A 115343-nucleotide genomic window follows, 5' to 3' on the forward strand; every position below is an offset into this window, starting at 1 on the left:
GCGGTATCGTACCGAGCACCATCGCAGGCAGGATCATGTGCGCGACAGCATCAATAAAGTTGCCCTCTTCGCCCCAGATAGCCGTGTCAATCAGCATAAAGCCGGTTAATGGATTGGAGTCATCAAGGAACACCATATCGCTGACGCGCCCGGAAACCGGCGTCAGGTTCCATTGCACCGATACCAGCATGATCAGCATCATGCCCCACCAGAAGATAGGCATAGAGTAACCGGTCAGCGCCAGGCCAACAGCGGTATGATCGAAAATGGAACCGCGCTTCACGGCGGCCAGCACGCCGACCGGAATCCCTACTGCGGTGGCGAAAATCATGGCGCAGACGCCAAGTTCCAGCGTCGCTTTAAAGCGAGGCACGAACTCGTCCCACACCGGCAAACGGCTTTTCAGCGAGATGCCCAAATCGCCATGCATCACCCCCCAGATGTAATGGAGGTACTGCTGCCACATCGGTTTATCCAGACCGAGTTCAGCCAGCAGTTGAGCATGACGCTCAGGAGAGATACCACGCTCACCTGCCATGATCATGACCGGATCGCCCGGGATCATATGGACGAAGGCAAAGGTGAGAAGGGTGATACCGATAAACGTGGGGATGACGAGTCCCAAACGTCGGAGGATGAACTGCAACATAACCCGGATTCTCTCTAATGACGCGCCGCCTGGTGACAGTGCGTCTGTATTGCTCACAAATCTTATCCCACGGCATACACCGCCGTGGGGTAAAGCATTACGCCGGGTGGCGATGCGCTTACCCGGCCTACGATCGTAGGTTCGTGCAAACGCAGCGCCGCCGGGCATGGGGTGCTCAGGCACCCCTGGCTTTTAATTATTCGACAGAGACGTTTTCAAAGTGGTGTTTGCCCAGAGGATCAACCACATAGCCTTTGACTTCTTTACGCACAGGTTCGTACACGGTGGAGTGAGCGATGATCAGCGCAGGCGCCTGGTCATGCATCACCACCTGAGCCTGTTTGTAGAGTTCAACACGCTTGTTGTGGTCGTCAGTGGCGCGCGCCGGTTGAATCAAGTCTTCAAACGGCTTGTAGCACCAGCGAGAGTAGTTGGAACCGTCTTTCGCCGCAGCGCAGCTAAACAGGGTCGCGAAGAAGTTATCCGGGTCCCCGTTATCACCGGTCCAGCCCATCATCACCGCCTGATGTTCGCCTGACTTCGCACGCTTGAGGTATTCACCCCACTCGTAGGTGACAATCTTGGCCTGTACGCCAATCTTCGCCCAGTCAGCCTGAATCATCTCAGCCATACGGCGAGCGTTCGGGTTGTACGGACGCTGTACCGGCATCGCCCACAGTTCAACGGTGAAGCCTTTATCCTGGCCCGCTTCTTTCAGCAGCGCTTTGGCTTTTTCTGGATCGTAGTTGTAGTCTTTAACGTCGTCGTTATAGCCCCACATGGTCGGCGGAATCAGGTTCTTGGCTTCAACGCCCGCGCCCTGATAAACCGCTTTAATGATCGCCTCTTTGTTCACCGCGTAGGTCAGCGCCTGACGGACTTTCACGTCATCAAACGGTTTCTTCTCGGTGTTGAAAGAGAGGTAGCCGACGTTCAGACCCGCCTGCTCCATCAGGTTGATGTTTTTGTCCTGCTTCATGCGCGCGATGTCCGCCGGGTTCGGGTACGGCATCACCTGGCACTCATTTTTCTGTAGCTTGGCGTAACGCACGGACGCGTCAGGCGTAATGGAGAACACCAGACGGTCGATCTGCGGCTTGGTGCCCCAGAAACCATCAAACGCTTTATACAGAATGCGGGAGTCTTTCTGGTACTGCAACAGCTGGAACGGCCCCGTACCGATTGGGTTCAGATCCACTTTCTCCGGCGTACCGGCTTTCAGCATGTTGTCAGCATATTCTTTAGAGAGGATGGAGGCGAAGTCCATCGCCAGGTCAGCAAGGAACGGCGCTTCTGGACGGGTCAGCACGAACTGAACGGTGCTATCGTCCACTTTCTTCACTTCACTTATCAGGTCTGGCAGACCCATCCCTTCGAAGTATTCATAGCTGCCGCCAGACACTTTGTGGTACGGGTTTTCGGCATTTTTCTGACGATCGAACGAGAACACCACGTCATCGGCGTTGAAATCGCGCGTCGGTTTAAAGTCTTTGCTGTCCTGCCACTTCACGCCCTGACGCAGGTGGAAGGTGTAGGTTTTGCCGTCTTCGCTGACATCCCACTTTTCAGCGAGGCCTGGAATAACTTCGGTTGTACCGATTTTAAATTCCACCAGACGGTTATAGATAGGTACTGAGCTGGCGTCATAGGTGGTGCCGGAGGTAAACAGCTGCGGGTTGAAGCCTTCTGGAGAACCTTCTGAACAATAAACCAGAGTTTTAGCCTGTACACTTGCTGCGACGGTCATGGCCACCAGGCTCAGACCAAGCTTCAGCATCCCTGACTTCTTCAAGGAAATACTCATTCTTCTGCTCCAAATGTGATGTTGTTGTTTTACCCTTTGCAGTGGGTTTGCACCGCCTGGCCTTTTTTGTTTTTTACCCGGCCGGGTCGGCGTTAAGAGGATGGGGATTCCGTTCACATAAGCGCCTGAGTTGCAGTGCGGATTCTCCATGAAATGCCCCTCATGCCCTACAATCTGTCAACAGAATGTGAAAACGTCAATACAGGCAACCATGATTTACAACAACGGTGAGAATTCACAAACAAAGATTAAAAAAACTTCAAACGACTATTTTCAGCAGGGAAATTTGTGCTACTCCGTTAACACCAGAATTAATCGCTTCATATTTCGCAACATTTGGTGATTAACGTTTGTGCAGATTGTGAAAAATTTCTGACGAAATGCTGCATATCTGAGCGATTAATATCACGAACGCTAAAACGCACAGCGGAAAATGCTGGGCTCAGCCATAAGTAACGCAAAAAAAAATTTAAGCAAAGATAAAAAAAGACAATGGAATATGTCACAAAAACGTGAACAAACAGTGAGAAGTGATGCACATTTTTTGCCAATGGCGAAATCGCCGTAGGCCGGATAAGGCGCCTGCGCCGCCATCCGGCGTTGCCGAAAGTGAGCGACCGATCCCGCCTGATGGCGCTGCGCTTATCAGGCCTACAATGCTGAATTCCAGACAGCAAAAAGCCAGCCCGTGGGCTGGCTTTTCTGAATTGGTCGGTGATAGAGGATTCGAACCTCCGACCCCTTCGTCCCGAACGAAGTGCGCTACCAGGCTGCGCCAATCACCGAATGCGGGGCGCATCTTACTGCTCAGGTGCGCGCCCGTCAATCCCTTAGTTTGAAAATGCCATTCAATCGGCGAGAAAGTCAGCAGACCGCTTACTGCACCGCTGCATTCTGTTCAGCCGGAATATGGCACCAGTCGTTGTTTTCGTTAATTCCGCCATCTGGCGAGGTGTAGCCGAGACATCCCATCACCGTGTCATACAGCTCCACATGACGGCGCGGCGTTTTCATCGCCGCCGCCTGTTGCAGGCGCGCAAGCATCTGCGCATGCTGCGGGTTCTCCAGATACTTATCCGACATCCACACCAGCATTGGCACCCGGAACTGTTCTGGCGGCGCCATCTTGCGCGGCGTGCCGTGCAAATGCTCGCGCTCATTGATCGACTCGCCGTGATCGGCGGCGTAAAACACAATGGCTTTCTTATCGCGCAGCTGATCGAACACGCGGGTAATAAAGTGATCAACATAGCTCACCGAGTTATCGTAAGAGTTGATCATCTCCGCTTTTGTGCAACCATCGTCAACGCCGACACACTCCGGCGTCCACTGCGCAAAGCTGCGGGGATACCGCTGCGTATAGTTATAATGCGACCCTTTGGTATGCATCACGATCAGGTGTTTCCCGTCAGGGGTTTGCGCTAACGAACGCTGCATTTCATCCACCAGCAACATATCATCAACCGTCTTACCCCGGTTGCGCGGCTCTGCGCCGATTTGCTCGCGGTAGGCAATGTTATCCGCCATCGTATTGCTGTAGAACCACATCTCGCTCTGCATCGCATACAGATCGGCGCTAAACCCTAGCTGCTTCAGCACCGCAAAAATGTTTTGCTCTTTCAGCGTACGCTGCGGATTCTCCGACGCGCCACCCTCGCGCACAAACATACAGCGCAGCGAAAGTTTGGTCGCGGTATCACACGACTCACCCCGGAACGCCGCGAGATTTTTTTCCTGCGCCAGCTTCGGCGTCGTGTTCCGCTCGTAGCCGAAGATGCCCATATGATCCCAACGCGTGGTTTCGCCGATGATAAACACAACATACGTGTCATCAATGCCTTCTGGCGCAACATAGGTAAACTTCTTCGCCGGGTTCATCAGCGAGTTATTATCCGACGACTCATCCACCTGCGCCCAGGCGTACAGCCCTAAAGCCGATAGCCAGTTCGACGGTAAATAAGAGTTCGCCACCACGCCGCCATAGCTCGGCAAATCGATACCCGTTGTTCGTTCAACATTCTTTTGCTGAACGTCAAGCAGACGAATCGGCGCCCACACCATCACCCCAGCCAGAACCACCGCCGCCACGCTGCGAACGCGCTGGCCCGGCGTGCGTAACTGCCGCAGCAGAGTGTAACGACAGCGGTTACTCCAGATAAAGACCAGCGGCAGAATGCTCACCGCCACCAGCCACAAAATGAAGTGCCAGCCGACGACCTCTTTCGATAAATCGATATCCGTGGTCATCACGGAGGCAATAATGCCGTAGCCGATCACCACGTTCAGGAGGGTCATGTAATAGCTGGCGCTCGCGGAGAACAGCACCACCAGCGTAGCCAGAACCCGCCAGGCGCGGCGACCAAACAGGGAAAGCAGACGGAGTAAGAAGAACGTGGCGAGAACCGTGGCCCCAAGTTCAACCACTGCCGAGAGGCCTTTCCAGACGGTAAATTCCTGCGCATAGCTGCCGAACCGGCGGTAAAACACTGCGCAATTCATAAACAGGCCGATATAGAGCGCAAGCAAGAAGCTCAGCTTCTGCTGCGTCATCGATTTAATGTATTTCATGCAAGCAAACCCTGGAAATCGGGATAAAAACCACCCGCAAAAGGCCATTCCAGACCGGGCAGGTGGATAAATGCGGTAACAGCAGATGTCAGACAGTCTACACGCGCGGGTATGTAGACCACAGGGAAGCGTAAAAGTGTCGGAAGAATAAACAAGCGGCCCGGATATTTACAAAAATATCCGGGCCGGGAAGTGGTTAAATGATGAATAAAATCAGGCGTGAGCCTCTTTAAAGACGCGGCGCTGAGGCTGGCGAATCGTGGTCGAGAGCGCCAGAGAGAGGATCAGCAGAGCGAAAATAACGCAGAAGGTGACGTAGAACCCACCGAACAGCGAGGCGATAATCGACCCGCAAATACTGCCAATCCCAAAGCCCAGGTAAATCACGCCGTAGTTTTTCGCCAGGTTATTCAGGCCGAAGAACTCGCTCACCAGCGACGGGAACACCGTGATCGTACCGCCAAAGTTAAAGGCGACGCAGGCAATCGCGGCAAAGAACGTCACATCATTCAGCGGCGCGAACAGTAACGCTGCCATCCCGACCAGCGAGACAACCTGACCGAGGGTAATCACGCGGATACGGGCGATTTTGTCAGACAGAATGCCCAGCACCAGGCGGCCTGACAGGTTAGCGATGGAAATCACCGTGACCGCGTTGGCCGCCGAAGCAACATCCATATGCGCCAGCCCCTGAGCAATGTCTTTCGCCACGCCGATGACATACAGACCGCTCATGCAGGCCGTCAGGAACATCACCGCCAGCATCCAGTACTGCGGTTTACGCATGGACTGCGCCAGGGTGAAGTCGTTTTCCACCACCCCGTTTACCGCTTTAACATCCTGATTCGGCGCGTCTTTCATCAGCGTTGAACCAAAGACAATCATCACCAGCACAATCGCGCCCCAGATCATAAATGTCTTTTCCAGACCGACCGTCGCCAGCAGCTGGCTGTCGATGAATTTGAAGCCGAGGCTACCGAGGCCATAAGAACCAATCGCGAAGGCGGAAATCAGCCCTTTACGTTCCGGGAACCATTTTACGCAGTTAGACAGCGTTAACAGATATCCCGCCCCGTCCGCCAGGCCAACCAGCACCCCGGCGCTCAGCCACAGCATCATAAGGTTGTTGGAATGCGCCGTTAAAAAGAAGCCGATGCCCAGTAAAACACCTGACGCCATCGTGACGCGTTTTACGCCGAAACGTTCCTGTAATTTACCCGCCACGGAAGAGGAGATCGCCAGTCCCAGGCTCAACAAACCAAATGAAAAGGCCACCTGGCTGACGGGTTCATCCAGTTTCGCAGAGAGCGCGCCATTAAACAGGCTCCAGGTGTAAACAGAACCTAACGCAAATTGTGTGATGATGGTGCCGATAAGCGTCAGCCAACGGGTACGCTGATAATCAGAAGTTTTCATGGCAGTCTTCCTGCATAAACAAAGGAGAAATTCACTGCCGACAACAATAACGAAGTGCTTTTTATGCAGGGGAAAAACGGCATGAAATGCCATCAGAACGGAATGAAATGCCTGGATTGCGGAATGAATGACGAGACAAAGACTGCGCAGCGTGATTTTTTTAATGTCAGTTAGTACCCACTATCGCTGTATGTCTTGTTATTAAAGAGACTCAATTGTAAAAAACTTGTTTTTATTACGTGCATATTCTCGTTAAAATCTGGCGCTAACGCCCAGGGTGTACAGGTAGTCGCTATTGCTTGCGCTGTTATCTGCCTGAGAGAGCGCCGCATACGCCGCGATATGCGGGTTCAGTAGCATATCCGCCCCCACCGTCACATCCAGCCAGTTGCCATTCTGATCCGCCGCCGTCATTCGACTCAGCCCCGACTGCGCTTTCCAGATGTTCTCGCCGTATTGCTGGTTATAGCTGATTTGCGCCCAGGGACGGATCTCGCCAAACTGCGAATTCACCCGCCAGCCCAACGTACTGACGCTGGCATGCCACAGAGGGTCGGTCAGCGCCTGCGCCGTCACACTGTCGCCAAATTCATTAAACATCGAGGTGGTTGAGCCGTCGTAATGCAGGCTGGCGACCGGCCCGGTCGTCACGCGCCCGGCAAGCGGAAAATTCCAGCCCATGCTCATGCCGCTGGTCGCATCCAGTGGCGTTTGATCGGCCAGGCTCAGCACAGGGCCAGGCGCATTCTGGCTGGACCGAATCCGCTCCGCCAGAATATCGTTGTAACTTGGTTGGTGATCGCTGTCCCATGTATAGCGTTCTGTCGTATAACCCGATACGGCATCAGCGATATATTCTTGTTGCCAGGCATATGCTGTGTTAGTGAAAATTGCACAGACGATAACGCTCGCCAGGCAGCACCACACCTGGCGACCACTGCATTTTTTTATAATCATCAACGCGACTCCAGAGAAGAGCCGAATTCGGCGATATTATTGTCATTGTTTGGCGGTTCCAGGGCTTATTAGCCCTGTATTAAATATTGTCTTTTTAGCTGGCGCGTCAAGGCGGGCCGAATGAAATTTTTGCGGTAGTCAAAACAGCGAGGAAGAGTATGCAGCGTTGCGGATGGGTCAGTCAGGACCCACTATACATCGCCTATCACGACAAGGAGTGGGGCATTCCCGAAACCGACGGCAAAAAGCTGTTCGAGATGATCTGCCTTGAAGGCCAGCAGGCGGGGCTTTCCTGGATCACCGTGCTGAAGAAACGGGAAAACTATCGCGCAAACTTCCACCACTTTGATCCCGTTCGCGTCGCGGCGATGCAGGAAGACGACGTTGAGCGTCTGTTGCAGGATGCAGGCATTATTCGCCATCGGGGAAAAATTCAGGCCATCATCGGCAATGCCAGGGCGTATCTCGCAATGGAGCAAAATGGCGAACCGTTTGCTGAATTCGTCTGGTCTTTTGTCGAAAACCAGCCGCAGGTAACGCGCGCCGCCAGCCTGAGCGAGATCCCCACCTCAACCCCCGCGTCGGATGCGCTGGCAAAAGCGCTGAAAAAACGCGGCTTCAAGTTCGTCGGCACCACCATTTGCTACTCCTTTATGCAGGCGTGCGGGCTGGTCAACGACCATATCACGGGCTGTTTCTGCCATCCTGGAGGTCAGCATGATTCGCGAATCCCGGACTGACGATATGGCGTCAATTTTGACGCTCTGGATGGAAAGCACGATCTATGCCCACCCGTTTATCGAAGCGCGCTACTGGCGCGAAAGCGAACCGATAGTGCGTGACGTGTACCTGCCCGCCGCGCAGACCTGGGTGTGGGAAGAAGCAGGTTTACTGAAAGGCTTTGCCAGCGTGATGGAAGCGCGCTTTTTGGGCGCGCTGTTTGTCACGCCGGACGCGATCCGCCGCGGGATTGGCAAGGCGCTGGTGCAGCATGTTCAGCAGCGCTTTACCGCACTCAGCCTGGAGGTTTACCAGAAAAATCAGTCGGCGGTGAATTTCTACCATGCGCTGGGTTTTCGTATCGAAGACAGCGCATGGCAGGAAGATACACAGCATCCGACATGGATTATGGGCTGGCAGGCGGATTAAACGCCGTAAGCCTCAGCGAAGGGCCGGTATACTTTTCAATCCACGCCAGCGCGGTGTTGCCCGCACAGCCGTTCCCCAGTCGCGAGCTGGGGAGATCTTTGGTCAACACGTTTACCGCGCCATTTTTACAGATGCCGCCAGCCGACACCTCTAAATCCGGCCATGCCCCTTCATGAATGCAGATAACGCCGGGTCTAATGCCCTCCGTCACCACCGCGCCCGCCAGAATTTGTCCTCGGTGATTCCAGACCCGCACCGTGTCGCCGTCGGCAATGCCCCGCGTCTGCGCATCCTGCGGATGCAGAGTAACCGGTTCGCGCCCCGCCACCGCATACTGTTCACGAAGCTGGCTGTAGTTAAGCTGGCTGTGCAGACGATGCGCCGGATGGGCGGACAGCACCTGTAGCTGACCGGGTTCGGCATTGCCGTGCCATTCGTCTGGCTCCAGCCACATTGGGTGTCCTGGGCAGTCCGCATAGCCGTAGTCCGCAATTCGCCGGGAGTAGATCTCTATCTTGCCGCTGTCCGTTTTCAGTGGATGCGCGTCGGGGTCGCGGCGGAAATCCGCAAAGCGGATAAACTGCGCGTTGGCCGCATTCTCCGGCATTTCAATCAGATCGTTGGCTTCCCAGAACTGTGCAAACGGCGGCAGCGTCACCTGCTGGCTGGCGCCGCGTTGCCCGGCGATGTTGTAGAAGGTTTCCAGCCACTCAAGTTCGCTTTTCCCTTCGGTGAAGCGCGCATGGCCGCCCGTTTCCCAGCACTCGCTCAGTTCGGCAAACACGTCAAAGTCATTACGGGCCTCATCACGCGGCGGCACAACCTGCTTCATCGGCACCAGATGCTGGTTGCTGTAGTCGCCGGTCATGGTTAAATCGTTACGTTCATAAGAGGTCGTGGCAGGTAACACGATATCGGCATGTTTCGCCGCAGCGGTCCAGAAACATTCGGAGATCACCACCAGTTCCGGCTTTTGCCAGGCGCGAATCAGACGGTTGGTATCCTGATGATGCGTAAAGTTCGCGCCACCGGCCCACCAGACGAAGCGGATATCCGGGAAATGGCGGTTCATACCGTTGTGCTGATAGGGCGCGCCGGGATTCTCCAGCGCCTCGACAATACGCGCCACCGGAATTTTATCTACCGCATCGGTGCCGCCTGGCAGACTGCCCTGCATTGAAGCCAGTACAGCGGCGCGGCGCGTCGGGTTTCCCCCGTTGGCGAAATGGTACGAGAGGCCAAAACCGCCGCCGGGCGTGCCAATTTGCCCTAACATGGCGGCAAGCGTTACCAGCATCCAGTGTTTTTGCTCGCCGAACTGCTGACGCTGCATCCCCCAGCCAGACATCAACATAGTGGTGTTTTTATGGAAGAGTTCCGCCAGTTCGTGAATTTTAGCGGCGGATACGCCGCAAATATCTGCGGCCCATTCCGCCGTTTTCGCCACGCCGTCGCTCACGCCCAGCAGATAGTCGGCGAATGTCTCGTAACCGGTCGTGCAGCGCGCCAGAAACGCGTCATCATGCCAGCCGTTTTTCACCAGCGTATGCGCAATCCCCAGCATCAGCGCCACGTCAGTCCCCATATGCGGGGCGATCCACTCCATCTTATCGCCAAAGAACGCCGCGCTTTCCGATCGCATTGGATCGATGCAGATCAGTCGTTTCCCGCTGTTGCGCAGCGCGGCAAAGTAAGCAATGCCCTGCTCATCCGACGCATTCCAGGCAATTTTTAGCGTATTCAAAGGGTTGGCGCTCCATAGCACCACCACGTCACTGTGTTCCAGCACAACCGGCCAGCTGGTCTGCTGCTGGTAAACTTCGTTTCCGCCCACCACATACGGCATGATGGCCTGCGCCGCCCCCGTAGAGTAATCCCCCAGATGCCCGGTATACCCGCCCGCCAGCGCCATATAACGCTGCAACAGGGTGGAAGCTTTATGCAGTACGCCATTCGAGCGCCAGCCATAAGAACCGGCAAAAATCGAGGACGGCCCATATGTTTCACGAATACGTTTGTGCTGGGTATGGATCAGATCCAACGCCTCATCCCAACTCACCCGCACAAATTCATCCTGACCGCGCACGCCCTGTGGCTTCTCTGGCGAGGCGAGAAATCCTTTACGCACCATCGGGAAACGCACCCGGGTAGGGCTGTGAACCTGGTCGCGTACGACGGTTTGCAGGGAATTGAGATGCGAAGTGGGCAGCGCCCCGCGAGACGCGAGAATCGTCTCGCCGTCAGTGTCGACCCGGACAGGTCCCCAGTGGGCGGCGGTTAATACCGAATAGTGCGATGGTGCGTTGATCAAAATGCGCTCCTGAATGCGATGCAGGTGTGACGGCTTATTTATTATGCCGCTCAATGTTACTTACAAATTTAAGAGTCTTCCCTGGAATTTTCTTCATGTTCGCACGTCATAATCAACCGCCACCGTCGCTGTGGCGAAAAAATAAAAAAGTCATTAAGGAACTAAGATGAAAAAACGTGTTTTGGTCATTGCTGCTATCGTGAGCGGCGCCCTGGCAGTATCTGGCTGCACAACAAACCCTTACACCGGCGAGCGCGAAGCGGGTAAATCCGGCATTGGCGCGGGCATTGGTTCTCTGGTCGGCGCAGGCGTCGGCGCACTCTCCTCTTCCAAGAAAGATCGCGGCAAAGGCGCGCTGATTGGCGCAGCGGCAGGCGCGGCGCTGGGCGGCGGCGTTGGCTATTACATGGACGTACAGGAAGCGAAACTGCGTGACAAAATGCAGGGAACGGGCGTGAGCGTGACGCGAAGTGGCGATAACATCATCCTGAATATGCCGAATAACGTCACCTTCGACAGCAGCAGCGCAACCCTGAAACCGGCAGGCGCCAACACGCTGACCGGCGTGGCGATGGTGCTGAAAGAGTACAACAAAACCGCCGTTAACGTAGTGGGCTACACCGACAGTACCGGCGGGCAGGATCTGAACATGCGTCTGTCGCAGCAGCGCGCGGACTCCGTGGCCAGCGCGCTGATCACCCAGGGCGTTGCCGCCAACCGCATCCGCACCAGCGGCATGGGCCCGGCGAACCCGATCGCCAGCAACAGCACCGCCGAAGGTAAAGCGCAAAACCGCCGCGTGGAAATCACCTTAAGTCCGTTGCAGTAATCGTTGTGCCGGGTGGCGGCTTCGCCTTATCCGGCCTACATTCTTATCCGGCATGAAGCGCTTGCCATCGTTGATTTTCGCGTTAAGGTGTTGTCACCAAATTCAGGGAAATCAGCGATGAGCAAATCAACACGGGCAACCATCAGCGATGTGGCGAAAGCCGCTAAAACCGGAAAAACCAGCATTTCACGCTATCTCAACGGTGAGAAGCATTTGCTGTCCGATGCCCTGCTGGCGCGCATTGAAAAAGCCATTGCCGAACTCGACTATCGCCCAAGCCTGATGGCCAGAGGTCTGAAACGCGGCCGTACCCGCCTGATTGGCCTGATCATCGCCGATATTACCAACCCCTATTCCGTTAACGTGTTGAGCGGCATTGAAGCCGCCTGCCGCGAGAAAGGGTTCACTCCCCTGGTCTGTAACACCAACAATGAGGTGGATCAGGAACTGCACTATCTGGATCTGCTGCGCAGCTACCAGGTGGAAGGCATCGTGGTGAACGCCGTCGGGATGCGCGAGGAGGGGCTGAACCGCCTGCAACAGTCGGCGCTGCCGATGGTTCTGATTGACCGTAAAATCCCTGATTTCGCCTGCGATGTCGTCGGTCTGGATAACACCCAGGCGGCAACAACCGCCACCGAACATCTCATTGAGCAAGGGTTCGAGGCGATCCTGTTTCTCAGCGAACCGCTCGGTATGGTCAATACCCGCCGCGAGCGCCTGAACGCATTTCGTGCGACGCTGGCGCGTTACCCTGGCGTGGTGGCGGAAAACGCCGAGGTGCCGCTGGCGGAAAATACGCAACTGGATAACACCCTGCGCCAGTTTCACCAGCAGCACCGGGGGATGCGCAAAGCCGTGATCTCCGCTAACGGCGCGCTCACATTGCAGGTCGCCCGTTCGCTCAAACGCATTGGTCTTAACTGGGGCAGCGACATCGGCCTGCTCGGTTTTGACGAACTGGAATGGGCAGAGCTGGCAGGCGTCGGCATCACCACGCTGAAACAGCCGACCTGGCAAATTGGTTTTGCCGCTGTCGAGCAGGTTGTACGCCGCATTGAAGGGGGCAGCGACGCGATTCACGAGCAGGTTTTCTCCGGCGAGCTGATCGTTCGCGGCTCCACCGCCCGCTAATTTTCCTTCGTGATGGTGATCATAATTTCGACACACTGCACTTTTCTTTGGAACCGGTTCCATCTAGCGTAATAGCAAGAGCGATAGATTTGGAGTTCCCATGCAAAGAAAAATTATGGTGGTCACCGCCGCCTATGGCTACGACCAGGTGCGTGCCGCAGGCGGGCAAACCGCGATGCTGCCCATCATTGCCGGAGCGGGGGCGGATGGCGTCGAGATTCGCCGTGAAATGTTCACTGACGCCGAACTTAACGCACTCCCGCTGCTGGCGGCCGCCATTGACATTTTCGGCCTGCTGGCCTGCTACTCCGCGCCGGAACCGCTGTTCCTGGAGGATGGCAGCCTCAACCCCCACCTTCCCGACCTGTTACAGGAAGCCCGCACGCTGCAAGCGCTGTGGCTGAAAGTGTCGCTGGGTCATTTTGAACGCCAGGATCAGCTCGACACCCTGCGTGACTGGCTGGAGAGCAGCGGCATGGCGCTGGTGGTGGAAAATGATCAAACCGCCTGCGGGAAATTGCGCCCGATGCAACGCTTCAATGCCGCCTGTCAGGTACAGAACCTGCCCATCAGACTGACGTTTGATATGGGGAACTGGCTGTGGGTAGGCGACTCGCCGGAAGACGCCGCACGCTACCTGGCGCCCGCCGTCGGCTATATCCACGTTAAAGCCGCCACGCCCCATCACGACAGTTTCCGCGCCGTTGCGCCGGATGACGCCGACCCCCGCTGGCTGGCGCTGCTGAACGCGCTGCCTGTTGATGTACCGCGCGGTATTGAGTTCCCACTGGAAGGGCAAGATTTGACGGCGGTGACTCGTCGCTACGTCGATTTGTTACGTGAGGAGTAACGCATGAAAAATTCTCTGGATGTCATCACGATTGGTGAAGCGATGGCGATGTTCGTCGCCACGCAAACGGGCGATCTCGCGGACGTAGACGCGTTTATCAAACGCGTCGCCGGGGCCGAACTTAACGTAGCGACCGGCCTGGCGCGCCTGGGGTTAAACGTCGGCTGGGTAAGCCGCGTCGGTGATGACAGCTTTGGCCGTTTTGTCCTTAAGTCGCTTGAAAAAGAAGGGATTGATGCGCAGGGCGTCACGCTGGACGGACGTTACGCCACCGGCTTTCAGCTTAAATCTAAAGTCGAAAATGGAACCGATCCCATTGTGGAATATTTCCGTAAAGGTTCCGCTGCAAGCCACCTTTCCGTGGACGATTACCACGATGCGTACTTCTCCGGCGCGCGTCATCTGCACTTAAGCGGCGTTGCGGCGGCGCTTTCCGCCAGCTCTTATGAACTGCTGGCGCATACCGCCCGCACCATGAAAGCGCAGGGCAAAACGATTTCATTCGATCCGAATCTGCGCCCGGTGCTGTGGAAAAGCGAAGCCGAAATGGTGGAAAAACTTAACCGCCTCGCCTTCCAGGCTGACTGGGTGCTGCCCGGTCTGAAAGAGGGAATGATATTAACCGGACAGCAAACGCCTGAGGGCATTGCCGATTTTTATCTGCGCCACGGCGTGAAAGCGGTGGTGCTGAAAACCGGCGCGGATGGCGCCTGGTACAAAACCGCTGAGGGCGAGCAAGGCTGCGTCGCACCGGTGAAAGTGGACAACGTGGTCGATACGGTTGGTGCGGGCGATGGCTTTGCCGTGGGTGTGATCAGCGCCCTGCTGGAAGGCCGCACGCTGCATCAGGCAGTGACGCGAGGCAATAAAATTGGCGCGCTGGCGATTCAGGTTCAGGGCGACAGCGAAGGATTACCCACTCGTGAAGCGTTAGGCGAATAAACTTCACGCAATGATAACAGCCCCCTGTACCCTACATACAGCGGCGGCATAGTGACAGAGGCAGGCCTATGACAAGCTCAACAAATGCAGCAAAACGCTGGTGGTACATCATGCCTATCGTGTTCATCACGTACAGCCTGGCGTACCTGGATCGCGCAAACTTCAGCTTCGCTTCCGCAGCGGGGATTAACGAAGACCTCGGCATCACGAAAGGGATCTCCTCCCTGCTGGGCGCCCTGTTCTTCCTCGGTTATTTCTTCTTCCAGATCCCAGGCGCGGTGTACGCCGAGCGTCGCAGCGTACGTAAACTAATTTTTATCTGCCTGATTTTATGGGGGGCATGCGCATCGCTGACCGGGATGGTGAGTAATATCCCAATGCTTGCCGCCATCCGCTTTATTCTCGGCGTCGTGGAAGCGGCCGTTATGCCCGCCATGCTGATTTACATCAGCAACTGGTTCACAAAGTCAGAGCGTTCGCGCGCCAATACGTTCCTGATTCTCGGCAACCCGGTGACGGTGCTGTGGATGTCTGTGGTTTCAGGCTACCTGATTCAGGCGCTCGGCTGGCGTGAAATGTTCATTATTGAAGGCTTCCCCGCCATCATCTGGGCGTTCTTCTGGTGGGTGCTGGTGAAAGACAAACCGTCACAGGCCAGTTGGCTGACGGAATCAGAAAAAGCCGCGCTTCAGGCGCAACTGGAAAAAGAGCAGCAGGGCATCAAAGCGGTACGCAATTACAGCGAGGCATTCCGCTCACGCAACGTCATCCTGCTGTGCATGCAGTATTTCACCTGGAGTATCGGGGTGTACGGGTTTGTTCTGTGGCTGCCGTCCATCATCCGCAGCGGCAGCGCGAATATGGGCATGGTGGAAGTCGGCTGGCTCTCTTCAGTGCCGTACCTGGCAGCGACGATCGCAATGATCGTTGTCTCCTGGGCATCCGATAAACTGCAAAACCGTAAACTGTTCGTCTGGCCACTGCTGTTGATTGCCGCCTTTGCCTTTATCGGCTCATGGGCCGTTGGCGCGAACAACTTCTGGCTCTCTTATACCCTGCTGGTTATCGCCGGTGCGGCGATGTATGCCCCTTATGGCCCGTTCTTCGCCATTATTCCTGAAATGCTGCCGCGTAACGTCGCGGGCGGCGCAATGGCGCTGATCAACAGTATGGGCGCGCTGGGCTCTTTCTTTGGTTCATGGTTCGTCGGCTATCTCAACGGCGCAACCGGCAGCCCGGCCGCCTCGTACATTTTTATGGGGGTGGCGCTTTTCGCCTCAGTATGGCTAACTTTAATTGTTAAGCCTGCTAACAATCAGCAATTACCGATTGGCGCACGCCACGCTTAAACCTTAATCACGGAGATCCGCATGAAGCCGTCCATTATTCTCTACAAAGCGTTACCTGACGATTTACTGCATCGCCTGGAAGAGCATTTCACCGTCACGCAGGTGCCAAATCTTCGCCCGGAAACGGTAGAACAACACGCCCAGGCTTTCGCCAGCGCGGAAGGTTTGTTGGGCTCCAGCGAAACCGTCAATAGCGCACTGCTGGAGAAGATGCCGAAACTACGCACGGCATCGACCGTCTCCGTGGGTTATGACAATTTTGATGTGGCTGCCCTCAATGCGCGCAGCGTATTGCTGATGCACACGCCGACCGTGCTGACGGAAACCGTTGCGGATACGGTAATGGCGCTGGTGCTAAGCACCGCCCGCCGCGTGGTGGAAGTGGCCGAACGCGTCAAAGTGGGGGAATGGACAAAAAGCATCGGGCCAGACTGGTTTGGCACTGATGTACACCACAAAACGCTGGGGATTGTCGGGATGGGGCGCATTGGTCTTGCGCTGGCGCAACGCGCTCACTTCGGCTTTAACATGCCGATTCTCTACAACGCCCGCCGCCATCATCCTGAGGCGGAAGAACGCTTCAACGCCCGGTACTGCGATCTGGACACCCTGTTACAGGCGGCGGATTTTGTCTGCCTGATCCTGCCGCTGACGGAAGAGACGCATCACCTGTTTGGCGCGGCGCAGTTTGCCAAAATGAAGTCCTCCGCCATTTTCATTAACGCAGGGCGCGGCCCGGTCGTGGATGAAAACGCGCTGATTGCCGCCCTGCAAAGCGGTGAAATTCATGCGGCGGGTCTGGATGTGTTTGAACAAGAACCGCTGCCGGTCGATTCGCCGCTGCTGTCGCTGCCGAACGTTGTGGCGCTGCCGCACATCGGCTCCGCCACCCATGAGACGCGCTACAACATGGCCGCCTGCGCGGTGGATAACTTAATTGATGCGTTACAAGGCAAGGTGGAGAAGAACTGCGTGAACCCGCAGGTCGCAGGATAATAAATGGCCGGGCGGCGGCGTTGCCCTGCCCGGCCTACAACGTTGCTTAACCGTATGCCCGATCGACGCCAGCGCCATCGGGCATAAACAGCGTTACTGGATCGCGTTTACCGCAGTGGTCCAGGCCTGATTAAATGCCTGGTGCTGAGACGCCAGCGGCCCAATCAGCGTGTTGTACTGACTGGCCTGCTGTGACGTCGGGAACTGAATGCCGTTCGCGACAAAGCTCACCTGCGTATCCTGCTGCGCCACAAAGTCGCCGACCTGCACCAGTTGCTGCGTGAAAATTTGCGCAGCCGGAATCAGCGGCTGTAACGCCTCCGAAGGCGCCGTCACCACTTTACTGTAAACCTGATCAAAGACCGGTTTCAGGTCGTCGGACTGTTTCAGCGCGCTGTGCGCGGCATCTGCCTGCAATTTCGCATTCTGCAACTGCTGGCCCAGCACGCCCAGAGAACCATTTGCCTGACGCAGCGGCTCGCGCTGAGTGACATAGTCCTGAGGAACGCGGATCGCATTGACGCTATCCACAACCGGACGCAGACCGGAATCCATCGCCTGATTCACCTGCTGCGAATAGCCATACAGAATCGCATAATCAGACACGAACGGACCAAATTGTTTTTTCTGATCGGCGGTCAACGTCGGCAGACGCTCCCCGCTACGCATCGCAGTATTCTGCAGGAAATCAATAAACGCTTTACGCTGATCACCTTCTTTATCAAAACACCCGCTCAGGCTAACTACCATTAATAACGCCATAACAGGCGCAAACCAGCGAGAGCAGGACTTACCTGTCGCCATTTTAATACTCCTTTCACCCAAAAATGCGCACAACGATGCCGCGTGCCTGACGCTGACAAGGATAGTCCAGGACAGCCTTGCAAGATACCCTTTCTGCGTAATCTTGCCGTGGAATATTATACGAAGAAACGGCCAGCTTTTTTACGTGATAAAATTTTTGTTATCTTTACAATTGCGCGCCGTCGATCCGATATGTCGGCCTTTTTCAGATCCTTAGCCAACGCGCGATCCTGACCGGAATGCGCTGAAACGAATCCACTTCTTTGCCGCTTCCAACCGGCTTCACGTTTCCCGACTATTCTTAATGAGCTTCGATGAAATTCACGATCCCGCTGTGTGATTTATAGGAGTTCTCAATGGAATACAAAGATCCTATGTTTGAACTGCTGAGCAGTCTGGAACAAATTGTTTTTAAAGATGTATCGCAGACGATTATCCTGACAAACAAGCCCAACCCTTTTACAGAGTTTGAACAGTTACGAAGAGGAACCGGGCTAAAAACAGATGATTTTGCCCGGGCGATGGGCGTAACCGTTGCCATGGTGCAGGAATGGGAATCCAGACGGGTAAAACCGTCGAGTACCGAGTTAAATCTGATGCGCCTGATCCAGGCCAACCCAGGTTTAAGTAAGCAGTTGATGAAATAGATTATTGCCTGATTTTTTCGTTTAACGGTCCTGTTAAGGGGCCGTTTCCCGACAGACTTACCCGAAAGAAGTAAAATAAAAGTTGCATCCACAAGCGTTACATGAGTTAATGCGTCCAACGGTTTGACGTACAGACCATTAAAGCAGTTTAGTAAGGCAGTCCCCTTCAAGAGTTATCCGTTGATACCCCTCGTAGTGCGCATTTCCTTAACGCTTAAAAAATCTGTAAAGCACGCCATATCGCCGAAAGGCACACTTATTTTTTAAAAGGTAATACACTATGTCCGGTAAAATGACTGGTATCGTAAAATGGTTCAACGCTGATAAAGGCTTCGGCTTCATCACTCCTGACGATGGCTCCAAAGACGTGTTCGTACACTTCTCTGCTATCCAGAACGACGGTTACAAATCCCTGGATGAAGGTCAGAAAGTTTCCTTCACCATCGAAAGCGGCGCTAAAGGCCCGGCAGCTGGTAACGTAACCAGCCTGTAATCTTAGCCTTATAAGCTCAGAATTGAAGATCCCTGCCTATCGGCGGGGATTTTTTTTTACCTTTTTCCCCATAAAAAAACCTGCCAGATGGCAGGTTTTATTTTATTGCGACAAACTTACTGCAACAGGGAAATATCCGCTACCTGCAGGAACAGCTCACGCAGTTTCGCCAGCATAGAGAGGCGGTTGATGCGCAGATCTTTGTCATCAACCATCACCATCACTTTTTCGAAGAACGTATCGACCGGTTCACGCAGCTCAGCCAGTTCGACTAGCGCTTCCTGGTAACGACCTTCAGCAAACACGGGTTCAAGTTTGTCACGCAGAACCACAACTTGCAGAGCCAAAGCAATTTCCTCTGGTTCCTTCAACGTTGCCGCATTGACACGATCGTTCAGCACTTCGTCGGACTTCGCCAGAATGTTGGACACACGTTTGTTCGCCGCCGCCAGCGCGGAGGCTTCTTCCAGCGTGCGGAAGTGCGACACGGCCTTCATACGGGCATCGAAATCCGCCGGACGGGTCGGACGACGCGCCAGAACCGCCTGAATGGTGTCCACGGTGTAACCTTCGTCCTGATACCAGGCGCGGAAACGACCGAGCATAAAGTCGATAACGTCATCAACCACATTCGCGTTGGTCAGCTTGTCGCCGTACAGACGCGCCGCTTCTTCGGTCAGCGTTTGCAGATCCAGATTCAGGTTCTTCTCAACGATGATACGCAGCACGCCCAGCGCGGCACGACGCAGCGCGAACGGGTCTTTATCGCCTTTCGGATGCTGACCGATACCGAAGATCCCCGCCAGCGTGTCCATCTTGTCGGCAATCGCCAGCGCGCAGGCAACCGGGTTAGACGGCAGGTCGTCACCGGCAAAGCGTGGCTGATACTGCTCGTTCAGCGCGACAGCCACATCTTCCGCTTCGCCGTCATGGCGCGCGTAGTGCATCCCCATGACGCCCTGCGTGTCGGTGAACTCAAAGACCATGTTGGTCATCAGGTCACATTTCGACAGCAGGCCCGCACGGGTCGCGTGGTTAACATCCGCGCCAATTTGTTCAGCAATCCAGCCCGCCAGCGCCTGAATACGGTCGGTCTTGTCGCGCAGCGTACCCAACTGTTGCTGGAACAGCACGGTTTGCAGACGCGGCAGGTTATCTTCCAGACGTTTTTTACGGTCGGTATTGAAGAAGAACTCGGCATCTGCCAGACGCGGACGCACCACCTTCTCGTTACCGGAGATGATTTGCTGCGGATCTTTAGATTCGATGTTCGCCACGAAGATAAAGTTCGGCAGCAGTTTGCCGTCTGCGGCGTAAACCGGGAAGTATTTCTGGTCGCCCTTCATGGTGTAAACCAGCGCTTCAGACGGCACCGCGAGGAATTTCTCTTCGAATTTCGCCGTCAGCACCACCGGCCATTCCACCAGCGAAGTGACCTCTTCCAGCAGGCTCTCGCTCAGGTCAGCGTTACCGCCAATCTGACGCGCCGCTTCTTCTGCATCGGCTTTGATTTTCGCTTTACGCGCTTCGTAATCAGCAACAACTTTACCGCGCTCCAGCAGGATTTGCGGATACTGGTCAGCAGTGTCGATGGTGATTTCCGGCTCGCCCATAAAACGATGGCCGCGAATGACGCGATCGGACTGGATACCCAGAATCGTTGCCGGAATGAGCTTGTCGCCCAGCAGCAGCGTTACGGTGTGTACCGGACGCACGAAGTGAACGTCAGACGCGCCCCAGCGCATCAGTTTCGGAATCGGCAGTTTCGCCAGAGAGGTGGCAATCATGTTCGGCAGCAGCACTTCTGCGCTTTCGCCTTTCACATGCGCGCGATACAGCAGCCATTCGCCTTTGTCAGTGGTCAGACGTTCAGCCTGGTCCACGGTGATACCGCAACCACGCGCCCAACCTTCTGCCGCTTTGCTCGGTTTGCCTTCCGCGTCAAACGCCTGGGCAATCGCCGGGCCGCGTTTTTCAACTTCGCGATCGGGTTGAGAAGCAGCAAGATTCGCCACTTTCAGCGCCAGACGGCGCGGTGCGGCGAACCACTCTACGTTGCCGTGTGCGAGGCCAGCGTTATCCAGCTCCGCAGTAACGTTCGCAGCAAAGGACTCCGCCAGGCTGCGCAGGGCTTTTGGTGGCAGCTCTTCAGTGCCGATTTCCACCAGAAAAGTTTTCTCAGACATGGCCGCCTCTTATTTGTCTTTGTTGCACATCGGGAAGCCAAGGGCTTCACGGGAAGCGTAGTAAGCTTCTGCCACTGCTTTGGTCAGGGTGCGAATGCGCAGGATGTAGCGCTGACGCTCGGTAACGGAGATGGCTTTACGCGCATCCAGCAGGTTAAAGCTATGGGCGGCTTTCAGAATACGCTCGTAAGCAGGCAGCGGCAGCGGGTTTTCCAGCGCCAGCAGTTGCTGTGCTTCTTTCTCATACTGTTCGAAACAGGTGAACAGGAAATCCACATCGGCGTATTCGAAGTTGTAGGTGGATTGCTCCACTTCATTCTGATGGAACACGTCGCCATAGGTGGTTTTACCCAGCGGGCCGTCGCTCCAGACCAGGTCGTAAACGCTGTCTACGCCCTGAATGTACATAGCCAGACGTTCCAGGCCGTAGGTGATCTCACCGGTAACCGGCTTACACTCCAGACCGCCAACCTGCTGGAAGTAGGTGAACTGAGTCACTTCCATGCCGTTCAGCCACACTTCCCAACCCAGCCCCCAGGCGCCCAGCGTCGGGTTTTCCCAGTTATCTTCCACGAAACGGATATCGTGGATAGTCGGGTCCATCCCCAGCTCTTTCAGAGAACCGAGATACAGCTCCTGGATGTTATCCGGCGATGGCTTAATCACCACCTGGAACTGATAGTAGTGCTGTAAACGGTTCGGGTTTTCGCCATAGCGACCATCGGTCGGACGACGAGAAGGCTGCACATAGGCAGCCGCCATCGGCTCTGGCCCCAGCGCGCGCAGACAGGTCATTGGGTGAGAAGTCCCCGCGCCGACTTCCATGTCCAATGGTTGAACAATGGTGCAGCCCTGGCGAGCCCAGTAATCCTGTAAGGTCAGGATCAAGCCCTGGAAGGTCCTGGTATCAAACTTTTGCATATTATTTCGTGCTGGATACGTGTGGATTTAAAGGAAGGGATCAGTATACCCGCTGACCGCAAGATATACAGTACGAAACGGGAAAAAGGGGGAACTTAGCGCATGGAAAGATGTAAAAACTGCCCTTCTGCGTCAAAAGAGCAAACAAAACTCTCTTTGCGGAAAGTATTGCCGCGCATCTCATAGCTACCCTGGTATTGCTCAAAACCGGTCACATCAATTTTCTGCGTGCCGGTGTTATAACGCCGCGCCGCCTGCGCTTTGCACAATGTTTCCATATCCAGTGAGCGTTCCGGGTTCACGTTGACCTTCTGCGCCTTCTGAACCGGCTGCGCTGTCGTCGCGCATCCCACCAGCAGGAGGGTTAACAGCGCCGGAAAAACAGACTTCATCATCATTTTTATTACCGCCTTATTTGCCGGTCGCTCTTATTATTATTAAGGTTAGGGTTTAGCCCAAAAGACAGGCGCATTTTGCGAATCTCGCTGGGCCATCACAAGCTTTAGCGTAAAAACTCAGAATATTCCAGTGAGATACCGCGCCAATAAACAAGTCAGACCCTATTTAAAACGGAAGCAGAGGAACTGATGCAACCCAAAATATACTGGATTGATAATTTGCGAGGGATCGCCTGTTTAATGGTCGTGATGATCCACGCCACCACCTGGTACGTCACCAATGCGCAAAGCATCAATCCGTTTAGCTGGGATTTTGCCAATGTCCTGAACTCCGCCTCACGCGTCAGCGTACCGCTGTTTTTTATGATCTCGGGCTATCTCTTTTTTGGCGAACGTAGCGCCCAGCCGCGACATTTCCTGCGCATTGCGCTTTGCCTGCTGTTCTATAGCGCCGTCGCGCTGGTATATATCACCCTTTTTACGTCGATTAACGCAGAGCTATCGCTGAAAAACCTGCTGCAAAAACCGGTGTTCTACCACCTGTGGTTTTTCTTTGCGATCGCGGTGATCTACCTGGTATCGCCGTTAATACAGGTTAAAAACATCAGCGGCAAAATGCTGCTGGTGCTGATGATCGTCATTGGCGTTGTCGCCAACCCCAATACCGTGTCGCAAAAAATCGGCGGATTTGAGTGGCTCCCCGTTAACCTGTATATCACTGGCGACACGTTTTACTACATCCTCTATGGCATGCTGGGCCGGGCGATTGGCATGATGGAGACACAAAAACGTTCGCTGACCTGGATAAGCGCCGCGCTTTTCATTACGGCGGTATTGATTATTTCGCGCGGAACGTTACATGAACTCAACTGGCGCGGAAATTTTGCCGATACCTGGTACGTCTATTGCGGCCCGATGGTGTTTATTTGCGCCGCGTCGCTGCTCACGCTGGTCAAAAATACCCTGAATACGCGCACGGTTCCCGGGCTGGCGCTGATTTCCCGCCACTCACTCGGTATTTACGGGTTTCACGCGCTGATAATCCATGCGCTACGGACGAATGGCGTGGAGTTTAAACGCTGGCCGCCGCTGGATATCGTATGGATTTTTACCCTCACCCTGGCCGGAAGTTTGCTGCTGTCGATATTGCTACAGAAGGCTGATACGCGCAGGCTGGTCAGTTGACCGGCCCTTATTCGTCATCAGAATACGTGGCGTACATATCCGTACCCAACAGACTCACGCCCAGCCCCAGAAGGCACATCACTTTGACGGCGACCGGTAAATCAATATTCCATAGACCGACAAAAAGCATACCTGCGGCGAGAAGTAACAGATATTTGCACCGGGTGAGCAGACGCTCATTTCCCGTCGGCTCCTGGCGTATTAACAGGGGAAAACCACTCATCACCATTATCGCAAAAAAATAGCCCTTGTCGCTCAACGAGTGGCAAGCAGGCCACAGCCCTGTCAGATAGACCAGCGCACCGCCCGCCAGCATGATTAAACCGACCAGACGCTTCCTGCGCGCAACCTTATCGTCCATATCACTCTCCTTATGCTTTGCCGATTCACATTAAGACAAGAAATAAGAATGGAAAAGACGATAACCGGACAATAACGTGAAAATCAGAAAACACACATATTGATTTCGATATATATCGAGGCAATCAATAGGAAATAAGAATTCCTTCCGGCCACTGCCGGAAGGAATAGCGGATTAAGACATGAGCGGTAATAACTGCTGGTAAATGCGGCGGAACGTTTCGCGACGTTCAAGGTAACGCGCATGGCGTTCAGCATCAGGGAAATGCGCCTGCTCCAGCGGAAGCTGCGGTAATAAATCAGATAATGGTTGCTCTTTATTCATCGCAATTTGCGCCAGACGCGCGGCGCCCAATGCCGGGCCTACATCGCCGCCGGTACGGTAATCAAGCTGTAGCCCGCTGATGTCCGCCAGCATTTGTCGCCAGTATTCACTGCGCGCCCCGCCGCCGATCAGCGTCACGCTGCCGGGTTTCACGCCACAGGCATGCACAACATCCATGCCATCCGCCAACGCATAACCGACGCCTTCCAGCACCGCCCGCGCCAGCTCTGCGGGGCCATGCTGATGCGTAAGGCCAAAGAATACGCCCTTCGCCTGCGGATTATTATGCGGCGTGCGTTCGCCGGAAAGATAAGGCAGGAACCAGACGGCATCCGCGTTATCATCCGCCTGGCGTGCCGCGTCAATCAGCGCGGGAACAGACGCCTGACCGGTCAATTTTGCCGCCCAGTCCAGGCAGGATGCCGCGCTCAGCATGACGGACATCAAATGCCAGCGTTCGGGCAATGCGTGGCAAAAACTGTGCACCGCACTTTCTGGTTTACTGAGAAAACCGTCGCTCACCGCAAAATAGACGCCTGATGTTCCCAGCGACAGCATGGCCTGACCCGCATTGATCATCCCCACGCCCACCGCGCCCGCCGCGTTATCTCCACCCCCTGCAACAACAGGCACCGCAGGCATCCCCCAGGAGTGCGCCACCTCAGGCAGCACCGTACCGGTGATGTCGCTGCCTTCGTACAGAGCAGGCATGTGCTCACGGGTTAGCTGACAAGCGTTGAGCATGATGACGCTCCAGTCACGCGCTGCGACATCCAGCCACATCGTTCCCGCCGCGTCCGACATATCGCTGGCAAAATCCCCCGTCATACGCAGACGCAGGTAATCTTTAGGTAGCAGCACCTTTGCAACCTGGCGGAAAATATCCGGCTCATGGCGCTGAACCCACAGCAGTTTTGGCGCGGTAAAGCCGGGCATCATCAGATTGCCGGTAATGGCGCGAGACTGCGGAACCTGCTGCTCAAGCAGCGCGCACTCTTCACCACAGCGTCCGTCATTCCATAAAATCGCCGGGCGTAGCACCTTCTGGTGTTTATCAAGCAACGTGGCGCCGTGCATCTGCCCGGCAATCCCCAGCGCCTTTACATCACGCAATGAATGCTCTCGCCCCAGCGCTTTTACGGCGCAATCCGTCGCCAGCCACCACTGTTCGGGATCCTGCTCCGACCATAATGGATGCGGGCGAGAGACGGACAGTTTCTCCGTCTGCGAGGCCAGCACGTCTCCCTGCTCATTCAGCAGGATGGCTTTCACACCGGACGTGCCCAGATCTATCCCGATATACATCGTGACCACTCCTTTATCGATGCGCCGCGTTGGCTAAACGCGGCGCAATGGCGATTACTTGTCGAACAGATAATGATTCACCAGATTTTCCAGCAGTTCCTGATGACCGCTTTGATGCACCGGCGCCAGATTACGCTGTTCAGCATAGTGCGCGACGTCGCTCAGGGATAACTGGCCTTTCAAAATTTGCTGGCCCAGTTCGCTATTCCAGCCGGAATAACGTTTCGCCACGCGTTTATCCAGTTCGCCATCTTCAATCATGCGCGCTGCCACTTTTAATGACAGCGCCATCGTGTCCATCGCGCCAATATGACCATAGAACAGATCGTATTTGTCGGTGCTCTGGCGACGAACCTTCGCGTCAAAGTTCAGGCCGCCGGTCGTGAAACCGCCCGCTTTCAGGATTTCATACATCACCAGCGCGTTCTCTTCGACGCTTACCGGGAACTGGTCGGTATCCCAGCCCAGCTGCGCATCGCCACGGTTGGCATCCACAGAACCAAAAATGCCCAGCGCAATGGCGGACGCAATCTCATGATGGAAAGAGTGGCCCGCCAGCGTAGCGTGGTTGGCTTCAATGTTCACCTTGATCTCTTTTTCCAGGCCGAACTGCTTGAGGAAGCCGTAAACCGTTGCCACATCGTAGTCATACTGGTGTTTTGTCGGCTCCTGCGGTTTTGGCTCGATCAGCAGCGTGCCCTGGAAACCTGTTTTATGTTTATGTTCCACCACCATCTGCATAAAGCGGCCAATCTGCTCGCGCTCCTGGCGCAGATCGGTATTCAGCAGGGTTTCATACCCTTCACGGCCCCCCCACAGAACGTAGTTTTCGCCGCCCAGTTTGTGCGTGGCGTTCATCGCGTTCACCACCTGCGTCGCCGCCCAACTGAAGACTTCCGGGTCCGGGTTCGTCGCCGCACCGGCGCCGTAACGCGGGTTGGTAAAGCAGTTCGCGGTGCCCCATAACAGCTTCACGCCGCTCTGTTCTTGCTTCGACTCCAGCACATCGACCATCTGCGCAAAGTTGTTTTTATACTCTTTCAGCGAGGCACCTTCCGGCGAAACATCCACATCGTGGAAGCAGTAGTAAGGCACGTTCAGCTTATGGAAAAATTCAAACGCCACATCCGCCTTGCGCTTCGCCAGCTCCAGCGCATCGCCGGGCTGTTGCCACGGACGGTTGAACGCGCCTACGCCAAACATATCCGCGCCGTTCCAGCAGAAGGTATGCCAGTAGCAGGCCGCAAAACGCAGATGCTCTTCCATGCGTTTACCCAGTACGATTTCATCTGGATTATAATGGCGGAAAGCTAACGGATTAGTGGTTTTAGGGCCTTCATAACGAACACGATCGAGTTGGTCAAAATAAGCCTGCATAATGAACTCCATAATCAGGTAATACGGCGAGGGATGGGTAATGGCGTAATATTGGTTACTCGATTCACATTGCTCAATTATGTTATTTCACTCTGCTATTTAGATAATTCGTAAGTGTGCGCTGCCTCGCAAAATAAAAGTAACCGTCTGCAAAAAATGGTTATTCATCAACAACGAAATGTAACGGGCGTAATGCGTCATTAAAAGTACGATCTCGGTCATAATTCCCGAAATAAACCAAAAATCGTAACTGCAAGATAAAAATCTATAATTGCCTTCCGCGTATTAACTGCTAAAAATCTGCTACGTCTCACGCTGTGATTGTTACTTTTACCGCTGTTCCCTCTAACAAAAGGCATCACGATTATGAAGATAAAAAACATCTTACTCACCGTCTGCACTTCACTCCTGCTCGCCAGCATAACGGGACATGCCAAAGAAGTTAAAATTGGTATGGCTATCGATGACTTACGTCTGGAACGCTGGCAAAAAGATCGCGATATTTTCGTGAGCAAGGCCGAGTCCCTCGGCGCAAAAGTATTTGTACAATCTGCCAATGGTAATGAAGAAACCCAAATGTCGCAGATTGAAAACATGATCAACCGTGGCGTTGATGTTCTGGTCATTATTCCTTATAACGGGCAAGTATTAAGCAATGTCGTAAAAGAAGCGAAACAAGAAGGAATAAAAGTATTAGCGTACGACCGCATGATAAATGATGCCGACATCGATTTTTATATTTCTTTTGATAACGAAAAAGTCGGCGAATTACAGGCTCAGGCGTTGGTCGATAAAGTGCCTGAAGGGAATTATTTCCTGATGGGCGGCTCGCCAGTAGATAATAATGCAAAATTGTTCCGCGCCGGACAAATGAAAGTATTAAAACCTTATATCGACTCAGGAAAAATTAACGTCGTCGGCGATCAATGGGTGGACGGATGGTTGCCTGAAAATGCGCTGAAAATTATGGAAAATGCGCTGACCGCAAACAATAACAAAATTGACGCGGTTGTCGCTTCCAATGACGCGACCGCAGGCGGTGCGATTCAGGCGCTCAGCGCTCAGGGATTATCAGGAAAAGTCGCTATTTCAGGTCAGGATGCCGACCTTGCGGGCATTAAACGTATTGTCGCAGGCACGCAGACCATGACGGTTTATAAACCCATCACGCTACTGGCGAATACCGCCGCCGAGATCGCCGTCGAGCTGGGTAACGGGCAACAACCTAAGGCCGACGCCACGCTGAATAACGGTCTGAAAGATGTCCCTTCCCGCCTGCTTACTCCAATTGATGTTAATAAAACCAATATTGACGAAACCGTGATTAAAGACGGGTTCCACAAAAAGAGTGATCTGTAAACGTTGCGCCCTCTACAACAGCGGAGGGCGTCAAACCCTCCATGCCGGGTTCTCGCATTGGCTTATGTGGAGTAGTTATGCCCTATCTACTTGAAATGAAAAACATTACCAAGACCTTCGGCGCAGTGAAGGCAGTTGATAACGTCAGCCTCAGGCTTAATGCCGGGGAAATCGTTTCATTGTGCGGTGAAAATGGTTCGGGTAAATCAACGTTAATGAAAGTGCTGTGCGGTATTTACCCTCATGGCTCTTATGAAGGTGAAATTCTGTTTGCGGGAGAAACACTGCAAGCCAGTCATATTCGTGATACCGAACGTAAGGGCATTGCTATTATTCACCAGGAGTTAGCGCTGGTTAAACACTTAACCGTGCTGGAAAATATCTTCCTGGGCAGCGAAATCACCCGTAACGGCATTCTTGATTACGACATGATGACGCTACGCTGCCAGAAGCTGTTAGACCAAGTCAGCTTGTCTATCTCACCGGATACCCGCGTGGGCGACCTGGGCCTGGGGCAACAACAGCTGGTAGAAATTGCCAAAGCGCTTAATAAACAAGTTCGGCTGCTGATTCTTGATGAGCCGACGGCCTCCCTCACGGAACAAGAAACCACCGTGCTGCTGGAAATTATTCGCGATCTGCAACAGCATGATATTGCGTGTATTTATATCTCACACAAGCTCAATGAAGTTAAAGCTATCTCGGACACAATCTGCGTGATCCGCGACGGCCAACATATTGGCACCCGCGCAGCCGCCGGAATGGAAGAAGACGATATCATCACCATGATGGTCGGTCGCGAGCTGACGGCGCTCTATCCTAATGAACCACATGCTACCGGGGAGGAGATTTTGCGCGTTGAGCGCCTTACCGCCTGGCATCCCGTCAACCGTCACATCAAACGCGTCAATGATGTCTCCTTTTCGCTGAAACGGGGCGAGATTCTCGGCATTGCAGGGCTGGTCGGCGCGGGCCGCACGGAGTTAGTGCAATGCCTGTTCGGCGTCTGGCCCGGGCGCTGGGAAGGAAAGGTCATGATCGATAATCAGGCCGTGGATATTCGTCATTGCCAGCAAGCGATCGCTCATGGCATTGCGATGGTGCCAGAAGACAGGAAACGCGACGGCATTGTGCCGGTTATGGCCGTCGGGAAAAATATCACGCTGGCGGCGCTCGATCGGTTCACCGGGAAGATAAGCCATCTTGACGATGCCGCAGAGCAAAAATGCATTCTGGAATCGCTGCAACGCCTGAAAGTGAAAACATCCTCGCCTGATTTAGCGATTGGGCGCCTTAGCGGCGGGAACCAACAAAAGGCCATACTGGCGCGCTGTCTCCTGCTGAACCCGCGCATTCTCATCCTCGATGAACCCACCCGAGGAATCGATATCGGCGCGAAATATGAAATCTACAAACTCATTAACCAGCTTGTTCAGCAAGGTATTGCTGTCATCGTCATCTCGTCGGAACTCCCCGAGGTTCTTGGATTAAGCGATCGCATCCTGGTGATGCACGAAGGAAAACTGAAAGCCAACCTGGTGAATCATAACCTGACTCAAGAACAGGTGATGGAAGCCGCATTGAGGAGCGAATATCATGTCGAAAAACAATCCGTCTGAAGTGAAACTCTCAGCCCCTCTGACGGGCGGTTTTCCTGGGTTAAAATCACTGAACCTACAGGTGTTCGTCATGATCGCGGCGATTATTGTGATCATGCTGTTCTTTACCTGGACCACGGAAGGCGCATATCTGAGCGCGCGCAACGTCTCCAACCTGCTTCGTCAGACGGCGATCACCGGTATTCTGGCCGTGGGGATGGTTTTCGTGATTATCTCTGCGGAAATCGACCTCTCCGTTGGCTCAATGATGGGGCTATTAGGCGGCGTCGCGGCAATCTGCGACGTCTGGCTGGGCTGGCCATTGCCGCTTACGATTGTTGTCACGCTGGCGCTGGGTTTACTGCTCGGCGCCTGGAACGGGTGGTGGGTCGCCTACCGGAAAGTCCCTTCGTTTATCGTCACCCTGGCCGGGATGCTGGCTTTCCGTGGCATTCTCATTGGCATCACGAATGGTACGACCGTCTCGCCCACCAGCTCGGCGATGTCGCAGATTGGTCAGAGCTACTTATCCAACGGTCTGGGCTTCACAATAGGCGCTATCAGCTTAATGGCATTTATCGGCTGGCAATGGCGCGGGCGTATGCGCCGGCAGACTCTGGCGCTTAGCACCCCGGCTTCTACTGCGGTAGTCGGTCGCCAGGCGCTAACCGCCGTCATTGTCCTGGGCGCAATCTGGCTGCTGAACGATTATCGCGGCGTTCCAACGCCCGTACTGCTGCTGGTATTCCTGCTGCTTGGCGGTATGTTTATGGCGACGCGAACGGCGTTTGGCCGGAGAATTTATGCGATTGGCGGCAATCTGGAAGCCGCTCGTCTCTCCGGCATTAACGTTGAGCGAACCAAACTGGCGGTCTTCGCCATCAACGGCCTGATGGTGGCGATTGCAGGGCTGATACTCAGTTCGCGCCTCGGCGCCGGATCGCCTTCCGCTGGGAACATTGCCGAGCTGGACGCGATTGCCGCCTGCGTGATCGGCGGAACCAGCCTGGCGGGTGGCGTGGGTAGCGTCGCGGGCGCCGTCATGGGGGCGTTTATTATGGCCTCTCTTGATAACGGAATGAGTATGATGGACGTGCCCACATTCTGGCAGTACATCGTGAAAGGTGCGATCTTGTTACTGGCAGTATGGATGGACTCAGCAACTAAACGTCGTTCCTGAATTCCAGAAAAGGGGTCATGCTCAATGCCGGTCAACACGTACCGGCATTGTCCTTTATGACTGATTCAGCAGGGAAAGAACTATGTTTGAGAAACGCCACCGTATCACACTGTTATTTAATGCAAATAAAGCCTACGACCGTCAGGTAGTGGAAGGCGTGGGTGAATATTTACAGGCATCGCAATCGGAATGGGATATCTTCATTGAAGAAGACTTCCGCGCGCGAATTGATAACATCAAAGAGTGGTTGGGCGATGGCGTCATTGCCGACTACGATGACGATGACATTGCTCAGGCGCTTGCCGATGTGGATGTGCCCATTATCGGCGTCGGCGGTTCTTACCACCTTGCTGCACACTATCCATCCGTCCATTATATCGCCACCGATAACTACGCTCTGGTGGAAAGCGCCTTTCTGCACCTGAAAGAAAAAGGGATCAATCGCTTCGCCTTTTATGGCCTGCCCGCCTCCAGCGGCAAGCGCTGGGCGGCCGAGCGTGAATACGCATTCTGCCAACTGGTTGCACAAGAAAAATACCGTGGCGTGGTCTATCAAGGGCTGGAAACCGCACCGGAAAACTGGCAGCACGCGCAAAACCGGCTGGCGGACTGGCTGCAAACCCTGCCGCCGCAAACCGGGATTATCGCCGTTACCGACGCCCGGGCAAGACATGTGCTGCAAGTTTGCGAGCATCTGCATATCCCGGTTCCCGAAAAGCTGTGCGTCATCGGTATTGATAACGAAGAACTGACCCGTTATCTGTCGCGGGTCGCGCTGTCATCGGTCGCTCAGGGAGCCAGGCAGATGGGCTATCAGGCGGCAAAACTGCTACACCGCCTGCTGGATAAGGAAGTGCTGCCGCTGCAACGTATTCTGGTTCCGCCTGTGCGCGTCGTTGAGCGTCGCTCGACGGACTACCGCTCATTGACCGACCCGGCCGTCATACAGGCGATGCATTTCATCCGTAACCATGCCTGCAAAGGTATTAAAGTCGATCAGGTGCTGGACGCGGTCGGTATCTCCCGCTCGAACCTGGAGAAACGGTTTAAAGAAGACGTCGGGGAGACCATTCACGCCGTTATTCATGCTGAAAAACTGGAAAAAGCGCGCAGCCTGTTAATTTCAACCACGCTGCCGATTAACGAAATATCACAGATGTGCGGCTACCCATCCCTGCAATATTTCTATTCTGTTTTCAAAAAGGAGTATGACACGACGCCAAAAGAGTACCGCGATCGGTACAGTGAGGTGTTGTTGTAGCGGTGGCAGGTGGTCGTTTGTAGGCCCGGTAAGCGAAGCGCCACCGGGCGTTTGTGCCGGATGGCGGCGCAAGCGCCTTATCCGGCCTACAAAATCGGGTCATTACATATGCGCGGCGATTAAACGCTGGTTATCCTGATACATCGCGAACAGATAGTTGTTGTAGCTCTGCCCTTTCGTCGAATAACCCTTCAGCTTATGGATCATCGCGCTTGCGGTAACTTCCTGATCCGCCTTACGCAACTGGGCGCGAGACTTACGGAAAGACGAGTAAGCAGGATGCGTGTTCAGGTTAATCACGTACGCGTTAACCGACTCTTTAACCGAGCCGAACTGCGAGTAACCTTTCACTTTACCCGGCGCATTGGTACAACGCCCTTTTCCGCATTTCATGCCAAACAGGTTATTGTTGTTGCGCGCCAGTTTAGAGGTTCCCCAGCCGCTTTCCGCCGCCGCCATCGTCGCCACCATACTGGTCGGGATGATGTCTACGCGTTCCAGCAAGGTATTCCACGGAATGTTACGCGTGTTGCCAGACCACTTTACCTTGTAGCGCGCTGCGATATCTTTCATACGCGTACGCTCAGAAGGCGACCAGCGATTCTGGTACTGTTTTGAAATCAGCCAGTTACGATCCGCAGTAATCGCAGCATTTTGACTGGTGATAAAAGGCATAACCGTCCGGAGAAACGCTTTTTTCCTTGGTGTTCCAGAAGGGTATTTTCGCAAATCAGGAAGTGAACTACTCTTTGCACTATTGCGAGAATACTCTTGTTTACTGCTTACCTGTTTATGACCTGTCTTGGTTACGTGGGACTTTTGACTCGTTGTTGTCGTGTGCGCCTTCGCCAGCACCTCACCCGAAAATACTACGGTGAGTAACATAAGAATCATTGCCCCATATCGTCGTATGGGCGTCAATATCATTAGGTCTCCTGGTCGGATTTATACATTCCAACGCCTTATATTTTTCAAAAAAATGAGAGATGAATCTCAAATCATATCAAAAATAACCGTCAAGAGCACCCCAAGGAATAGTCCAATTCCGAAACCCTGTCACGCAATAATGGCGAAGAACGCTATTAATACGAAGAAAATGTGGTGGTTATCGCAAAACATGGCTATTTTCTGCGCACGATCGCTCACCCTCGCGCCTCAGCCTGGCGGAATACGCCAGAGGGATGAGTTATCCGCTATCTTTCAACGGCATACTGGCTAAAATCGCAGCAATAAGGAAAGCGTAATGAAACTTACCGCTTTTGCACTGGCGCTTATGCCCGGCATCGTATTCGCCTCATCATGGACATCTCAGGGATTCCCGCCCTTTACGGCGGAAGGGACGGGTAAGTTTGTCAGCCATGCCGCGTTGACGAAAGGTACGCGCCCTTTGACGCTGCATATTGACCAACAGTGCTGGCAACCTGCTGATGCCATAAAACTCAATCAGATGCTGTCGCTCAAACCGTGTGAAGGCACGCCGCCACAGTGGCGACTGTTTAAAGACGGCGACTATTCGCTGGAGATTGATACCCGCTCCGGTACGCCAACGCTGACGCTGTCGATAAAAAGCACCGCCGATCCCGTCGCCAGCACGGTGCGCCAGTGCCCGACGTGGAACGGCTCGCCGCTGACCCTGGAAGTGAGTCACACCTTCCCGGAAGGCGCGGTCGTGCGCGATTACTACAGCCAGCAAACCGCTACCGTTAAGAACGGTCAGATTACGTTACAACCCGGCGCGACCAGCAACGGGCTTTTGTTGCTTGAACGCGCGGAAACCGACACGCCCGCCGCATTCAACTGGCATAACGCGACGGTCTACTTTGTGCTGACAGACCGTTTCCAGAACGGCGATCCGACGAATGACCAAAGCTATGGCCGCCACAAAGACGGCATGGAGGAGATTGGCACCTTTCATGGCGGCGATTTACGCGGGCTGGCAGACAAGCTGGACTATCTGCAACACCTGGGGGTGAATGCCCTGTGGATCAGCGCGCCGTTCGAGCAAATCCACGGCTGGGTCGGCGGCGGTACGAAAGGGGATTTCCCGCATTATGCCTACCACGGCTATTACACCCAGGACTGGACCACGCTGGACGCCAATATGGGCAGCGTGGACGACCTTCGCGCGTTAGTCGATGGCGCACACCAGCGCGGCATCCGTATTCTGTTTGATGTGGTGATGAACCACACGGGCTACGCCACGCTGGCGGACATGCAGACATTCCGGTTTGGCGCGCTGTATCTGCAAGGCGATGAGCTGAAAAAGACGCTGGGCGAACGCTGGACTGACTGGAAGCCCGCCGCCGGGCAAAGCTGGCACAGCTTTAATGACTACATCAACTTCAGCGACAAAGCGGCATGGGAAGCATGGTGGGGGAAAGAATGGATTCGCACGGATATTGGCGATTATGACAATCCAGGCTTTGACGATTTGACCATGTCGCTGGCCTTCCTGCCCGATATTAAAACGGAATCCACAACCCCTTCCGGCCTGCCGGTGTTCTATAAAAACAAACCGGATACCCGTGCAAAAGCCATTGAGGGCTACACGCCGCGGGATTATCTGACCCACTGGCTCAGTCAGTGGGTGCGTGATTACGGCATCGACGGGTTCCGCGTAGATACCGCCAAACACGTCGAACTTCCGGCCTGGCAGCAGTTGAAAACCCAGGCCAGCGCGGCGTTGACCGAGTGGAAACAGGCCAACCCGGAAAAGACGCTGGACGACGCGCCTTTCTGGATGACCGGTGAAGCCTGGGGCCACGGTGTCATGCAGAGTGATTATTACCGCCACGGCTTTGATGCGATGATCAACTTTGACTACCAAGAGCAGGCGGCAAAAGCGGTCGATTGTCTGGCGGATATGGACGCCACCTGGCAGCAAATGGCAGAGAAATTACAGGATTTCAACGTGCTGAGTTATCTCTCCTCGCACGACACGCGCCTCTTTCGGGAAGGCGGCGATAAGGCCGCAGAGCTTCTGCTGCTGGCGCCCGGCGCCGTACAGATCTTTTATGGCGACGAATCCGCACGTCCCTTTGGCCCGACGGGTTCCGATCCGCTGCAAGGCACCCGTTCTGACATGAACTGGCAGGATATCAACGGTAAATCCGCCGCCACCGTCGCCCACTGGCAGCGAATCAGCCAGTTCCGCGCCAGACATCCTGCCATCGGCGCCGGTAAGCAAACCACGCTCTCACTGAAGCAGGGGTACGGTTTTGTGCGCGAGCACGACGACGATAAGGTCATGGTCGTCTGGGCGGGTCGCCCTTAATCCTGCCTGACGTCCGGCGTGCCCATCCGCCGGACGTCTTATCAAAACAAAACACCAGCCAGATAAAAATCTTCAGCATAAAGCATCACCCACGGCGTTAACGCCTGATTTGCACCCTGCCATAGGTAGCGCTATGGTTAGCCACTTTGATAATGAGTTCGACAGACCACCTGCTATGACATTCTCACTTTTTGGCGACAAATTTACCCGCCATTCAGGCATTACCCGCCTGATGGAAGACCTCAATGACGGCTTACGCACGCCCGGCGCAATCATGCTCGGCGGGGGTAATCCAGCGCAAATCCCGGAAATGCAGAATTACTTCCATTCGCTACTGGGCGAAATGCTGGAAAACGGCAAAGCCACTGATGCGCTTTGTAATTATGACGGTCCGCAGGGAAAAACGGAGCTACTGACAGCGCTCGCGTCGCTGCTGCGTGAGAATCTGGGTTGGGATATCGAACCACAGAATATTGCACTAACAAACGGCAGTCAGAGCGCGTTTTTCTACTTGTTTAATCTCTTCGCCGGACGCCGCGCCGACGGGACGACTAAAAAAGTGCTGTTCCCGCTGGCGCCGGAATACATTGGTTATGCCGATTCCGGGCTGGAAGAGGATCTTTTCGTTTCCGCTCGCCCGAATATCGAGCTATTGCCGGAAGGTCAGTTCAAATACCACGTTGATTTTGAACATCTGCGCATCGGGGAAGAGACTGGCATGATCTGCGTGTCGCGCCCGACTAACCCAACAGGCAATGTGATCACCGACGAAGAGCTGATGAAGCTGGATACCCTTGCCAATCAGCACGGCATCCCGCTGGTGATCGATAACGCCTACGGCGTTCCCTTCCCGGGCATTATTTTCAGCGAAGCACGCCCGCTGTGGAATCCGAATATCATCCTGTGCATGAGCCTCTCCAAACTGGGGCTGCCCGGCAGCCGCTGCGGCATCATTATCGCCAATGAAAAAATCATCACCGCCATCACCAATATGAACGGCATTATCAGCCTGTCGCCTGGCGGTATTGGCCCGGCAATGATGTGCGAAATGATCAAGCGTAACGACCTGCTGCGCCTGTCGGAAACGGTAATAAAACCGTTCTACTACCAGCGCGTACTGGAAACAATCGCGACCATTCGCCGGTATTTACCGGAAAATCGCTGCCTGATCCATAAACCGGAAGGCGCTATTTTCCTCTGGCTGTGGTTCAAAGATTTGCCGATTTCGACTGAATTGCTGTACCAGCGTCTGAAAGCGCGCGGCGTATTGATGGTTCCCGGCGACTACTTCTTCCCGGGGCTGGACAAACCCTGGCCGCATACGCACCAGTGCATGCGGATGAACTACGTTCCCGATCCGCAAAAAATTGAGGCAGGGGTGAAAATTCTTGCTGAAGAGGTTGAGCGCGCCTGGCGTGAAGGCTGACAGCCTCCCCGGTCATCGCCTGACCGGGGTGACACTCAGACGGGTTGCGCGTGCAGTCGTTGTCGCTGCACGTTTTCCACATCAAGGCACTGCAACGCGTCAGTCGGGCAGGCCTCCACGCATGCCGGGCCCGTTTCACGGTGCCAGCAGAGATCGCATTTAATCGCCTGTACGCGTGAGGTTCGCGACACAACGTTCATCGCGCCGAACGGGCACGCCAGCATACAGCTTTTACACCCGATACAGCGCGCTTGCTCCACGAAGATGTGCCCATGATCGCGACGAATAGCCTGCGTTGGGCACACGTTCGCGCAGGGGGCATCTTCACACTGGCGACATGCCGCCGCTGTGGTAAACGCATCGTCTTTAATGACCCGGATGCGGGAGACAAATTCCCCGGACGACACCGCCGCACAGTCCTGGTTCTCCTGATGCGCCACTACGCAGGCAACCTCACAGGTACGACAGCCGATACATTTCGCCGCATCCGCCATGATAAATCGGTTCATTGCCCTCTCCACCTGCGTAAAACCCCAGAGTGCCAGAGAGGGCGCGATCGCTGCTTTGATCCGACGAGGGAAACGATTAAATTTTGTCAGATGCCCATCATCTTCCGGGCGCCTGCCTTAATCGCGCACGGTAAAACCCAACTCATTCGAGATCGCCTGCGCGGTGTCACGCAGGGGCTTGAGCAGATTTTTCTCGCCGATTTGCTTGAGCCGGGACGTCGAAAGCGAAATAGAGATGGCGTATGGCACCCGATGGTGAATATCAAACACCGGCACGGCAATGCAGGAAACGCCCAGCTCATTCTCTTCGCGATCCATCGCCATACCACTTTCACGAATTTGCGCCAGCTCGTCATACATCGCCGGCAACCCGGTAATGGTGTTACGGGTCAACGGCTGGATCTGATCCTTGTGGCTTTCCCAATAGGTTTCCACATAGTCAGGATGGCCGAACGCCATGTAAATCTTCCCCATCGCAGAGCAATACAGCGGCATATGCTGACCGATATAGGCGCGGGTGCGCAGCATGCCGGTGGTCGGCTCCAGCTTATAGATCAGGATGGCATGATCGTCTTCACGGCTGGAGAAGTTGACGGTCTCGCCAGTAGCGATATTCAGCGTCTCAAGATGCGGCGCAGCCACATGAATGATATTCAGCGATGACAGGGCTTTCTGCCCGACAGCGATAAATTTAGTGGTCAGACGATAGCTTCCGGCGGCAGGCGCGGGGGTGACATACCCGCAGGACTGCAACCCCTGTAGCAGTCGATGCACGGTACTTTTGTTCAGCCCTGCCAGTTCAGACAAGTGCGCCAGCGGGCATCCGTTCGGGTAGTTACTGAGGATCTCAATCAGCATCAAACCACGGAACAGGCTCTGACTACCGGCTGGCCTCTCTTTTTCTTGCGTCATTTCGCTCTCTTTTATGCCCATCGCTTCCGCTCCCCTTTTCGTCGCGCTCTGATGGTAGCGCAAAGTGTGTTTCAGTTCACGATCTGAACCGAAAAAACACAACTATTTGATTTTGATGATTTTAAAAAATAGACCACCCCGTTGATCTGTCAAAATTTGATCGCTATATTTGAAATCAGATTTCGCATAGTGAAATTTAAAGATAAAAAAGCGGTCAAAAATAAACGGGAGAAGCAGGAATGAAAGTAACTTTTGAGCAGTTAAAAGAGGCGTTCAATCGGGTGCTGCTGGCGCGCGGCGTTGCGGCGGAAACGGCTGACGCCTGTGCAGAGATGTTTGCCCGTACTACAGAATCCGGCGTCTATTCGCATGGCGTGAATCGCTTTCCCCGTTTCATTCAGCAACTGGATAATGGCGACATCATTCCTGATGCCAGACCGCAGCGCATCACCAGCCTTGGCGCCATCGAGCAGTGGGATGCTCAGCGATCCATCGGCAATCTGACGGCGAAAAAAATGATGGATCGCGCCATTGAACTGGCTTCCGACCACGGCATCGGCCTGGTGGCGTTACGCAATGCCAACCACTGGATGCGCGGCGGCAGCTACGGCTGGCAGGCGGCGGAAAAAGGCTACATCGGCATCTGCTGGACCAACTCTATCGCCGTGATGCCGCCGTGGGGGTCAAAAGAGTGCCGCATTGGCACGAACCCGCTGATCGTCGCCATCCCTTCATCGCCAATCACCATGATCGATATGTCGATGTCGATGTTCTCCTACGGCATGTTAGAGGTAAACCGGCTGGCGGGACGTGAGCTGCCGGTAGACGGCGGGTTCGACGATGAAGGCAATTTGACCAAAGAACCTGGCGTGATCGAAAAAAATCGCCGCATTTTGCCGATGGGCTACTGGAAAGGGTCAGGTCTGTCGATTGTGCTGGATATGATCGCCACCCTGCTTTCCGACGGCGCTTCCGTTGCCGAAGTTACTCAGGAAAACAGCGACGAATACGGCGTTTCGCAGATCTTCATCGCTATTGAGGTCGATAAGCTGATTGATGGCGCCACGCGCGATGCCAAACTCCAGCGCATTATGGATTTCGTCACTACCGCCGAGCGCGCCGATGAGAACGTGGCAATCCGTCTGCCAGGCCACGAATTTACCCGGCTGCGGGATGAGAATCGCCGCAACGGCATCACCGTCGATGACAGCGTATGGGCCAAAATCCAGGCGCTGTAAGGAGGCATAGCATGATATTTGGACATATCGCACAGCCCAATCCGTGTCGTCTGCCAGACGCGATTGAAAAGGCGCTCGATTTCTTACGCACCACCGACTTTCGCACGCTGGACCCTGGGGTGGTGGAAATCGACGGCAAAAATATTTTTGCCCAGATAATTGATTTAACCACCCGCACTGCGGCTGAAAACCGTCCAGAAGTTCATCGCCGTTATCTGGATATTCAGTTTCTCGCCTGGGGTGAAGAAAAAATAGGGGTTGCCATCGACACCGGTAATAACCAAATCAGCGAATCGTTATTAGAACAGCGCGATATTATTTTCTATCACGACAGTGAACATGAATCTTTCTTTGAAATGGTTCCGGGAAGCTACGCTATTTTTTTCCCGCAGGATGTTCATCGCCCTGGCTGCAATAAAACGGTCGCGACACCCATACGGAAAATCGTCGTTAAAGTGGCAATATCCGCTTTATAAAACGTTATCTTTGGAGCACAACATGAAAACGAACAATACCGGTTATATTATCGGTGCGTATCCCTGTGCACCCTCATTTCACCAAAAGAGTGAAGAGGAAGAGAAGGAATTCTGGCGGCAACTCTCCGATACTCCTGATATTCGTGGGCTGGAGCAACCCTGCCTTGAACATCTTCACCCACTCGGCGACGCGTGGTTATTGCGCCATACGCCAGGCAACTGGCAAATCGTCGTGACGGCGATTATGGAAACCATGCGCCGTCGCGGTGAAAACCGCGGCTTTGGGCTGGCCTCCAGCAATGAAGATCAGCGTCAGGCCTGTGTGGCGTACTATCGCCACCTTTACCAGAAGATCACGACAATCAACGCGGCAAGCGCCGGGAAAGTGATCGCACTTGAGCTGCACGCCGCACCGCTGGCCGATAACCCAAACGTCGCGCAGGCAACGGACGCATTTGCCCGTTCAGTGAAAGAGATCGCTGGCTGGGACTGGCCGTGCGACCTGGTGCTGGAACACTGCGACGCGATGACCAGCGCCGCGCCGCGCAAAGGATTCCTGCCTCTGGACAACGTGCTGGAGGTGATTGCCGACTACGACATCAGCGTTTGCATTAACTGGGCGCGTTCCGCCATTGAAGGACGCAACACCACCCTGCCACTGACCCATACGCAGCAGGTAAAACAGGCCGGTAAACTCGGCGCGCTGATGTTCTCCGGTACAACGCAAAGCGGTGAATACGGCGAATGGCAGGATTTACATGCGCCTTTCGCGCCTTTCTGCCCTGACAGCATGATGACGCAAGAACATGCCCGTGAATTACTGACCTGCGCAGGAACAGACGTTCTGCAATTCATGGGTATTAAGTTACTGGAAATTAACGCTAATGCCGACGTCAGTCACCGCGTAGCGATATTACGCGACGGCATTACGGCATTAAATAACGCCAAATAATAAGACGTTGCCGGATGGCGGCGTAGGTCTGATAAGCAAAACGTCATCAGGCATTAAATAATTTACTTTTCATCGCCAGAATACTTACTTTACGAGAATACGAAGATGAATATGACCTCTCGCCCTACAGAAAAAGATATACCTCGTCAGCGTTGGCTGCGAATTATTCCGCCCATTCTGATTACCTGTATTATTTCTTATATGGACCGCGTGAATATTGCTTTCGCGATGCCTGGCGGAATGGATGCCGAATTAGGTATTTCCGCCACTATGGCCGGTCTGGCTGGCGGGATTTTCTTCATCGGCTATCTGTTCTTACAGGTTCCCGGCGGCAAAATCGCCGTTCACGGCAGCGGCAAGAAATTTATCGGCTGGTCGCTGGTTGCCTGGGCGGTTATTTCCGTCCTCACAGGCTTAATCACCAACCAGTATCAATTGCTTGCCCTGCGTTTCTTACTGGGTGTGGCGGAAGGCGGTATGCTGCCCGTCGTACTGACGATGATCAGCAACTGGTTCCCGGACGCTGAACGCGGTCGTGCGAACGCCATTGTGATTATGTTTGTGCCGATTGCCGGGATTATCACCGCCCCGCTCTCCGGCTGGATCATCACCGTACTCGACTGGCGCTGGCTGTTCATTATTGAAGGTCTGCTCTCTCTCGTCGTGCTGGTGCTGTGGGCGTACACCATTTATGACCGGCCGCAGGAAGCCCGCTGGATCTCCGGGGCGGAAAAAAACTATCTGGTGGAAACCCTCGCCGCAGAACAGAAAGCCATTGCCGGAAGCGAAGTCAAAAACGCCTCTCTCAGCGCGGTCCTTTCCGACAAAACCATGTGGCAACTTATCGCCCTGAACTTCTTCTATCAGACCGGGATTTACGGTTACACCCTCTGGCTGCCAACCATTCTCAAAGAGCTGACCCACAGCAGCATGGGGCAAGTCGGTATGCTCGCCATTTTGCCATACGTCGGCGCGATCGCCGGGATGTTCCTGTTCTCTTTCCTTTCCGACCGCACGGGTAAACGCAAACTGTTTGTCTGCCTGCCGCTGATTGGCTTCGCCCTGTGCATGTTCCTGTCGGTGGCGCTGAAAAACCAAATCTGGCTGGCCTATGCCGCGCTGGTCGGCTGCGGTTTCTTCCTGCAATCGGCGGCGGGCGTTTTCTGGACGATCCCGGCACGTCTGTTCAGCGCCGAGATGGCGGGCGGCGCACGCGGCGTTATCAACGCGCTTGGCAACCTCGGCGGCTTCTGCGGCCCCTACGCGGTTGGCGTACTGATCACGCTGTACAGCAAAGATGCGGGCGTCTATTGCCTGGCGATCTCCCTGGCGCTGGCCGCGCTGCTGGCGCTGTTGCTGCCCGCGAAATGCGATGCGGGTTCGACACCGGCAAAGACAATGAGTCCGCGTAAACACGCCGCGTAACACCATGCCCGGGGCGCAGCGCTTACCGGGCCTACAAAACCCGTAGGCCGGATAAGCGTGGCGCCATCCGGCAAAAATGAGACATGAAAGATGAGAGAGAAAGAGGCCTTCTGGCTGGGCATCGATTGTGGCGGTACTTATCTGAAAGCCGGTTTGTATGACGCCAAAGGTCATGAGCATGGGATCAACCGGCAGTCGTTACAGACGGCAACGCCACTGCCAGGTTACGCCGAACGCGACATGCACCAGCTCTGGCAACAGTGCGCAGCCACCATTGCCGGGCTTTTGCAGCGTACAGGCATCTCCGGCGAGCAAATTAAAGGCGTCGGTATCTCCGCTCAGGGTAAAGGACTGTTTCTGCTCGACAGGCAGGATCAGCCGCTGGGCAGCGCCATTCTCTCTTCCGACCGCCGGGCGCTGAAGATTGTCCAGCGCTGGCAGCAGGACGGCATTCCTGAACAGCTTTACCCCGTTACCCGTCAGACGCTGTGGACAGGGCATCCCGCCTCTCTGCTGCGCTGGATTAAAGAGAACGACCCTCAACGTTACGCACAAATTGGCTGCGTGATGATGGGGCATGACTATCTGCGCTGGCACTTAACCGGCATAAAAGGGTGCGAAGAGAGCAACATTTCTGAGTCCAACCTCTACAACATGAGCAGCGGGCAGTATGACCCGCGCCTGACCCAATGGTTGGGCATCAGTGAAATCGACGATGCGCTGCCCCCCATTATGGAGTCAGCCGAAATATGCGGGGAGATCACTGCTCAGGCAGCCGCCATCACCGGTCTGAAGGCGGGCACGCCCGTCGTCGGCGGTCTGTTTGACGTGGTTTCCACCGCGCTCTGCGCCGGTATTGAAGATGAATTCACCCTCAACGCGGTGATGGGCACCTGGGCGGTGACCAGCGGGATCACCGAGGGGTTGCGCGACCACGAAGCGCACCCTTATGTCTATGGCCGCTACGTCAACGACGGGCAGTACATCGTTCACGAAGCCAGCCCTACCTCATCCGGCAATCTTGAATGGTTTACCGCCCAATGGGGCGAACTCTCTTTTGACGAGATCAACCAGGCCGTCGCCAGCCTGCCGAAAGCGAGCGGCGAACTCTTTTTCCTACCGTTTCTGTACGGCAGCAATGCCGGGCTGGAGATGACCTGCGGCTTTTACGGCATGCAGGCGCTGCATACCCGAGCGCATCTGCTACAGGCCATTTACGAAGGGGTGGTGTTCAGCCACATGACCCATCTCAACCGTATGCGCGAACGCTTTACTGAGGCTCACACCCTGCGCGTAACCGGCGGCCCGGCGCACTCCGACGTCTGGATGCAGATGCTGGCGGATGTCAGCGGCCTGCGCATCGAACTGCCGCAGGTTGAAGAGACCGGCTGCTTTGGCGCCGCGCTCGCCGCCCGCGTCGGCACCGGCGTATATCGCAGTTTCAGCGAGGCTCAGCACGCCTTACGGCACCCGGTACGCACGCTGATGCCCGACATGGCCGCGCACCGTCTTTATCAGCGCAAATACCGCCAATACCAGGATTTGATTCAGGCATTACAGGGCTACCACGCCCGCATTAAGGAGCACGCATTATGAGCCGACCATTACTGCAACTGGCGCTCGACCACACCAACCTTCAGGCGGCGCTTCGCGATGTCGCCCTGTTACAGGACCACGTCGATATCGTTGAGGCTGGCACCATCCTCTGTTTAACCGAGGGGCTGGGCGCGGTGAAAGCGCTGCGCGCCCAGTGCCCGGATAAAATCATCGTTGCCGACTGGAAGGTGGCCGATGCGGGTGAAACGCTCGCGCAGCAGGCTTTTGCCGCAGGCGCCAACTGGATGACGATTATCTGTGCGGCGCCGCTCGCCACGGTGGAAAAAGGCCATGCCGTCGCGCAATCCTGCGGCGGTGAAATTCAGATGGAGCTGTTCGGCAACTGGACGCTGGACGATGCCCGCGCCTGGTATCGCACCGGTGTACGCCAGGCGATTTACCACCGTGGGCGCGACGCGCAGGCCAGCGGACAGCAGTGGGGAGACGCGGATCTGGCGCGGATGAAGGCGCTTTCTGATATCGGTCTGGAGCTGTCGATTACCGGCGGCATTACGCCTGCCGATCTGCCGTTGTTTAAAGATATTCGCGTCAAAGCATTTATCGCCGGACGCGCGCTGGCAGGGGCGGCGCATCCGGCACAGGTTGCTGCCGGGTTCCACGCGCAAATTAACGCCATCTGGGGAGAGCAGCATGCGTAATCATCCGTTAGGTATCTATGAAAAAGCGCTGGCAAAAGACCTCAGTTGGCCGGAGCGCCTGGTGCTGGCGAAAAGCTGCGGCTTTGACTTTGTCGAAATGTCGGTGGATGAGACCGACGAACGCCTGTCGCGCCTGGACTGGAGCCCCACGCAGCGGGCGTCGCTGGTGACCGCCATGCTGGAAACCGGCGTGGCCATCCCGTCAATGTGCCTGTCCGCGCATCGTCGCTTTCCCTTCGGCAGTCGCGATGAAGCCGTACGCCAGCGGGCGCGCGACATCATGACCAAAGCGATTCACCTGGCGCGCGATCTGGGTATCCGCACCATTCAACTGGCGGGTTATGACGTCTATTACGAAGAACATGACGAAGGTACGCAACAACGCTTTGCCGAAGGGCTGGCGTGGGCGGTGGAGCAAGCCGCAGCGGCGCAGGTGATGCTGGCGGTGGAGATCATGGACACCGCCTTTATGAACTCCATCAGCAAATGGAAAAAATGGGACGCGCTGCTCGCCTCGCCGTGGTTTAGCGTTTACCCGGATGTCGGCAATCTCAGCGCCTGGGGCAACGACGTCGCCGCTGAGCTGAAGCTCGGTATTGACCGCATCGCCGCCATCCACCTGAAAGACACGCAGCCGGTGACCGAGAACAGCCCCGGTCAGTTCCGCGACGTGCCGTTCGGTGAAGGGTGCGTGGATTTTGTAGGCATCTTCAAAACGCTGCATGAGCTGAACTACCGTGGCGCGTTTTTGATTGAGATGTGGACGGAAAAGGCCAAAGAGCCGGTGCTGGAAATTATCCAGGCGCGGCGCTGGATAGAAGCGCGTATGCAGGAAGGAGGATTCACATGTTAGAGCAGTTAAAAGCCGAGGTGCTGGCAGCCAATCTGGCGCTTCCGGCACACCATCTGGTGACATTCACCTGGGGTAACGTCAGCGCCGTCGATGAAACGCGAAAACTGATGGTCATTAAACCTTCCGGCGTTGAATATGACGTCATGACCGCCGACGATATGGTGGTGGTGGAGATCGCCAGCGGCAAGGTCGTTGAAGGCAGCAAAAAGCCCTCGTCCGATACGCCGACGCATCTGGCGCTCTATCGTCGTTATCCGCAGATCGGCGGAATTGTACATACCCATTCCCGCCATGCAACGATCTGGTCGCAGGCGGGTCTTGACCTGCCCGCCTGGGGCACCACGCATGCCGACTATTTCTATGGCGCAATCCCCTGTACCCGGCTGATGACCGTGGAGGAAATTAAAGGGGAATACGAATACCAGACGGGCGAGGTAATCATCAAAACTTTTGAAGAACGCGGTCTGAACCCAATGCAGATCCCGGCGGTATTAGTCCATTCACACGGGCCATTCGCCTGGGGGAAAGACGCCGCTGACGCCGTGCATAACGCCGTGGTGCTTGAGGAGTGCGCCTATATGGGGCTGTTTTCCCGCCAGCTCACGCCGCAGCTACCGGATATGCAGCCAGAATTGCTCGACAAACATTATCTGCGTAAACACGGCGCGAACGCCTATTACGGGCAATAGACAATAAAAAAATCCCTGGGCGTAAAACGTCCAGGGTAAGAATCCGAAGGCGACATCACGCTACGGAATAAACGGTTACTGACCTCAGCGATATCGGTATTGATAATCTACATTGTCCACCACACTATAAAGCGGTTGAATATCATCCAGTGCCAGTATGTATCCACTTCCTTTCACGCAGACAATTGAATTCTTCGGTAGCCCCAGCAGACTTAATTTATTATTTAGATTTTTGACGACTTTAGATAAACGCTGCGTGGAAGCACATAATTCATTTTTTTCCCAAACGTTGATGAGTAATTCATCCTTTGAGACATATTGAGAACGTGCATTGACCAAAAGGTAAACAAACAGATGGAGCATTGTCCGATTAAAAAACACTCCACAGAAAGAGATGACGCTATCCATTTTATTAACCGGCAGCCGGAAAATTCGAGCTTCGTTAATATCAAGGAATATTTCCCTGCCAATCATAAATCCATGTAACTGATATTCCATACTTTAGATACTCACGTTGAGCTAAACCAGAGATACCTGCTCATGTTCACCTCCTCCTTGATTATTGTGTAAGCCTCAAGTGTAAAAAAAAGCAATTTATTTTCAATAGTTAACCGACACAACTCTTTTCCCACACCTTTCTGATGGGGTATAGGTTTAATAGCTGAAAAAAATATTTGTATAAATTAATGTAATTACTAAAGACAAACGATTAGCAGTATAAGCTAAATAGACAGGGCCGGTGCATGTGACAATTAAATATTATATATTTATCTCAAATTACAGTTAATAATCCTGCGACGGGTTCCCTACGACCGAACAGCGGCTTCACTCTATCCGGCAAATCTGCCCGATGGCGCTGCGCTTATCGGGCCTACATGTGCAGTTCTCCGTAGGCCGGATAAGGCGAACCTCATGCCCGATGGCGCTACGCTTATCGAGCCTACATGTGCGATTTCCCGTAGGCCGGATAAGGCGAACCTCATGCCCGATGGCGCTATGCTTATCGGGCCTACATGTGCGATTTCCCGTAGGCCGGATAAGGCGAAGCCGCCATCCGGCAACGTGGTTATACGGCGCTTAAAACAGCCCCAGCGGTTTATCGGAATAGCTCACCAGCAGACATTTGGTTTGCTGATAATGCTCCAGCATCATTTTGTGGGTTTCGCGGCCAATCCCCGACTGCTTATAGCCGCCGAACGCAGCATGCGCCGGGTAAGCATGATAGCAGTTGGTCCATACGCGTCCCGCCTGAATACCGCGCCCCATTTTGTACGCCAGGTTGCCGTTACGACTCCAGACTCCGGCGCCAAGCCCGTACTGGGTGTCATTAGCCAGTTCCAGCGCTTCCTCCATCGTCCTGAAGGTCGTCACCGCCAGCACCGGGCCAAAAATCTCCTCCTGGAAGACGCGCATATTGTTCTTACCAAACAGGATGGTCGGTTCGAGGTAATAGCCCTCTTTCAGCTCTCCTTCCAGCTGCTTGCGCCGTCCGCCGGTTAACACATCCGCGCCTTCTTTCTTACCGATATCAATGTAGTTGAGGATGGTTTCCAGTTGACCCTGGGAGACCTGCGCGCCCATCTGCGTAACGCTGTCGAGCGGGTTACCGCTGCGAATGCTTTCGACGCGACGAATGGCCCGCTCCATAAAGCGCTCATAAATGGACTCCTGTACCAGCGCGCGGCTCGGGCAGGTACAAACTTCGCCCTGGTTAAAGGCAAACAGCGCAAAGCCCTCCAGCGCCTTGTCGAAAAACGCATCCTCTTCATCCATCACATCGGCGAAGAAAATATTGGGAGACTTACCGCCCAGCTCCAGCGTTACCGGGATAATGTTCTGTGTCGCGTACTGCATGATCTGTTGCCCGACTTCCGTCGAACCGGTAAACGCCACCTTCGCGATCCGCTTCGACGTCGCCAGATATTCGCCGATCTCTCCGCCCGCGCCGTTCACGACGTTGACCACGCCCGGCGGGAGCAGGTCGCCAACGATTTCCATCAGCAACAGAACCGAAAGCGGCGTCAGACGCGCAGGTTTGAGCACCACGCAGTTCCCCGCCGCCAGCGCCGGGGCCATTTTCCAGCTCGCCATCAGCAGCGGGAAGTTCCACGGGATGATCTGCCCCACCACGCCCAGAGGTTCATGGAAGTGATAGGCCACCGTTTCGCTGTCAACTTCGCTGATACCGCCCTCTTGTGCGCGGATACAGGACGCAAAATAGCGGAAATGGTCGATCGCCAGCGGCACGTCGGCGGCGCTGGTTTCACGGATGGGTTTGCCGTTATCCCAGGTTTCCGCCGTTGCCAGCAGTTCCAGGTTTTGCTCCATGCGATCGGCAATCTTAAACAGAATCGCGGCGCGATCCTGCACGGACGTATGCGCCCACTGTTCTTTCACGTTATGCGCGGCATCCAGCGCCAGATCGATATCTTTTTTGCCGGAAGAGGCGACTTCACACAGCAGTTGCCCGGTCACCGGCGTCAGATTCTGGTAATACTCGCCGTCTACCGGTGCGACCCAGTCTCCGCCGATAAAGTTGTCGTAGCGGGCTTTTAATTTCAGAGGAAAACCATACTCGCCGGGCTGAATACGCGTTGAAGGGGGATTATTGGTCATGACCGTCTCCTTACTGTAGGGGTACTACAAAGGTTAGACGGGACTGGCGAAATCTTCGCCAGCCTTTTACTGCTTTACGACTGCGGTCACGATATAGACAAGCGGATATTTAAGCCGTTTCACCTTACCGCACAGTGTAGGCCCGATAAGCACAGCGCCATCGGGCATGACGCCGGAATGACACGATGCGTATCGTATATCCGGCAATCACTCAATTACATCGCCGCGTGGTAAATCGCCATGATCTCGTCGTGGGTCGCCTGAATAGGGTTGGTCAGGCCACAGGCGTCTTTCAGCGCATTGGTCGCCAGCACGGAAATATCTTCTTCTTTCACATTCAGGTCGCGCAGACCCGCCGGAATGTTGACCTGCTGCGCCAGCTGACGGATAGCGTCAATGCACGCTTTCGCGCCGTCGGCTTCACTCATCCCGGTTACATTAACGCCCATCGCAGCCGCACAGTCGCGCAGACGGCCTGCCGCGACCTGGCTGTTAAATACCTGAACGTGCGGCAACAGCACCGCATTACATACGCCGTGCGGCAGATTGTAGAAGCCGCCGAGCTGGTGCGCCATCGCGTGGACATAGCCCAGAGAAGCATTGTTAAACGCCATACCAGCCAGGAATTGCGCATAGGCCATCGCTTCGCGCGCCTGCGCGTTGCTGCCCTCTTCCACGGCAATCGCCAGGTTTTCCGCAATCATAGAGATGGCTTTCAACGCGCACGCATCAGTAATCGGCGTTGCGGCAATAGAAACATAGGCTTCAATGGCGTGGGTTAACGCATCCATGCCGGTCGCGGCGGTCAGCGATTTTGGCATCCCCATCATCAACGAAGAGTCATTCACAGAGAGCAGCGGCGTAACGTGTTTATCCACAATCGCCATCTTAATATGGCGCGCTTCGTCGGTAATGATGCAGAAGCGGGTCATTTCTGATGCCGTTCCCGCCGTCGTGTTGATGGCAATCATCGGTAGCTGAGGTTTCGCGGAGCGATCCACACCTTCATAGTCGCGGATGTCGCCGCCGTTCGCCGCCACCAGCGCGATGCCTTTCGCGCAGTCGTGCGGAGAGCCGCCGCCCAGCGAAATTACGCTATCGCACCCGTGTTCTTTCAGGAGTTTCAGCCCGGCAGCCACGTTTTCGGTGGTCGGGTTCGGCTGCGTGCCATCATAAATAACGCTGAAAATATCGCGTTCCTGCAACGCGTTCTGAATATCTCCAGCCATGCCTAATGTTGTTAACATGCTATCCGTGACAATTAATGTACGGCGAAAACCATATTCCGCCATAGTATTCATTGCTTCTTTTAATGCACCAGCGCCGATTACATTCACGGAAGGAATAAAAAATGTTGAAGCAGCCATTGTACCATCCTTAATTACTGAAATAAGGCTGGCAGCATACGGATGAACCTGTCGTGAAAATATGATCGCTGTTGTTATTTTCCCATTATAAAATATAAAAAAGCACATTAGGTTCATCGCCTGCTGTGCTTTATATAATTCAAGAAAACAATTGTATTAATTCATTTTCTATTTTAATAATTCGTATCATTCTTTTGCCGGAAATAATAACGCATCGCGTAATAAATGATCGTTTCCGCGACGGCGCGTGAATCCTGTCCGGTCAAAATACTCCAGAATTTGAATGGCGAGTTTTCGTCCAACATTCAACCGATCGCGAAAATCAGCGGCGCAGGTCGAGCCTCTCTCCTGATCCAGTTCGCGGATCAGGTTCGCAAAAGCGACAATCCGATCGTTACGGTAATAACGATCTTTCACGATCGCGGTAATCATGCCCTGCTGTGCCGCCTGTCGCAGCACCTGTCGCATAACCTGCTCGTCCACGCCCTTTTCTTTCGCCAGATCGCGCACCCACCAGGGGTCGTCGCCAAACAGCGGCTCAATGTTTTGCCAGACGGCCTGCTGCTCGTCGCTGAAACCGGCTTTGTGATCCGGTAAATGCAGCCAGCCGTGGTGGCTGTGAATCACGCCGCTTTCACGCATACGGTCGATGAGCAGCAGCACCAGCGCTTCGTCTTCCATCGGGAGCGCCATGCGCCGCAAACGCTCGCGCCCCGGGCCGGGTTCATCGCGATGGTGTTCGTGGTACATCGCGAGCGTATCCAGAATCTTACGCTGCCAGCGCGCGGCGACAGGGGCGTTCAACAGGCTGTAACCCGCCTGAATAAAACCATGCTGCTCAATAAGCTGGCGCATGCCGTCGCCGTTGAGCTGCCGCGCCCACACGAAATCAGGAATATTCACCGCGCCGCGTTCGAGATGCGTCGCCAGCGCGGCGCTGTCATCCCTGGCGTTTTCCAGCGCCGACAGCCATTGCAGATATTCCGGTTTACGTTTACCGCGACGCGGCGAGTTGAGCGTCACCACGCGTGCGCCAGCAAGCGTGGTACGGGCAGAAATATCGCGTAATACCAGCCGGTCGTTATCGGCAAGCCATAGCGGCGTATCGAACACCAGTTCCGCCAGCGTGCCCTCCAGCAGGGAAATGCGTCCGGTGACATGGCTGGCGGCGTGGTGAATATGCAGCGGTTGCCATTGCACGAGCGGCGCAGCATGTTCTAACAAAACGATGACGCGTGAAAAGGCATCCGGCGGTACGTCAGAGAGAAGCCAGTCGCCACGGTTAAGCTGCTCTTTTTCCGCATCGCCCGCGATATTCAGCGCAATACGCTGTCCGGCATGAGCGTGTTCAGTCGCCTGATTCTGCGCATGCAGGCTGCGCACACGCATTGGCTTATTCACACCGGTCAGCCACAGCGTATCGCCAACGTTCACTTCGCCGCTGAGCGCCGTACCGGTCACCACCAGCCCTGCGCCTTTCACCGTAAACGCGCGATCGATCGCCAGGCGAAAGCTCTGATGGCCGGGATGCGCGCGGCCCGTCAACTGCCGTAAATGCTCGCGCAATGCCTCAATACCGCGCCCTTCATTCGCAGCGGTGACAAACAGCGTCGCGTCGGCAAACCCGTAATGGCCCAGCGTCGCCAGAATCTCTTCCCGCACCTCTTCGATTCGCGCGTCGTCCACGCGGTCGGCTTTGGTCAGCGCAACCGTAAGCTGCGGATTACCCGTCAATTGTAAAATTTGCAGATGCTCGCGGGTCTGCGCCATCACGCCGTCATCGCAGGCGACAACCAACAGCGCATGATCGATACCGCCCACGCCCGCCAGCATGTTGGAGAGAAACTTTTCATGACCGGGAACGTCGATAAATCCCAGTACGCGGCCATCCGGCTGCGGCCAGTAGGCATACCCCAGATCGATGGTCATACCGCGTTTTTTTTCTTCCGGCAGACGATCGGCATTCACGCCGGTAATCGCCTGTAATAGCGTTGTTTTTCCGTGGTCAACGTGTCCGGCGGTTGCAATAATCATTTCAACATCATCTCCATAAACCGGGTCTCGTCTTCAAGGCAGCGGATATCCAGCCACAGGCGACCATCGTAAATTCGGCCAATGATCGGGACCGGCAGCGCGCGCCAGCGAGCCGCCAGCGCCTCAAGACGGCTTCCGCGCCCGTCATGCGGCGTAAAGGTCAGCGCCACGCTGGGCAGCCGATCAACCGGCAGCGAACCGCTGCCGATCTGCGACAGGCAAGGCATCACGTTTACCGCGAACTCCGCGCTAAAGCGTGCGGCAAGCGCCGTCTGTAGCCGCTGCGCCTGCGCCTGAATCGCCGCTTCACTGCGGGTTAACAGCCGCAGCGTCGGCAGTTTCTCCGCCAGCGCTTCCGGGTGCAGATAAAGTTGCAGTGTTGCCTCCAGCGCCGCCAGCGTCATTTTGTCGGCACGCAGGGCCCGCTTCAGCGGGTGGCTTTGCAGTTGCGCAATCATCTCTTTCTTGCCGACAATGATCCCGGCCTGCGGCCCGCCCAGCAGCTTGTCGCCAGAGAAGCTGACCAGGCTGACGCCTGCGGCAATCAGCTGCTGCGGCATCGGTTCTTTCGGCAAGCCGTACTGACTGAGATCCACCAGCGAACCGCTGCCCAGATCCGCCACCACCGGGATATCCAGCTCCAGCCCAATAGCGGCCAGCTCTGCCTCATCCACCGCTTTGGTGAAGCCTTCAATACTGTAATTACTGGTATGCACTTTCATCAACAGGCCGGTGTTTTCATTCACCGCCTGACGATAATCTTTCGCGTGAGTCCGGTTGGTGGTGCCTACTTCATGCAGCGTACAGCCCGCCTGACGCATCACATCAGGAATACGAAACGCGCCGCCAATCTCCACCAGTTCGCCACGCGATACCACCACCTCTTTACCGTTCGCCGTCGCCGCCAGCATCAGCAACACGGCCGCCGCGTTGTTGTTCACAATACAGGCGTCTTCCGCCCCGGTAATGCGACATAACAGATCCGCCAGCGCCCGATCGCGGTGCCCGCGTCCGGCGCCATCCAGATCATATTCCAGTGTGACCGGAGCGCGCATTGCCTGCGTCACCGCGTCAATCGCCTCTTCCGCCTGCTGCGCTCGCCCCAGATTGGTGTGCAGCACCGTTCCCGTCAGGTTAATCACCGGACGCAGCGCGCTTTGCGCCTCTTTCGCCAGCCGGATATTCACCTCTTGCGCCCAGTTCTCGCACCACGCGGGCAGCGCCTGCGTATCGCGAATCGCTTCCCTTGCTTCATCCAACATCTGGCGAAGCAGATCCACCACCCTGGTATGCCCGTGGGTGTCACGTAAAGAGAGAAAAGTGCTGTCACGCAGTAAGCGATCGATAGCAGGAAGCTGGCTGTAGAGTGAACGCGTTTCGGTTGTCATGAAAAAGGCCTGGCTGTTGGTGGCCCCCTCCGGTGCGGAGAGGGATATCGACATGAGGGGGATTGTACCGTGAGTTTGCTCAGGCGGACATAATGCGCATCAAGCCTTTGGCGGTTCCGTGCGGGCAAAGCTTTCGCGTTGAAAGAGCGTTTCCACCAGTTTGACTAAGTGCGGTCTGTCCACGCACCAGCCCGGCGCCACGCGGCGGAAATTGAGATAGCCCACGGCGCAGGCAATGGCGATGGTTGCCAGATTCACGGTATCGGTCTTAATCGTCCCGTCCACCAGATAGCCTTCCAGCGCGTCCAGGCTACGGTTGATTTTCTCGCGCTGGCGCAACAGTTCCGTTTCAGACTGCTGCGTCGCCGGGCGCGCCTGTTCACGCACGGAAACCAGACCGGCATCCATAATGCCGTCCGCCAGCGCTTCAATCTGCCGTACTTTCAGTGAGGCCAGAGGTTCACGCGGAATCATCACCGGAGCAATATCCAGTAACTCAATATATTCGGCGATTATCGGGGAATCGAACCAGCACTCTCCCTTATCCGTCACCAGCGCGGGGACTTTGCCAAGCGGGTTGTACTGCGCCACGCCGTTTTCCGCGTTGTAGGGAAGTTCATTCACAAATTCGAAAGTGATGCCCTTTTCCAGCAATAACACCGAAATCTTTCGCACAAAAGGGCTGGTATAGCTGCCGATGAGTTTCATGCCGTGTCCTTTTTGCCAACAAAAAATAAAGTGGTATCAATAAATCCTGCCTTAGTTTTGCCGGATGTCGGCGCAAGCGCCTTATCCGGTCTACACATTGCAGACATTGTTCCTGTCGGTCTGATAAGCATAGCGCCATCAGGCATTTTTACTAAAAAGCAGGTGACGACCCGCTTAATGATCCAAATAAAGATAGTGCATCCAGCTGGTCATGCGCAGTAGTACCTTACGCATCACGGAGACATGGGCGAAGTGATCGGAGTAAACCGCAACCTGGGCGTAAATGCCGTCAGGCAGGGCATCCACATCGCTATTCGGCTCCAGCTCAATCAACGCAAGCACGCCGTCCATCCCCGGCGTTACGCTTAAGGACTGTAATGTTCCCTGCGCCTGGTAAGAACCGCCGGGCACAACCGGTAAAATACTCAACAACTTGCCCTGGAATACCTGGCCGGGCAGCGCATTGAACACCACTTCGGCCTCATCTCCCGCCTCAAGACGTAATAATGAGTTCTGCCGGAACTGGGCGACAATTTGCCGTTTTTGTTCGGGAATAAAAACCATTACCGGGCGCAGCGGCAGCGCGGCGGCATAGCTACCGGGCCGGATAAGCACCTGGGTCACATAGCCATTACTCGGCGCGCGAATAACCGTCTGTTCAAGATTGTATTTCGCCTCGGCCAGCTGCGCCCGCAGGCTGACGATTTGCGACTGCTCGCCATCGACCATGCTGTCCAGTTGGCTCTGGATCTGCGTTTGCTCAGCAACAGAACCTTTTACCATCGCATCCTGCGCTAAATAGTTTTGCCGCGCGTTATCGATATCGCTTTCAGAAAACGGATTCACCCTCGCCTGACTGCCTTTCAGATAGCGCTGATAATCCTTATAGAGGCGGTCGCGTTCTGCGGACACCCGCGTGGTATTGGCCTGAGCCTCCGCTAATTGCGCCTTCAGGGTATGTATATTATGCGTGGCCGTGACCAGGTCAGCCTGTAACCTGTCGACCCGCGCCTGATACCGCACGGGATCGATTTTGAATAAAACATCGCCTTTTTTAATCAGCTGATTATTTTTATCCGTTACCTCACTCACAATACCTGTTACCTGCGGCGTAATGGGAATAGAAATAACCGCTTTCTGCGCCGTAAAAGTATAGGGGTGGTTATAGTTCATTAATAATATAAGTCCGCTAACTAAAAATACCCCGCCTAATGCCGCCGTGGAAAGTGTCCATTGGTTCACCGGAATCCTGAATATTTTAAATACCGCCCAGGCTAATGCTACGTAGGTCAAAACAATCAACAGATCCATGATTAGCTCTCCGACAGGGGAATATCAGGGGACTGTACCTCAGCCAGCTTTCGCTCCAGCGCTTCCACACGTTTCGACAAGGCGATAAGTTCCGGGTCAGGCTCCGGTTCGGGCCCCGGCTCAGGCTCCTTTTCCTGCGGTGAAACATGCGCTTGCATGCCCCAGCCCCGTTCGGGCTGATAAAGCGTGGCCCAAATCCACAGAAACGGCCAAATAACATGAAGCGTAAACAGGCTGACCCAACCAGCAGTATGAATAGCATCAGCATGGGGGTGGTTTCGTTTTTTAGCGATCAGATAAGGGATGTCATGAATCATGATGATTCCATAAAAAATCACCAGAAAAACAAAGATCAATACTCCTAACGCGAAATAATTTAGAAACATACCTGCTCCGGCTTCACGCTAATAAGAGTGTTAAATGACAGGCGGCGTATTACGATTCCACCGATATTTTGAACATAATTCGAGTCCGCCATTTTCGCCATCAAACCAAAAGATAATTTTGCACGGCGAGAGGTTGCTCAATTACACATCAGAATGAAGCATGAGGCGGAATCTGCTTAAGATCACACCACACAGGTTTCGGATGAAAATATCTTGTGATTTAGATCACAAAAATTCAACAAACCCTCAAATCAAAAATGTGAAACAGTTCACATTTAAACGCTATTTCCACCGGTGATTCCGGGTTTGTTGTTTTTTTACACAGCAGTTTTGTGATCAATATCACATCAATAACCACCATCTACCCTATATTCATGTGATCTAAATCACACAACAAGCCAGCAACTGGACAGTTGAACGATTCAGTGCCAGATTTCGCACTATCTACAGGGTCCGGCTACCTCTGCCGCTACATTAACAAACCTCGGGCTTCGAGCCTGCGCGACAGCAAACATAAGAAGGGGTGTTTTTATGTCATCCGATATTAAGATCAAAGTGCAAAGCTTTGGTCGTTTCCTCAGCAATATGGTGATGCCAAATATCGGCGCGTTTATCGCGTGGGGTATTATCACCGCATTATTTATTCCAACAGGGTGGTTGCCTAACGAAACGCTGGCAAAGCTCGTTGGTCCAATGATCACCTACCTCCTGCCGCTACTGATCGGTTATACCGGTGGTAAGCTGGTAGGCGGCGAGCGCGGCGGCGTGGTCGGTGCTATCACCACGATGGGCGTTATCGTCGGTGCGGACATGCCGATGTTCCTCGGCTCAATGATCGCAGGCCCGCTGGGCGGCTACTGCATCAAGAAATTCGATAGCTGGGTAGACGGTAAGATCAAATCCGGTTTCGAAATGCTGGTGAATAACTTCTCCGCTGGCATCATCGGGATGATCCTCGCGATTCTGGCGTTCCTCGGCATTGGCCCGGCGGTTGAAGTCCTGTCCAAACTGCTGGCAGCCGGCGTTAACTTCATGGTTGTCCATGACATGCTGCCGCTGGCGTCTATCTTCGTTGAACCGGCGAAAATCCTGTTCCTTAACAACGCGATTAACCACGGTATCTTCTCGCCGCTGGGTATTCAGCAGTCCCATGAGCTGGGTAAATCCATCTTCTTCCTGATCGAAGCTAACCCAGGCCCGGGTATGGGCATCCTGATGGCGTACATGTTCTTCGGTCGCGGCAGCGCAAAACAGTCTGCTGGCGGCGCGGCAATCATCCACTTCCTGGGCGGTATCCACGAAATTTACTTCCCGTACGTGCTGATGAACCCGCGTCTGATCCTGGCCGTTATCCTCGGCGGTATGACTGGCGTGTTTACGCTGACCATCCTGAACGGCGGTCTGGTTTCTCCGGCGTCTCCGGGTTCTATCCTGGCGGTACTGGCGATGACGCCAAAAGGCGCCTACTTCGCTAACATCACAGCGATTATCGCTGCTATGGCGGTCTCCTTCATCATTGCCTCCATTCTGCTGAAAACCAGCAAAGTGAAAGAAGATGATGATATCGACGCGGCAACCCGTCGCGTGCAGGACATGAAAGCAGAATCTAAAGGCGCATCCGCGCTGTCCGCTGGCGATGTGACCAACGACCTGAGCCATGTACGTAAAATCATCGTTGCCTGTGATGCCGGTATGGGTTCCAGCGCAATGGGTGCGGGCGTACTGCGTAAAAAAGTTCAGGATGCGGGTCTGAGCCAGATTTCCGTCACCAACAGCGCGATCAACAACCTGCCGCCGGATGTCGACCTGGTCATCACTCACCGTGACCTGACCGAGCGCGCCATGCGCCAGGTTCCGCAAGCGCAGCACATTTCGCTGACCAACTTCCTGGATAGCGGGCTGTACACCAGCCTGACCGAACGTCTGGTTGCCGCACAGCGCCACAACACCAACGAAGAGAAAGTACGCGACCATCTGAAAGACAGCTTCGATGAAGGGGATAACAACCTGTTCAAGCTGGGCGCAGAAAACATCTTCCTGGGTCGTAAAGCCGCCACTAAAGAAGAAGCCATTCGCTTTGCGGGCGAGCAACTGGTGAAAGGCGGTTATGTTGAGCCAGAATACATCGACGCCATGCTGGAACGTGAAAAACTGACCCCGACTTATCTGGGTGAGTCTATCGCCGTACCGCACGGCACCGTGGAAGCCAAAGACCGCGTGCTGAAAACCGGTGTGGTCTTCTGCCAGTACCCGGAAGGCGTTCGCTTCGGTGAAGAAGAAGACGATATCGCCCGCCTGGTCATTGGTATCGCGGCGCGTAACAACGAGCACATCCAGGTCATCACCAGCCTGACTAACGCGCTGGATGATGAGTCCGTGATCGAGCGTCTGGCGCATACCACCAGCGTGGATGAAGTGCTGGAACTGCTGGCCGGTCGTAAGTAAGTCCGTTGCCCGGTGGCGCTCGCGCTTACCGGGCCTACGATGTGCAGTTCCCGTAGGCCGGCATCATGTCCGGTGGCGCTGCTACCAGTCCTGCGGTGTACGGTTTCCTCTCCCGCAAGGGAGAGGGTTTGGGTGAGGGGGGAAGCCATGCGGTCCCTCACCCCAGCCCTCTCGGGTAAAAACATTAATGAAGGTTAACACTATGAAAGCATTACATTTTGGCGCAGGTAATATCGGTCGTGGATTTATCGGCAAACTGCTGGCTGACGCGGGGATACAACTGACGTTCGCGGATGTAAACCAGGTCGTGCTCGACGCCCTGAATGCCCGTCATAGCTATCAGGTTCATGTGGTGGGTGAAAATGAGCAGGTTGATACGGTTTCCGGCGTTAATGCCGTGAGCAGCATCAGCGATGACGTGGTTGAGCTGATTGCGCATGTCGATTTGGTCACCACCGCCGTTGGGCCAGTAGTACTGGAACGCATTGCTCCGGCCATCGCCAAAGGCCTGGTTAAACGTAAAACGCAAGGAATTGAAGCGCCGCTTAACATCATTGCCTGCGAAAACATGGTGCGCGGCACCACGCAATTGAAAGGTCATGTGATGAACGCCCTGGCGGATGAAGACAAAGCCTGGGTTGAACAGCATGTCGGTTTTGTCGATTCCGCCGTCGACCGTATCGTGCCGCCTTCCGCCTCCGCCACGAACGACCCACTGGAAGTCACCGTGGAAACCTTCAGCGAGTGGATTGTCGATAAAACGCAGTTCAAAGGCGCGCTGCCAGATATTCCAGGTATGGAATTAACCGATAACCTGATGGCATTTGTCGAACGTAAACTCTTCACGCTGAACACCGGGCATGCTATAACCGCGTACCTCGGAAAATTAACCGGTCATCAGACCATCCGTGACGCGATTCTCGATGAGAAAATCCGCGCTGTGGTAAAAGGGGCGATGGAAGAGAGCGGCGCGGTGCTGATCAAACGCTACGGTTTTGATGCCGACAAACATGCGGCATACATTCAGAAAATCCTCGGTCGTTTTGAAAACCCGTATCTGAAAGATGACGTTGAGCGCGTTGGCCGCCAGCCGCTGCGTAAACTGAGTGCGGGCGACCGTCTGATCAAACCGCTGCTGGGCACGCTGGAATACGGCCTGCCGCACGTTAACCTGGTCAACGGTATCGCTGCCGCGATGCACTTTACCAGCGAAGACGATCCGCAGGCCCAGGAACTGGCTGCGCTGATCGCAGAGAAAGGGCCGCAGGAAGCGCTGGCGCAAATTTCCGGGCTGGATGTAAACAGCGAAGTGGTAGCGGAGGCGGTTAACGCATACAACGCGACCAAATGAGGCAAAATACGGCGCAGGTCATCCTGCGCCCGAATGACAGATTGTCAGATATGCAGGCAATAATGGAACAAACCCAGGCCTTTGAAAACCGCGTGCTTGAGCGTCTGAATGCTGGCAAAACCGTACGAAGTTTCCTCATCACCGCCGTAGAGTTACTCACCGAGGCGGTGAATATTCTGGTACTTCAGGTGTTTCGCAAAGACGATTATGCGGTGAAATACGCAGTGGAACCGTTACTCGACGGCGATGGACCGCTGGGCGATCTCTCGGTACGTCTGAAACTGATCTACGGTCTGGGGGTACTCAGTCGCCCTGAATACGAAGATGCGGAACTGCTGATGGCGTTGCGTGAAGAACTGAATCACGACGGTAATGAATATGCGTTCACCGACGACGAAATTCTCGGGCCGTTTGGCGAACTGCACTGCGTGACGGCGTTACCGCCGCCGCCGCATTTTGAGACCTCTGACCCGGGTTTATACGCCATGCAAATTCAGCGCTACCAGCAAGCGGTACGCTCAACGATGGTGCTTTCCCTGACCGAGCTGATTTCTAAAATCAGCTTAAAAAAAGCCTTTCAAAAATAGACCGTCAACCACTTACTGTTTTTCTTCCGGCTGCGGCTGATAGAGCTGGCGATAATATTCCAGACGTTGCAGGTACATCTGCGCATTTGCCTTCGGCACCTCATCAGGAACCATATCGCGCGGCGGCGTTTTATTCAGATACTCCCGAAATGCCTGACTCGAAGCCATAAAATCTACAGCCTTATCAATAAGAAGCGGAACGTTGTCACCTATTTTGACCATGATGATATCTCCATGTATTCTCCGCGTCGGGGAATGCGCGGCCGCTAATTTTAGTTTAGGCTCAGACAGGGTTTTCTATTGGGGAAAACGTGCTTAATCGCAAACCGCCATGCAGAAACCGTTAACATCACGTTTTGTTTATTAAATAAGTATTAAATCAAGACGTTACACAATCAATTAGCATTATAATACTTGCCTTATTTGATTATTTTTATCCCATTAGTTGTGAATAATCCCGCTCTGCGCGCATACTATAGAAAATTCATCCTGGTTCCATCAGAAGCTATCCCATGAAAGAAGTCGAAAAAAACGAAATTAAACGTCTGAGCGATCGCCTGGACGCCATCCGCCACCAGCAGGCCTCGCTATCCCTTGTCGATGCCGCTGACAAATATGCCGAGCTGGAAAAAGAGAAAGCCACGCTGGAAGCCGAGATCGTGCGCCTGCGTGACGTTCACAGCCAGAAGCTGAGTAAAGAAGCGCAAAAGCTGATGAACCTGCCGTTTCGCCGCGCGATTACCAAAAAAGAACAGGCCGATATGGGCAAGCTGAAGAAAAGCGTGCGCGGTCTGGTTGTCGTCCACCCAATGACGGCGTTAGGCCGTGAAATGGGCCTGAAAGAGATGACCGGTTTCGCAAAAACCGAGTTTTAACCTTCTGCCGGGTACGCGCACGCTTGCCCGGCCCGCCCTTTCCCTCCCCCCCCTCAATTGGCCCAACCAATTATCCCTTAATCCGATCACTGGTTCACAGTTCATTAAAATTCACCTACACTAGCGTTGCCAATAAGCAACATTTGATTAACCATTCATTGTCATTACCCCTACATCACAATATTGGCAGGGCCACTTTTACACATAATGTGACAAAGAGATGAGCAAAAGACTCATTGCATTATGCGTGTGGCCCTCAGGAGACCTGCAATGAATCTCTGGCAACAAAACTACGATCCGGCCGGTAACATCTGGATTTCCAGCCTGATCGCATCGCTTCCGATCCTGTTCTTTTTCTTCGCGCTGATTAAGCTCAAGCTGAAAGGCTACATCGCCGCCTCCTGGACGGTCGCAATCGCGCTGGCTGTCGCGCTGCTGTTTTACAAAATGCCGGTGGATAACGCTCTGGCTGCGGTGGTGTATGGCTTCTTCTATGGTCTGTGGCCGATTGCCTGGATCATTATCGCCGCCGTCTTTGTCTATAAAATCTCTGTCAGAACCGGGCAATTCGACATCATCCGGTCATCAATATTGTCGATTACCCCTGACCAGCGTCTGCAAATGCTGATCGTCGGCTTTTCCTTCGGGGCATTCCTTGAAGGGGCAGCGGGCTTTGGCGCGCCAGTGGCGATTACTGCGGCTCTGCTAGTCGGCCTGGGCTTTAATCCGCTGTATGCGGCGGGTTTGTGCCTGATCGTCAACACCGCGCCGGTCGCGTTTGGCGCGATGGGGATTCCGATTCTGGTGGCCGGTCAGGTCACCGGGCTGGACAGCTTTGAGATCGGCCAGATGGTCGGCCGTCAACTGCCGTTCCTGACCATTATCGTACTGTTCTGGATCATGGCGATTATGGACGGCTGGCGCGGCGTGAAAGAGACCTGGCCTGCGGTGATGGTGGCGGGTGGTTCATTTGCTATCGCCCAGTACCTCAGCTCTAACTTTATCGGCCCGGAACTGCCGGACATCATCTCGTCGCTGGTCTCGCTGGTCTGTCTGACGCTGTTCCTGAAACGCTGGCAGCCGGTACGTATTTTCCGCTTTGGCGATATGGGCGCTTCACAGGTCGATCAGACGCTGGACCGCACCCATTACACGGTTGGTCAAATCGTTCGCGCATGGTCGCCGTTCCTGTTCCTGACAGCGACCGTTACCCTCTGGAGCGTTCCGCCGTTTAAAGCGATGTTTGCCCCAGGCGGCGCGCTGTACGACTGGGTGATTAATATTCCGGTTCCGCATCTCGATAAGCTGGTTGCCCGTATGCCGCCAGTGGTGCATGAGGCAACCGCCTACGCTGCGGTCTATAAGTTCGACTGGTTCTCCGCTACCGGTACGGCCATTCTGTTCGCTGCGCTGCTGTCCGTCGTCTGGCTGAAAATGAAACCATCTGCCGCAATCCAGACATTCGGCAGCACGCTGAAAGAGTTAGCGCTGCCGATTTACTCCATCGGGATGGTGCTGGCATTCGCGTTTATCTCTAACTACTCCGGGCTCTCCTCTACGCTGGCGTTAGCGCTGGCGCATACGGGCAGCGCCTTTACCTTCTTCTCGCCGTTCCTTGGCTGGCTGGGCGTATTCCTGACGGGGTCTGATACCTCATCAAACGCGCTGTTTGCCGCCCTGCAGGCGACGGCCGCCCAGCAAATCGGCGTCTCTGACGTGCTGATGGTGGCGGCGAATACCACCGGCGGCGTAACCGGTAAGATGATCTCTCCGCAGTCTATCGCCATTGCCTGTGCGGCAGTGGGTCTGGTAGGGAAAGAGTCCGACCTGTTCCGCTTTACCGTTAAACACAGCCTGATTTTCACCTGCATGGTGGGTGTGATTACCACACTTCAGGCCTATGTCTTAACCTGGATGATTCCGTGATTGTGATGCCAAAACGCCTGTCAGACGAGGTTGCTTCTCGTGTGCGGGCGCTGATTGAAGAACAACAGCTGGAGGCGGGCATGAAGTTGCCCGCCGAGCGTCAGCTGGCCGTACAACTGGGCGTGTCGCGCAATTCTCTGCGCGAGGCGCTGGCGAAACTGGTCAGTGAAGGCGTGCTGATCAGCCGCCGGGGCGGCGGAACGTTCGTTCGCTGGCAGCATGAAACCTGGTCCGAACAGAATATCGTTCAGCCGTTGAAAACGCTGATGGCGGACGACCCGGACTACAGCTTCGACATTCTGGAAGCCCGCCACGCCATTGAAGCCAGCACCGCCTGGCACGCCGCGATGCGCGCCACGCCCGCTGATAAAGAGAAAATTAAGCTCTGCTTTGACGCCACGCTCAGTGAGGACCCGGACCTCGCCTCCCAGGCGGATGTTCGCTTCCACCTCGCGATTGCGGAGGCCTCGCACAACGTCGTGCTGTTGCAGACCATGCGCGGCTTCTTTGATGTCCTGCAATCATCCGTGAAGCAGAGCCGCCAGCGTATGTATCTCGTTCCGCCGGTGTTTTCAAAACTGACGGAACAACATCAGGCGGTGATGGACGCCATTCTGGCCGGTGATGCCGACGGCGCACGTAAAGCCATGATGGCGCACCTCAGTTTCGTCCACACCACCATTAAACGATTTGATGAAGACCAGGCCCGCCAGGCGCGTATTACCCGCCTGCCCGGTGACCATAATGAGATTTCCAGGGAGAACAAAGCATGATCATTTCAGCAGCCAGCGATTATCGCGCCGCAGCCCAACGCATTCTGCCCCCTTTCTTGTTCCACTACATCGACGGCGGCGCCTATGCGGAATATACCCTGCGTCGTAACGTGGAAGACTTGTCAGAGGTGGCGCTCCGCCAGCGCGTGCTGAAGAATATGTCCGACCTGAGCCTGGAAACCACCCTGTTTAACGAAAAGCTGTCGATGCCGGTTGCACTGGCTCCGGTTGGCCTGTGCGGAATGTATGCGCGTCGCGGTGAAGTTCAGGCCGCCGCCGCCGCCGATGCGAAAGGGATTCCGTTTACCCTCTCCACCGTTTCTGTCTGCCCCATCGAGGAAGTCGCGCCGACGATTAAACGCCCGATGTGGTTCCAGCTGTACGTCCTGCGCGATCGCGGTTTTATGCGTAACGCGCTGGAGCGCGCCAAAGCGGCGGGCTGCTCCACGCTGGTCTTTACCGTCGATATGCCAACGCCTGGCGCGCGTTACCGTGACGCCCACTCCGGGATGAGCGGCCCGAATGCCGCCCTGCGCCGCTACTGGCAGGCTGCGACCCATCCACAATGGGCCTGGGATGTCGGCCTGAACGGTCGTCCGCACGATCTGGGTAATATCTCCGCCTACCTTGGCAAACCGACCGGGCTGGAAGATTACATCGGCTGGCTGGCGAACAACTTCGATCCGTCGATTTCCTGGAAAGACCTGGAGTGGATCCGTGAATTCTGGGACGGCCCAATGGTGATCAAAGGGATCCTCGATCCCGAAGACGCCCGCGACGCGGTACGCTTTGGCGCTGATGGCATCGTGGTCTCTAACCACGGCGGCCGCCAGCTCGACGGCGTGCTCTCCTCCGCCCGCGCCCTGCCCGCCATTGCCGACGCGGTGAAAGGCGATATCGCCATTCTGGCGGACAGCGGAATTCGTAATGGTCTGGACGTGGTACGCATGATTGCGCTTGGGGCCGATAGCGTACTGCTTGGCCGTGCGTATCTGTACGCGCTGGCGACGGCGGGTCAGGCTGGCGTGGCGAACCTGCTGGATCTGATCGAAAAAGAGATGAAGGTCGCCATGACGCTGACTGGCGCAAAATCAATCAGCGAGATCAGCCGTGATTCGCTGGTGCAGGAACTCGGTAAGTCTGTTCCGGCTGCGCTGGCGCCACTATCGCAGGGTGATGCGGCGTAGGCTGGATAAGGCGTCAGCCGCCATCCGGCAATGTAATGTGCATCGGGGATGCCTGATGGCGCTACGCTTATCAGGCCTACAGGGTGAGGGTGAACGTATTTTCTGCTATTCTGCCCCCCGCACTTAAGGGGGCAGTTAAGCATGTTGAATATCGTATTATTCGAACCAGAAATCCCACCAAACACCGGCAATATTATTCGTCTTTGCGCCAATACCGGTTTTCGTCTGCATATTATCGAACCGATGGGCTTCACATGGGATGATAAACGTCTGCGCCGCGCGGGGCTGGACTATCACGAGTTTGCCGCCGTACAGCGCCATCACGATTACGCCGCCTTTGTCGCCGCCGAAAACCCACAGCGTCTGTTTGCTCTGACCACCAAAGGCACCCCTGCCCATAGCGCGGTGAGCTATCAGGATGGGGACTACCTGATGTTTGGCCCGGAAACGCGCGGTTTACCGGCGACCATTCTCGACGCGCTGCCCGCTGAACAAAAAATTCGTATTCCAATGATGCCGGACAGCCGCAGCATGAACCTGTCGAACGCGGTGTCGGTCGTGGTGTATGAGGCATGGCGCCAGTTGGGGTATCCTGGCGCGGTATTGCGTAGTTGATTTTTGTCGGATGGCGGCTGACGCCTTATCCGACCTACGGATCTGGTAGGCCCGGTAAGCACAGCGCTACCGGGCATAAAGTCAGATGCCGTCGCCGTATTCGAACGTATGGTGAATCCCGTTAAAATGCTGATCCATATCCATTGACGGCTTATCGCTGTCGGGCTTGCCGACAATCCGCGCCGGAACGCCCGCTGCGGTGGTGTGTGGCGGTACAGGCTGCAAGACCACGGAGCCCGCGCCAATCTTCGCGCCGCGCCCCACTTCGATATTGCCAAGGATCTTCGCCCCGGCGCCAATCATCACGCCTTCACGAATTTTGGGATGACGATCGCCGCTGGTTTTCCCGGTCCCGCCAAGCGTGACCGATTGCAGGATCGAGACATCATTTTCGATTACCGCCGTTTCACCGACCACAATCCCCGTCGCGTGATCGAGCATAATGCCGCGTCCAATTTTCGCCGCCGGGTGAATATCGACCTGGAAGGTGACAGAAACCTGATTTTGCAGGAATATCGCCAGCGCGCGGCGGCCTTCATTCCATAACCAGTGGCCGATACGGTAGGCCTGGAGAGCATGGAAGCCTTTCAGATACAGAAGCGGCGTCGAGTATTTGTCTACCGCCGGGTCGCGGGTGCGTACCGCCTGAATATCACAGGCAGCAGAGGCGATCATTTCCGGGTCGGCGGCGTAGGCCTCTTCCACCACTTCACGGATGGCGATGGCAGGCATAATCGGAGATGCGAGTTTGTTCGCCAGCATATAGCTCAGCGCACTGCCCAGGTTTTCATGCTTGAGTAGCGTCGCGTGGTAGAAACTGGCCAGCATCGGCTCACAGTCCGCCAGAGCCCGGGCTTCGGCTTTAATATTGTTCCAGACGATATCCAGTTCTTCACATGACATTGCTGACTCCAGGTATCAGGCTAACGACCGGCCCGTTCTTCGCGGGCCGGGTCATTTAATAAAACAGATCCTTACGGCTAGTGGCGACTACGCTCGTCCTTGCGTGCACGACCTAATAACGTCAATGCTGCCTCGCGCGCGTTTTTTCCGCAATACAATACTTGATAAATTTCCTCGGTTATTGGCATTTCGACACCAAAACGGTGCGCCAACTCACGAACTTCTTTTGTATTACGGTAGCCTTCAACCACCTGACCAATTTTGTCCTGCGCGCTCTGAACATCCATGCCCTGACCGAGCATCATGCCAAAACGGCGGTTACGCGACTGGTTGTCAGTACAGGTCAGAACCAGGTCGCCCAGACCCGCCATTCCCATAAAGGTGGTCGGATCGGCCCCCAGCGCCGCGCCAAGACGCGACATTTCCGTCAGCCCACGCGTGATCAGCGCGGTACGTGCGTTTGCGCCAAAACCGATGCCGTCAGACATGCCTGCGCCAATCGCAATCACGTTTTTCACCGCACCGCCCAGCTGCACGCCGATGAAATCGGGGTTGCTGTAGACGCGAAAACTCTTACCGCAGTGCAAAAGTTCCTGCAAATCATCCGCGAAGGTTTCGTCCGTCGACGCCAGAGAAATTGCCGTCGGCAAACCCGCCGCCAGTTCTTTAGCGAACGTCGGGCCGGATATCACCGCCAGCGGGATGTCATCGCCCAGCGCTTCACGGGCGACATCCTGCAACAGGCGCCCCGTTTCCGCTTCCAGACCTTTGGTCGCCCAGACCAGGCGCGCATCAGGACGCATCAGCGGTTTAATCTGTCGCAGCACCTCGCCAAAGACATGGCTTGGCACCACCACCAGAATGTTACGGCTGGCCGCCAGCGCGGTGGCTAAGTCGCTTTCAAGGCGTAGCGTATCGGGAAAAGGCACATCAGGGAGGAACGCGACGTTGCAGCGGTCTCGCTCAAGGGTCGCGACATGTTTAGGATCGTGGCCCCACAGGACAACCTGGTGGCCGTTTCTCGCCAGGGTGATGGCAAGAGCGGTGCCGTACGAGCCAGCACCGATCACAGTCATTGAAGCATTACTTTGGTTCATCAGGCATCCTGATGTTCTTCAGTACCTTCGCCAGCCTGCTGCTGTAAATAGTTCATGAACAGCGCATCGAAGTTAACCGGCGCAAGATTCAGTTGCGGGAACGTGCCGCGTGAAACCAGGCTGGTGATGCATTCGCGGGCATACGGGAACAGAATGTTCGGGCAGTATGCACCCAGGCAATGCGCCATCTGAGTTCCTTCAATACCACTGATGGAGAAAATGCCGCCCTGCTGAACTTCGCACAGGAAAGCGGTCTCTTCGCCCAGGGAAGCCGTTACGGTAACACGCAGTACCACTTCGTATACGTCATCTGCCAGTTGAGTAGACGCCGTATCAAGATCAAGTTTAACCTCTGGCTGCCAATCTTTCTGGAAAACATGCGGTGCATTTGGCGCTTCGAAAGACACATCCTTGGTGTAGATACGTTGGATCTGGAAAGCCATTTCGGTGTTATTTTGTTCTGACATGTGTAGAAAACCCTTTAGTGTTGTCCTTAAAATACTTGCGGCATGTTTTAACGCAGCAGGGGATCCAGTCCACCACGCGCATCCAACGCATACAAGTCGTCACAGCCGCCAATGTGCTGTGCATCAATAAAAATCTGCGGAACCGTCGTGCGGCCACTACGCCTGATCATCTCTTCACGTTTTACGGCATCGCCGTCAATCGGAAGTTCCTGGAAACTCACACCCTTACTGCTCAACAGCGCTTTTGCACGATGGCAAAACGGGCAGGTTGCTTTGGTGTAGATCTCGATGTTGGCCATGACTTATCTCCCGTGTTGAGTAACGCGTTATTTCCCGCGCACTAATGGCAGGTTCTCACCGCTCCAGCCCGCAACGCCTTCTTTCAGCACAAAAACTTTCTCAAAGCCCGCTTTGATCAGTGCGTTTGCGGATTCCTGACACTGCATACCGGAACCATCAACCACGATCAGAGGCTTATCTTTGTGCTTTTCAAGCTCGCCAACGTTGTTGGCCTTGATTTCGCTCGGCAGCAGGTTAGTCGCGCCCGCGATATGGCCTTTGCGGAAGTCGTCACGCTGACGTAAATCCACCACAACGGCGTCTTCTTTGTTGATAAGACGCGTCGCTTCGCCGCGAGTAATAACCTTAACTTTAGACATCAGGCCTTTGAAAGTGGTGAACAACACCGCCACCAGTAACGCAATCCAGGCGATACTCAGTATGGGATGGCGGCCAACAAATTGCATAATTTCTTGCATGGGGGGTAACAACTCCCGACTCAGTGATTAAAAAACCAGGAAAGGAGTATACCTGCGCGTTGGCGCAAATACAGCCAGAGCGTGCAATGGATTGCATTTTTGCGGGGCGCTACGGAAAAAAAACGTCGATCCGCGCCGTCCCCGGCTCGCTCTCTGCCCCATTCTTTGATCTTCTGAGGCTATTTTATCGATTCAGCTGTAGTAAAATTACGCAATTATTTTGTCTATTGAGTGTGAGGTTGTCGCAATGTCGGTTTCTAAAAAACCTATGGTACTGGTGATTCTGGATGGCTATGGCTACCGTGAAGACAGCCAGGATAACGCCATTTTGAATGCCAAAACCCCGGTAATGGATGCTCTGTGGGCAAAACGTCCGCATACCCTGATCGACGCTTCCGGTCTGGAAGTGGGTCTGCCGGACCGTCAGATGGGCAACTCCGAAGTGGGTCACGTTAACCTGGGCGCGGGCCGTATCGTGTATCAGGATCTGACGCGCCTGGATGTTGAAATTAAAGAACGTACCTTCTTCGCTAACCCGGTACTGACGGCGGCGGTCGATCAGGCGAAAAATACCGGTAAAGCCGTGCACATTATGGGTCTGCTGTCTGCGGGCGGCGTGCACAGCCACGAAGACCACATCATGGCGATGGTCGAGCTGGCCGCAGAACGCGGCGCAGAGAAAATTTATCTGCACGCCTTCCTTGATGGCCGCGATACCCCGCCACGCAGCGCGGAATCCTCGCTGAAAAAATTCGAAGACAAGTTTGCCGCGCTGGGCAAAGGCCGCGTAGCGTCCATTATTGGTCGTTACTATGCAATGGACCGCGACAACCGCTGGGATCGCGTTGAGCAGGCCTATGACCTGATGACGCTGGCGCAGGGTGAATTCCAGGCCGATACCGCCGTTGCTGGCCTGCAGGCCGCTTACGCGCGCGACGAAAACGACGAATTTGTGAAAGCGACCGTCATTCGCGCGGAAGGTCAGGCCGATGCCGCGATGGAAGACGGCGACACGCTGATTTTCATGAACTTCCGTGCTGACCGCGCCCGCGAAATTACCCGCGCGTTCGTTAATGCTGATTTCGACGGCTTCACCCGTAAGAAAGTGGTTAATCTGAACTTCGTCATGCTGACCGAGTACGCCGCTGATATCAAAACCGCCGTAGCTTACCCACCGGCATCGCTGGCAAACACCTTCGGCGAGTGGATGGCGAAGAACGACAGAACCCAACTGCGCATTTCCGAAACGGAAAAATACGCCCACGTCACCTTCTTCTTCAACGGCGGCGTAGAAGAACCGTTTGCAGGCGAAGAACGCATCCTGATCAACTCGCCTAAAGTGGCGACCTACGATCTACAGCCGGAAATGAGTTCCGCAGAACTGACCGAAAAACTGGTTGCGGCTATCGGGAGCGGCAAGTATGACACCATCATCTGTAACTACCCGAACGGTGATATGGTCGGTCACACTGGCGTGATGGAAGCGGCGGTTAAAGCGGTTGAAGCGCTGGATCACTGCGTTGAGCAGGTTGCTAAAGCGGTTGAGTCCGTTGGCGGCCAACTGCTGATCACCGCAGACCACGGCAACGCCGAGCAGATGCGCGATCCATCCACCGGTCAGGCGCACACTGCGCATACCAACCTACCGGTTCCGCTGATTTATGTCGGCGCGAAAAGCGTAAAAGCGGTCGAAGGCGGCAAACTTTCTGATATCGCACCGACGATGTTGACGCTGATGGGTATGGAAATCCCGAAAGAGATGACTGGTAAGCCGCTGTTCATCGTGGAATAATCCTTCCCCATGAGGGGAAAGGCGTTTAATTCCATTACACGGGCCGTGAAACCACGCAGGTTTTCAGTCAGGCCCATGATTTACGCCAGCGTGTTGAGCGCTGGCGTATTGTTGTGCGCCTTTTCCGCCCATGCGGATGACCGCGATCAGCTCAAATCCATCCAGGCGGATATCGCCGCCAAAGAGCGCGCCGTGCGCCAGCAACAGCAGCAACGCTCCAGTTTGCTCGCACAGCTCAAAACGCAGGAAGAGGCCATCTCCGCCGCCGCGCGTAAATTGCGTGAAACCCAGAATACCCTTGCCCAGTTGAATAAGCAGATCGACGCAATGAACGCATCTATCGCGAAGCTGGAACAACAAAAAGCCATTCAGGAACGCAGCCTTGCCGCGCAGCTGGATGCGGCGTTTCGCCAGGGCGAGCATACGGGGATTCAGCTCATTCTTAGCGGTGAAGAGAGCCAGCGCGGGCAGCGTTTGCAGGCCTATTTCGGTTATCTGAACCAGGCGCGCCAGGACACCATTGCCGAACTGAAACAGACGCGTGAAGAGGTGGCGTCTCAGAAAGCGGCGCTGGAAGAGAAACAGAGCCAGCAACAGACGCTGCTGTATGAACAACGCGCCCAACAGGCGAAGCTGGAGCAGGCGCGTAATGAGCGTCAGAAAACGATCGCCGGTCTTGAGTCGTCAATCCAGCAGGGGCAACAGCAGTTAAGTGAATTGCGGGCGAACGAATCCCGCCTGCGCAACAGCATCGCGCGCGCAGAGGCGGCCGCCAAAGCCAGGGCGGAGCGAGAAGCCCGCGAAGCGCAGGCGGTGCGCAATCGTCAGCAGGAAGCCACTCGCAAAGGCACAACCTACAAACCAACTGAAAGCGAAAAATCGTTGATGTCCCGTACCGGCGGTCTGGGTTCACCGCGCGGTCAGGCATTCTGGCCCGTTCGCGGCCCAACGCTGCATCGTTATGGCGAACAACTGCAAGGTGAGCTACGTTGGAAAGGGATGGTTATCGGTGCGTCTGAAGGTACTGAAGTCAAAGCAATTGCGGATGGCAGGGTGATTCTGGCGGACTGGTTGCAGGGCTACGGTCTGGTCGTCGTCGTGGAACACGGTAAAGGCGATATGAGCCTTTACGGGTATAACCAGAGCGCGCTGGTCAGCGTTGGCACACAGGTTCGCGCAGGCCAGCCTATTGCGCTTGTAGGCAGCAGCGGCGGTCAGGGCCGACCGTCACTCTATTTCGAAATTCGTCGCCAGGGTCAGGCCGTCAATCCACAGCCGTGGTTGGGAAGATAAGTTTTGCCTCACTTTCGTCGCACAATACTCTCACTCGCCAGCCTGCTGGCATTCGCCTCCCCTGTTTTTGCTGGCAAACTCGCCATCGTAATCGACGATTTTGGTTATCGTCCGCACAATGAAAATCAGGTGCTGGCGATGCCGTCCGCCCTCTCCGTTGCCGTCCTGCCCAATGCCCCACATGCCCGTGAAATGGCAACCAAAGCGCACAACAGCGGGCATGAGGTGCTGATCCATCTGCCGATGGCGCCGCTGAGCAAGCAGCCGCTGGAGAAAGATACGCTGCGCCCGGAGATGAGCAGCGACGAAATTGAACGCATTATTCGCGATGCGGTGAATAAGGTGCCGTATGCCGTGGGTCTCAACAACCACATGGGCAGCGCGATGACCTCCAGCCTGTTTGGTATGCAAAAAGTGATGCAGGCGCTGGAGCGTTATAATCTTTACTTCCTCGACAGCATGACCATTGGCAACAGTCAGGCGATGCGTGCCGCCTCCGGGACGGGCGTGAAGGTGATTAAGCGCAAAGTGTTCCTTGATGATACGCAGAACGAAGCGGATATTCGTCGCCAGTTTAATCGCGCCATTGAGTTAGCCCGTCGCAACGGGTCAGCTATCGCGATTGGGCACCCGCATCCATCAACGGTGCGAGTCCTTCAGCAGATGGTCTATAACCTGCCTGCGGATATTACGCTGGTGCGTCCGAGCAGCCTGCTCAACGAGCCGCAGACAGATACCTCTACGCCAAATCTGACGCCACCGAAAAACGGTACGCCGGATGCACCGCGAAATCCGTTCCGCGGCGTGAAGGTGTGTAAATCGAAGAAACCGTTAGAACCTGTCTACGCCAGCCGGTTCTTTAGCGTGTTAAGCGAAAGCATTACGCAGAGCACGATGGTGAACTACTTCCGGCATCAGTGGCAAGGCTGGGGCAAGATCGCTGCCCCCCAGAACGCTAACGCGGATTAATCGCTTTACGGGCAACGCGGTGGTGCGAGGCCGTTTTATCACGCCACCGGTATAACCGACCCGACCACAACAGCGCCTGATAAGCCGCCTTCGCGCTTCGTATGTTAAGCATCATGCGCTTATACATGCCAGAGGCAAATATTTCGGCGATCATCCGCTGGCGAATAAGCGTGTCCTGCTCCTTACGCACCGCATGACACACCCGCAGCGCTTCCCAGGTAATTTGTTGCTTAAATTCAGGATAGACGGGAATGCGATCCGCATAATCACTATTCAGCTTTTCTAATAAACGCGTGATTTTAATGTAGTGTCGCTGGTAATGCAGATTACGCTCACCTTGTCGTTTCAGGCGGCTAACAGACTGATCGTGAAGAAAATATTTATACAACGCCTGTTCGGTATAGCGTACGCGCGTGGCATTGAACATCACTTCCGTGGTCCACAGAATATCCTGATGATGTAATCCAGGAACAAAGCTAATCGCGTGTTTTTCAATAAGGGCGCGCCGATAAACGCCCATCCAGACAACATGCGTCCAGCGGCGTGAAGCCAGCCCCATACGCAGCCAGTCCGGGCCGGTTAATACCCCTGTCGACCGAATGCGATCCGTGGGGATGGATGGCCAGGTATGCCCCGTCTCAAGAATGCACCAGTCTGCATTACACTGCGCCACATCCAGGTCATCCTGTAGCGCCATGGTCATCAGCGTTTCATACATGTTCGGATACACCAAATCATCGGCATCGACAAAAGCAACGTAGTCGCCGGTCGCCGCGGCCAACCCCCGGTTGCGGGCCACGGACGCGCCTGCATTATCCTGATGCAACAGGTGAACATGTGAATGGGTATCGGCAAAATACCTTGCGATATCAACGGAGTTGTCGGTAGACCCGTCGTTAACAATGATGATCTCCAGCGCATTCCATGTTTGTGCAATCAAAGATTCCATGCATGCCTGGAAGCTATTACCCGCATTGTATAACGGAATAATAACACTCAGTGTACTTGTGCTGCTTTTCATAGAATGGCCCGTCAGTCTTTAATACATTGGCCTTTTCTACCGTGCTTTCATTAAGAAATTATTAAGTCCAGTGGAGATAATGGTTAAGGCGCACAAAACACCCTACAGATGAGAAGCCTCACCATGTATACTACGCCTTTGTATTATACGTATTTAGAATACTTATCTTGAGGGAAGTGATGACCATCAGTAAGACACATGAAAAGGGCTATACGGTCTATTACAAAGAGGAAAATAAAGACCTTAAGTCCCTGATGGATAAGTATATGAATAACGAAATCAGTGGCAAACCGCTGAACAGCGGCAACGAATTCCGCAGCGTAGAACTTGTTGAATACCAGTCACGGAAGTTCATCATCAAAAACGATCGCGAAATAGACCCACGATTTGAGAAAAAGATTCAGAATTTTCTCTCCGGGCCTTTTTATTCTCAGCTGATCCAAAAACTGGACAGCCTGGCGCCACAAGTGCGTGCCTGTACCGCCGATCTCTACTGTGTGGCCGAGAAAACACGTTTTCGCCAGTGCTATGATGTGTATACCCTTCATGAATATATTGAAGGGGAGCCATTAAATGATATTAATGAAAGCAATAAAGAAGATATTAAGGCGTGTATTCAGCAACTGCACCGGGCAGGTCTGGCCTCCAATGATATTCATGCCGGAAACTTTATCCGCACACCTTCCGGGGAATTGCGCATCATCGATTTATCCTGCAAAGGAAGTCTGAAAATTTGCCAGGCAAATGATATTTTAGTATTACAAAATAAATACCATATGAATATTGAAGGTCAGGGTCTGGTTTATAAGCTTATTCAGCTTAAAGAGAAATTCAGACGCTTATCCCGCAAGATGCGCGGAAAATAAAAACGCCATTTTACGGCCAGGTTCGGGAAAACCTGGCCGCCAGCAGGATGCTATAAGTCCCAGCTCAGAATCACTTTTCCTGACTGGCCTGAACGCATCGCATCAAAGCCTTTCTGGAACTCATCAATGGAGAAACGGTGGGTGATGATCGGAGACAGATCCAGGCCAGACTGAATCAGCGCCGCCATCTTATACCAGGTTTCAAACATCTCACGACCGTAAATACCTTTAATAAACAGCCCTTTGAAGATCACCTTCGTCCAGTCGATAGACATATCTGAAGGTGGAATCCCCAGCATCGCGATACGACCGCCGTGGTTCATGGTATCCAGCATGGCGCGAAACGCAGGCGGCGCACCGGACATCTCCAGGCCGACATCAAACCCTTCGGTCATGCCCAGATTAGCCATCACGTCGGTCAGGTTCTCTTTCGCAACGTTCACCGTGTGGATGATGCCCATTTTACGCGCCAGTTCCAGACGGTACTCATTCACATCCGTGATCACGACATGACGCGCGCCCACATGTTTCGCTACCGCCGCCGCCATGATGCCGATCGGGCCGGCACCGGAAACCAGCACATCTTCACCGACCAGATCGAACGACAGCGCCGTGTGTACGGCATTGCCGAAGGGGTCGAAGATAGAGGCTAAATCATCGGAGATGTTATCCGGGATCTTAAAGGCGTTAAACGCCGGAAGTACCAGATATTCCGCAAAACAACCGGGACGGTTAACACCGACACCCAGAGTATTGCGGCACAAATGCGTACGGCCACCGCGACAGTTACGACAATGGCCGCAGGTAATATGGCCTTCGCCGGAAACGCGATCGCCAATCCTGAAGCCTTTAACTTCCTGACCGATACCGACCACCTCGCCGACATATTCATGCCCTACCACCATCGGAACCGGGATGGTTTTTTGCGACCATTCATCCCAGTTATAGATGTGAACGTCAGTGCCGCAGATGGCTGTTTTACGGATTTTAATCAGCAGATCGTTATGCCCGACTTCCGGTACCGGAACGTCAGTCATCCAGATGCCCTCTTCCGCTTTCAGTTTGGATAACGCTTTCATCTCACATCCTCAGGCAATAACGCCCAGTTGTTTACCAATACGTGTGAACGCCTCAACCGCACGCGTGATTTGCTCAGGGGTATGCGCCGCAGACATCTGGGTACGAATACGCGCCTGACCTTTCGGTACAACCGGATAGAAGAATCCGGTCACGTAAATCCCCTCTTTTTGCAGTTCGCGGGCAAATTGCTGCGCAACCACCGCATCACCCAGCATCACTGGAATAATAGCGTGATCGGCGCCAGCCAGCGTGAAGCCCGCAGCGGACATTTGCTCACGGAACTGACGCGCATTCGCCCACAGGCGATCGCGCAGCTCGCTCCCCGCCTCAACCATCTCCAGCACTTTAAGGGAGGCCGCCACAATGGCAGGCGCCAGGGAGTTAGAAAACAGATACGGACGGGAACGCTGACGCAGCCACTCCACCACCTCTTTACGCGCCGCCGTATAACCGCCAGATGCCCCACCCAGCGCTTTGCCTAACGTACCGGTAATGATGTCCACGCGTCCCATCACGTCACAGTATTCGTGAGAACCGCGACCGTTCTCCCCGACAAAACCGACAGCATGGGAGTCATCAACCATCACCAGCGCGCCGTAAAGGTCTGCCAGGTCACAGACGCCTTTCAGGTTGGCGATAACGCCGTCCATCGAGAACACGCCGTCGGTGGCGATCAGCACATGACGAGCGCCAGCTTCACGGGCCTCTTTCAGACGCGCTTCCAGTTCCTGCATATCGTTGTTGGCATAGCGAAAACGCTTCGCTTTACACAGGCGAACGCCATCAATAATCGAGGCGTGGTTTAACGCATCCGAGATAATCGCATCTTCTGCGCCCAGCAGGGTTTCGAACAAGCCGCCGTTGGCGTCAAAGCAGGAAGAGTACAGAATAGCGTCTTCCATACCGAGGAAGTCCGCCAGTTTTTGCTCCAGCTGTTTATGGCTGTCCTGAGTGCCGCAGATAAAGCGCACTGAAGCCATGCCAAACCCGTGAGAATCCATTCCCGCTTTTGCTGCCGCAATCAGTTCGGGATGGTTAGCCAGCCCCAGGTAGTTGTTGGCGCAAAAGTTGATGACGTGGCTTCCGTCTGCCACGGTGATGTCCGCCTGCTGCGCAGACGTGATAATGCGCTCTTCTTTAAACAATCCTTCCGCACGGGCGGTTTCCAGATCGTTGGTTAACTGCTTATAAAAATCCCCACGCATTGCGATTCTCCAGACTGGGCAAATTTCAGCACATATTACCCAAAGCTATACATTGATACGAGATGACGCATCATCACTTCTTGAAAATGCAGCATAAATCACGCGTACCCGCACAGCTTATCGGTGAATGGCTGAAGCCTGGGCCGTGTAGTGATATGATAAGAAGTATTCGTGTCTGAGATTGTCTCTGACTCCATAATTCGAAGGTTACAGTTATGATCATCGTTACCGGCGGCGCGGGCTTTATCGGCAGCAACATCGTTAAGTCCCTGAATGATAAAGGCATCACCGATATCCTGGTGGTGGACAACCTGAAAGACGGCACCAAGTTCGTCAACCTGGTGGACCTGAATATTGCTGACTATATGGATAAGGAAGACTTCCTGATCCAGATTATGGCCGGAGAAGAGTTCGGCGATATCGAAGCGGTTTTCCACGAAGGCGCCTGCTCTTCCACCACCGAGTGGGACGGCAAGTATATGATGGACAACAACTATCAATACTCCAAAGAGCTGCTGCACTACTGCCTGGAACGTGACATTCCGTTCCTGTATGCCTCCTCTGCGGCAACTTACGGCGGTCGCACCTCTGACTTCATTGAGTCTCGGGAATATGAGAAACCGCTGAACGTTTACGGCTACTCTAAATTCCTGTTCGACGAGTATGTGCGCCAGATCCTGCCTGAAGCCAGCTCGCAGATTGTAGGTTTCCGCTATTTCAACGTTTACGGACCGCGTGAAGGCCATAAAGGCAGCATGGCGAGCGTCGCTTTCCATCTGAATACTCAGCTCAACAACGGTGAAACGCCGAAACTGTTTGAAGGCAGCGAAAACTTCAAACGCGATTTTGTCTACGTCGGCGACGTGGCTGATGTAAACCTGTGGTTCTGGGAAAACGGCGTGTCCGGCATCTTTAACCTGGGCACCGGGCGCGCGGAATCCTTCCAGGCCGTGGCGGATGCCGCGCTGGCTTATCACAAGAAAAGCGACCTTGAGTACATTCCGTTCCCGGAAAAACTGAAAGGCCGTTACCAGGCGTTCACGCAGGCGGATCTGACCAATCTGCGCGCCGCAGGCTATGACAAACCGTTCAAGACCGTTGCCGAAGGCGTAACGGAGTATATGGCCTGGCTGAATCGCGACGCGTAAGAAGAAACATGAAAATACTGGTGATTGGTCCGTCCTGGGTAGGCGACATGATGATGTCGCAAAGTCTCTATCGCACGCTCAAGGCGCGCTATCCCCAGGCGATAATCGACGTGATGGCGCCCGCGTGGTGCCGCCCGTTATTGTCGCGTATGCCGGAGGTCAACGACGCGATCCCCATGCCGCTTGGCCACGGGGCGCTGGAAATTGGCGAGCGGCGCAAGCTCGGTCATAGTTTGCGTGAAAAGCGCTATGACCGCGCCTATGTTCTGCCGAATTCGTTTAAATCCGCACTCGTTCCTTTCTTTGCCGGCATTCCGCATCGCACCGGCTGGCGCGGCGAGATGCGCTACGGCCTGCTCAACGACGCACGCGTGTTAGATAAAGAGGCCTGGCCATTAATGGTGGAACGCTATGTGGCGCTGGCCTACGACAAAGGCGTTATGCGTACAGCCCAGGATCTGCCGCAGCCTCTGTTATGGCCGCAGCTACAGGTGAGCGAGGGCGAAAAGTCCCTCATCTGCAACGAATTTTCTCTTTCTGCTGAACGTCCGATGATCGGTTTTTGCCCCGGCGCGGAATTTGGCCCGGCGAAACGCTGGCCGCATTATCACTATGCGGAACTGGCAAAGCAGCTCATCGATGAAGGCCACCAGATCGTCTTGTTTGGCTCAGCAAAAGATCATGACGCCGGAAATGAAATTCTGGCTACACTGAATACTGAGCAGCAGGCCTGGTGCCGCAATCTGGCGGGAGAAACGCAGCTGGAACAAGCTGTTATCCTTCTATCCGCCTGCAAAGCCGTTGTCACGAATGACTCTGGTTTAATGCATGTCGCCGCTGCGCTGAACCGTCCGCTGGTCGCGCTGTACGGCCCCAGCAGCCCGGACTTTACTCCCCCACTTTCGCATAAAGCGCGGGTTATCCGTCTGATTACGGGTTATCACAAGGTGCGCAAAGGGGATGCTGCGGAGGGGTATCATCAGAGCCTGATTGACATCACGCCGACGCGTGTCCTGGAAGAACTCAATAGTCTGTTATTACAAGAGGAAGCCTGACGGATGCGGGTTCTGATAGTCAAAACATCATCAATGGGGGATGTGTTACACACATTGCCCGCACTGACTGACGCACAGCAAGTCATCCCGGGTATTCAGTTTGATTGGGTGGTAGAAGAAGGATTCGCGCAAATTCCATCCTGGCACGATGCTGTCGATCGCGTGATTCCCGTCGCTATTCGCCGTTGGCGTAAGGCCTGGTTTTCCGCGCCCATCAAAGCTGAACGTAAAGCCTTTCGCGATGCCGTACAGGCACAGCAATACGATGCGATTATTGATGCCCAGGGGCTGGTAAAAAGCGCGGCGCTGGTCACAAGACTGGGACGCGGCGTAAAGCACGGCATGGACTGGAGTACGGCCCGGGAGCCCCTGGCCAGCCTGTTTTACAACCGAAAGCATCACATCGCTAAAGCGCAGCATGCCGTTGAACGCACCCGCGAGCTGTTCGCTAAAAGCCTGGGGTACAGCAAGCCACAGTCCCAGGGCGATTATGCGATTGCGCAGCATTTCCTGAGCAATCTGAATGCAGACGCAGGGCAATATGCGGTATTTTTACACGCGACCACCCGAGACGATAAGCACTGGCCGGAAGCAAACTGGCGAGATCTGATCGGCCAACTGCGTGATGCGGGTGTACGCATTAAGCTGCCCTGGGGTGCGCCCCATGAAGAAGCACGGGCAAAAAGATTAGCGGAAGGATTTGATTATGTGGATGTTTTACCACGAATGAGTCTGGAAGAGGTCGCACGCGAGTTGGCGGGGGCAAAATTTGTAGTGTCCGTTGATACCGGGCTTAGCCATTTAACCGCCGCCCTTGATCGACCTAATATCACGCTGTATGGCCCGACCGATCCGGGACTGATTGGGGGATATGGGAAGAATCAGTGCGCGCAAAAGAGTCATTCAGGGAAGATGTCAACTCTGGGTGCGGATGCCGTCAAAGTATCATTGCTTGATTTTAATTTGCTATAACTTTTAAAGAGATTAATCATGCTTCGTGGACACACGTTTTCTCGCTTTATCCGCAGCACGCAAAATAATCCGTTTAACGTTATCTATTTTTTATTTTATGCCGGGTGCCTGACGACCCTGGCGATGCTGCTGATCAATCCAGACGAAGCTTTAAAAGTTTTTATTGCATGTGCGGTTCTGTCGCTACCGATTATCGGTAAACACAGCAAGTCACTTCTGAGTGATAAGAAAAATCTGCTGTTACCCGTGATGCTGCTGCTCTTCGGTTTAGTACAAATTATTTGGGTTGAGATCTTTAAAGAACCGGGCTCATCCTTTACTGGCGCTTATCGCTCATACCAGAACGGCGGTAAAGTGATGATCTTTGCCGCACTGATTGTCACAGCCCTGCAATCGCCAATCGCATGTGCGATGAAAGATCGTATAACCCGCTACTGGGTGATTGCGACGACTGTTGGTTTGTATCTTTTTGCGGGTTATCAACTCCTCACCTCACCGGATCCGCTTAACTACCGTGTCGAACTGGGTTTTGAACATCCGACAGGAGCGGCTTATGCGTTGACGTTTGTCGCATTGCTCGCGTCACAGGCCATCATCAACTTGCGGCTGAAGCATACAATCCTGCTCTATTTATTACACTTTTTGGTATCACTGGCGGTTATCACTATAACGCAAACCCGCGCCGCCATTCTGGTCTATCCGGTTCTGAGCATAGGGCTATTTTTCTTACACTATCGGCATAACCGTACCGTTTTGCTGCGTACGTTACTGGCCTTTATTGTTCTCGCGGGGCTGGCGGCAATCCCTTTAAAATCGGTGATTGAAAAGCGCTATAACAGCTTCGTAACCGATATGCATTCTTACAGTAAGAATAACAGTAATACCTCGATTGGCGCCCGACTCGCGATGCAACGAGCGGGTATTGATGCTGGAAAAAACCACTACTGGGGCCAATCACTTGAACAACGCGATGCTGGAATGCGGGATTTTGCCCGACAGGATACCTCGTTAAGAGGAGCACTTGGGTTCGTCGACATCCATTTGCATAACGAATTCATTGATACTTTTTCTCTTAAAGGGATTTCTGGCGTCATCGCTCTGCTCTTTTTGTATCTGGCGATGTTTTTAAAAGCTTATACACAACGTAGCCCTCTGTTATTCATCATTTCCAGTGCTATAGTTATCTATGGTTTAAGCGACTTATTATTATACGCCAAAGGTGAAACTCTGAGCAGTATGCTGGCATTATGCGCGGCGATGATGCTGACACCAGGCACGATGAGAGAGTTATGCCATGATTAACGCTTCAGATTATTTGCTGAGCATTATTATACCGGCATACAACAATGCCGAATTCATTACGGATACGCTGGAGTCTTTACATCAGGGCATCACTAATGAGGTAGAAGTAATCATTATTAATGATGGCTCAACGGATTTGACTGAAGAACGCATAAATGCGTTTTATCGCAAACATCATTGCAACAACGTGAAATACATCTACCAGGAAAATCATGGTGTTGCGATTGCCCGCAACGTCGGGCTTTCACATGCGACAGGGAAGTATATTGGCTTTGTTGACAGCGATGACATTATTAGCCCGGATTATTTTTCGGTTCTTCTCCCTAAATTAAGAGAAGAGAAATATGATATCGTTGAATTCAACTTAACCCGTGACATTAATAATCTCTATCAATGCAAAAAAGATAAGCCGGATGCGGTAAAACAGAGTGAAATCACGTTAACGGATGAAAATTTAACGCAGTTATTACCCACTTTCCGTGCGGGTCAATGGCACCTTGTAACAAAATTCTTTCGCCGTGACATTATTGGGCAAGACCGCTTCGAAGAACATCATCGTTATGAGGACATTATTTTTTGTCCATTTCAATACTTTAAATGCCATAAGATCTTAAAAATAGATAACAAGCTATATTATTATCGAATAAACGATCGGAGCATTACCGAGAATATTCTTGAAAATGATGCGCAATATATTTTCTTCGCCATGCGTAAAATGTGTGACTATATAAAAGAAAATGATGAAAAACGAACTGTAGCCACATTAATGATCATTAACTGCTTCCTTGAGGGACGCAAGTTGCTGCGCAAGAAGAAAGGTTATTATCGCTACGAAGAAGATATGATCAGTGACATTCAAGATGCACTAACATGCTGTGATACAAGCATCGTTAAAAGAAAAGTTATTTATAAAATGAAGTACCCACACATTGATCGTTTTATTTCAAAAATACGATTTAAAGCCATAAACGCTTGCAAAATGTTATTTGTTAGCAAGGAAAGTTAATATGTTTGATAAAGTAGAAAGAATTCTTATTTGCAAGCTTAAGTTTTATGGCGATGTTCTGCTCATTACCCCTGTTATTGCCAGTATCCAGGCACGTTATCCGCACGCAAAAATTGATCTTCTTCTTTATAAAGACACCAGGGCAATTTTGGCTGCTGATGAGAGAATCAACAACTTTTACCTTATTGAAAAAAAGAAAGGTCTGCTGGAAACCATTAAAAATTATATATCGGTACGCCGCCAGCTGAAAAAAAACCACTATGACCTTATTGTCAACTTAACCGAGCAATGGCCTATTGGCGCACTTATCGCTTCCCTACGCCGCCCCTCTATTGCCTTTAAAAGGGACAAGAAGCAGTGGAATTGCCTTTTTACAAAAGTCACACCAACAACCGGAACTCATATTGTTGAGCAAAACTTATCCATTCTAAAAGGCCTCGACTTTAGTGAAAGCGAACTCAAAAAAGAGATGTTGCTCTGCTATCGCGAGAGTGACTATCAATATTTACTGACTCAGCTTCCCGCGCTTTCCACGCAAAAATACGTTGTGATTCAACCCACTGCAAGACAATCGTTTAAGTGCTGGGATGATGAAAAATTTGCGCATGTCATAGATTATTTGCAGCAACGCGGTCTGCATGTTTACCTGACCTGTGGGCCCGCAGTACAAGAACAGCAGCAGGTAGCGCGTATCGCCGGACTGTGTCAATCACCACCAGACCTGACGGTGGCAGGTAAAACGACTTTCCTGCAACTGGCGGCGTTAATCGATCATGCAGTGCTGTATATCGGCGTGGACTCCGCCCCCATGCATATGGCTGCCGCATTAGGCACGCCGCAGGTATGTTTGTTTGGCGCCACAAATTATCAACAGTGGAAACCCTGGTCAGATAAAGCTGCGCTGATCTGGGCAGGCGATTATCATCCAATGCCGACCCGGGCAGAACTGGACAGATCCCGGAAATACCTGACCTGGATACCAGAACACGCAGTTATTGACGCTATCGACACTGTGCTCCATGATAGCAACCCGGTTGAAGGAAATGAGACAGCGTAAATGGATAACAAAACTAACGTAATTAATATTGCCTACTGCACAGATGCTAATTATCTGGAGTATGTTGCCGTATCCATTATGTCTGTCATAATGAATAACCCTGAGCAATCTCTCGCATTTTTTGTCTTTGTCTATGATGTCAGCGATGAAGATATTGCGAAGCTACAGTCGACCAGTAATAAAATTCAGGTTATCACGATCGATAAGGCTGATATTGAAAAATATAACAATGATTTTGCGATAAAACATCTCAATCGCTCAACTTATATGCGTCTGGCTGTGCCCCGTTTACTTAAAGACAAAGTAGAACGTTTTATCTATCTTGATGCCGATACGCTATGCTTTGACTCACTCAGTGAGATTAACAGCGTTGATATTGATGATGTTGTTTGCGCCGTCAGCCATGACTCTCTCAACATTCATGATAATAAACACGCCCGGCGATTAGGGCTGAGCATCGATCACTATTTTAACGCTGGTTTCCTTTATATTAATGTCACGAACTGGATTAAGCATGACATTGAACATAAAGCAAATACCGTGTTATTTGAGCAAGGAAAATCATTGCCTTACTTTGATCAGGACGCACTCAACATTGCAATGAACGGCAATATTACGTTTATTGATAACCGCTGGAATTTCCTGTTTAACTGGTTTACTGACGAACAGAAAGAAAATTTCTTCTATCACAGTGACACGCTGCCAAGAATCATTCATTTTACGGGTGGAAGAAAACCGTGGTATAAAGAACATACGGGGCTGTCGCAACAGCTTTATATTTTCTACCACCATTTCACGCCCTGGCGGAATGCAGAGTTACGCTCTTATGCCCCTCGTATGAGGCCTACCGATTATCGGGTGTACTCCCGTCAGGCGGCAAAAAAAGGTAATTATTTTACCGCCATAAAATGGTACGCAAAGTACCTCAAAACCAAGATTCATTAAAAAAAAGCTCCCCTCGGGGAGCTTTTTTACTTACCTTTGACTTTTTCGGCCAGATAGCCTATGTAGCTGATAATTGAAGCAATATATTTACCCTGTAGCCTTTCATGACGTGACTTCTTCTTATACTGCTTTGGCGTTCTGGCAGGCAACAACGGCACATTCGCCCATGGTGAAGCCTTCCATGCCTCCACAAAATACTGTGCAGACGGATAATTTGCCCAGGAATTCCAGGGTTTAGTTACCCCAATATAATGAATAAGAATGGTATCAGCCGTTATATATTCTTTATAGCGTGATATATCTTTGCTTTTTAACTCTTGTTTTATACCATATATCGCATTGTAGATACGCGGTAAAAAGATCACTTTATTTAAGAAAAGAATATTTAAAACATCCTGATCGGGGAAAGAGAGTTTCTGATTTTTATCCAGGAGGATATCAAATGCAGCACCAATAAAGTTCTGCTCTTTCCACTTTTTAAGATTCGCATAGATCACACCAGAGTTAAAATAATCACTATTTTTCTCAATATCTCTGGCAGGACTATCATCGACGTCCCTTACTACCGCAGCAACATGCCCATCAAGGTTGAGATGACTCAATTCAACAAGTGAGCCTTTGCATATCACGTCTGCATCAATGTACAGGAGTGAATCAACTTTTTCACCTAAATATTCAAATGCGATAAAACGGAAATACATCGCATGAGACCAGGCATTACCGCTGGGCAACACCTTTAACCCCTCGGCATCCATAAGATATATTGAGATGTTAGTAGAGAATTGCTGCGCCAGCATACTTATTTTCTGTTGATAATCATCATCCACATAATCAGTAAAAAGATGGAAATGGATATTGATGTCTTTATTATGTATCAACACTGATGTCATCGAAATCGCGGCGCCAAACATGAAGTTTTTATCAACACCCCAGGCGATATTGAGCTGTGGACTCTCCCCGGCTGGTGCTTGATTAAAATCAAGTATCTTTTTTATAGACTGATGGCAATCAAAAATCATTCACTACACCTATTTAAATTTATTTTCAACAAGCCACTCAATGCACTTTAGCGCCGTGTAGCTTATTTTTAATATACATTATATGGCTAAATATAGAACGAATATATTTTCGCTGTATCCTTTCATGGCGTGACTTGCGCTTATATAATTTTGCCGTATTTGCATTGAGTAACGATTTTTCGGCCCATGCCGATTTTTTATAAGCCTCAATAAAGTACTTAGAAACCGGATAGTTAGCCCACGTATGCCACGGTTTTGTCACGCCGACATAATGAATTAATACCGTACTCTCAGTGATAAAGTCCTGATAACGATATTCATTTTTATTCTTCAGTTCCTGGTCTACGCCATAAATACAATTAAAATCACGCCTCAGCAGGATCACATGCCCAACAAATAAGATATTCAGGATATCCTGGTCAAAATAAAGCAGTTCTTTCTGACGCTCATGCAAAACCTCAAAGGCTTTGGATAACAGTTTTTTTTCTCTCCAGACATGGAGATTAGCGAATACCACCCCTGAATTAAAATAGTCACGAGCTAACTCAGGAATACCCAGTCTCTGCCCGGATTTTAAACGTACTCGATCAATATCATTAACAACAGCCGCATATTCTCCGGCAAAATGAATATCCGTCAGTTCCCGCAGCGAATTTTTACAAACGATATCGGCATCCAGATACAGCACAGAATCCAGTTCACGACTTAAATACTCGAACGCAAAATAGCGATAGTACATCGCATAGGTCCATGCTTTAGTACTCGGCAACTTGCGAAACGCCTCATTATCAAAAACTAAGACCGTTACCGTTGTACCATACATTTGCGTGAGTCGTTCCACGCTTTCCAGGTACTCATCATCAACATAGTCCGTCACAACATAGAAATGGATATCAATATCAGGGTTGTTCACCAACACTGATGTCATTGAAATTCCAGAGCCAAATAAAAAATTTCGATCTACACCATATGCAATATTCAACTTTTTGCTTTTCTGGTGTGTAGCGTTGTCGATAACCTTTTTTTGAATTATTACGTTTTCAAAATCAATGTTCATGATGAGATCACCTCAAACCCTGTATGTGATTTTATAACGCTTTTCTTATCGTTCTTTGTTTGATTTTTTGTGCTTTCGCCGCCGCTTGCTCAAGCAAACTGGCTTCCTTGCGAAGAATTTCACGCAGTGGCATCGAGAAATAAACGCGTAAAAAACGATAAATATCTCTCGAGGTCAGGCCAATTTCGAGTGAGGAGAAATAGAGCCCAATCAGATCCTTATCACGCCAGCGACGCGGCACCCGGCGACGAATTTGCGCGCGATGCAGATCAATCACGGAAAGTTTTATATCAGCCACATCAGCCGGTAATGGTTGCTGTAGTAAAAAATGGCAAATATAACAATCCCGATGGTTCACCCCACCACGATGCATTTTCCCCACCATCTCCGCCAGTCGGGTGATAATGGTTCGTTTTAAGGTGAGGTCAGGACGTTCTTCACTCCACCTGGCGCAAAAGTCTTCAAGGCTTATTGCCGGCGAGAGATCTTCCGTGATGATAAACGATGTCCGCTGCAACGGATTAAACCCTTTTTGCCCAAACGCGACGCCGGTCATGGTATCAACATTCAGTGATTGCAGACGGTGAATAGCCAGCCACTCGCGATCCGCGCCAAGAACGGGCATACGCAAGGAAATAAGGTTTTTTAGCACTTCTTTCAGCGTGGTTCCGTGATGGTATTTCAGGAAATACCCTTTACCCATCATCTCAAAACGCAGCGTCCTCCGGGTCTCCAGAGCGCGGAAAACCTCTCCGTCCAGTTTCGTTACTTCGACAAACGGATCTTTACCTTGCCACTGCGTAGCGAATGGCTCTTTTAATTCAATCATTCTCAAAACCTAAAATGATATCAGCCGCTTTATCAGCCAGACTGTAGAGATCTTCTGTATCGGCAAAGTGTCTTGCATGACTTGCCCATTCACTTCGCTGCTCACCTTTCTCCAGCGCATCGCAGAGGGAAGCATTCAGGACTTCCTGTGCAAAAGGCTCCGGTATAACAACGCCACACTGCGCAGCATTGATATAGTGCGCATATCCACAAACTTCGGTGGTCAACACGGGTAGCCCGGCGACAATCGCCTCTAATAATACGATTCCGGCCGCTTCCTGAACGGCAGGATGAAGCAGCAAATCAGCAGCAGACATCAGCGCTGAAATATCATCGCGCCCTGAAAAAAACTGCACCTGCTTCTCAATCCCTAGTTGACGCGCCTGGGCCTGATACCGGTCGGCCTTGTCTTGCCCGACAACCATCAATCGCGTACGTTGACGTATTGCTTCAGGTAAAGAAGCTACCGCCAGTAACGTTCTTGGTACGCCTTTGCGTTTAAAATCCGAACCTACCTGTAAAAGCAGGAACTGATCTAACCCAATGCCATTTTTTTCTCTGACAATCTGTCTGCTGTTTTCAGGTTGCTGGCTGTATTTCCTGTCCGGGTATATCCCTGGCGGCAAAATATGAAAACGGCGATCCTCAGTATGATAATGATGCTTAAAGTCACCGATTTGCTTATTTGTTAACATCAAAAGCTCGGTATGAGCACCTTGCTGGAAGGTCGCTTTTTCAAAAGCTGCATAGTGCTTATAACGACTGGTCAGCTTATAAAAGAAACCCTTTTCACGGGCGACTTTTTCCGCGTAGCACACATCTGCCGCATAATAGACATCAAGCCCGGGCATTTTATTAAACCCAACGACGCGATCGACGGGATGTTGGCTCAGGTAACTCTGAACCCACTGATAATACTGTTCATTTTTTCCATGATTAGTTCTGGCAGTCACCGGAACAAGGATAATTTCAAGGTCGGAGGGACGTTCGCCCTGCCACTGCTGAGTCAATACCTGAACATGATGGCCACGCGCCGCAACCGTATGCGCTATTCGCAGGAAATCACGCTGCAACCCGCCATAGGGAAAATATTTGTACAAACAAAAAGCAATGGTCATGCAATAATATCCGCGTTACGTCGCCAAACATCCCAGGCCAGGCAGGTAAAAGCGCCGTAATCTTTGTCTGCAAACAAAGACTACCCTCCATATTCCCGGCGCCCTGAAGGCTGATGGCTGCCTGAATTTGCGCAGTAGTATACCATTGATTAGCTCCCGAACCGAAATGAATGTTTTTTAAGCAAAAAGTTAATTTTTAATTTCAAAACAATAAGATGTAAACCATTACTACTGAAGGACAGAGCACAATTTCACGCGTTATTCGGCGTTAACAGCCTGTTTTGATGTATCTGGAGAAAAACACCTACCGCAAATAATGTATTGTCAATTCAGGTGTTTTAGTGCAACAAGGATAAAAATGATGGTAAAGCCCAGGCTAAATACATAGAATCCCCAGCACATCCATCAGTCAGCTATTTACTATGCTCGAATTGCTTTACACCGCCCTTCTCTACCTTATTCAGCCCTTGATCTGGATACGGCTTTGGGTGCGTGGACGTAAAGCGCCAGCCTACCGTAAACGCTGGGGCGAACGTTACGGTTTTTACCGTCATCCGCTTAAACCTGGCGGGATCATGCTGCATTCCGTCTCTGTGGGTGAAACACTGGCGGCAATTCCTTTAGTTCGCGCCCTGCGACACCGTTATCCTGATTTGCCGATTACCGTCACCACCATGACGCCTACCGGCTCAGAGCGCGTACAGTCCGCATTCGGCAGCGATGTTCAACACGTCTATCTTCCTTATGATTTGCCCGATGCGCTCAACCGTTTCCTGAATAAAGTTGACCCTAAACTGGTGTTGATTATGGAAACCGAGCTCTGGCCGAACCTGATTGCCGCGCTGCATAAACGTCATATTCCGTTGGTTATCGCCAACGCGCGCCTTTCCGCCCGGTCGGCTGCTGGCTATACAAAGCTGGGGAAATTTGTTCGCAGATTGCTGCGTCGCATTACGCTAATCGCGGCGCAAAATGAAGAAGATAGCGCGCGCTTTATCGCGTTGGGTGCGAAAAATAACCAGCTCACCGTCACCGGCAGTCTGAAATTTGATATTTCCGTGACGCCGCAGCTTGCAGCAAAAGCGGTTACGCTGCGTCGCCAGTGGGCGCCGCACCGCCCGGTGTGGATCGCCACCAGTACGCATGACGGCGAAGAGAGTATTGTTATCGCCGCTCATCAGGCATTGCTGCATCAATTCCCTAACCTGCTGCTGATTCTGGTTCCTCGCCATCCAGAGCGGTTCCCGGATGCGATTAACCTCGTGCGCCAGGCAGGGCTCAGCTATACCACGCGTTCCTCAGGAGAGGTGCCGTCCGCCAGTACCCAGGTTGTTATTGGCGATACAATGGGCGAATTAATGCTACTGTATGGTATTGCGGATCTCGCATTTGTCGGCGGTTCGCTGGTTGAACGCGGAGGACATAACCCGCTGGAAGCTGCCGCACACGCGATACCGGTATTGATGGGCCCTCATACCTTTAACTTCAAAGATATTTGCGCCCGACTGGAGCAAGCAAGCGGGCTGATTACCGTAACCGATGCCACAACGCTGGTAAAAGAGGTTTCGTCTTTACTGACCGACGCGGATTATCGTAATTTCTACGGTCGACATGCCGTTGAAGTGCTGTACCAAAACCAGGGTGCGCTACAGCGTCTGTTACAACTGCTGGAACCTTACCTGCCACCGAAAACGCATTGAGGGCTGTCATGCAAAAACGGGCGATTTACCCAGGAACCTTCGATCCGATCACCAACGGCCATATTGATATCGTGACGCGCGCGACGCAGATGTTCGATCACGTTATCCTCGCCATTGCCGCCAGCCCCAGCAAAAAACCGATGTTTACCCTTGAAGAGCGTGTAGCGCTGGCGCAACAGGCGACGGCGCACCTCGGCAACGTGGAAGTCATGGGATTCAGCGACTTAATGGCCAACTTCGCGCGCATTCAGCAGGCCAATATTTTGATTCGCGGCTTGCGCGCCGTGGCTGATTTTGAATATGAAATGCAACTGGCGCACATGAATCGCCATTTAATGCCGCAGCTTGAGAGCGTCTTCCTGATGCCTTCAAAAGAGTGGTCTTTTATCTCTTCTTCGCTGGTAAAAGAAGTGGCGCGCCATCAGGGAGACGTTACCCACTTCTTACCGGAGAACGTTCATCAGGCCTTGATGGATAAGCTGAAGTAAAACGCTTTTGCCGGATGGCGCGTCAGCGCGTTATCCGGCCTGCAATCCATCTTATTTCTGACACTGACGGCAGTAGAACGTCGCCCGTTGCGCGTGTTTAGCCGCAACGATCGGCGTACCGCAAACCCGGCACGGTTCCCCTTTACGTCCGTAAACCTGCAACTCCTGAGCAAAATAGCCCGGCTTACCGTCGCTTTGCAGAAAATCTTTCAACGTTGTACCACCCTGCTCGATGGAACGCAGTAAAACGGCCTTAATCACGCGGGCCAGCAGCTCACACTCAGCCTGCGATAATGACGACGCCAGACGGTCAGGATGGATGCCTGCCGCAAACAACGACTCGCTGGCGTAGATATTTCCCACGCCCACCACCAGTTTGTTATCCATCAGCCAGGGTTTAATTGCCGTTTTCTTCTTCGCACATTTCTGCTGCAAATAGGCCCCGTTAAAATCGTCGCTCAGCGGCTCCGGGCCGAGATGCGCCAGCACGTTATGCCCTTCCAGCTCTTTCGTCCACAGCCAGGCGCCAAAGCGGCGAGGATCGGTGTAGCGCAGGACTTTGCCATTGCTCATCACCAGATCAACGTGGTCATGTTTTTCAGCGGGAAGTTCTTCAGGAAGGATACGCAAACTGCCCGACATTCCCAGATGAATGATGATCCAGCCATCCGGTAACTCCAGCAGCAAATATTTCGCGCGGCGTTGAACGCTGAGTACGGGTTTATCGCTCAGGCGGTAGATCTCTTCCGATACCGGCCAGCGCAGACGTCCATTGCGCACATTGGCATGCAGAATGGTTGCCCCAACCAGATGCGGTTCAATGCCGCGGCGGCTGGTTTCAACTTCAGGTAATTCAGGCATAACGTCTCCGGCTCTGTTTCAGGTCTCATTAATATGGGGACGGCCAGAAAACAAAAAACCCCGCCGAAGCGAGGTTTTTCTCTACATCAAAGCGAGAATTATTTGATTTTCGCTTCTTTGTAGATAACGTGCTGACGGACAACTGGATCGAACTTTTTCAGTTCCAGTTTTTCCGGCTTAGTACGTTTGTTCTTCGTGGTGGTATAGAAGTGACCAGTACCAGCAGAAGAAACCAGCTTGATTTTCTCACGAATACCTTTAGCCATGATTTATTTCCTCTAAGTACTTAGTACTTTTCGCCACGGGCACGCAGTTCGGACAGAACTGTTTCGATGCCTTTCTTATCAATTACACGCATACCTTTAGCAGATACACGCAGGGTGACAAAACGCTTCTCGCTCTCAACCCAGAAACGGTGAGAGTGCAGGTTAGGCAGGAAACGGCGTTTAGTCGCGTTCAGTGCGTGGGAACGGTTGTTACCGGTCACCGGACGCTTGCCAGTAACTTGGCAGACTCGGGACATGTCTATTCTCCAAAAATCAAATTAGCTCGAGCTTCGTATGGGGTATTGGCGCCTCGTCAGGCTTCTCAGCCTGGTTATCGCAGTTCATTGTGAACTCTCGATTGCCAGGCCCAAATGCCAAACCCGAGATTCTCAAAGGTGGCGTAGTATACGCTGTGTAAGCGATGTGCTCAAGTCCCGAACAGACAAAGATCCCGATGGATCGCGCGAAGTGTTCTAAATCCAACCACGTTCGGCAAAAGAAACGTACTCTCCGCGCCCAATCACAAGGTGATCCAGTACTCGTATATCCATGAACTGACAACATTTTACGACACGTTCGGTGATGAGTTTATCCGCTTTGCTCGGTTCTGCACACCCCGAGGGGTGATTATGCGCAAGGATCACCGCAGAAGCATTTAATTTTATCGCCTCGCGGATAATCTCGCGCGGATGCACCTCGACATGATTCAGCGTGCCGGAAAAAAGACGGCTGTGTTTAATCACCCGGTGCCGGGCATCCAGAAAGATCACAAGGAAGATCTCCCGCTCTTCCCCCGCCAACTGGCTTTGCAGAAACTCACGCGTCATTTCCGGGCTCAACAACGCGTTTTCCTTCATCATGCGCGCCTTGTAATAGCGCCTTGCCAGTTCGGCAATCCCCTTAAGCTGCGCATACTTAGCGATACCGATACCTGTACCGCGAAATTGCGCGAAATCCGCAGACAGCAACCCATAGAGCGACCCACTGCGTTGCAGCGTTTCATGCGCCAGAGCCATCACATCTTTTCCTGGCACTCCTGTACGTAAAAAGAGCGCCAGCAGTTCAACATCCGTCAGCGAACCAATTCCTGACTTCAACATTTTTTCCCGGGGCATTAAACGTTCCGGCGCATCCATACGTTCACCTCCTTAAGCACGCCTCATGGTGGCATAGCTCCTGGGGTGAATCGACGCCCGTATTTCACTCCTGCGTAGCGCCTCGCAAAGTGAATTACGGGCAACTGCACGACGGGATTCAGGATTGTGATAAAATGTCCGCCTTCTGGTGCAATCCAACAGGAAAGATCATGATGAGCCTGGCTGGCAAAAAAATCGTTCTCGGCGTGAGCGGCGGCATTGCTGCCTATAAAACCCCTGAACTGGTGCGTCGTTTACGCGAACGCGGCGCCGACGTCCGCGTGGCGATGACCGAAGCGGCAAAAGCCTTTATCACGCCCCTGAGCCTACAGGCGGTGTCGGGTTATCCCGTTTCTGACAGTCTGCTTGACCCTGCCGCAGAAGCCGCGATGGGCCATATTGAGCTGGGGAAATGGGCGGATTTAGTTATCCTCGCGCCAGCCACGGCAGATCTGATCGCTCGCGTTGCTGCCGGTATGGCCAACGATCTGGTTTCAACGATTTGTCTGGCGACATCCGCCCCGATTGCCGTACTTCCGGCCATGAACCAGCAAATGTATCGCGCCGCCGCCACGCAACATAATCTGGATGTACTCGCGTCACGCGGAATGCTTATCTGGGGGCCGGACAGCGGCAGCCAGGCGTGTGGAGACGTGGGGCCAGGACGCATGCTCGACCCGTTGACCATTGTGGATATGGCGGCAGCGCATTTCTCCCCTGTCAACGATCTGCAACATCTCAACATCATGATTACGGCGGGCCCGACGCGCGAGCCGCTCGATCCGGTGCGTTATATCTCTAACCACAGCTCCGGTAAGATGGGATTTGCCATTGCCGCCGCCGCCGCACGACGCGGCGCCAACGTTACGCTGGTTTCCGGCCCCGTTGCGCTGCCCACGCCACCTTTTGTTCAGCGCATTGATGTGATGACTGCGCTGGAAATGGAAGCGGCAGTCCAGGCAGCGGTTCAGAAGCAGCATATTTTCATCGGCTGTGCTGCGGTTGCTGATTACCGTGCAGCTGCCGTCGCCAGCGAAAAAATTAAGAAACAGGCGACGCAGGACGATGAATTAACAGTAAAAATGGTCAAGAACCCTGATATTGTCGCCGGGGTCGCCGCACTCAAAGACAAGCGTCCTTATGTCGTTGGGTTTGCCGCGGAAACAAATAATGTGGAAGAATACGCCCGGCAAAAACGTATCCGCAAAAACCTTGATCTGATCTGCGCGAACGATGTTTCACTTTCAACTCAAGGATTTAATAGCGACAGCAACGCATTGCACCTTTTCTGGCAGGATGGAGATAAAGCCTTACCGCTCGAACGGAAAGCGCTCCTGGGCCAATTATTACTCGACGAGATCGTGACCCGTTATGATGAAAAAAATCGACGTTAAGATTCTGGACCCGCGCGTTGGGCAGCAATTTCCGCTTCCAACTTATGCCACCTCCGGCTCCGCCGGACTTGACCTGCGCGCCTGTCTCGATGACGCCGTAGAACTGGCGCCTGGCGCAACGACGCTGGTGCCGACCGGTCTGGCAATTCATATTGCCGATCCGTCTCTGGCGGCGGTAATGCTGCCACGTTCCGGCCTGGGCCATAAGCATGGTATTGTGCTCGGCAATCTGGTCGGCCTGATCGACTCTGACTATCAGGGTCAGTTGATGGTTTCCATCTGGAACCGTGGCCAGGACAGCTTTACCATTGAGCCGGGCGAACGTATTGCTCAGATGGTTTTCGTACCGGTTGTACAGGCCGAATTTAATCTGGTGGAAGAGTTTGAAGCCACCGACCGTGGTGAAGGCGGCTTCGGCCATTCTGGTCGCAAGTAAGACATTTACGCATCCTGATAACGACATAACATCGCCGCAAACGCTGAGTTTGCGGTCATAGTGTGGATGCTCGCCTGGCAAGTGCTTATTTTCAGGGGTATTTTGTAACATGGCAGAAAAACAAACTGCGAAAAGGAATCGTCGCGAAGAAATACTTCAGTCTCTGGCGCTGATGCTGGAATCCAGCGATGGAAGCCAACGCATCACAACAGCGAAACTGGCAGCCTCCGTCGGCGTTTCTGAAGCGGCGCTGTATCGCCATTTTCCCAGTAAGACTCGCATGTTCGATAGTCTGATTGAGTTTATCGAAGACAGTCTGATTACCCGTATCAATCTGATCTTAAAAGATGAGAAAGACACCAGCGCGCGTCTGCGTTTAATTGTGTTGTTGATTCTGGGCTTCGGCGAACGCAACCCAGGCCTGACGCGTATCCTCACCGGTCATGCGTTAATGTTTGAACAAGATCGCCTGCAAGGACGGATTAACCAGCTGTTTGAGCGCATTGAAGCGCAGCTGCGTCAGGTTCTGCGGGAAAAAAGAATGCGCGAAGGCGAAGGGTACGCCACGGATGAAACCCTGCTGGCAAGTCAGTTGCTGGCGTTTTGTGAAGGGATGTTGTCCCGCTTTGTACGCAGCGAGTTCAAATACCGCCCAACGGACGATTTCGACGCCCGCTGGCCGTTGGTTGCCGCGCAATTGCAGTAACAGCGTAGCCGGATGGCGGCGATGCCTTATCCGGCCTTACAGGCCCGGTAAGCGCTACGCCGCCGGGCAATTTACTTAAACCCCGTACGCTTCCCGATACGCACGCACTGCCGCCAGATGTTCCGCCATCTCTGGCTTCTCTTCCAGATACGCAATCAGGTCTTTCAGCGTGATAATCGAGATCACCTGACACCCGTAATCGCGTTCCACTTCCTGAATTGCGGAAATCTCGCCACGGCCACGCTCCTGACGATCCAAAGAAATCAGCACCCCCGCCAGACTTGCGCCATTCGCCTGGATAATCTCCATTGATTCACGAATCGCAGTACCCGCAGTGATCACATCATCCACCAGCATCACGCGTCCCTGTAATGGGCTCCCGACCAGACTTCCGCCTTCACCGTGGTCTTTGGCTTCCTTACGGTTAAAGCAGTACGGCAGGTCTTTGTCATGGTGTTCCGCCAGTGCAACAGCGGTGGTCGTCGCAATCGGAATACCTTTATAGGCCGGACCAAACAGTAGATCGAAATCGATACCCGAATCCACCAACGCTTCGGCATAAAAACGTCCCAGCAGAGCCAGATCGCGCCCGGTATTAAACAGCCCGGCGTTGAAGAAATAGGGGCTTTTGCGCCCGGATTTCAGCGTAAATTCGCCAAACTTTAGTACCTGCTTGTTAAGCGCAAACTCAATAAACTGGCGCTGATACGGTTTCATGGATTCGCTCCTCATTTCACTTTATTACAGACAAAAAAAAGGCGACTCGTTGGTCGCCTTAAAATCAATTTTCTAACGCCGCTTTCTGCGTCGCTACAATGGATTCGATTCCCCCTCGGGCTAATGCCAACAAGGTAAGGAGTTCTTCGTGACTGAACGGCTCGCCTTCTGCCGTTCCCTGCACTTCAATAATTCGACCGTCTTCGGTCATTACCACGTTCATATCGGTTTCAGCCGCGGAGTCTTCAACGTACTCCAGATCGCAGAGCGCTTCACCATTCACGATGCCGACGGAAACCGCAGCCACCATCCCTTTCATCGGGTTGGTTTTCAGCTTACCGTTCGCGACCAGCTTGTTCAGCGCATCGGCCAGCGCAACGCAAGCCCCGGAGATAGATGCAGTACGCGTACCGCCGTCCGCCTGGATCACATCGCAATCCAGAGTGATAGTAAACTCGCCAAGCGTTTTAAGATCGACAGCAGCGCGCAGCGCGCGGGCGATCAGACGCTGGATTTCCATCGTGCGGCCGCCCTGCTTGCCTTTCGCCGCTTCACGCGCGTTACGGGTATGCGTAGCGCGTGGCAACATGCCATATTCTGCGGTGATCCACCCCTGGCCCTGCCCTTTCAAAAAGCGCGGTACGCCTTCTTCGATGGATGCCGTGCACAGCACTTTGGTATCTCCAAATTCGACCAGCACCGAGCCTTCAGCGTGTTTTGTATAGTTACGGGTCAGGGTTACGGGACGCACCTGATTAGCGCTACGGCCTGCTGGACGCATATTGAGATCTCCGGCTTGAAACGAATGTGGCTGCGCATTATACGGACTTCCGGCGGTTATTCCTATCCTGACAAGGCATGGATGGCTATAATCCTTCCATCTCTCCTTTAAAAACAGGAACGTCTATGATCCGCAGTATGACCGCCTACGCCCGGCGTGAAATCAAGGGTGAATGGGGTAGCGCTACCTGGGAAATGCGCTCGGTAAACCAGCGTTATCTGGAAACGTATTTTCGTCTGCCGGAACAGTTCCGTAGCCTTGAACCTGTTGTACGCGAACGCATTCGTACACGCCTGACGCGCGGAAAAATCGAATGTACTTTACGCTTTGAACCCGATGCCAGCGCGCAAGGCGAACTCATTCTGAATGAGAAGCTGGCAAAGCAGCTCGTTGCCTCTGCGAACTGGGTCAAAATGCAGAGCGATGAAGGGGAAATCAACCCGGTAGATATCCTACGTTGGCCGGGCGTCATGGCCGCCCAGGAACAGGATCTGGACGCGATTGCCGCAGAGATCCTCGCCGCGCTGGACGGGACGCTGGATGACTTCATTGTCGCCCGGGAAACCGAAGGTCAGGCTTTGAAAGCACTGATTGAGCAGCGTCTGGAAGGCGTCAGCGCTGAGGTAGTGAAAGTCCGCGCCCATATGCCGGAAATCCTGCAATGGCAGCGCGAACGTCTGGTAGCAAAACTGGAAGACGCACAGGTACAACTGGAAAATAACCGTCTGGAGCAAGAGCTGGTGCTGATGGCACAGCGCATTGACGTGGCGGAAGAGCTGGATCGTCTGGACGCGCACGTCAAAGAAACCTACAACATCCTGAAGAAAAAAGAGGCGGTTGGCCGTCGTCTGGACTTTATGATGCAGGAGTTCAACCGCGAGTCGAACACTCTGGCCTCCAAATCCATCAATGCTGATGTCACCAATTCTGCAATTGAGCTGAAAGTATTGATCGAGCAAATGCGCGAGCAAATTCAGAATATCGAGTAAACCTCATTCCCACGTAGCCCGTCGCGATGCGATGGTGCTACGTGCTTCCTTTACACTCCGTACTGCCCTCGCCACTTTCGGATTACTTTTTCTTATCCATTTTCCAATCAATTAAAAATGAATAACGCATAAATAGCGGATGAATCGCAATATCCGCATAAACTATAGTTATTAAAATTGCTTCACCTTAGAAAATCTCAATCGTGATATTACGCACAAATCGTTAGTCTCTGCCCTCAGTAAACCAGGGGGAAGACATGCTGTTACACGTTCTCTACTTAATTGGCATTACTGCCGAAGCCATGACCGGGGCGCTCGCTGCGGGTCGACGCCGTATGGATACATTTGGCGTTATTATCATTGCCACCGCGACAGCAATTGGCGGCGGTTCCGTACGCGATATTCTGCTCGGTCACTATCCGCTCGGTTGGGTACAGCACCCTGAGTACGTGATTATTGTCGCTTCTGCTGCGGTTCTGACGACGATCGTCGCCCCTGTAATGCCTTACCTACGCAAACTGTTCCTTGTACTTGATGCGCTGGGCTTAGTGGTCTTTTCTATTATCGGCGCTCAGGTTGCGCTGGATATGGGGCATAGCCCGGTCATCGCTATTGTGGCGGCTGTCATTACCGGCGTATTTGGCGGCGTATTGCGTGACATGTTCTGCAAACGTATTCCGCTGGTCTTCCAGAAAGAGCTGTATGCCGGTGTTTCCTTTGCGTCTGCCGTGTTGTACATCGCGCTACAACACTACGTATCCAACCACGACGTCGTGGTTATCTCCACGCTGGTTTTTGGCTTTACCGCTCGCTTGCTGGCGCTGCGTCTCAAACTTGGCCTGCCGGTGTTTTACTATCGCCACGAAGGTCACTAAGGGCTAAAGCCGTTAATATGCCGGGCAGCCAGCCAGTTGCCCAGCGCCCGTATTTCCGGGTTATCCCGCCACTGGATGACCCGCCTGGCGCGCCCCTCCCCTGTCGTCGGAAGCTGTTGCCAGTATTCTGCCGTGCGTGCCAGTAACTGCCCCCATGAACGATCGCCGCTGGCCTTAAGCGCCGCCTGCGTTAACGGTATGCCCATCGCCATCACCCAGCGGATAAATGGCCGATGCCGCACCAGGTTAAACTGATGCCACAACTGCTTGCTTTTTTCTTTACTAAACCCAGGTGTCGCCTGTAGTTGTTCCTGCGTTAACGCGAGCCAGGAGAAAATATGCTCGAAACGATGCGCCTGGTGAAGCACACGCCATCCTGCCTCCCCCATCCCGTCAACCTCCAGCGCCTCCTTCGACCCCAGCCAGACCAGCCTGGCGATGAACTGCTCCTGGCATACCTCAGTCGCATAAAAACAGGTTAATGCGTTATAGCGATTCCCCGGCGGTGCGGGCTTATCCCGTTGAGTACCACGCCAGACAACCTTATCAATACGCGGAATCCCCTGTCCGGCAAGGCTGACAAGAATGTGGTCACCTGGCGCAATGTCCCACTCCGCCCAGCGCCTGACAGACCCTACATTTACGCGCTTCACCCGTTTATCATCCAGCATCACTGGCGCAAGCGACGCCACAACCGAGATTTTCCCGCTCTTGCCGACAGCGAACTGAACCCCGGTGACTTCAGCCACTTTCGCGACCGGAGGATACTTCCAGGCAACCAGCCAGTCGCCCTGCCCGGGCATCCAGTGTCTGGCCTCAGGTTCTTTACCCGTTCTTACCACGACTCCATCGGTAACGAACGGTAATCCCGTTGTCCACCATGCTGTACGCACGCGTTCAACATCATCAGCGCTTTTCACCGGTTGAGAATATTGTTGTGCAAAGCCAAATCCTGCCCCGGACAGTTGACGCAAGCGCTCAGGCATCGTTGCCGGGCCATCAGGCCATGCCCAGATGAAAACAGACAGCGACTGGAGCGACGAGGTGTTATTCTGGCGCATCATCATTCCGGCGACCTTCGAGCGGGCATTCATTCCTCCCATTTGCCGCTGAATATGGTTGTCGCGCAGCAAAAAAATCTCACCCTGCAACGTGCTATTGGCAAGCGCGCCTTTTGTGCTTTGCGGTACTGCGGGTATTAAACGCATCTTCTGCGTCCAGTCCTCGCCTTTAAGCCCGTTCCCCCGGCTAATCGCGCTGACCAGACGCCCATCCCGGTATACGAGAGTAACCGCCACTCCATCCACTTTCGGTTGCACCCACAAATCGCTGTGCTTACGCATCCACTGCTGCACCGCCTGTTTGTCCGCAAGCTTTCGCACACCCGTATGCGGAACAGGATGGGGCAATGAGCCGCTCACTGGCGGCGCCAGTTCTGCCCCGGTATCACCGCCAAAGCAGCGTTGCCACTGCACCAATTGCGCGCTGAGCTGATCGTAGACACCATCTTCTACCGCACTAACCCCCTGCTGCCAGTAACTGTCGTTCCACTGGGCGAGCTGCTGCTGTAGCCGGGCGATTTCGTCATTCGCTCTGGCTGGCGACCAGTCAGGGCAAGCCGCCCATACCGGGAAATGCCACAGCAACAGACTCAGCACGATACTTTTCCCTCTTCTCATCAGTACCTCCGCTGTAGATTGCGGGCCAGGTATAACGCGGGGCGTCATCAAAACCGAGAGGCAAAAAGCGATCGTGCGAACACGCTTCCAGACATTTTCATTGATTGCAGTAACTACACGGTAAATCAGGAAACAGGTACGCAAAACGCAATAAACTGACGCAAAAAGTGTGACAAAAGCTACGTCACATAGCGGCGACGTGTATAATAAGCTCGTATGTAGGCTCTCTTTCGATAATCACATACATAAGATACTCATGGCTCAAGGCACGCTTTATATTGTTTCTGCCCCCAGTGGCGCGGGTAAATCCAGCCTGATTCAGGCGTTGTTAAAAACCCAACCGTTGTATGACACCCAGGTTTCTGTTTCACACACCACGCGCGCACCGCGTCCGGGTGAAGTGCATGGCGAGCATTATTTCTTTGTCGATCATCATGAGTTCAAAACCATGATTGGCAGAGATGCGTTTCTGGAGCACGCTGAAGTGTTTGGTAACTATTACGGCACATCGCGTGAAACCATTGAGCAAGTGCTGGCAACGGGTGTGGATGTTTTTCTGGATATCGACTGGCAGGGCGCGCAGCAAATTCGTGAGAAGATGCCGCAAGCGCGCAGTATCTTTATTTTACCGCCGTCCAAAATTGAGCTGGACCGCCGCCTTCGCGGGCGCGGTCAGGATAGCGAAGGAGTAATCGCAAAACGTATGGCGCAAGCTGTTGCAGAAATGAGCCATTACGCCGAATATGATTACCTTATTGTGAATGATGATTTCGACACCGCCCTGGGCGATCTGAAAACCATTATTCGCGCCGAACGTCTGCGCATGAGCCGCCAAAAGCAGCGTCATGACGCTTTAATCAGCAAACTGTTGGCAGACTGAACCCACTTTCAGTATCATGCCCAGTCATTTCTTCACCTGTGGAGCATTTTAAATATGGCACGCGTAACTGTTCAGGACGCTGTAGAGAAAATTGGTAACCGTTTTGACCTGGTACTGGTCGCCGCGCGTCGCGCTCGTCAGATGCAGGTAGGCGGCAAGGACCCGCTTGTACCGGAAGAAAACGATAAAACTACCGTAATCGCGCTGCGCGAAATCGAAGAAGGTCTGATCAACAACCAGATCCTCGACGTCCGTGAGCGCCAGGAACAGCAAGAGCAGGAAGCCGCTGAATTACAAGCCGTTACCGCTATTGCTGAAGGCCGTCGTTAATCACAAAGCGGGTCGCCCTTGTATCTGTTTGAAAGCCTGAATCAACTGATTCAAAACTACCTGCCTGAAGACCAGATAAAACGTCTTCAGCAGGCGTATCTCGTTGCACGTGACGCTCACGAGGGTCAGACACGTTCAAGCGGTGAACCCTATATCACGCACCCGGTTGCGGTAGCCTGTATTCTGGCCGAGATGAAACTCGACTATGAAACGCTGATGGCTGCGCTGCTGCATGACGTGATTGAAGATACTCCTGCGACCTACCAGGACATGGAACAGCTTTTTGGTAAAAGCGTTGCAGAGCTGGTAGAAGGGGTATCCAAGCTTGATAAGCTTAAGTTCCGCGATAAGAAAGAAGCGCAGGCTGAAAACTTTCGCAAGATGATTATGGCGATGGTGCAGGATATCCGCGTCATTCTCATCAAACTTGCCGACCGCACTCACAACATGCGCACGCTGGGCTCATTACGCCCGGATAAACGTCGCCGCATCGCCCGTGAAACCCTTGAGATCTACAGTCCGCTGGCGCACCGTTTAGGTATTCATCACATTAAAACCGAGCTGGAAGAGCTGGGTTTTGAAGCGCTGTACCCAAACCGCTATCGCGTGATTAAAGAAGTGGTAAAAGCCGCTCGCGGCAACCGCAAAGAGATGATTCAAAAAATCCTCTCTGAGATCGAAGGACGTTTACAGGAAGCAGGCATTCCGTGTCGCGTGAGCGGGCGTGAAAAGCATTTGTACTCTATCTACTGCAAAATGGTGCTCAAAGAGCAGCGTTTTCACTCCATCATGGACATCTACGCCTTTCGCGTGATCGTGCATGATGCCGATACCTGCTATCGCGTACTCGGCCAGATGCACAGCCTGTATAAGCCGCGTCCGGGGCGCGTAAAAGACTATATCGCCATTCCAAAAGCGAACGGCTATCAGTCTTTACACACTTCGATGATCGGCCCGCACGGCGTTCCGGTTGAGGTACAGATCCGTACCGAAGACATGGACCAGATGGCGGAAATGGGGGTTGCGGCGCACTGGGCTTATAAAGAGCACGGTGAAACCAGCACCACCGCGCAAATCCGCGCTCAGCGCTGGATGCAAAGCCTGCTGGAGCTGCAACAGAGCGCCGGTAGCTCGTTTGAATTTATCGAGAGCGTTAAATCCGATCTCTTCCCGGATGAGATTTACGTTTTCACACCGGAAGGGCGCATTGTTGAGCTGCCTGCCGGTGCCACGCCGGTCGACTTCGCCTATGCCGTACATACCGATATCGGTCATGCCTGCGTAGGCGCGCGCGTCGACAGGCAGCCATACCCACTGTCACAGCCGCTTACCAGCGGTCAGACCGTCGAAATTATTACCGCCCCTGGCGCACGCCCGAATGCGGCATGGCTTAACTTTGTCGTCAGCTCAAAAGCTCGCGCCAAAATTCGCCAGTTGCTGAAGAACCTCAAGCGTGATGATTCCGTCAGCCTGGGGCGCCGTTTGCTCAACCATGCCCTCGGCGGCAGCCGTAAACTGGCTGAAATCCCGCAGGAGAATATCCAGCGCGAACTGGAGCGTATGAAGCTCGCAACGCTGGACGATCTGCTGGCGGAAATTGGTCTGGGCAATGCGATGAGCGTGGTGGTGGCGAAAAATCTTCAGCAAGGCGAAGCCGCCGTACCTGCCACAACGCAGTCCAATCATGGGCATTTGCCGATTAAAGGCGCGGATGGCGTGCTGATCACCTTTGCGAAGTGCTGCCGCCCGATTCCAGGCGACCCGATCATTGCGCACGTCAGCCCAGGTAAAGGGTTAGTGATCCACCATGAATCCTGCCGCAACATCCGTGGTTACCAGAAAGAGCCAGAGAAGTTTATGGCTGTGGAATGGGACAAAGAGACGGAGCAGGAGTTCATCACTGAAATTAAGGTGGATATGTTTAATCACCAGGGGGCGCTGGCCAACCTGACGGCGGCAATCAACACGACGACCTCCAATATTCAGAGTCTGAATACGGAAGAAAAGGATGGTCGCGTCTATAGCGCCTTTATTCGCCTCACCGCGCGTGACCGTGTTCATCTGGCGAATATCATGCGCAAAATCCGCGTGATGCCGGACGTGATAAAAGTCACCCGTAACCGAAACTAGTTTTATGAACTTACAGCGTTATGCGCGTATCTGCGAGATGCTCGCCAGGCGTCAGCCTGATCTGACGGTCTGCATGGAGCAGGTCCACAAACCTCATAATGTCTCGGCGATCATTCGCACCGCCGACGCAATAGGCGTACACGAAGTTCACGCCGTCTGGCCGGGCAGCCGTATGCGCACCATGGCGTCGGCGGCAGCGGGCAGCAATAGCTGGGTACAGGTGAAAACCCACCGTACCATCGGCGATGCGGTCAGCCACTTGAAGGGCCGGGGCATGCAGGTTCTGGCGACTCATCTCTCTGATAAAGCGGTTGATTTCCGCGAAATCGATTACACGCGCCCAACCTGCATCCTGATGGGGCAGGAGAAAACCGGCATCACCCAGGAAGCCTTAGACCTGGCGGATCAGGACATCATCATCCCGATGATCGGCATGGTGCAGTCACTTAACGTTTCCGTCGCTTCCGCTCTGATTCTCTACGAAGCGCAGCGCCAGCGGCAGAACGCAGGCATGTACCTGCGTGAAAACAGCATGCTGCCGGAAGACGAACAGCAGCGCCTGCTGTTTGAGGGCGGCTATCCGGTGCTGGCGAAAGTCGCCAAGCGCAAAGGTCTACCCTACCCTCATGTAAACATGCAGGGTGAGATCGAGGCCGACGCCGCCTGGTGGTCCACGATGCAGGCGGCAGGGTAATCACATGAAAGGCCGTTTGCTGGATGCCATCCCGCTCAATTCCCTGACCGGCGTTGGCGCGGCGCAAAGCAGCAAACTGGCGAAAATTGGCCTGCACACCGTGCAGGACCTCCTGTTGCACCTTCCCCTGCGTTATGAAGATCGCACCCATCTTTACCCGATTGGCGAACTGCTGCCGGGCATTTACGCCACTGTTGAAGGCGAAGTGCTGAACTGCAATATCACCTTCGGCGGTCGCAGGATGATGACCTGCCAGATTAGCGACGGCTCCGGCATTCTCACCATGCGCTTTTTCAACTTCAGCGCGGCAATGAAAAACAGCCTGGCGACCGGGCGGCGCGTACTGGCCTATGGTGAAGCCAAACGTGGGAAGTACGGCGCGGAGATGATTCACCCTGAATACCGCGTGCAGGGCGATCTCAGTACGCCGGAGCTTCAGGAAACGCTCACGCCCGTTTATCCGACCACCGAAGGCATTAAGCAAGCCACGCTGCGTAAGCTCACCGACCAGGCGCTGGATCTGCTTGATACCTGCGCCATTGCCGAACTTCTACCGCCTGAACTTGCGCAAGGAATGACGAGCCTGCCGGAAGCCTTGCGCACGCTGCATCGCCCACCACCGTCGCTACAGCTTAGCGATCTGGAAACCGGGCAGCATCCGGCGCAGCGACGCCTGATTCTGGAAGAACTACTGGCGCATAACCTGAGCATGCTGGCGCTGCGTGCCGGCGCGCAGCGTTTCCACGCCCAGCCGCTTAGCGCGAACGATTCACTGAAGAATCAGCTGCTGGCCGCATTACCGTTCAAACCAACGGGTGCGCAGGCGCGCGTGGTGGCGGAGATAGAACGCGACATGGCGCTCGATGTGCCAATGATGCGTCTGGTGCAGGGCGACGTCGGTTCCGGTAAAACGCTGGTCGCCGCACTGGCTGCGCTACGCGCCATTGCGCACGGCAAACAGGTGGCGTTGATGGCGCCGACAGAACTGCTGGCCGAGCAGCATGCCAGTAACTTCCGCAACTGGTTTGCACCGCTTGGTATTGAAGTGGGTTGGCTGGCAGGTAAACAGAAGGGGAAAGCGCGCCTGGCGCAGCAGGAAGCCATCGCCAGCGGGCAGGTACAGATGGTGGTCGGCACCCACGCGATTTTCCAGGAGCAGGTGCAATTTAACGGGCTGGCGCTGGTGATTATCGATGAACAGCACCGCTTCGGCGTCCATCAACGCCTGGCGCTGTGGGAAAAAGGTCAGCAGCAGGGGTTCCACCCGCATCAGTTAATCATGACCGCAACGCCGATCCCCCGCACCCTGGCAATGACCGCCTATGCCGATCTCGATACCTCCGTGATTGATGAGCTACCGCCGGGTCGCACACCTGTCACTACCGTTGCCATCCCGGACACCCGTCGTAGCGATATTATCGATCGCGTCCGCAATGCCTGTACCCAGGAAGGCCGCCAGGCATACTGGGTCTGTACGTTGATTGAAGAGTCGGATTTGTTAGAAGCCCAGGCTGCGGAAGCGACATGGGAAGAGCTCAGGCTCGCCTTACCGGAGTTGAAGATTGGTCTGGTTCATGGGCGGATGAAACCCGCAGAGAAGCAGGCGGTGATGGCGGCCTTTAAGCAAGGTGAGCTGCACCTGCTGGTCGCGACAACGGTGATTGAAGTCGGGGTGGATGTCCCCAACGCCAGCCTGATGATTATCGAAAACCCGGAACGGTTAGGTCTGGCGCAATTACACCAGTTGCGTGGACGCGTGGGCCGCGGCGCGGTGGCCTCCCATTGCGTACTGCTCTACAAATCACCGCTCTCGAAAACCGCGCAGAAGCGCCTTCAGGTCTTACGGGACAGCAACGACGGCTTTGTGATTGCGCAAAAGGATTTAGAGATTCGCGGCCCCGGTGAACTGCTGGGCACGCGTCAGACGGGTAACGCCGAGTTCAAAGTGGCGGATTTGCTGCGCGATCAGGCCATTATCCCGGATGTTCAACGCATCGCCCGTCACATTCACGAACATTATCCGCAACAGGCAACCGCCCTGATTGAACGCTGGATGCCCGAAACCGAGCGTTATTCCAACGCCTGATAACCCCTGCCCGAGACCGTTTGTAAAATTTATAAATGCAATCGTTTGCTTTTACCATCTGGTCAGATAAAATCACCGCTTTTCCACCATGGGATTGCCTCTGATGTCTGTTAACACCGTCGAGTCGGCAAATGCGCAACCGGTTGCGCAGACGCAAAACAGCGAACTGATTTACCGTCTTGAAGATCGCCCGCCGCTCCCTCAAACCCTGTTTGCCGCCTGTCAGCACCTGCTGGCAATGTTCGTCGCGGTCATCACGCCAGCGCTGTTAATCTGCCAGGCGCTCGGTTTACCGGCACAAGATACTCAACACATTATCAGTATGTCGCTGTTCGCCTCCGGTGTGGCCTCAATTATTCAAATCAAAGCATGGGGTCCGGTCGGTTCAGGGTTGCTATCTATTCAGGGCACCAGTTTTAACTTTGTCGCCCCGCTGATTATGGGCGGCACCGCGCTGAAAACCGGCGGAGCGGACGTCCCCACCATGATGGCGGCGCTATTCGGCACGCTGATGCTGGCAAGCTGCACCGAGATGGTTCTCTCCCGCATACTGCATCTGGCGCGCCGCATTATCACACCGCTGGTCTCCGGCGTGGTGGTGATGATTATCGGTCTGTCGCTGATCCAGGTGGGTTTAACATCCATTGGCGGCGGCTATGCCGCAATGAGCGACAACACCTTTGGCGCGCCCAAAAACCTGATGCTGGCAGGCGTTGTACTGGCGCTGATCATCCTGCTTAACCGCCAGCGCAACCCCTACCTGCGCGTGGCCTCGCTGGTGATCGCGATGGCGGCAGGCTATCTGCTGGCCTGGTTTATGGGGATGCTGCCGGAAAACACCACACCGGCAACACAAGACTTAATCATGGTGCCCACGCCGCTGTACTACGGTCTGGGCATTGACTGGAACCTGCTGCTGCCGCTAATGCTGGTCTTTATGATCACCTCACTGGAGACCATCGGCGATATCACCGCCACCTCCGATGTCTCCGAGCAGCCGGTCTCCGGGCCGCTGTATATGAAGCGTCTGAAAGGCGGCGTGCTGGCTAACGGCCTGAATTCCTTTGTTTCCGCCGTGTTCAATACCTTCCCCAACTCCTGTTTCGGGCAGAATAACGGCGTGATTCAGTTGACCGGCGTGGCCAGCCGTTATGTCGGCTTTGTGGTAGCGCTGATGCTGATCCTGCTCGGCCTGTTCCCGGCGGTAAGCGGCTTTGTGCAGCACATTCCTGAACCGGTGCTCGGCGGCGCCACGCTGGTGATGTTCGGCACCATCGCCGCTTCCGGCGTGCGTATCGTCTCCCGTGAACCGCTGAACCGCCGCGCTATCCTGATTATCGCGCTGTCGCTGGCTGTCGGCCTGGGCGTTTCTCAGCAGCCGCTGATCCTGCAATTTGCGCCAGACTGGGTGAAAAACCTGCTCTCCTCCGGCATTGCCGCTGGGGGCATCACCGCTATCGTTCTGAACCTGATTTTCCCGCCAGAGAAACCGTAAGCGAAATGCGGCGATGATCGACAATCATCGCCGCTGTAACGCTCTTTCACCATTCCCGCCTTGAGGATTGCGCGTAAATCGTGCATAACTCAGATGTGTGCACTTCGCGGGATGGAAGACCATGAAATTTATTGGAAAGCTGATTCTCTACATATTGATTGCCCTTTTGGTGGTGATCCTCGGCCTCTATTTTCTGCTGCAAACCCGCTGGGGCGCGGAGCATGTAAGCGCCTGGATATCAGAGAACAGCGGGTACAGCCTGACATTTGATGTCATGGATCACCGCTTCTCCGCACCGTCCCACGTTTTGCTTGAGAACGTTACGTTTGGCCGGGATGGTCAGCCCGCCACGTTAGTCGCGAAAACGGTGGATATCGGCCTGAGCAGTCGCCAGATAACCGATCCCCTGCACGTCGACGCCATCCTGTTGCAGGACGGCACGCTCAATATCTCCCCGCAGACCGCACCGCTTCCTGTTCAGGCTGACCGCCTGCAATTACAGAACATGGCGCTTAACAGCCCGGGCGGTGAGTGGAACCTGAGCGCTCAGCGCGTTAACGGCGGCGTGGTTCCCTGGCGTCCCGAAGCGGGCAAGGTATTGGGGAATAAGGCGCAGATCCAGCTCAGCGCCGGTTCGCTCACGCTGAATGATGTTCCCGCGACCAACGTGCTGATTGAAGGCAGCATTGATAAGGAACAGGTAATCTTAAGCAACATTGGCGCAGACATTGCGCGCGGCGCCTTAACCGGCGTGGCGCGACGCAACGCGGACGGCAGTTGGGTGTTGGAAAATCTGCGTCTGAACGACATTCGGCTGCAAAGCGATAAATCGCTGACCGACTTTTTTGCCCCGCTTACCGCTATCCCGTCTCTGCAAATTGGCCGTCTTGAAGTGACCGATGCCCGCCTGCAAGGCCCGGACTGGGCAGTAACCGACCTCGATCTCAGTTTGCGCAACCTGACGTTCAGCAAAGATGACTGGCAGACGCAAGAGGGCAAACTGTCGATGAATGCCAGCGAATTCATCTACGGTTCACTGCATTTCTTCGATCCCATTCTGAATGCCGAATTCTCACCGCAGGGCATTGCGCTACGCCAGTTCACGACCCGCTGGGAAGGCGGTATGGTCAGAACATCCGGCAACTGGCTGCGTAATGGCAAAGCGCTAATCCTCGACGATGCCGCCATTGCCGGGCTGGAATACACGCTGCCGGAAAACTGGAAGCAGCAGTGGATGAAACCTCTTCCTGGCTGGTTAAACAGCCTGACGCTGAAAAAATTCAGCGCCAGTCGCAACCTGGTGATTGATATCGACCCGGCTTTCCCGTGGCAGCTCACCGCGCTGGATGGTTATGGCGCAAATCTGGGACTGGTGCAGAACCATCAATGGGGCGTATGGAGTGGGAACGCAACACTTAACGCGGCAGCCGCGACGTTTAACCGAGTGGACGTGCGTCGCCCTTCCCTGGCGCTGGCGGCAAACAGCAGCACAGTTAACATCAACGAGCTGAGCGCATTTACGGAGAAAGGGCTGTTAGAAGCCACGGCCAGCGTTTCACAACTCCCCCAGCGCCAGACAAAAGTCAGCCTGAACGGACGCGGCGTACCAATGAACGTCTTGCAGCAATGGGGATGGCCTGCGCTGCCCATTTCCGGCGACGGCAACATCCAGCTTACCGCCAGCGGTAATATCCAGGCGGACGCCCCACTGAAGCCAACGGTAAACGGCCAGTTGCACGCGGTAAACGCCGATAAACAGCAGGTGACGCAAACAATGCGGGCAGGCGTTGTGTCAGGAGCGGAAGTCACGCAACCACAGCCTGCGCAATAGTGTGTTTTGCCCGGTGGCGCTACGCTTACCGGGCCTGTGACAGGTTTTCTCACGAAACGTCGCATGGACGTTATGTGTACTCATAATTCCCAAAAGATATGAAAACAGGTAACTCATGGATTTTGTGAAGATTTATATGAAACCGATCATGGTAAGGCGAAAGGCTGATGAAAAAAGTGAGTGGGGGGATGTGGAAACCTTGAGAAAGTAGCTATAATGCGCCCCGCCTCCATGTAGCAATGTGGGCGCGGAAGATCGTCGTCTCCGGTGAGGCGGCTGGACTTCAAATCCAGTTGGGGCCGCCAGCGGTCCCGGGCAGGTTCGACTCCTGTGATCTTCCGCCAAAGTTCCTCACTCTTCCCCTGGGTCTTAAGCCAATTCCCCAAACTCATTCCTTCATTGCGACCTGATCTTTAAACGCCCTCACCCACTATCAAGAAATCGATCATGGCTGTATCGTCCTGACGGCCTGGAGCGAACGGGAGGAAAGATTGCTCGGTAAGCTAAAAGAAGCACAACCGCAGTTAAAAAGGATTAAGAGCGCGCTGATTCCCCTCGTCATATTGTGCGCCGGATGGCGCTTACGCTTATCCGGCCTACAAAATACAAACGGCAACGCATATCGCCTTCACATCGGGGGGAGTTCCAGTCTTTCGCAGCGCGCTTTTACCGCTTCATGCAGCAGGCGGACTGCCGTCGAAAGCTGTTTGCGGTGCGGGCAGATCATGTTCAGCGGGACTTTCTCTCCCTGATAATCTGGCATCAGGCGCTGCAATCGCCCGTCACGCACATCTTCAGAGACATCAAGCCAGGATTTATACGCCATCCCCTCTCCGGCGATAGCCAGCCGCCGGATAACTTCAGCATCGTCGCTCATCATGGTGCCGTTGACCTGTACGCTGCTGACGTCACCGTTGCGGATGAACGACCAGCGGTCATGCAGGCGTCCGCGCAACACGAACGTTAACGCATTCAGATGCGCTAAATCATCGGGATGACGCGGATCGCCGTGTTGCGCGACCCAGTCCGGCGAAGCCACCAGCACACGCCGGTTATCGGGGGAGACGGGCAACGCGATGTAAGAAGCATCTTCCGTATTGCCGTAACGGAACGCGACATCAACCGGATCTTTAAATACATCGGCGACCTGATCGGAGAAAAACACCTGCAGGCGCAACGCAGGGTGGCGACGGCGAAACGACTGGAATACCGGGAGCAGTAAATTGCGCCCAAGATCGGAGGGCACGGCGATTTGCAGCGTACCGGAGATCTCATCTTCCGGCGTCTGAATTTTTTGCAGCCCGGCGTGCATCACCTCAAGCATCTGTCTGGCGTAGGGCAACCAGACCTCGCCTTCCGGCGTCAGCCGTAAGCTGCGGGTCGAGCGTGCGAACAGGCGAATATTTAACGTAGACTCCAGCCGTTTGATGGCGGAACTGACCTGGGCAGGCTGTACCCCGGCTTCCCGCGCGGCATCGCTAAAACTGTTTAGCGCCGCCGCGCGAACAAACAACGTGAGATCTTCAAGCCGGAACATTTTCACTCCCCGAATATAAGTCCTGTCGTCGTGAGGCTATTTTTCCCGTTCTGCTGGCGGTTTACCATCGAATTATACAAACGATAAACCTGTTCCCACACCGGAGACGTTATGAAAGCCATCGCAATTACCCGCATCGCGCCAGAAGGCAGCAATATTGAGTTTTTACAGGACATTGACCTCCCAGTTCCGGTCGCCGCCGGACATGACCTGCTGGTTGAGGTGAAAGCCATCTCCGTTAACCCGGTCGATACCAAAGTACGCGCGGGTTTTAACGCAGAGACCCCGCGCGTGCTGGGCTGGGATGCCACAGGCGTAGTGAAATCAGTCGGCGAGGCGGTGACATTGTTCGCACCGGGGGATGAAGTCTGGTATGCCGGCGCGTTGGGCCGTCCGGGAAGCAACAGCGAGTTCCAGCTTGTTGATGAACGCATCGTCGCGTTGAAACCCAAAATGCTGGATAATGCCGCCGCCGCAGCGCTGCCGCTGACCTCGATCACCGCATGGGAAATGTTGTTTGACCGCCTCGGCGTTGAAGAAGGCGGCAACGAAGGGGATACGTTGCTGATTGTCGGCGCCGCAGGCGGCGTGGGCTCCATCCTGACGCAGCTGGCCCGCAAACTCACCCGACTGACGGTGATCGGCACCGCGTCGCGCCCGGAAAGCCAGAAATGGGTACGCGAAGCCGGTGCGCATCATGTCATCGACCATAGCAAACCGCTGACGGAAGAGCTGGCGCGAATCGGCATCAACACGGTGACGCACGTCGCCAGCCTGACCCACACTGATAAGCATTACCCGCAGCTCATCGAAGCCCTGGCGCCGCAGGGTAAGCTGGCGCTGATAGACGATCCGGTAACGCTCGACGCACGACCGCTGAAAACAAAGAGTATTTCGCTGCACTGGGAGTTTATGTTTACCCGCTCAATGTTTGAAACCGACGACATGATCGCCCAGCATCAGCTACTGACCCGCGTGGCGCAGCTCATTGATGCTAAGGTGATTCACACCACGCTGGGCGAGCATTACGGAGCCATCAACGCGGCGAATATTCAGAAAGCGCACGCACAGCTTGAAACGGGCCGCTCCGTCGGCAAGATTGTGCTGGAAGGCTTCTGATAAGCCCCCAGGGGCGAGAAAGTCGCCCCTGCTTTTTTATGCGCCGCGTAAAACTATATGAACGGGTTGTCTCTTCCGGGACGAAATCGCTATGCTTGGCGCATCGCCCCTCTACCGCTAACGCCCATGATCAAAACGCTGCACATCGAAAACTACCGCTCGATTCGCCATCAGTCTCTGGAACTGGAACAGCTCAATATCGTCTTCGGCCCTAACGGCACCGGAAAGTCGAATATCTATAAGGCGATTCACCTGATGCACAGTGCGGCACAGGGGCAGTTCTCACAGGCGCTGGCGAACGAAGGCGGCATTCTGAAGGTATTCTGGGCCGGGAAAACGCGCAGCGACCAGTTGCGGCGCATGACTCTGGCGGTAGAAACAGAAACCTATGAATACGAGTTACAGGTAGGGTTTGTCGAGAAGCTCCCCTACCCGTCGCAGTTCGATCTCGACCCGGTCATCAAAGAGGAGTCTGTCTGGTTGAGCGGACACGCTCGCCGCCCCTCCTCACAGTTGATGAAACGTAAAAACCAGGTCGTATTCCTCAATAATATCCATCACGAGAAAGTCACCCACAGCGGCACGCTGTATGAGAACGAGTCGGTATTCGGCCAGTTGGGAGAGCCACACCTCTACCCGGAGGTGTCGCAGATGCGAGAAATGCTGCGCAACTGGCGCTTTTATCATGAGTTTTCAGTCTCGTCTGGTTCTGCGATTCGTGTTCCGCAGGTGGGATTCCGCTCACCGGTTCTGGCCAGCGACGGAGCAAACCTGGCGGCAGCGTTCCAGACAATCGTCGAGATTGGCGATGAACTACTGCTGATGCGGATTCTCGATCGGGCATTTCCCGGTTGCGTGTTCTACAGCGATAACAGCGGCGGCCGCTTTCGCCTGATGATGAAACGTGAGGGGTTGACCCGTCCGCTGGAACCTGCGGAGTTCTCGGATGGCACGCTACGTTTCCTGTGCCTGGCCGTAGCGCTGTTAAGCCCGCGACCGCCAGCTTTTATCGCGCTCAACGAACCGGAAAACAGCCTGCATCCGCAGATGTTGCCCGCCCTCGCCCAACTGATCGCCGAAGCCAGCCGCCATTCGCAAATCTGGCTCACCAGTCATTCGCCTGAACTGGCCAATCTGATCGAGAAACATGCCGCGTTTTCGCTGTATCAACTGGCGATGGAGGACGGTGAAACACAGCTTACCCGACTGTCGTAAAAGTGGGCTATGCTAACGCCCGTCTCGTTTGTGCCGCCATCTCTGCTATGATGCCTGCACATAAAAAAGACAAAACACTATGTTGAGGAAAAAATGGGGTCCACCAGAAGAGGGATGCTGAACGTCCTGATTGCCGCCGTATTATGGGGAAGTTCAGGGGTTTGCGCGCAGTACATTATGGAACAAAGCCAGATGTCGTCGCAGTTTCTGACCATGACGCGTCTGATATTCGCCGGGTTGATTCTGCTGATGCTCTCGTTTGTTCACGGCGACAAAGTATTTTCCATTTTCAAAAACCGCCAGGACGCCCTAAGCCTGCTGTTCTTTTCCATCATGGGAGCGCTTACCGTACAGCTCACCTTCCTGCTCACCATTGAGAAATCCAATGCCGCCACCGCAACGGTGCTGCAATTTTTATCGCCGACGATTATCGTGGCGTGGTTCTCGCTGGTACGGAAAGCGCGCCCCGGCATTCTGGTGCTGACGGCCATTCTCACCTCTCTTATTGGCACCTTTTTGCTGGTAACACACGGTAATCCGACATCGCTGTCTATCTCGCCTGCCGCGCTATTCTGGGGGATTGCCTCCGCGTTTGCCGCAGCGTTTTATACGACCTGGCCCTCTACGCTGATCGCGCGTTACGGCACGCTTCCTGTCGTTGGCTGGAGCATGTTGATCGGCGGCGTGATATTGCTGCCCTTCTATGCCGGACAGGGAACGGATTTTGTGGTCAGCGGCAGCCTGATTCTGGCGTTTTTCTATCTGGTGGTCATCGGCACATCGCTGACTTTCAGCCTGTATCTGAAAGGGGCGCAAATGATTGGCGGGCCGAAAGCGAGCATTCTGAGCTGCGCGGAACCGCTAAGCAGCGCGTTGTTATCGCTACTGTTGCTGGGCATCAGCTTCACCCTGCCGGACTGGCTTGGTACATTGCTGATCCTCTCGTCGGTGGTGCTGATTTCAATGGATTCCCGCCGTCGCGCCCGGGCGGCATAAGGCAAAAGAGTGGACTCCAATAATCTGGTCCACTCTTTTATCGCTTATAATGTCGCGTTAATGTTTATTAGCCTTTTGTATAATCTGCAATTTTTCTGGTCGATAAGCTTACG

At 53.9% G+C, this 115343-nt stretch carries 107 protein-coding genes and 2 tRNA genes (2 of these 109 running past the window's edge); 62 read left to right on the forward strand and 47 right to left on the reverse strand.

What is annotated here, in order from left to right:
• The 6 genes from dppB to OGX93_RS21240 form a co-directional block, all read right to left on the reverse strand.
• On the reverse strand, positions 1 to 649 hold the 5' portion of the coding sequence (gene dppB / locus OGX93_RS21215; protein WP_012135677.1) for a dipeptide ABC transporter permease DppB. The gene continues 371 nt to the left of window position 1, outside the view; 649 of the gene's 1020 nt are visible here — the first part of the coding sequence; the start codon lies at positions 647 to 649; the stop codon falls past the left edge of the window.
• 196 nt (positions 650 to 845) lie between these two features.
• The gene (dppA, locus tag OGX93_RS21220; RefSeq protein WP_012135678.1) at positions 846 to 2453 is read right to left on the reverse strand and encodes a dipeptide ABC transporter periplasmic-binding protein DppA; all 1608 of its coding nucleotides are present in this window, start codon (positions 2451 to 2453) and stop codon (positions 846 to 848) included.
• 708 nt (positions 2454 to 3161) lie between these two features.
• Positions 3162 to 3238, reverse strand: a tRNA-Pro gene (locus OGX93_RS21225).
• Positions 3239 to 3329: 91 nt separating this feature from the next.
• Entirely contained in the window at positions 3330 to 5021 is a 1692-nt protein-coding gene (gene eptB / locus OGX93_RS21230) for a kdo(2)-lipid A phosphoethanolamine 7''-transferase (protein WP_114848099.1), read from the reverse strand.
• Between the two features lie 213 nt (positions 5022 to 5234).
• Positions 5235 to 6437 (reverse strand): L-lactate MFS transporter, encoded by a 1203-nt coding sequence (locus OGX93_RS21235; RefSeq protein WP_024131048.1) that lies wholly within the window; start codon positions 6435 to 6437, stop codon positions 5235 to 5237.
• 252 nt (positions 6438 to 6689) lie between these two features.
• Entirely contained in the window at positions 6690 to 7394 is a 705-nt protein-coding gene (locus OGX93_RS21240) for an autotransporter outer membrane beta-barrel domain-containing protein (RefSeq protein ID WP_286448721.1), read from the reverse strand.
• A gap of 158 nt (positions 7395 to 7552) precedes the next feature.
• On the opposite strand from OGX93_RS21240, the gene tag reads away from it, so the two are divergent.
• Positions 7553 to 8134, forward strand: coding sequence for a DNA-3-methyladenine glycosylase I (tag, locus tag OGX93_RS21245; protein ID WP_012135682.1), 582 nt, complete (start codon positions 7553 to 7555; stop codon positions 8132 to 8134).
• A complete protein-coding gene (locus tag OGX93_RS21250; protein WP_115608723.1) occupies positions 8112 to 8543 on the forward strand; it encodes an N-acetyltransferase in 432 nt (143 codons plus the stop codon). Before tag ends, OGX93_RS21250 begins: the two co-directional genes overlap by 23 nt.
• Here OGX93_RS21250 and OGX93_RS21255 read toward each other — a convergent pair.
• Entirely contained in the window at positions 8521 to 10854 is a 2334-nt protein-coding gene (locus OGX93_RS21255; protein ID WP_286448722.1) for a molybdopterin guanine dinucleotide-containing S/N-oxide reductase, read from the reverse strand. The genes OGX93_RS21250 and OGX93_RS21255 overlap by 23 nt on opposite strands.
• Before the next feature lie 166 nt (positions 10855 to 11020).
• Here OGX93_RS21255 and OGX93_RS21260 point away from each other — a divergent pair, with 166 nt between their 5' ends.
• From OGX93_RS21260 to ghrB, 6 genes are all read left to right on the forward strand, one after another.
• Entirely contained in the window at positions 11021 to 11683 is a 663-nt protein-coding gene (locus tag OGX93_RS21260) for an OmpA family lipoprotein (RefSeq protein ID WP_049008917.1), read from the forward strand.
• Between the two features lie 117 nt (positions 11684 to 11800).
• Positions 11801 to 12817: a LacI family DNA-binding transcriptional regulator gene (locus OGX93_RS21265; protein ID WP_071259408.1), complete on the forward strand. Its 1017-nt coding sequence runs from the start codon at positions 11801 to 11803 to the stop codon at positions 12815 to 12817.
• A 100-nt stretch (positions 12818 to 12917) separates the two neighbouring features.
• The gene (locus OGX93_RS21270; protein WP_047460363.1) at positions 12918 to 13667 is read left to right on the forward strand and encodes a sugar phosphate isomerase/epimerase family protein; all 750 of its coding nucleotides are present in this window, start codon (positions 12918 to 12920) and stop codon (positions 13665 to 13667) included.
• A 3-nt stretch (positions 13668 to 13670) separates the two neighbouring features.
• Positions 13671 to 14609: a sugar kinase gene (locus OGX93_RS21275; protein WP_012135690.1), complete on the forward strand. Its 939-nt coding sequence runs from the start codon at positions 13671 to 13673 to the stop codon at positions 14607 to 14609.
• Positions 14610 to 14677: 68 nt separating this feature from the next.
• The gene (locus OGX93_RS21280; protein WP_199972357.1) at positions 14678 to 15958 is read left to right on the forward strand and encodes an MFS transporter; all 1281 of its coding nucleotides are present in this window, start codon (positions 14678 to 14680) and stop codon (positions 15956 to 15958) included.
• A 21-nt stretch (positions 15959 to 15979) separates the two neighbouring features.
• Positions 15980 to 16954: a glyoxylate/hydroxypyruvate reductase GhrB gene (gene ghrB, locus OGX93_RS21285; protein WP_153257950.1), complete on the forward strand. Its 975-nt coding sequence runs from the start codon at positions 15980 to 15982 to the stop codon at positions 16952 to 16954.
• Between the two features lie 93 nt (positions 16955 to 17047).
• On the opposite strand, the gene OGX93_RS21290 is transcribed toward ghrB, so the two are convergent.
• Positions 17048 to 17758, reverse strand: a complete 711-nt coding sequence (locus tag OGX93_RS21290) for a DUF3053 domain-containing protein (protein WP_024131051.1) — start codon at positions 17756 to 17758, stop codon at positions 17048 to 17050.
• Positions 17759 to 18114: 356 nt separating this feature from the next.
• Between OGX93_RS21290 and OGX93_RS21295 the strand changes: the two genes are divergently transcribed.
• Both OGX93_RS21295 and cspE read left to right on the forward strand, forming a co-directional pair.
• Positions 18115 to 18405: an HTH-type transcriptional regulator gene (locus tag OGX93_RS21295; RefSeq protein ID WP_058668263.1), complete on the forward strand. Its 291-nt coding sequence runs from the start codon at positions 18115 to 18117 to the stop codon at positions 18403 to 18405.
• 280 nt (positions 18406 to 18685) lie between these two features.
• Positions 18686 to 18898 (forward strand): transcription antiterminator/RNA stability regulator CspE, encoded by a 213-nt coding sequence (cspE, locus tag OGX93_RS21300; protein ID WP_000014594.1) that lies wholly within the window; start codon positions 18686 to 18688, stop codon positions 18896 to 18898.
• A gap of 116 nt (positions 18899 to 19014) precedes the next feature.
• Here cspE and glyS read toward each other — a convergent pair whose 3' ends face one another.
• The 3 genes from glyS to OGX93_RS21315 form a co-directional block, all read right to left on the reverse strand.
• Positions 19015 to 21084, reverse strand: a complete 2070-nt coding sequence (gene glyS / locus OGX93_RS21305; protein WP_047460355.1) for a glycine--tRNA ligase subunit beta — start codon at positions 21082 to 21084, stop codon at positions 19015 to 19017.
• A 9-nt stretch (positions 21085 to 21093) separates the two neighbouring features.
• A complete protein-coding gene (gene glyQ / locus OGX93_RS21310; protein ID WP_001168544.1) occupies positions 21094 to 22005 on the reverse strand; it encodes a glycine--tRNA ligase subunit alpha in 912 nt (303 codons plus the stop codon).
• Positions 22006 to 22100: 95 nt separating this feature from the next.
• The gene (locus OGX93_RS21315) at positions 22101 to 22403 is read right to left on the reverse strand and encodes a YsaB family lipoprotein (protein WP_104868043.1); all 303 of its coding nucleotides are present in this window, start codon (positions 22401 to 22403) and stop codon (positions 22101 to 22103) included.
• A 189-nt stretch (positions 22404 to 22592) separates the two neighbouring features.
• Here OGX93_RS21315 and OGX93_RS21320 point away from each other — a divergent pair, with 189 nt between their 5' ends.
• Positions 22593 to 23588, forward strand: a complete 996-nt coding sequence (locus tag OGX93_RS21320; RefSeq protein ID WP_012135699.1) for an acyltransferase — start codon at positions 22593 to 22595, stop codon at positions 23586 to 23588.
• Between the two features lie 7 nt (positions 23589 to 23595).
• On the opposite strand, the gene OGX93_RS21325 is transcribed toward OGX93_RS21320, so the two are convergent.
• The 3 genes from OGX93_RS21325 to xylA all read right to left on the reverse strand — a co-directional run bounded on the left by OGX93_RS21325 (position 23596) and on the right by xylA (position 26955).
• The gene (locus OGX93_RS21325; protein WP_012135700.1) at positions 23596 to 23949 is read right to left on the reverse strand and encodes a YiaA/YiaB family inner membrane protein; all 354 of its coding nucleotides are present in this window, start codon (positions 23947 to 23949) and stop codon (positions 23596 to 23598) included.
• Positions 23950 to 24123: 174 nt separating this feature from the next.
• Entirely contained in the window at positions 24124 to 25578 is a 1455-nt protein-coding gene (gene xylB, locus OGX93_RS21330) for a xylulokinase (protein ID WP_104868042.1), read from the reverse strand.
• Between the two features lie 54 nt (positions 25579 to 25632).
• A complete protein-coding gene (xylA, locus tag OGX93_RS21335) occupies positions 25633 to 26955 on the reverse strand; it encodes a xylose isomerase (protein ID WP_104868041.1) in 1323 nt (440 codons plus the stop codon).
• A gap of 366 nt (positions 26956 to 27321) precedes the next feature.
• Here xylA and xylF point away from each other — a divergent pair, with 366 nt between their 5' ends.
• The 4 genes from xylF to xylR all read left to right on the forward strand — a co-directional run bounded on the left by xylF (position 27322) and on the right by xylR (position 32353).
• The gene (gene xylF / locus OGX93_RS21340) at positions 27322 to 28314 is read left to right on the forward strand and encodes a D-xylose ABC transporter substrate-binding protein (protein WP_047460342.1); all 993 of its coding nucleotides are present in this window, start codon (positions 27322 to 27324) and stop codon (positions 28312 to 28314) included.
• Positions 28315 to 28391: 77 nt separating this feature from the next.
• A complete protein-coding gene (locus OGX93_RS21345; RefSeq protein ID WP_012135704.1) occupies positions 28392 to 29933 on the forward strand; it encodes a xylose ABC transporter ATP-binding protein in 1542 nt (513 codons plus the stop codon).
• A complete protein-coding gene (xylH, locus tag OGX93_RS21350; RefSeq protein ID WP_104868040.1) occupies positions 29911 to 31092 on the forward strand; it encodes a xylose ABC transporter permease XylH in 1182 nt (393 codons plus the stop codon). The genes OGX93_RS21345 and xylH overlap by 23 nt, the downstream gene beginning before the upstream one ends.
• 82 nt (positions 31093 to 31174) lie before the next feature.
• Entirely contained in the window at positions 31175 to 32353 is a 1179-nt protein-coding gene (gene xylR, locus OGX93_RS21355) for a D-xylose utilization transcriptional activator XylR (protein WP_012135707.1), read from the forward strand.
• 102 nt (positions 32354 to 32455) lie between these two features.
• On the opposite strand, the gene OGX93_RS21360 is transcribed toward xylR, so the two are convergent.
• Positions 32456 to 33280, reverse strand: a complete 825-nt coding sequence (locus OGX93_RS21360; RefSeq protein ID WP_024131053.1) for a protein bax — start codon at positions 33278 to 33280, stop codon at positions 32456 to 32458.
• A 316-nt stretch (positions 33281 to 33596) separates the two neighbouring features.
• Between OGX93_RS21360 and malS the strand changes: the two genes are divergently transcribed.
• Together malS and avtA are read left to right on the forward strand one after the other, a co-directional pair.
• Entirely contained in the window at positions 33597 to 35627 is a 2031-nt protein-coding gene (malS, locus tag OGX93_RS21365; protein WP_286448724.1) for an alpha-amylase, read from the forward strand.
• Positions 35628 to 35802: 175 nt separating this feature from the next.
• Positions 35803 to 37053: a valine--pyruvate transaminase gene (avtA, locus tag OGX93_RS21370; RefSeq protein WP_024131054.1), complete on the forward strand. Its 1251-nt coding sequence runs from the start codon at positions 35803 to 35805 to the stop codon at positions 37051 to 37053.
• Positions 37054 to 37088: 35 nt separating this feature from the next.
• Here the strand turns inward: avtA and OGX93_RS21375 are convergent, their stop codons facing one another.
• Positions 37089 to 37562, reverse strand: a complete 474-nt coding sequence (locus tag OGX93_RS21375) for a 4Fe-4S dicluster domain-containing protein (protein ID WP_012135712.1) — start codon at positions 37560 to 37562, stop codon at positions 37089 to 37091.
• Positions 37563 to 37679: 117 nt separating this feature from the next.
• A complete protein-coding gene (gene yiaJ, locus OGX93_RS21380) occupies positions 37680 to 38495 on the reverse strand; it encodes an IclR family transcriptional regulator YiaJ (RefSeq protein ID WP_058668270.1) in 816 nt (271 codons plus the stop codon).
• A gap of 218 nt (positions 38496 to 38713) precedes the next feature.
• Between yiaJ and yiaK the strand changes: the two genes are divergently transcribed.
• The 8 genes from yiaK to araD all read left to right on the forward strand — a co-directional run bounded on the left by yiaK (position 38714) and on the right by araD (position 46362).
• Positions 38714 to 39712, forward strand: coding sequence for a 3-dehydro-L-gulonate 2-dehydrogenase (gene yiaK / locus OGX93_RS21385; RefSeq protein ID WP_071259234.1), 999 nt, complete (start codon positions 38714 to 38716; stop codon positions 39710 to 39712).
• 11 nt (positions 39713 to 39723) lie between these two features.
• Positions 39724 to 40188 (forward strand): YhcH/YjgK/YiaL family protein, encoded by a 465-nt coding sequence (locus tag OGX93_RS21390; RefSeq protein WP_012135715.1) that lies wholly within the window; start codon positions 39724 to 39726, stop codon positions 40186 to 40188.
• 22 nt (positions 40189 to 40210) lie between these two features.
• A complete protein-coding gene (locus tag OGX93_RS21395) occupies positions 40211 to 41140 on the forward strand; it encodes a DUF4862 family protein (protein ID WP_104868035.1) in 930 nt (309 codons plus the stop codon).
• Positions 41141 to 41245: 105 nt separating this feature from the next.
• A complete protein-coding gene (locus tag OGX93_RS21400) occupies positions 41246 to 42565 on the forward strand; it encodes an MFS transporter (protein ID WP_047460323.1) in 1320 nt (439 codons plus the stop codon).
• A gap of 90 nt (positions 42566 to 42655) precedes the next feature.
• Positions 42656 to 44161, forward strand: coding sequence for an FGGY-family carbohydrate kinase (locus tag OGX93_RS21405; protein WP_104868034.1), 1506 nt, complete (start codon positions 42656 to 42658; stop codon positions 44159 to 44161).
• Positions 44158 to 44820: a 3-keto-L-gulonate-6-phosphate decarboxylase UlaD gene (gene ulaD, locus OGX93_RS21410; RefSeq protein ID WP_047460316.1), complete on the forward strand. Its 663-nt coding sequence runs from the start codon at positions 44158 to 44160 to the stop codon at positions 44818 to 44820. The genes OGX93_RS21405 and ulaD overlap by 4 nt, the downstream gene beginning before the upstream one ends.
• Complete coding sequence (locus OGX93_RS21415; protein WP_012135721.1) at positions 44813 to 45673, forward strand: L-ribulose-5-phosphate 3-epimerase; 861 nt, start codon at positions 44813 to 44815, stop codon at positions 45671 to 45673. Before ulaD ends, OGX93_RS21415 begins: the two co-directional genes overlap by 8 nt.
• Positions 45667 to 46362: an L-ribulose-5-phosphate 4-epimerase gene (gene araD, locus OGX93_RS21420; protein WP_012135722.1), complete on the forward strand. Its 696-nt coding sequence runs from the start codon at positions 45667 to 45669 to the stop codon at positions 46360 to 46362. Before OGX93_RS21415 ends, araD begins: the two co-directional genes overlap by 7 nt.
• An 84-nt stretch (positions 46363 to 46446) precedes the next feature.
• Here the strand turns inward: araD and OGX93_RS21425 are convergent, their stop codons facing one another.
• The 8 genes from OGX93_RS21425 to OGX93_RS21460 all read right to left on the reverse strand — a co-directional run bounded on the left by OGX93_RS21425 (position 46447) and on the right by OGX93_RS21460 (position 56172).
• Complete coding sequence (locus OGX93_RS21425; RefSeq protein WP_012135723.1) at positions 46447 to 46860, reverse strand: winged helix-turn-helix domain-containing protein; 414 nt, start codon at positions 46858 to 46860, stop codon at positions 46447 to 46449.
• 579 nt (positions 46861 to 47439) lie between these two features.
• Entirely contained in the window at positions 47440 to 48978 is a 1539-nt protein-coding gene (gene aldB, locus OGX93_RS21430; protein ID WP_047460312.1) for an aldehyde dehydrogenase AldB, read from the reverse strand.
• A gap of 215 nt (positions 48979 to 49193) precedes the next feature.
• A complete protein-coding gene (gene yiaY / locus OGX93_RS21435; RefSeq protein WP_200075897.1) occupies positions 49194 to 50345 on the reverse strand; it encodes an L-threonine dehydrogenase in 1152 nt (383 codons plus the stop codon).
• Between the two features lie 186 nt (positions 50346 to 50531).
• Positions 50532 to 52379, reverse strand: coding sequence for a selenocysteine-specific translation elongation factor (gene selB, locus OGX93_RS21440; RefSeq protein WP_286448726.1), 1848 nt, complete (start codon positions 52377 to 52379; stop codon positions 50532 to 50534).
• Positions 52376 to 53767 (reverse strand): L-seryl-tRNA(Sec) selenium transferase, encoded by a 1392-nt coding sequence (gene selA / locus OGX93_RS21445; protein WP_286448728.1) that lies wholly within the window; start codon positions 53765 to 53767, stop codon positions 52376 to 52378. Before selA ends, selB begins: the two co-directional genes overlap by 4 nt.
• Positions 53768 to 53866: 99 nt before the next feature.
• A complete protein-coding gene (locus OGX93_RS21450) occupies positions 53867 to 54475 on the reverse strand; it encodes a glutathione S-transferase (RefSeq protein ID WP_115626037.1) in 609 nt (202 codons plus the stop codon).
• A gap of 174 nt (positions 54476 to 54649) precedes the next feature.
• Positions 54650 to 55786, reverse strand: a complete 1137-nt coding sequence (locus OGX93_RS21455) for an HlyD family secretion protein (protein WP_012135732.1) — start codon at positions 55784 to 55786, stop codon at positions 54650 to 54652.
• A gap of 2 nt (positions 55787 to 55788) precedes the next feature.
• Positions 55789 to 56172, reverse strand: a complete 384-nt coding sequence (locus tag OGX93_RS21460; RefSeq protein WP_286448730.1) for a DUF3302 domain-containing protein — start codon at positions 56170 to 56172, stop codon at positions 55789 to 55791.
• 531 nt (positions 56173 to 56703) lie between these two features.
• Here OGX93_RS21460 and mtlA point away from each other — a divergent pair.
• The 3 genes from mtlA to mtlR all read left to right on the forward strand — a co-directional run bounded on the left by mtlA (position 56704) and on the right by mtlR (position 60555).
• Complete coding sequence (gene mtlA / locus OGX93_RS21465; protein WP_012135735.1) at positions 56704 to 58617, forward strand: PTS mannitol transporter subunit IICBA; 1914 nt, start codon at positions 56704 to 56706, stop codon at positions 58615 to 58617.
• Positions 58618 to 58819: 202 nt separating this feature from the next.
• Complete coding sequence (mtlD, locus tag OGX93_RS21470) at positions 58820 to 59968, forward strand: mannitol-1-phosphate 5-dehydrogenase (RefSeq protein ID WP_024131058.1); 1149 nt, start codon at positions 58820 to 58822, stop codon at positions 59966 to 59968.
• Complete coding sequence (gene mtlR, locus OGX93_RS21475) at positions 59965 to 60555, forward strand: mannitol operon repressor MtlR (protein WP_012135737.1); 591 nt, start codon at positions 59965 to 59967, stop codon at positions 60553 to 60555. The genes mtlD and mtlR overlap by 4 nt, the downstream gene beginning before the upstream one ends.
• A gap of 12 nt (positions 60556 to 60567) precedes the next feature.
• On the opposite strand, the gene OGX93_RS21480 is transcribed toward mtlR, so the two are convergent.
• Positions 60568 to 60777 carry a hypothetical protein gene (locus OGX93_RS21480; protein WP_012135738.1) on the reverse strand — a complete coding sequence of 70 codons (210 nt, stop codon included), beginning with the start codon at positions 60775 to 60777 and terminating at the stop codon, positions 60568 to 60570.
• A gap of 290 nt (positions 60778 to 61067) precedes the next feature.
• Between OGX93_RS21480 and OGX93_RS21485 the strand changes: the two genes are divergently transcribed.
• From OGX93_RS21485 to trmL, 5 genes are all read left to right on the forward strand, one after another.
• Positions 61068 to 61430 carry a YibL family ribosome-associated protein gene (locus OGX93_RS21485; RefSeq protein ID WP_012135739.1) on the forward strand — a complete coding sequence of 121 codons (363 nt, stop codon included), beginning with the start codon at positions 61068 to 61070 and terminating at the stop codon, positions 61428 to 61430.
• A 270-nt stretch (positions 61431 to 61700) separates the two neighbouring features.
• The gene (gene lldP / locus OGX93_RS21490) at positions 61701 to 63356 is read left to right on the forward strand and encodes an L-lactate permease (protein ID WP_047460287.1); all 1656 of its coding nucleotides are present in this window, start codon (positions 61701 to 61703) and stop codon (positions 63354 to 63356) included.
• Positions 63353 to 64129 carry a transcriptional regulator LldR gene (gene lldR / locus OGX93_RS21495; RefSeq protein WP_012135741.1) on the forward strand — a complete coding sequence of 259 codons (777 nt, stop codon included), beginning with the start codon at positions 63353 to 63355 and terminating at the stop codon, positions 64127 to 64129. The genes lldP and lldR overlap by 4 nt, the downstream gene beginning before the upstream one ends.
• Positions 64126 to 65316 (forward strand): quinone-dependent L-lactate dehydrogenase, encoded by a 1191-nt coding sequence (lldD, locus tag OGX93_RS21500; protein WP_047460285.1) that lies wholly within the window; start codon positions 64126 to 64128, stop codon positions 65314 to 65316. The genes lldR and lldD overlap by 4 nt, the downstream gene beginning before the upstream one ends.
• Positions 65317 to 65457: 141 nt before the next feature.
• Positions 65458 to 65931: a tRNA (uridine(34)/cytosine(34)/5-carboxymethylaminomethyluridine(34)-2'-O)-methyltransferase TrmL gene (gene trmL, locus OGX93_RS21505; protein ID WP_047460282.1), complete on the forward strand. Its 474-nt coding sequence runs from the start codon at positions 65458 to 65460 to the stop codon at positions 65929 to 65931.
• Between the two features lie 81 nt (positions 65932 to 66012).
• On the opposite strand, the gene cysE is transcribed toward trmL, so the two are convergent.
• From cysE to OGX93_RS21530, 5 genes are all read right to left on the reverse strand, one after another.
• Positions 66013 to 66834, reverse strand: coding sequence for a serine O-acetyltransferase (gene cysE / locus OGX93_RS21510; protein WP_012135745.1), 822 nt, complete (start codon positions 66832 to 66834; stop codon positions 66013 to 66015).
• A gap of 77 nt (positions 66835 to 66911) precedes the next feature.
• Positions 66912 to 67931, reverse strand: a complete 1020-nt coding sequence (gene gpsA / locus OGX93_RS21515) for an NAD(P)H-dependent glycerol-3-phosphate dehydrogenase (protein ID WP_012135746.1) — start codon at positions 67929 to 67931, stop codon at positions 66912 to 66914.
• The gene (secB, locus tag OGX93_RS21520; RefSeq protein ID WP_003024155.1) at positions 67931 to 68398 is read right to left on the reverse strand and encodes a protein-export chaperone SecB; all 468 of its coding nucleotides are present in this window, start codon (positions 68396 to 68398) and stop codon (positions 67931 to 67933) included. The genes gpsA and secB overlap by 1 nt, the downstream gene beginning before the upstream one ends.
• A gap of 47 nt (positions 68399 to 68445) precedes the next feature.
• Positions 68446 to 68697, reverse strand: coding sequence for a glutaredoxin 3 (gene grxC / locus OGX93_RS21525; RefSeq protein WP_200093274.1), 252 nt, complete (start codon positions 68695 to 68697; stop codon positions 68446 to 68448).
• Positions 68698 to 68724: 27 nt separating this feature from the next.
• The gene (locus OGX93_RS21530) at positions 68725 to 69156 is read right to left on the reverse strand and encodes a rhodanese-like domain-containing protein (RefSeq protein ID WP_012135748.1); all 432 of its coding nucleotides are present in this window, start codon (positions 69154 to 69156) and stop codon (positions 68725 to 68727) included.
• 247 nt (positions 69157 to 69403) lie between these two features.
• On the opposite strand from OGX93_RS21530, the gene gpmM reads away from it, so the two are divergent.
• Genes gpmM through OGX93_RS21545 form a run of 3 tightly spaced genes read left to right on the forward strand, consistent with a single transcriptional unit; the run spans position 69404 to position 73210 of the window.
• Positions 69404 to 70948: a 2,3-bisphosphoglycerate-independent phosphoglycerate mutase gene (gene gpmM, locus OGX93_RS21535; RefSeq protein WP_275155109.1), complete on the forward strand. Its 1545-nt coding sequence runs from the start codon at positions 69404 to 69406 to the stop codon at positions 70946 to 70948.
• Between the two features lie 33 nt (positions 70949 to 70981).
• Positions 70982 to 72241, forward strand: coding sequence for a murein hydrolase activator EnvC (gene envC / locus OGX93_RS21540; protein WP_230012564.1), 1260 nt, complete (start codon positions 70982 to 70984; stop codon positions 72239 to 72241).
• 3 nt (positions 72242 to 72244) lie between these two features.
• Positions 72245 to 73210 (forward strand): divergent polysaccharide deacetylase family protein, encoded by a 966-nt coding sequence (locus OGX93_RS21545; protein WP_110493652.1) that lies wholly within the window; start codon positions 72245 to 72247, stop codon positions 73208 to 73210.
• Here the strand turns inward: OGX93_RS21545 and OGX93_RS21550 are convergent.
• Positions 73197 to 74231 (reverse strand): glycosyltransferase, encoded by a 1035-nt coding sequence (locus OGX93_RS21550; protein WP_115608705.1) that lies wholly within the window; start codon positions 74229 to 74231, stop codon positions 73197 to 73199. The two genes, OGX93_RS21545 and OGX93_RS21550, sit on opposite strands and share 14 nt — an antisense overlap.
• Before the next feature lie 179 nt (positions 74232 to 74410).
• On the opposite strand from OGX93_RS21550, the gene rfaY reads away from it, so the two are divergent.
• Positions 74411 to 75097 carry a lipopolysaccharide core heptose(II) kinase RfaY gene (rfaY, locus tag OGX93_RS21555; protein ID WP_110493650.1) on the forward strand — a complete coding sequence of 229 codons (687 nt, stop codon included), beginning with the start codon at positions 74411 to 74413 and terminating at the stop codon, positions 75095 to 75097.
• A gap of 50 nt (positions 75098 to 75147) precedes the next feature.
• Here the strand turns inward: rfaY and tdh are convergent, their stop codons facing one another.
• Both tdh and kbl read right to left on the reverse strand, forming a co-directional pair.
• Positions 75148 to 76176 carry an L-threonine 3-dehydrogenase gene (gene tdh, locus OGX93_RS21560; protein WP_286448732.1) on the reverse strand — a complete coding sequence of 343 codons (1029 nt, stop codon included), beginning with the start codon at positions 76174 to 76176 and terminating at the stop codon, positions 75148 to 75150.
• 9 nt (positions 76177 to 76185) lie between these two features.
• Complete coding sequence (kbl, locus tag OGX93_RS21565) at positions 76186 to 77382, reverse strand: glycine C-acetyltransferase (RefSeq protein ID WP_071259194.1); 1197 nt, start codon at positions 77380 to 77382, stop codon at positions 76186 to 76188.
• 215 nt (positions 77383 to 77597) lie between these two features.
• On the opposite strand from kbl, the gene rfaD reads away from it, so the two are divergent.
• Genes rfaD through OGX93_RS21600 form a run of 7 tightly spaced genes read left to right on the forward strand, consistent with a single transcriptional unit; the run spans position 77598 to position 84867 of the window.
• A complete protein-coding gene (gene rfaD, locus OGX93_RS21570) occupies positions 77598 to 78530 on the forward strand; it encodes an ADP-glyceromanno-heptose 6-epimerase (protein ID WP_012135758.1) in 933 nt (310 codons plus the stop codon).
• A gap of 8 nt (positions 78531 to 78538) precedes the next feature.
• Positions 78539 to 79585: an ADP-heptose--LPS heptosyltransferase RfaF gene (gene rfaF, locus OGX93_RS21575; RefSeq protein ID WP_286448735.1), complete on the forward strand. Its 1047-nt coding sequence runs from the start codon at positions 78539 to 78541 to the stop codon at positions 79583 to 79585.
• 3 nt (positions 79586 to 79588) lie between these two features.
• Positions 79589 to 80557 (forward strand): lipopolysaccharide heptosyltransferase RfaC, encoded by a 969-nt coding sequence (rfaC, locus tag OGX93_RS21580; protein WP_230009575.1) that lies wholly within the window; start codon positions 79589 to 79591, stop codon positions 80555 to 80557.
• Positions 80558 to 80575: 18 nt separating this feature from the next.
• Positions 80576 to 81859, forward strand: coding sequence for an O-antigen ligase family protein (locus OGX93_RS21585; protein WP_286448736.1), 1284 nt, complete (start codon positions 80576 to 80578; stop codon positions 81857 to 81859).
• Positions 81852 to 82865, forward strand: a complete 1014-nt coding sequence (locus OGX93_RS21590; RefSeq protein WP_286487825.1) for a glycosyltransferase family 2 protein — start codon at positions 81852 to 81854, stop codon at positions 82863 to 82865. Before OGX93_RS21585 ends, OGX93_RS21590 begins: the two co-directional genes overlap by 8 nt.
• A 1-nt stretch (position 82866) precedes the next feature.
• Entirely contained in the window at positions 82867 to 83922 is a 1056-nt protein-coding gene (rfaQ, locus tag OGX93_RS21595) for a lipopolysaccharide core heptosyltransferase RfaQ (RefSeq protein ID WP_047460266.1), read from the forward strand.
• Positions 83923 to 84867, forward strand: a complete 945-nt coding sequence (locus OGX93_RS21600; protein ID WP_286448739.1) for a glycosyltransferase family 8 protein — start codon at positions 83923 to 83925, stop codon at positions 84865 to 84867.
• 26 nt (positions 84868 to 84893) lie between these two features.
• On the opposite strand, the gene OGX93_RS21605 is transcribed toward OGX93_RS21600, so the two are convergent.
• The 4 genes from OGX93_RS21605 to OGX93_RS21620 are packed head-to-tail and all read right to left on the reverse strand — an operon-like array spanning position 84894 to position 88889.
• A complete protein-coding gene (locus tag OGX93_RS21605; RefSeq protein WP_049011055.1) occupies positions 84894 to 85886 on the reverse strand; it encodes a glycosyltransferase family 8 protein in 993 nt (330 codons plus the stop codon).
• A gap of 37 nt (positions 85887 to 85923) precedes the next feature.
• A complete protein-coding gene (locus OGX93_RS21610) occupies positions 85924 to 86943 on the reverse strand; it encodes a glycosyltransferase family 8 protein (protein WP_012135766.1) in 1020 nt (339 codons plus the stop codon).
• 31 nt (positions 86944 to 86974) lie between these two features.
• On the reverse strand, positions 86975 to 87772 hold the full coding sequence (gene rfaP, locus OGX93_RS21615) for a lipopolysaccharide core heptose(I) kinase RfaP (protein WP_047460260.1): 798 nt from the start codon (positions 87770 to 87772) through the stop codon (positions 86975 to 86977).
• A complete protein-coding gene (locus tag OGX93_RS21620; RefSeq protein WP_047460257.1) occupies positions 87765 to 88889 on the reverse strand; it encodes a glycosyltransferase family 4 protein in 1125 nt (374 codons plus the stop codon). The genes rfaP and OGX93_RS21620 overlap by 8 nt, the downstream gene beginning before the upstream one ends.
• Positions 88890 to 89311: 422 nt before the next feature.
• Here OGX93_RS21620 and waaA point away from each other — a divergent pair, with 422 nt between their 5' ends.
• Complete coding sequence (waaA, locus tag OGX93_RS21625) at positions 89312 to 90589, forward strand: lipid IV(A) 3-deoxy-D-manno-octulosonic acid transferase (RefSeq protein WP_286448741.1); 1278 nt, start codon at positions 89312 to 89314, stop codon at positions 90587 to 90589.
• A gap of 8 nt (positions 90590 to 90597) precedes the next feature.
• Positions 90598 to 91077: a pantetheine-phosphate adenylyltransferase gene (gene coaD / locus OGX93_RS21630; protein WP_012135771.1), complete on the forward strand. Its 480-nt coding sequence runs from the start codon at positions 90598 to 90600 to the stop codon at positions 91075 to 91077.
• A gap of 51 nt (positions 91078 to 91128) precedes the next feature.
• On the opposite strand, the gene mutM is transcribed toward coaD, so the two are convergent.
• The 4 genes from mutM to radC all read right to left on the reverse strand — a co-directional run bounded on the left by mutM (position 91129) and on the right by radC (position 93340).
• Positions 91129 to 91938, reverse strand: a complete 810-nt coding sequence (gene mutM, locus OGX93_RS21635; RefSeq protein WP_047460253.1) for a bifunctional DNA-formamidopyrimidine glycosylase/DNA-(apurinic or apyrimidinic site) lyase — start codon at positions 91936 to 91938, stop codon at positions 91129 to 91131.
• Positions 91939 to 92036: 98 nt separating this feature from the next.
• Positions 92037 to 92204 carry a 50S ribosomal protein L33 gene (gene rpmG / locus OGX93_RS21640; protein WP_001051798.1) on the reverse strand — a complete coding sequence of 56 codons (168 nt, stop codon included), beginning with the start codon at positions 92202 to 92204 and terminating at the stop codon, positions 92037 to 92039.
• Positions 92205 to 92224: 20 nt separating this feature from the next.
• Entirely contained in the window at positions 92225 to 92461 is a 237-nt protein-coding gene (gene rpmB / locus OGX93_RS21645) for a 50S ribosomal protein L28 (RefSeq protein WP_003024071.1), read from the reverse strand.
• Between the two features lie 216 nt (positions 92462 to 92677).
• Positions 92678 to 93340 carry a RadC family protein gene (radC, locus tag OGX93_RS21650; RefSeq protein WP_047460249.1) on the reverse strand — a complete coding sequence of 221 codons (663 nt, stop codon included), beginning with the start codon at positions 93338 to 93340 and terminating at the stop codon, positions 92678 to 92680.
• Between the two features lie 173 nt (positions 93341 to 93513).
• On the opposite strand from radC, the gene coaBC reads away from it, so the two are divergent.
• From coaBC to slmA, 3 genes are all read left to right on the forward strand, one after another.
• A complete protein-coding gene (gene coaBC / locus OGX93_RS21655; protein ID WP_286448775.1) occupies positions 93514 to 94734 on the forward strand; it encodes a bifunctional phosphopantothenoylcysteine decarboxylase/phosphopantothenate--cysteine ligase CoaBC in 1221 nt (406 codons plus the stop codon).
• Positions 94712 to 95170, forward strand: a complete 459-nt coding sequence (gene dut / locus OGX93_RS21660) for a dUTP diphosphatase (RefSeq protein ID WP_006687626.1) — start codon at positions 94712 to 94714, stop codon at positions 95168 to 95170. Before coaBC ends, dut begins: the two co-directional genes overlap by 23 nt.
• A 109-nt stretch (positions 95171 to 95279) precedes the next feature.
• Positions 95280 to 95876, forward strand: a complete 597-nt coding sequence (gene slmA / locus OGX93_RS21665) for a nucleoid occlusion factor SlmA (protein ID WP_012135776.1) — start codon at positions 95280 to 95282, stop codon at positions 95874 to 95876.
• Positions 95877 to 95951: 75 nt separating this feature from the next.
• On the opposite strand, the gene pyrE is transcribed toward slmA, so the two are convergent.
• Both pyrE and rph read right to left on the reverse strand, forming a co-directional pair.
• Positions 95952 to 96593: an orotate phosphoribosyltransferase gene (pyrE, locus tag OGX93_RS21670; protein WP_024131063.1), complete on the reverse strand. Its 642-nt coding sequence runs from the start codon at positions 96591 to 96593 to the stop codon at positions 95952 to 95954.
• Positions 96594 to 96657: 64 nt separating this feature from the next.
• Entirely contained in the window at positions 96658 to 97374 is a 717-nt protein-coding gene (gene rph / locus OGX93_RS21675; RefSeq protein ID WP_012135779.1) for a ribonuclease PH, read from the reverse strand.
• Between the two features lie 125 nt (positions 97375 to 97499).
• Here rph and OGX93_RS21680 point away from each other — a divergent pair, with 125 nt between their 5' ends.
• On the forward strand, positions 97500 to 98363 hold the full coding sequence (locus tag OGX93_RS21680; protein WP_012135780.1) for a YicC/YloC family endoribonuclease: 864 nt from the start codon (positions 97500 to 97502) through the stop codon (positions 98361 to 98363).
• Positions 98364 to 98620: 257 nt separating this feature from the next.
• Positions 98621 to 99238, forward strand: a complete 618-nt coding sequence (locus OGX93_RS21685; protein ID WP_047460236.1) for a trimeric intracellular cation channel family protein — start codon at positions 98621 to 98623, stop codon at positions 99236 to 99238.
• Here the strand turns inward: OGX93_RS21685 and ligB are convergent.
• Positions 99235 to 100917, reverse strand: a complete 1683-nt coding sequence (ligB, locus tag OGX93_RS21690; protein ID WP_286448743.1) for an NAD-dependent DNA ligase LigB — start codon at positions 100915 to 100917, stop codon at positions 99235 to 99237. The two genes, OGX93_RS21685 and ligB, sit on opposite strands and share 4 nt — an antisense overlap.
• 256 nt (positions 100918 to 101173) lie before the next feature.
• Between ligB and gmk the strand changes: the two genes are divergently transcribed.
• The 8 genes from gmk (at position 101174) to OGX93_RS21730 (ending at position 110707) form a co-directional block, all read left to right on the forward strand.
• Positions 101174 to 101797 carry a guanylate kinase gene (gene gmk / locus OGX93_RS21695; RefSeq protein WP_286448744.1) on the forward strand — a complete coding sequence of 208 codons (624 nt, stop codon included), beginning with the start codon at positions 101174 to 101176 and terminating at the stop codon, positions 101795 to 101797.
• Between the two features lie 54 nt (positions 101798 to 101851).
• The gene (rpoZ, locus tag OGX93_RS21700; RefSeq protein ID WP_000135058.1) at positions 101852 to 102127 is read left to right on the forward strand and encodes a DNA-directed RNA polymerase subunit omega; all 276 of its coding nucleotides are present in this window, start codon (positions 101852 to 101854) and stop codon (positions 102125 to 102127) included.
• An 18-nt stretch (positions 102128 to 102145) separates the two neighbouring features.
• The gene (spoT, locus tag OGX93_RS21705; RefSeq protein ID WP_058668291.1) at positions 102146 to 104257 is read left to right on the forward strand and encodes a bifunctional GTP diphosphokinase/guanosine-3',5'-bis pyrophosphate 3'-pyrophosphohydrolase; all 2112 of its coding nucleotides are present in this window, start codon (positions 102146 to 102148) and stop codon (positions 104255 to 104257) included.
• A 4-nt stretch (positions 104258 to 104261) separates the two neighbouring features.
• On the forward strand, positions 104262 to 104951 hold the full coding sequence (gene trmH, locus OGX93_RS21710; RefSeq protein ID WP_286448745.1) for a tRNA (guanosine(18)-2'-O)-methyltransferase TrmH: 690 nt from the start codon (positions 104262 to 104264) through the stop codon (positions 104949 to 104951).
• A gap of 4 nt (positions 104952 to 104955) precedes the next feature.
• Positions 104956 to 107037 (forward strand): ATP-dependent DNA helicase RecG, encoded by a 2082-nt coding sequence (gene recG, locus OGX93_RS21715; RefSeq protein WP_071259163.1) that lies wholly within the window; start codon positions 104956 to 104958, stop codon positions 107035 to 107037.
• 103 nt (positions 107038 to 107140) lie between these two features.
• Positions 107141 to 108532, forward strand: coding sequence for a xanthine/proton symporter XanP (gene xanP / locus OGX93_RS21720; RefSeq protein WP_024131065.1), 1392 nt, complete (start codon positions 107141 to 107143; stop codon positions 108530 to 108532).
• 121 nt (positions 108533 to 108653) lie between these two features.
• Positions 108654 to 110363: an AsmA family protein gene (locus OGX93_RS21725; RefSeq protein WP_286448746.1), complete on the forward strand. Its 1710-nt coding sequence runs from the start codon at positions 108654 to 108656 to the stop codon at positions 110361 to 110363.
• Between the two features lie 249 nt (positions 110364 to 110612).
• Positions 110613 to 110707 (forward strand) — tRNA-Sec (locus OGX93_RS21730).
• A 284-nt stretch (positions 110708 to 110991) separates the two neighbouring features.
• Here OGX93_RS21730 and OGX93_RS21735 read toward each other — a convergent pair.
• Complete coding sequence (locus OGX93_RS21735; protein ID WP_286448748.1) at positions 110992 to 111900, reverse strand: LysR family transcriptional regulator; 909 nt, start codon at positions 111898 to 111900, stop codon at positions 110992 to 110994.
• Between the two features lie 111 nt (positions 111901 to 112011).
• On the opposite strand from OGX93_RS21735, the gene OGX93_RS21740 reads away from it, so the two are divergent.
• The 3 genes from OGX93_RS21740 to OGX93_RS21750 all read left to right on the forward strand — a co-directional run bounded on the left by OGX93_RS21740 (position 112012) and on the right by OGX93_RS21750 (position 115230).
• Positions 112012 to 113019, forward strand: a complete 1008-nt coding sequence (locus tag OGX93_RS21740; RefSeq protein WP_286448750.1) for a zinc-binding alcohol dehydrogenase family protein — start codon at positions 112012 to 112014, stop codon at positions 113017 to 113019.
• Positions 113020 to 113145: 126 nt separating this feature from the next.
• Positions 113146 to 114234: an AAA family ATPase gene (locus OGX93_RS21745; protein WP_012135794.1), complete on the forward strand. Its 1089-nt coding sequence runs from the start codon at positions 113146 to 113148 to the stop codon at positions 114232 to 114234.
• Between the two features lie 93 nt (positions 114235 to 114327).
• Positions 114328 to 115230 carry a carboxylate/amino acid/amine transporter gene (locus OGX93_RS21750; protein ID WP_024131066.1) on the forward strand — a complete coding sequence of 301 codons (903 nt, stop codon included), beginning with the start codon at positions 114328 to 114330 and terminating at the stop codon, positions 115228 to 115230.
• Positions 115231 to 115274: 44 nt separating this feature from the next.
• Here the strand turns inward: OGX93_RS21750 and OGX93_RS21755 are convergent, their stop codons facing one another.
• Positions 115275 to 115343, reverse strand: partial view of a helix-turn-helix domain-containing protein gene (locus OGX93_RS21755; protein WP_012135796.1) — the 3' portion only. It continues 570 nt past the right edge of the window; the window shows 69 of its 639 coding nt (coding positions 571–639); the start codon falls outside the window, past its right edge; its stop codon occupies positions 115275 to 115277.

Origin of the sequence: Citrobacter sp. CK195, assembly GCF_030333365.1 — a bacterium.
GTDB classification, from domain to species: domain Bacteria; phylum Pseudomonadota; class Gammaproteobacteria; order Enterobacterales; family Enterobacteriaceae; genus Citrobacter_B; species Citrobacter_B koseri.

Bases quoted from the DNA above. Each gene is read 5' to 3' on its own strand.
- pyrE (WP_024131063.1), bottom strand. From the start codon at position 96,593: ATGAAACCGTATCAGCGCCAGTTTATTGAGTTTGCGCTTAACAAGCAG.
- kbl (WP_071259194.1), bottom strand. From the start codon at position 77,382: ATGCGTGGGGATTTTTATAAGCAGTTAACCAACGATCTGGAAACCGCC.
- OGX93_RS21390 (WP_012135715.1), top strand. From the start codon at position 39,724: ATGATATTTGGACATATCGCACAGCCCAATCCGTGTCGTCTGCCAGAC.
- OGX93_RS21600 (WP_286448739.1), top strand. From the start codon at position 83,923: ATGGATAACAAAACTAACGTAATTAATATTGCCTACTGCACAGATGCT.
- glyS (WP_047460355.1), bottom strand. From the start codon at position 21,084: ATGTCTGAGAAAACTTTTCTGGTGGAAATCGGCACTGAAGAGCTGCCA.
- xylF (WP_047460342.1), top strand. From the start codon at position 27,322: ATGAAGATAAAAAACATCTTACTCACCGTCTGCACTTCACTCCTGCTC.
- mtlD (WP_024131058.1), top strand. From the start codon at position 58,820: ATGAAAGCATTACATTTTGGCGCAGGTAATATCGGTCGTGGATTTATC.
- OGX93_RS21425 (WP_012135723.1), bottom strand. From the start codon at position 46,860: ATGGAATATCAGTTACATGGATTTATGATTGGCAGGGAAATATTCCTT.
- OGX93_RS21315 (WP_104868043.1), bottom strand. From the start codon at position 22,403: ATGATGATGAAGTCTGTTTTTCCGGCGCTGTTAACCCTCCTGCTGGTG.
- rpoZ (WP_000135058.1), top strand. From the start codon at position 101,852: ATGGCACGCGTAACTGTTCAGGACGCTGTAGAGAAAATTGGTAACCGT.
- dppA (WP_012135678.1), bottom strand. From the start codon at position 2,453: ATGAGTATTTCCTTGAAGAAGTCAGGGATGCTGAAGCTTGGTCTGAGC.
- xylR (WP_012135707.1), top strand. From the start codon at position 31,175: ATGTTTGAGAAACGCCACCGTATCACACTGTTATTTAATGCAAATAAA.
- OGX93_RS21605 (WP_049011055.1), bottom strand. From the start codon at position 85,886: ATGATTTTTGATTGCCATCAGTCTATAAAAAAGATACTTGATTTTAAT.
- rfaF (WP_286448735.1), top strand. From the start codon at position 78,539: ATGAAAATACTGGTGATTGGTCCGTCCTGGGTAGGCGACATGATGATG.
- araD (WP_012135722.1), top strand. From the start codon at position 45,667: ATGTTAGAGCAGTTAAAAGCCGAGGTGCTGGCAGCCAATCTGGCGCTT.
- OGX93_RS21360 (WP_024131053.1), bottom strand. From the start codon at position 33,280: ATGATATTGACGCCCATACGACGATATGGGGCAATGATTCTTATGTTA.
- ghrB (WP_153257950.1), top strand. From the start codon at position 15,980: ATGAAGCCGTCCATTATTCTCTACAAAGCGTTACCTGACGATTTACTG.
- mtlR (WP_012135737.1), top strand. From the start codon at position 59,965: ATGAGGCAAAATACGGCGCAGGTCATCCTGCGCCCGAATGACAGATTG.
- OGX93_RS21455 (WP_012135732.1), bottom strand. From the start codon at position 55,786: ATGGATCTGTTGATTGTTTTGACCTACGTAGCATTAGCCTGGGCGGTA.
- OGX93_RS21290 (WP_024131051.1), bottom strand. From the start codon at position 17,758: ATGGCGACAGGTAAGTCCTGCTCTCGCTGGTTTGCGCCTGTTATGGCG.
- rfaP (WP_047460260.1), bottom strand. From the start codon at position 87,772: ATGATTGAATTAAAAGAGCCATTCGCTACGCAGTGGCAAGGTAAAGAT.
- mtlA (WP_012135735.1), top strand. From the start codon at position 56,704: ATGTCATCCGATATTAAGATCAAAGTGCAAAGCTTTGGTCGTTTCCTC.
- radC (WP_047460249.1), bottom strand. From the start codon at position 93,340: ATGGATGCGCCGGAACGTTTAATGCCCCGGGAAAAAATGTTGAAGTCA.
- selA (WP_286448728.1), bottom strand. From the start codon at position 53,767: ATGACAACCGAAACGCGTTCACTCTACAGCCAGCTTCCTGCTATCGAT.
- lldD (WP_047460285.1), top strand. From the start codon at position 64,126: ATGATCATTTCAGCAGCCAGCGATTATCGCGCCGCAGCCCAACGCATT.
- OGX93_RS21620 (WP_047460257.1), bottom strand. From the start codon at position 88,889: ATGACCATTGCTTTTTGTTTGTACAAATATTTTCCCTATGGCGGGTTG.
- OGX93_RS21550 (WP_115608705.1), bottom strand. From the start codon at position 74,231: ATGAAAAGCAGCACAAGTACACTGAGTGTTATTATTCCGTTATACAAT.
- OGX93_RS21295 (WP_058668263.1), top strand. From the start codon at position 18,115: ATGGAATACAAAGATCCTATGTTTGAACTGCTGAGCAGTCTGGAACAA.
- OGX93_RS21375 (WP_012135712.1), bottom strand. From the start codon at position 37,562: ATGAACCGATTTATCATGGCGGATGCGGCGAAATGTATCGGCTGTCGT.
- OGX93_RS21610 (WP_012135766.1), bottom strand. From the start codon at position 86,943: ATGAACATTGATTTTGAAAACGTAATAATTCAAAAAAAGGTTATCGAC.
- OGX93_RS21345 (WP_012135704.1), top strand. From the start codon at position 28,392: ATGCCCTATCTACTTGAAATGAAAAACATTACCAAGACCTTCGGCGCA.
- OGX93_RS21740 (WP_286448750.1), top strand. From the start codon at position 112,012: ATGAAAGCCATCGCAATTACCCGCATCGCGCCAGAAGGCAGCAATATT.
- cysE (WP_012135745.1), bottom strand. From the start codon at position 66,834: ATGTCATGTGAAGAACTGGATATCGTCTGGAACAATATTAAAGCCGAA.
- OGX93_RS21460 (WP_286448730.1), bottom strand. From the start codon at position 56,172: ATGTTTCTAAATTATTTCGCGTTAGGAGTATTGATCTTTGTTTTTCTG.
- cspE (WP_000014594.1), top strand. From the start codon at position 18,686: ATGTCCGGTAAAATGACTGGTATCGTAAAATGGTTCAACGCTGATAAA.
- OGX93_RS21750 (WP_024131066.1), top strand. From the start codon at position 114,328: ATGGGGTCCACCAGAAGAGGGATGCTGAACGTCCTGATTGCCGCCGTA.
- eptB (WP_114848099.1), bottom strand. From the start codon at position 5,021: ATGAAATACATTAAATCGATGACGCAGCAGAAGCTGAGCTTCTTGCTT.
- yiaK (WP_071259234.1), top strand. From the start codon at position 38,714: ATGAAAGTAACTTTTGAGCAGTTAAAAGAGGCGTTCAATCGGGTGCTG.
- OGX93_RS21275 (WP_012135690.1), top strand. From the start codon at position 13,671: ATGAAAAATTCTCTGGATGTCATCACGATTGGTGAAGCGATGGCGATG.
- OGX93_RS21260 (WP_049008917.1), top strand. From the start codon at position 11,021: ATGAAAAAACGTGTTTTGGTCATTGCTGCTATCGTGAGCGGCGCCCTG.
- grxC (WP_200093274.1), bottom strand. From the start codon at position 68,697: ATGGCCAACATCGAGATCTACACCAAAGCAACCTGCCCGTTTTGCCAT.
- OGX93_RS21530 (WP_012135748.1), bottom strand. From the start codon at position 69,156: ATGCAAGAAATTATGCAATTTGTTGGCCGCCATCCCATACTGAGTATC.
- OGX93_RS21265 (WP_071259408.1), top strand. From the start codon at position 11,801: ATGAGCAAATCAACACGGGCAACCATCAGCGATGTGGCGAAAGCCGCT.
- gmk (WP_286448744.1), top strand. From the start codon at position 101,174: ATGGCTCAAGGCACGCTTTATATTGTTTCTGCCCCCAGTGGCGCGGGT.
- ligB (WP_286448743.1), bottom strand. From the start codon at position 100,917: ATGAGAAGAGGGAAAAGTATCGTGCTGAGTCTGTTGCTGTGGCATTTC.
- OGX93_RS21280 (WP_199972357.1), top strand. From the start codon at position 14,678: ATGACAAGCTCAACAAATGCAGCAAAACGCTGGTGGTACATCATGCCT.
- rfaC (WP_230009575.1), top strand. From the start codon at position 79,589: ATGCGGGTTCTGATAGTCAAAACATCATCAATGGGGGATGTGTTACAC.
- OGX93_RS21240 (WP_286448721.1), bottom strand. From the start codon at position 7,394: ATGATTATAAAAAAATGCAGTGGTCGCCAGGTGTGGTGCTGCCTGGCG.
- xylH (WP_104868040.1), top strand. From the start codon at position 29,911: ATGTCGAAAAACAATCCGTCTGAAGTGAAACTCTCAGCCCCTCTGACG.
- OGX93_RS21415 (WP_012135721.1), top strand. From the start codon at position 44,813: ATGCGTAATCATCCGTTAGGTATCTATGAAAAAGCGCTGGCAAAAGAC.
- xanP (WP_024131065.1), top strand. From the start codon at position 107,141: ATGTCTGTTAACACCGTCGAGTCGGCAAATGCGCAACCGGTTGCGCAG.
- OGX93_RS21735 (WP_286448748.1), bottom strand. From the start codon at position 111,900: ATGTTCCGGCTTGAAGATCTCACGTTGTTTGTTCGCGCGGCGGCGCTA.
- OGX93_RS21680 (WP_012135780.1), top strand. From the start codon at position 97,500: ATGATCCGCAGTATGACCGCCTACGCCCGGCGTGAAATCAAGGGTGAA.
- OGX93_RS21585 (WP_286448736.1), top strand. From the start codon at position 80,576: ATGCTTCGTGGACACACGTTTTCTCGCTTTATCCGCAGCACGCAAAAT.
- coaD (WP_012135771.1), top strand. From the start codon at position 90,598: ATGCAAAAACGGGCGATTTACCCAGGAACCTTCGATCCGATCACCAAC.
- lldP (WP_047460287.1), top strand. From the start codon at position 61,701: ATGAATCTCTGGCAACAAAACTACGATCCGGCCGGTAACATCTGGATT.
- coaBC (WP_286448775.1), top strand. From the start codon at position 93,514: ATGAGCCTGGCTGGCAAAAAAATCGTTCTCGGCGTGAGCGGCGGCATT.
- trmL (WP_047460282.1), top strand. From the start codon at position 65,458: ATGTTGAATATCGTATTATTCGAACCAGAAATCCCACCAAACACCGGC.
- avtA (WP_024131054.1), top strand. From the start codon at position 35,803: ATGACATTCTCACTTTTTGGCGACAAATTTACCCGCCATTCAGGCATT.
- glyQ (WP_001168544.1), bottom strand. From the start codon at position 22,005: ATGCAAAAGTTTGATACCAGGACCTTCCAGGGCTTGATCCTGACCTTA.
- secB (WP_003024155.1), bottom strand. From the start codon at position 68,398: ATGTCAGAACAAAATAACACCGAAATGGCTTTCCAGATCCAACGTATC.
- yiaY (WP_200075897.1), bottom strand. From the start codon at position 50,345: ATGGCTGCTTCAACATTTTTTATTCCTTCCGTGAATGTAATCGGCGCT.
- OGX93_RS21745 (WP_012135794.1), top strand. From the start codon at position 113,146: ATGATCAAAACGCTGCACATCGAAAACTACCGCTCGATTCGCCATCAG.
- OGX93_RS21270 (WP_047460363.1), top strand. From the start codon at position 12,918: ATGCAAAGAAAAATTATGGTGGTCACCGCCGCCTATGGCTACGACCAG.
- ulaD (WP_047460316.1), top strand. From the start codon at position 44,158: ATGAGCCGACCATTACTGCAACTGGCGCTCGACCACACCAACCTTCAG.
- OGX93_RS21480 (WP_012135738.1), bottom strand. From the start codon at position 60,777: ATGGTCAAAATAGGTGACAACGTTCCGCTTCTTATTGATAAGGCTGTA.
- malS (WP_286448724.1), top strand. From the start codon at position 33,597: ATGAAACTTACCGCTTTTGCACTGGCGCTTATGCCCGGCATCGTATTC.
- rfaD (WP_012135758.1), top strand. From the start codon at position 77,598: ATGATCATCGTTACCGGCGGCGCGGGCTTTATCGGCAGCAACATCGTT.
- tdh (WP_286448732.1), bottom strand. From the start codon at position 76,176: ATGAAAGCGTTATCCAAACTGAAAGCGGAAGAGGGCATCTGGATGACT.
- rpmB (WP_003024071.1), bottom strand. From the start codon at position 92,461: ATGTCCCGAGTCTGCCAAGTTACTGGCAAGCGTCCGGTGACCGGTAAC.
- recG (WP_071259163.1), top strand. From the start codon at position 104,956: ATGAAAGGCCGTTTGCTGGATGCCATCCCGCTCAATTCCCTGACCGGC.
- xylB (WP_104868042.1), bottom strand. From the start codon at position 25,578: ATGTATATCGGGATAGATCTGGGCACGTCCGGTGTGAAAGCCATCCTG.
- waaA (WP_286448741.1), top strand. From the start codon at position 89,312: ATGCTCGAATTGCTTTACACCGCCCTTCTCTACCTTATTCAGCCCTTG.
- OGX93_RS21725 (WP_286448746.1), top strand. From the start codon at position 108,654: ATGAAATTTATTGGAAAGCTGATTCTCTACATATTGATTGCCCTTTTG.
- aldB (WP_047460312.1), bottom strand. From the start codon at position 48,978: ATGACCAATAATCCCCCTTCAACGCGTATTCAGCCCGGCGAGTATGGT.
- tag (WP_012135682.1), top strand. From the start codon at position 7,553: ATGCAGCGTTGCGGATGGGTCAGTCAGGACCCACTATACATCGCCTAT.
- OGX93_RS21325 (WP_012135700.1), bottom strand. From the start codon at position 23,949: ATGGACGATAAGGTTGCGCGCAGGAAGCGTCTGGTCGGTTTAATCATG.
- OGX93_RS21450 (WP_115626037.1), bottom strand. From the start codon at position 54,475: ATGAAACTCATCGGCAGCTATACCAGCCCTTTTGTGCGAAAGATTTCG.
- rfaQ (WP_047460266.1), top strand. From the start codon at position 82,867: ATGTTTGATAAAGTAGAAAGAATTCTTATTTGCAAGCTTAAGTTTTAT.
- OGX93_RS21320 (WP_012135699.1), top strand. From the start codon at position 22,593: ATGCAACCCAAAATATACTGGATTGATAATTTGCGAGGGATCGCCTGT.
- gpmM (WP_275155109.1), top strand. From the start codon at position 69,404: ATGTCGGTTTCTAAAAAACCTATGGTACTGGTGATTCTGGATGGCTAT.
- xylA (WP_104868041.1), bottom strand. From the start codon at position 26,955: ATGCAGGCTTATTTTGACCAACTCGATCGTGTTCGTTATGAAGGCCCT.
- OGX93_RS21685 (WP_047460236.1), top strand. From the start codon at position 98,621: ATGCTGTTACACGTTCTCTACTTAATTGGCATTACTGCCGAAGCCATG.
- dut (WP_006687626.1), top strand. From the start codon at position 94,712: ATGATGAAAAAAATCGACGTTAAGATTCTGGACCCGCGCGTTGGGCAG.
- selB (WP_286448726.1), bottom strand. From the start codon at position 52,379: ATGATTATTGCAACCGCCGGACACGTTGACCACGGAAAAACAACGCTA.
- yiaJ (WP_058668270.1), bottom strand. From the start codon at position 38,495: ATGGGCATAAAAGAGAGCGAAATGACGCAAGAAAAAGAGAGGCCAGCC.
- rfaY (WP_110493650.1), top strand. From the start codon at position 74,411: ATGACCATCAGTAAGACACATGAAAAGGGCTATACGGTCTATTACAAA.
- OGX93_RS21590 (WP_286487825.1), top strand. From the start codon at position 81,852: ATGATTAACGCTTCAGATTATTTGCTGAGCATTATTATACCGGCATAC.
- OGX93_RS21400 (WP_047460323.1), top strand. From the start codon at position 41,246: ATGAATATGACCTCTCGCCCTACAGAAAAAGATATACCTCGTCAGCGT.
- OGX93_RS21250 (WP_115608723.1), top strand. From the start codon at position 8,112: ATGATTCGCGAATCCCGGACTGACGATATGGCGTCAATTTTGACGCTC.
- slmA (WP_012135776.1), top strand. From the start codon at position 95,280: ATGGCAGAAAAACAAACTGCGAAAAGGAATCGTCGCGAAGAAATACTT.
- gpsA (WP_012135746.1), bottom strand. From the start codon at position 67,931: ATGAACCAAAGTAATGCTTCAATGACTGTGATCGGTGCTGGCTCGTAC.
- rph (WP_012135779.1), bottom strand. From the start codon at position 97,374: ATGCGTCCAGCAGGCCGTAGCGCTAATCAGGTGCGTCCCGTAACCCTG.
- OGX93_RS21485 (WP_012135739.1), top strand. From the start codon at position 61,068: ATGAAAGAAGTCGAAAAAAACGAAATTAAACGTCTGAGCGATCGCCTG.
- trmH (WP_286448745.1), top strand. From the start codon at position 104,262: ATGAACTTACAGCGTTATGCGCGTATCTGCGAGATGCTCGCCAGGCGT.
- OGX93_RS21235 (WP_024131048.1), bottom strand. From the start codon at position 6,437: ATGAAAACTTCTGATTATCAGCGTACCCGTTGGCTGACGCTTATCGGC.
- OGX93_RS21405 (WP_104868034.1), top strand. From the start codon at position 42,656: ATGAGAGAGAAAGAGGCCTTCTGGCTGGGCATCGATTGTGGCGGTACT.
- OGX93_RS21395 (WP_104868035.1), top strand. From the start codon at position 40,211: ATGAAAACGAACAATACCGGTTATATTATCGGTGCGTATCCCTGTGCA.
- rpmG (WP_001051798.1), bottom strand. From the start codon at position 92,204: ATGGCTAAAGGTATTCGTGAGAAAATCAAGCTGGTTTCTTCTGCTGGT.
- mutM (WP_047460253.1), bottom strand. From the start codon at position 91,938: ATGCCTGAATTACCTGAAGTTGAAACCAGCCGCCGCGGCATTGAACCG.